The organism is Gemmata palustris, from assembly GCF_017939745.1.
Lineage (GTDB): Bacteria > Planctomycetota > Planctomycetia > Gemmatales > Gemmataceae > Gemmata > Gemmata palustris.
The window spans coordinates 7,762,794-7,874,271 of record NZ_JAGKQQ010000001.1 but is presented as its reverse complement, the minus strand read 5'-3'; the positions used below and the strand labels follow the sequence as shown (position 1 = coordinate 7,874,271).

The window sequence follows — 111,478 nt, the reverse complement described above, 5'->3', positions numbered from 1 at the left end:
GCGTGTCGCCGTTCGTGTCGGTGATGGTGATGATCGTGTTGTTGAACGTGCTCTGCACGTGGGCGACGCCGCGGCTGACGTTGCGGCGGGCCTTTTTCTTCTTGGACTTTGCCATCTGTAGTGTGAGTGGTCAGTGTGAGTGCGAGTGAAAACCACAAGTGGAGAAGGGCCAGGTGTTCGCGGATCGCGCCCGGCCGTGAGGGCCTTCGCACGTACACGCACACCGACCACTCGTGCTCCGTTACCGCGCGTCCTTGACGCCCTTCTTACCGGCGACCGTCTTGCGGATACCCTTGCGGGTACGAGCGTTCGTCTTGGAGCGCTGACCGCGGACCGGCAGGTTCTTACGGTGCCGTTCGCCGCGGTAGCACTTGATTTCCTTGAGCCGCGCGATGTTCCCGCCCTCGACGCGGCGGAGCGGCCCCTCGACCAGGTACTCCTTGTCGAGCAGCACGGCGATCTCGGCGATCTCTTTGTCGTTCAACTCTTTGGCCCGCCGCTGCGGGTCGATCTTGAGCTTCTCGCACACTTCCAACGAAGTGGTCGGCCCGATCCCGCGGATGTACCGCAGCGAGATGTGGGTCGGCTTGTCCGGCGGAATGTCAACGCCTTGAATACGGGGCATAGGTAGTTTTCAGTGTTCGAGTTTTCAGTTTGTGACTGTTCGGCCGCCGGATTCGCTTCCACCAAAAACCAAATGCGGGCTACAGTTGGCTTGACGAAAGCTCTCGATCAGCCCTGCCGTTGCTTGTGGCGCGGGTCTTCGCAGATCACGCGGACAACGCCCTTGCGCTTAATCAGCTTGCACTTATCGCAGATCCGTCGCACGCTGGCTCGCACCTTCATGGGGCACCCAAAGTCCAAAAAAGCCGCATATCCGGTAAACCTCCAATTTAGCGGAGGTCAGAAAACCGACAAGTGCCGGTTCGCGAATTATGCCGAAGGGGGCACGACCGCCGCGGGCGCATCGTCATCGAAGGCCCCTTCGTCCGCGGTGATGATAATCACACCGTTGGGCGTGAGGGCCAGGGTGTGTTCGACGTGGACGCTCGCGAGGCGGTCCCGCGTCACAACGGTCCACTGGTCACCGAGCGTGTCCACCTCCGCCCGCCGCATGTTCACCATCGGCTCGACCGCGAGGGTCAGCCCCGGTTCGAGCTTGAAGTCGGACTTGCGCGTCTCGTGGTCGACGTAGTTCGGCACCTGCGGGTTCTCGTGCATCGTGCGCCCGATGCCGTGGCCGACGTAGGACGTGACCACGCTGAACCCGGCCTTCTCCACGTGCCGCTGCATTTCGCTGGCGACCTGGCTCCACCACTTCCGCCGGGGGAGCAGGTCGATCGCGATCTGGAGCGTCTCTTCGCCGACCTTCAACAGCCGCAACTTCTCGGGCGAAACGGTTCCAATGGGAACGGTGATCGCGCGGTCCGCGCACCAGCCGTTGAGCCTGCAGGCGGTGTCCACTTTTAGCAGATCGCCTTCCTTCAACACGCGCTGGCCCGGGATGCCGTGGACCACTTGTTCGTTCACGCTCAAGCACGTCACGGCCGGGAACGGCGTCTTCCCCGGGTACCCCTTGAAGAGCGGCACCGCCATGTGTTTCGCGTAGAACGCCTCGACCGCTTGATCGATCTCGATCGTCTTCACGCCCGGCTTGGCGAGGTCGCGGCAAATCTTCAGCGCGCGTGCGACCAGTTTGCCCGCCTCGCGCATGAGCGCGACTTCGCGGGCGGACTTCAGTTCCGGCGGACGATTGGCGTTGGGTCGGAGCATAGGTATCGAGCGCGGAACGCGGGGTGCGGAACTCGGGTCCAACAAAGTAGCGATCTGGTGGCGACTTCGCGCGGCGTTCGGCGTTCCGTAATCCGAACCCGCGGTCCGCCCGTTCTCCTCGTGTCCTCCCGGCGGGAATCGAACCCGCGCCCGCCGGTTTATAAGACCGGCACTCGTACCACTGCGCTACGGGAGGCGCGTGACCGGCGTATGCCGTCGCGTATCATCGCGTCCTCCGTTCTCGTCCCCGACTCAGGACGGTTCGTAACTCTTTGGGGCTCGTCGCGCCAGTGCCGCCAGGATGTTCTGGAATATTACGTCCGGTGGGTCGGTCGCGGCTATGTCATCGACCAGGTTTTGTTTGCGGTAGTGGGCGAGCAGATCGTTCGTGTTCTTGTGAAACTCGCCGAGCCGCCGCCGGATCGTCTCTTCATTATCGTCGTCGCGCTGGAGCAGCGGGTGCCCACAGACGTCGCACTGCCCGGCCACCTTGGGCGGCCGGGCCATCGAGTGGAAGCACACCCCGCACTCCGGGTTCGAGCAGCACCGCCGGCCGCTGATGCGCCGAACCACCTCGTCGTCGTCAATGGCTAGGTTGACGACCGCGTCCAGCGCGAGGTACTCGAGGTGCAGGAGCGCGTCGAACGCGACCGCCTGGGAGTACGTGCGCGGGTACCCGTCCATCACGAAGCGTTCCGGGCGCGCGGAACTGCGGAACAGCTCGGCGACCACGTCGTTGACGATCGGATCGGGGACGAGGAGGCCCTGGTCCATCATCGGCCTCACCTGCCGGCCCATCGCCGTGTCACGGGCGATCGCGTCGCGGAACATCGCGCCGGTGCCAATGGCCGTGAGGCCGAACCGCTGCACGAGCCGCTCGGCCTGCGTACCCTTGCCGCTGCCCGGAGGTCCGACGAGCACCAATCGCATGAACCGTTACCTTGCGAGAGCACCGGCCAGTAGCCGGGCGACACCCGAGCCGCGCGAACGTTCGCTGTCCGGGAGCGGGCAAGTGGGCACACCGATCCTTCACAACCCCCGTATTGTCTCGGGCGAATTGGAGATCAGCAAGGGGACCAGAAAAGATTAAGGCGCGTCTCCGAACGACGCGCCCGCGAAAAACCGTGCGTTTCAAACCCGGTCTCACGTCTCGTCGGTGAGGCCGGGGTAGTTCCGCATGACGAGGTGGCTGTTGATCTTCTGCACCAGGTCGAGGGCCACGCTGATGACGATGAGCAGACCGGTGCCGCCGTAGAAGCTCGCGACCTGCGGCGGGATCTCCAGTTCGCTGGAGATGACGTTCGGGATGATCGCGATGATCGCGAGGAACGCGGCCCCGACGAACGTGACCCGCATCAGCACCCGCTCGAGGTAATCGGCCGTCTTCTTCCCGGGCCGGTAACCCGGGATGAAGCTCCCGTGGTCCTTCAGGTTGTCCGCGATCTCCTTCGGGTTGAAGGTGATCGCCACCCAGAAGTACGTGAAGACGTAAATCATAATCACGTACATGAAGTTATAGAGCCACCCGCGGTGGTTCTGGAACATCGTCGAGAGCGTGCCGGCCCAGCCGAGCGAGCTGTCTGACAAGCTGTAAATCGCGTTGAACAGGAACCACGGCAGGATGAGCAGCGTGCTGGCGAAGATCACGGGCATGACGCCGGCCGCGTTCACCTTCATCGGGAGGAACTGTCGCGTGCCGCCGTACACCCGGCGCCCGCGGACGTGCTTGGCACTCTGGGTCGGGATGCGGCGCTGGGCCTTCGTCATCGCGATCACACCAACGACCACCGTGACGAACAGGAACGCGAGAACAATGAGCTTCTCGAAACTGATGTCCGCCCCTGATCCGCCCAGCGTAAAGACCGACTCTTTGAGCTTACCGGTCGTGCTGTCGATCAGGAGCGAGTTGGTCGCGTCCGGGATGCGTGCGACGATACCGGCCATGATGATGAGCGAGATGCCGTTCCCGATCCCGTACTCGTCGATCTGCTCGCCGAGCCACATAAGCAACACGGTCCCGGCAGTCAGTGTGATGACGGCGGTGAACCCGAACCACCACAACTCGAAGCCCGAGTCGTAGCCGGCGGGCGCCAGCCCCATCCCTCCGTCTTGCCCCATGTCCGGTTTCATGACCGTTTGCACGACCATGACCGCCTGGATAATACAGATCGGTACCGTCAAATAGCGGGTGATTTCGTTGAGTTTCTTCCGCCCGCTCTCGCCCTCTTTACGGAGCTTCTCCAGCGAAGGCACCACGCCGCTCGACAGGAGCTGCACGATGATGGACGCGGAGATGTACGGCATGATGCCGAGCGAGAAGATACAGGCGTTACTGAGGTTACCGCCGGAGAACAGTGAGACGAACCCGAGCACCTGGCCGAGCGCGCCGCGCTGGGCGTCGGCCATCTTCTCGGCCATCTTCACCTGGTCGATCATCGGCAGCGGAACGTAGTAGCCGATGCGATAGACCGCGAGGAAGATCAGGGTGATGAAGATCTTCTTCCGCAGTTCCGGGATTTTAAAGATGGTGAGGAGCTGATCCGGCACCAGACCCAGGATGCTGGCGGTCGCGCCGAAAATGGTGAGCGTCCACCCCAACCACGACTCGCCGCCGTAGGAGAACGTGACCATCCCACCGACGAGACTCGCGATACCGGCTGCGAGGCAGATGGAGCGCCAATTCATGTCCGTTGTCCTTACGGCTCTTCTCGGCCGGAATTTCGGGGTGCCGATTTCAAATTTGTGACCCGAGATTTCAGATGTGCGGCTTCGGACCGGCGATCGAGAAGAAGCATCCGCTGCTCTTCAATCACCGGTCCGAAATCGCAGACCCGAAGTCACAAATCTAAAGTCACGCCTTGGGGGCCTTCGCGGCGCGGGCCGCGTCCAGCGCCTTCTTCTTCGAGCCCATCTTGTTCCGCACGGGCTTCTTCGGCTTGGGGATCACGTCGCAGGTGCCGCCGGCCTTCTCGATCGCGGCCTTCGCCGCCTTCGTGAAGTGGTCCGCCCGCACGGTGAGCTTCTTCGTGAGCACGGTCGCGCCGTCGCCCAGGATGCGCAAGTGATCGAACGTCCCGACGACGAGCCGGCGATCTTTGAGCGAAGCCATGTCGACGGTGCTGTTCGCGTCGAACTGGTCGAGGTCGCCGACGTTCACAACGGCGGCGGTCTTGTCCCAGGTCGCGTGGCTGAACCCGCGCTTGGGCCACCGGCGGAACAGCGGCATCTGACCGCCTTCGAACAGCCCGCTGGGGAGCCGGGCACCTGCGCTCGCGTACTGGCCCTTGTGACCGAGTCCGCAGGTCTTGCCGTGGCCGGAACCGATCCCGCGGCCGACGCGGCGCTTGAGCTTCCGCTTGTCGACGCCCGGGGATGAAACGGTTGTCAGGTCCATTAGAGTTGCACCCCCCGGAGTTGGGCGACGTCTTCCTTCGTGCGAAGTTGCGCCAACCCGTCGAGCGTGGCCTTAACCAGGTTCAGCGGGTTCGTGCTGCCGTGAACCTTGGTGAGAATGTTCGTGATGCCGCACGCCTGCAGCACCTCGCGGACGCCGGGGCCGGCCTTCACACCGGTACCGGGGCCGGCGGGCACGAGGATCACCTTGCTCGCGCCGTACTTGCCGATCACGCGATGCGGGATCGTGCTGCCGCGGACGGCGACCTTCTTGGAGCGCTGGACGTTGCCCTCGCCCTCCTTGATGGCCTTCTCGACGGCCGGCGGCACTTCGTTGGCCTTGCCGTACCCGTAAGACACCTTGCCCCGCCGGTCGCCGACGACCACGAGGGCGTTGAAGCTGAACCGCCGACCGCCCTTGACAACGCAGGCGGACCGTCGGATTTTCACGACGAAATCGACCAGCGCGTTGTCGCGCGAGTCGCCGTCGCCCCTGTCTCGTCGCTCACGCGCCATTTAATCAACCCTCTTGGGAGGACGGGACATCCCCCGCCTGAAATATCGCTGGTGTAATTCGTCTTGCGAGCAGTGATTCGGAAGACCGGGGTTCGAGGAGAGCGGCTTTTACCCGCCGGCCCCGCACCCCGCTCCTCAACGCCTCTCTACTTCTTATCGCCTTCCGACTTCTTCTTCATGGCGAACTCGCCCTTCGGCTTACCTTCGCCCTTGGGCTTGGCGTCCTTGGGCTTATCGGCCTTCTTGTCGGCGGGAGCTTCGCTCGCGGCCTTCGGCGCGAGTTTCGCTTTCATCGACTCGAGGTCGGTGCAGACCAAGCCCGCTTCGGTGGCCGCGACCGCGAGGGCCGCGATGCGCCCGTGGAAGCGGAACGCGCCGCGGTCGAACGAGGCGACCGTGATGCCCTTGGCCTTGGCCGCTTCCGCGAGCTTCTTGCCGACTTCGGCAGCCGCTTTCACGTTACCGCCGTGCTTGAGGCCCGAAGCCTTGCCCTGACTCGTCGCGGCAGCGAGCGTGACGCCGTTGAGGTCGTCGATCAACTGCGCGGAGATGTGCAGGTTACTGCGGTTCACGCTGAGCCGCGGCTTGGCGGGCGTGCCGTAGATGATCTTGCGCACGCGGTAGCGCCGCCGCTCCGCCCGCTTCAACTTGTGTTTTTGTGCGTTCATTGTGTTATGTCCTTAGTCATTGGTCATTTGTCACTCATCGCCGGCCGCCGGTTCCCGCCTCGCGCTCGGTGCCCGTAAGCACGGCAACAGAGTGCGAAAAACCAGCGACCAAAGATTGAAGGACCAATGACTACTTGCCCGCAGCGAACGACTTCCCTTCCTTGCGGCGGACGACTTCGTTCTCGTAGCGAACGCCCTTGCCCTTGTACGGCTCCGGTTTGCGGCTCGCGCGGATCTCGGCGGCGAACTGGCCGACCTTCTGCTTGTCCGCGCCGCTCACCACGATCGTCGTGGGATCGGGCACCGCGACCGTGATCCCCTCGGGCGGGTTGTGAACGATCCGGTTCGCGAACCCGACCGTCAACTCGACGCCCTTTCCCTTGGCCGCGACCTGGAAGCCGACGCCCTCGATCTTGAGCTTCTTTTCGTAGCCCTTCGTGACGCCCACCACCATGTTATTGATGAGCGCACGGGTGAGTCCGTGCAGCGCCCGGTTCTGGCGCACGTCGTCCGGGCGGGTGACCTTGATCGCCTTCCCGTCGGACTCGACCTTCATGTTCGGGTGCGCGGTGATTTCGAGCTTGCCCTTCGGCCCCTCGACCTTCACGTTGCCGCCCGCGACCGCGACCTTCACCCCCGCGGGGATGACAATCGGCTGCTTTCCGATACGTGACATTTGCCTCTCCTCTGGCTTCGCTGGACGCAAGGTCCAGATCGGGGCCCAATTCGCTTGGGTGAGCGATCGGCACCAGCCGACCACATACACACCCACTAAACTTCCAACTCAGTACCAACTCAAACCGGCGGATCACCAAACGGTGCAGAGCACTTCGCCGCCGACTTTGGCCTTCTTCGCCTGGCGGTCGGACATTACACCGCGGCTCGTCGACAGGATGGCGATACCCAAGCCGTCGAGAACGCGCTTCACGTCCTTGTAGCCCTGGTACACGCGGCGCCCGGGCTTGGAATACCGCCCGATGTGGCGGATGACCCGTTCACCATCCGGGCCGTACTTCAAGAACACCTGCAGGACAACGTGCGGCGCGCCGAGCTGATCGACTTCCTGGAAGTCTTTCTGCTTACCGCCACCGTCGATCTGGGTTTCGGTGTACGTCCCGGTGCGGTAGCCGAGGATGAAACCCTCTTCGAGCAGCACCTTCGCCACGGCGACCTTGAGTTTGGTGGCCGGCATTTCGACGAGCGGGCGCTCGATGTTGTTCGCGTTGCGGATGCGCGTCAGCATGTCCGCGATCGGGTCGGTCATCATGGTTCAAATCCTCCCCGTTCGTGGTTACCAGGACGCCTTGCGCACGCCGGGGATGAGCCCGTCGCTGGCAAGTTTACGGAAGCAAATGCGGCAGCAGCCGAACTTGCGGTACACCGCGCGGGAGCGCCCACAGAGCTGGCACCGGCGGACGATCTTCACGAGCGTGCGCCCGGGCAGAATGTTCGTCGCGATCTGCTGATCGACCGGCTTCTTCAGCTCGGCCTTGTGCTTCGCAACCGCCACTAGTTGGCGGCGGTACGTCGCTTCTTTCGCGTTGGTTGACATCGCGTGGGGGTCTCGGTGCGGCGTTCCGACTCGGACTCGAAGCGACACACTTCGAGGGAGCCGGCCGTTCCACTATCTTGGGACTCATTCCCAGTCGAGCGACCGGGAGGAGTCGACTAACGTGCCCCGGTCTTTCGACCAAAGGGCGGCGAACTTATTTGGCATCTTCTCGGAACGGCATCCCGAAGGCGCGAAGGAGTTCGCGGGCCTCGTCGTCGTTCCGGGTCGTCGTGACGAAGGTGATGTCCATGCCCTGCGTGAACGACACCTTGTCCGGGTCGATTTCGGGGAAGACCAGTTGTTCGGTCAGCCCCATGCTGTAGTTGCCGTTGCCGTCGAAGCTCTTCGGGTTGATCCCGCGGAAGTCGCGGATACGCGGCAGAGCGAGGTTGACGAGGCGGTCGAGGAATTCGTACATCCGCTTACCGCGGAGCGTCACGCGGCAGCCGATCTCGTACCCTTCGCGGAGGCGGAAGCCGCTGACCGCGACGCGGGCTTTGGTGATCTGAGCGCGCTGACCGGCGATGAGGCCGAGTTGCTCCGCCGCGATCTTCATCCGCTCTTTGTCTTGCAGCGCCTTGCCGACGCCCATATTCAGAACGATTTTCGAGAGTTTCGGCAGGCTCAAGCGGTTGGTGCGCCCGAACTTCTTACCGAGAGTTTCGACGATCTCTTGGTTGTACTTTTCCAGGAGACGCGGGGGAGCGGTGGTAACAGCGGCCATATCAGGAGCTACCTCGTGCGGCCTATGGCGGACCCACAATAACGGGTCCGGTACGGGCCTAAGTGCCGTCAATTAATAGCGGGTCGACTATCTGCCGTGCAGAACCGACCCGCCCTAATATTTAGTTCTTTGCGACTTTCGCCTTCTTGAGCACGCGGAGCCGCGTGCCGCTCTTCTTGGCGAAAAGCTCTTTGCTGCCGTCCGGCAGGGACCGGACGCCGACGCGGGTCGGGACGCCCTGGACCGGGTCGATCAGCATGACGTTCGAGGCGTCGACCGGCATCTCCTTCGAGAGCCGACCGCCCTGCGGGTTCCGGCGCGACGGCTTCAAGTGCCGGTACACGCGGTTCACGCCCTCGACGACGAGCTTGCCTTCCGCGCGAATGACTCGCAGCACCTTCCCGCGGGCGCCCTTGTCGTCCCCGGCGATCACCTGAACCACGTCGTTCTTGCAGATGAACATTTCGAGCACCCTTCGTCATTAGTCACGGGTCGTTAGTGAGTTCGCGGGCGATTAGCCGAACGCGAGTGGTACTAAGGACCGATGACCGAGACCAGTGACTAATGACCCGTCACACCACCTCAGCGGCGAGGCTGAGAATCTTATTAAACTTCGCCCGCAGTTCACGGGGAACCGCACCGAAGATACGAGTTCCGCGCGGGTTGTTGTCGTTGTCGAGCAGCACCAGCGCGTTGCGGTCGAAGCGGACGTAGCTGCCGTCCTCGCGCCGGGTGGCGACGCGGGTGCGGACCACGACCCCTTTGACCACGTCGCCCTGCTTGACGTCGCCGCCGGGCAGGGCCTTCTTCACGCTCGCGCGGATGATGTCGCCCAGGTACGCGACCCGGCGCTTGCTGCCGCCGAGCACCTGGATACACATCACTTCCTTAGCCCCGGTGTTGTCGGCCACATCGAGGTAGGTATACATCTGGATCATTTGTATCCCTCACGGGATTTCAGATTGCAGATTCATGATTAGTGATTGGCCGACCCGTTTGGCGGCAACCTCAAATCGGAAATCACAAACCTGAAATCACAAAATCTATTTCTTCTCTTCGGTCTTGGCCGGGGCCGCGGCGTCGCTGCCGGCGACGGCGCCTTCGAGGTTCGAGAGCGTGCGGCTCGGCGCCCGCTTCACGACCTTCACCAAGTTCCATCGCTTGGTCTTAGACAGCGGGCGGCTCTCGATGATCTCGACCGTGTCGCCGAGGTGCGACTCGTTCGCCTCATCGTGAACGTAACACACCGTCCGGCGCTTAACGAACTTGCCGTACTTCGGGTGCCGGACCAGGCGCTCGACCTCGACGCGGCGGGTCTTGGCCGTCTTGTCGCGGGTCACAACGCCCTCGAGAACTCGCCGGCTCGTGGTCTTCTCGGCCGCGGCCGGTGTGCTGGTGTCCGCCATTACTTACCACTCCCCTTCGGCGCGCTCTTCTTGGCGTCGGGCTTCTTTGCGTCGCTCTTGGTTTCCGGCTTCTTCGCGTCGGCTTTAGGGGCCGGTGCTGCGGGCGCGGGCGGCGGAGCGATCGGGAGCGTCCCGCCCTTCGCCACATAGAACCGCTTCAGGCGAGCGCCCTGGCGGTGCGCGGTGCGCTTACCGGGCAGGCTCGCGTCTTCCTTCGCCTGAAGGGACGCGATGCGGGTGCCGAGCTGCTCGGTCGAGAGCCCGCCGAGCTTGCCCAGTTCCTTTTCCCGCTGCAGGGTGCGGATGCGAGCGATGTCGCGCCGCGCCTTGCGGATCTCCGACGGCGTCTCGAGCCGGTCGGTCGCCGACTGGAACCGGAGCTGGAACAGGTGCTTTTCGGTGTCCTTGAGGGCGAGCGACAATTGCTCGTCGCTCATTCCCCGGAACTCTTTCATGCGGTTCGGCATCTTCTCACCTGGAGTGATGAGTGATGAGTGATGAGTGATGGCTTAACACCACTCGATCTTCTACTCATCACTCAGAACTCGTTACTCATCACTCAAATCTTAGACGTTGGGGCGCCGGGCAACGAACCGGCACTTGAACGGCATCTTGTACGCAACACGGGCCAAGCAGTCCTTGGCCGTGCTCTCCGGGATCCCACCGATCTCGAAGAGGATCTGGCCGGGCCGCACAACGGCGGCCCAGTATTCCGGCTCGCCCTTGCCCTTACCCATTCGCGTTTCGGCGGGAATGGAGGTCACGGGCTTGTGCGGGAACACGCGGATGTAGTACCGGCCCTCGCCCGAGACGAACCGCGTCATCGTGACGCGGCCGCTCTCGATGCACTCGGCCGACAACCAGCCGCCCTCGAGCGTCTGCAGCCCGTAGTCGCCGTAGGCCACGTAGTTGCCGCGGTGCGCGTTACCCTTGATCGGGCCGTTGTACTTGCGCCGGGTCGTCCGGGCGCGGACAACGCCGCGCTGCGCCTTGCGAAACTTGACCCGTTTGGGCATCTGTGGCATCGGCCCTGTCTCCCGTCAGATGGTCTCTGAAGTCTGATCGCCCGCTCAGCCGTTCCGCGGACCCGAGCCGCCGCGCCGGGGGCGCCGCTTCTGGGCCTGTCCCGCCTGGGCGTCGGTCGTGTCGGCGATGTCGCCCGTCAAGTAGTCGCCCTGGTTCACCCAGGCCTTGATCCCGATGTTGCCCTGCGGCGTGGTCGCTTCGGCGAAGCCGTACTCGACCTTGCAACGGAGCGTCGAAAGCGGGATGGACCCTTCCATCCCCTTTTCGCACCGGGCCATTTCCGCACCACCGAGCCGGCCCGAGAGCTGGAGCTTGACGCCCTTCGCGCCGCCCTCCATCGCCCGCTGCATGGCCTGCTTCATCGTGCGGCGGAAGCTGGCCCGCTTTTCGAGCTGCTCCGCAATGTCCTCAGCGATGAGCTGGGCGTCGATCTCCGGCCGGGTCACTTCGACGGTCTTCACCTCGATGTGCCGGCGGGTCAACTTCTCCAGCGCCTTCGTGAGCTTGTCGATTTTCTCGCCCTTTTTCCCGATGATCGCCCCGACGCGGCTGCTGGTGACGACGACCGTCACGCGCTCGCGGGTGCGTTCAATTCGGATGTCGGCGATCGCGGGCCGCTGCTCCTTGCGGTCCTTCTTGTTCGTAAGGAACTTCTGGATGAACGCCCGGATCGCGACGTCTTCCAACAGGAGCTCGGCGAAGTCTTGCTTGCTGGCGTACCACGTGCTCCGCCACGGCCGCATGATGCCGGTTCGGAACCCCGTCGGTCGAACTTTCTGGCCCATGTCAATCCTCGCTCGCTTCGGTACCGCTCCCGTCCCCGTTCACATTGCACTCGCGTTGCGATGGTGCAACCGTCGCACTGCAATCTCGGAGGTCGCGGAAGGTTGCGCCGCGGCTAAATCGTTCACTACGTTCGTTGAAACAAGTGAGGGGCCGGCCCTCTGCCGGCCCCCGCGCCGCGATCGCGCAACCCGTTACGCGGTGGGCGCCGGCTCTGGTGCAGCGACTGCTGCAACTTCACCCCTCGCCGGCACCGAACCCGCCTCTTCAGGGGGATCGGACAGCGTCACGTGAATGTGCGACATCCGCCGCTTGATCTGGAACGCGGTCCCGCGGGCGCGGGGCTGAATCCGCTTGAACATCGGGGCGCCGTCCACGCGGCACTCGGAGACGATCAGGCCGTCCGGGTCCGGGCACTCGCGGTCGTCGGCGTTACCGTACGCGCTCTGGACGACGGCCAGGAGCAACTTCGCACTACGGTTCGGGTAGAACCGCAGGAGCTGCAGCGCCTCGTCCACGTTCTTTCCGCGAATCAAATCGGCGAACAGCCGGATCTTCCGGGGGCCGACGTCCGCGAACCGGTGCAGTGCTTTGTAATCCATAGCAGTGTTCAGTTTTCAGTGTTCTGTTTCAGCGTCCAGCCCGCGGTGCCCGATTAGTCTCACCACGGTGGCGTGGCCGACTGGAACCGAACACTGAACGTTCTTCACTACTTGCCCGCCGGGGCCGGAGCAGCCTTCTTACCGCCGGAGTGCCCCTTGAACGTCCGCGTCGGGGAGAACTCGCCCAACTTGTGCCCGACCATGTCTTCGGTGCAGTACACCTTCACGAACGTCTTGCCGTTGTGAACGAGGAACGTCGCGCCGATAAAGTCGGGGAGGATCGTACAATCCCGCGCCCAGGTCTTGATCGGTTCCCTGTTCGCACCCTGCTGCTTCGTGACCTTGTCGAGGAGACGTTGGTCGAAGTGCGGGCCTTTCTTAAGCGACCGGCTCATACTCTGCTCTCGCCTCGGGAATCCATCGCCGGCACAAAACGAAAACCCGGCTCACTCGGACCGGGACCATTACATCTATGAACAACTCGTGTGGAAGACCAGTTGTTTTTCGCCAACCGGTCGATCCCGAGCGCGCATTCCGCGAACCAGCGTGAGCAAAATCACGCCGTGTTCTGGAACGGACCAGCCGGCCGACGCCGAATGATCGCCTTGCCACCGGGCTTCCGCTTGTGGCGGGTCTTGCCGCCCTTCGCGGGCACACCCGTCGGGGAGACCGGGTTACGCCCACCCTTGCTCCGCCCCTCACCACCGCCCAACGGGTGGTCGGTCGGGTTCATACTCGTACCGCGGTTGTGGGGCTTGCGCCCCTTCCACCGCATACGGCCGGCCTTGCCGATGCTGATGTTCATGTGCTCGGCGTTCGACACGGTGCCGATCGTCGCGCGGCACTTGCTCGGCACGCGGCGGATTTCACCGCTCGGCATGGTGAGCTGCGCCCAGTCCTTTTCGCGGGCCGTGAGAACCGCCCCGCACCCGGCCGAGCGGCAAATCTGGCCGCCCTTGCCCGGTACCATCTCGATGTTGTGGACAGTCATGCCCAGCGGCACCTTCCACAGCGGCATGCAGTTGCCCGGCTTCGGCTCGACCAACTCGGACGCACCGGAGATCACCTTGTCGCCGGCCTTCAGACCGTTCGGCGCGAGGATGTAGGCCCGAGAGAACTCGTGCTTGTCGTCGCGCGGGTATTCGATCAGCGCGATACGGCTCGTGCGGTTCGGGTCGTACTCGACGCGAACAACCGTCGCCGCGACCTCATCGCGGGTCCGCTTGAAGTCGATCTTGCGGTACCGCTGCTTGTGACCACCCCCACGGAACCGCGTGCAGGTGATACCCTGGTTGTTGCGCCCGCCTTTTTTGGGCTTGGGCGAGAGCAGCGACTTCTCGGGCTTGTTTTCGTTCGGGCTGGTGCAGTCCGCGAAGTCGGACACCATCCCGGCGCGACGGCCCGCGGAAGTCGGTTTGTATTGTTTGATACCCATTGCTGCGCCCGTAATTTCTGATTAAAGACTTCCGACCGAGGCTTTTCAATCAGGCAGCAATCACCCACGATTCTGCCGGTAATCGAAAACCGCAACTCCGAAATCTCGAATCAAAAGAACTCAATCTTGTCTTCTTCGTTCAGCGTGACGATGGCCTTCTTCCACGTAGAAAGCTGCCCCATCGCCTGGCGGAACCGCCGCTTCTTGCCCTCGCGCACCTGGGTGCGGACGGCCTCGACCTTCACGTTGAACAGTTCCTCGACCGCCACCTTGATCTGCGTCTTGGTGGCGAGAGGGTTCACCTGGAACGTGTAAGCGTTGTACCGCGTGCTCTGGTGCGTGCCCTTCTCGGTCACGAGCGGACGCAGGATCACCTGGTACGAGCGCAACTCGATGCCCGACTCGCCGTGAACGCACGGCTTGCGGAGCGCCAGCTTCCGCCGGTATTTTTTCGGCTTCGGTCGTGTCGTTGCCATGACGAAGTTCCCGGTACCAAGTTCCCGTTCGATGCCAACGTTTCGGGTTCCGTCAACTTGGAACGTGGAACCCAAAACGACCGGAACACTTACTTCTTCCCGACGGCCCGCAGTGCCTCAAGCGCGGAGCGAGTCAACACGAGCCGCCGTTGCTTCAGCACGGTGTAGCAGTTGAATTCCGCGGCCGGCGCAACCTTCACGCCCTGAATGTTGCGGGCCGACTTGTACACGTTCTGGTCGAGCTTGTCGGTGCCGATGAGGACAGTCGTGTCCAGCAGCGTCACGTCCTTCTCGCCCTTCTCCGTCGTCTTCTTACCGATCTTGATGGCCTTCAGCACGCCGATCATTTCTTTGGTCTTCGGCGCGGCCATCGTCAGGTCGTCGATGATGACCGCTTGCTTGTCGAGGAACTTCGACAGCACGGCCATCCGGGTCGCGGCCTTGACCGCCTTCTTCGGCAGGTGGTATTCGTAATCGCGCGGCTTCGGGCCTTTCGCGGTACCACCACCGCGGCGCTTGTTCGTGCGCTTCGTACCGGCGCGGGCGTTACCGGTGCCCTTCTGCCGGAACAGCTTCTTCGTGCTACCGGCCACCTGACCGCGACGGAGCGTGTGGTGGGTACCGGCGCGTTGGTTGGCGAGGTACATCAGCACGACGTCGTGCATCAACTGCCGGCTGATCTTCCCGCCGAATTCGGCCGGGTCGATGGTGACCGTACCCACCTCTTCCCCGGCGCGGTTCACAACCGGCACCGTAATCGAAGTCGCAACTTCGATCAAACGGGCAACAGGCGTCTCGGCCCCGGTTTCCGGGGTTTCCGGCGTGGTGTTATCAGCCATTATTCAGCCACTCCAAACCCTGCCGTCGCCGGTTTGCCCGGCGGAACCGCGGTGTTGACTTCGCCCTATTGACTTAACGTCGGGTGATGTCGGCGGTGAAGCGGGGTCGCTTTCGTCGCATGGAACCGCCCGCATTGGGCTCCGATGGGAGCGACCGTGGAGCCCAGTTTGGGGGCGGCAGGTCGCGGGATCGGGGAGCACCGTGGCGGGCGGGAGTTAATCTTTCTACCGCGCGTATCCGCAGAGACAACTCAATTTCTTCAGAACCCTTATCACGCCCCGGTGATGACGCGAATCTTGATGTCCACGCCCGGGGGCAGGTTGAGGCCCTTGTTCAGCGCCTCGATGGTCTTCTGGTTCGGCTTCAGAATGTCGATGAGCCGCTTGTGGGTGCGGATCTCGAACTGCTCGCGGCTCTTGCGGTCGATGTGCGGCGAGCGCAGCACCGTGTACCGCTCGATGCGGGTCGGCAGCGGGATCGGCCCGTGGACTTCCGCCTGGTTGTCGCGAGCGGTCTTCACGATCTCCGCCGCGGTGCGATCGAGCACCTCGTGATCGTAGCCTTCCATGCGGATGCGAATGCGTTCACCAGTAGGTCCGGCCACGATTGCTCCTCAGCTCACTTCGCCGCAGTCCGGCTGTGCAATATTCAGGAAAGTATAAACGTAAGGGTTGTACGCGCGAGCGTCAAGGGAGTGGAGGCAAGAGGAACGGCAGATACACGCAGAACGACGCAGATTCAAAAAGGCGCATGGCTCATGAGGCCGTCGGGGTGGAGGTGTAGCGGAGGACGTTGTCGGGCAACGAGTTGCATTCAGCCTCCACCTCGACAGCCTCATGAGCCAAGGCAGATTAGCCACAAAAACGCACAAAGGGCACAAAAGAGGGCCAAAGACGCGAAACGGAAGTCGATTCAAACTCGCTTCTTTGCTTCTGCTCTTCCTTTGTGCCCTTTGTGCGTTTTTGTGGCTAATCTGCCTTCGGTTTTGATCCGTGTTATCTGCGCTTATCCGCGGCCACTCTTGGTTACTTTTTCAGTGCGCTCACAGCGATCTCCTGCAGTTTTTCGCGCATGGGCGAGGCATCGGCGTTCGGCAGCCCGATGCGCTGAATGAGCAGCACCGCGAACACGTCCTGCGTCGGGTCGATCCAACCCTGTGTGCCGAACGCGCCGCCGTGCCCGTAAGTGCCCGCGGACAGCATCGCGGTCACGCCCTTCGGCTCGCGCACTACGGCCCAGCCGTACCCGAACCCCATGCCCTCGACGAAGCCCGTCTTGATCTCGCCCGTTTGCACCTTCGTCATCTCCGCGACTGCCTTCTCGCTCAGGACGCGCTTACCGTTGAGTTCGCCCTTATTGAGCATCATGCGGTACAGGTTCGCGAGGTCGGCGCCGCTCGAAACCAGTCCGCCGGCCGGGATCGGGTGTTTGGGGTTCGCGGGTAGGCCGATGAGTGCGTTGCCGCTCGGCGCCAGTTTGTTGTCCTTGTCTTTGAAGTAGATCAGCGCGAGTCGCGCGCCCTGCTCCTTCGTCGGGTAGAACGCGGTGTCCTTCATCCCCAACGGGTCGAAGACGCGCTTCTGCAGAAACGTCTCGTAGCTCTCGCCGCTCACGACCTCGATCACGCGCCCGAGCACGTCGATACCCGAGTTCGAGTAACTCCACTGCGTCCCCGGCTCGAACGTGAGCGGTTGGAGCGCGGTCGCGAGAGTCGTTTCCGCGAGGGTGCGGTTCCGCTTCGAGTACACGTCATCGACGCCCTTCGGGTAACTCGCTGCGCCGCTCGTGTGCGTGAGCAGGTCGCGGAGCTTCACGGCCCGTTTCGGCTTCTTGAGCACGACCGCCGCGTCGCCGGGCGCATCTTTGAGGCGCGGGGCGTAGAGCAGTTGCCCCGTAAACTCCGGGAGGTACTTCGCCACGTCGTCGTCCGGCGACAGTTTGCCCTCGTCGGCGAGGATCATGATGCCGATTGCGGTAATCGGCTTCGTCATCGACGCGATGCGGAACAGGGTGTCTTTTGTCATCGGCGCTTTGGCCGCAACATCGCGCTGCCCGACCGCGTCGAACGCGACCACACCGTCCTTGCGCCCGACGACCGTGACGGCCCCGGACAGGTCGCCGTCGTCGACGAACTTCTGCATCGCGGCCGGGATCGCTTTGAGTTTCTCCGCATCGGGCGCGGCCGGTTGCGCGTGAGCAAAGGTTGGCAGAAGTGCGAGGGCAGCGAACAGCAACAGAGCGCGAGGAGAGCGCATGGAATTAAGCTCCGAGGTGCGAGGCGCAACAGCACGAAGCTACGGCACCGGCGCGGACGGGTCAACAGAATGCACTTCCGTAACAGAACCTCTCCCCAACCCCTCCCCTAAAAAGGGAGGGGCTTCAGACAGAAGACAGCGCGGGATCTTCGGTATTTGGCTCTTCTCCCCCTTCCTTTTTAGGGAAGGGGGTTGGGGGGTTAGGTTGCCTTTGCCCCCCTTTCTCCGCGATCCGTCTCCGCGCCTCGTCCGCGTCCGCGCGGGCCTCCTGAAGCTGTTCTTCGAGGTCCGCGATCTGCGCGTCCAGCCTCGCGAGTTGTTTCTCCGGCGTGTTGCCGAGCAGCCGGCTGATCCCCTCCAGGAGCAGGAACGAGTGCCACGCCTTGGTTGCGAGCCCCTGGAGCCGGTAGAGCCGCTGCATGCGCGCGATCTGCTCCGGCGAGAGGGCGCGCCCGGCACGCAGCAACCGCGCGAGTGGCGCGGCGTCCACCCACTTCGTGAGGACGAATTCCAGCATCGGCAGCACGACGATGGCGACATCGAGCCAGCGCTCTTGCGCGAACGCGAACGGCTTCGGGTGCGCGGACACTTTGAACACGAACTCCACCGCGAACGCGACCCACACCGCCGCGATGCCGATGTCCAGTGCGAGCGACAGCGTGGGCAGTTCTTTGACCTGATCGGCCCGCAGGTACTCCATCAGCAGGATGGGCAGAATCAGGAACGCGAACAGGAGCATCGGCCCGCCGAACGACAGTTCGAGCCGCCGGAAGAGTTCCTTACCCGGGTGCTGCCACCCGATGCGCGGAACCCAGATTAGACCGGTGCGGGGATCGATCAGGGCCATGCGCCACGCCGGCATCAGCACCACCAGGAGCGCCCGCAGGACCACGGGTCGGCGGGGCTTCGACCGGTCGCGCCGGACCGCGCCCCACGCCGCTTCCAGTGCGAACACCGGCCACAGCGCGACCAACCCGACGTACATCACGTCCAGTTCCCACTGCGTCACGCTCTTGCTCGTCGCCCGGTGAACCAGCCCGGCCACGAGCAGCAGGTGAACGAACGCGAGCGCGAACATGAACCGGGCGCGAAGCGTCGCGCCCGGTGTCGGTGTCACGAGTGGTCCCGGGGGAATAGCCCCCGGAGTCGGCGTCTCCGGGTTCATGACCGGCTCCCAGAAAAGAATTCCCGTTCGACAGATCGCGTTCTGGCACCTCCGAACGCGCCGCTCTATCATCCTATTCGTCGGTCCGCTCCGCACTTTTATCGAGGTTTTCATGCCCACCAATGACGACGACCCGCCCCGCAATCGCCCGTGGGATAACAAGGGGCACGGTGACGACGGGGACGACCGCCCCCGGCGCCGGCGCGACGAGGAGGAAGACAACGACGACCGCCCGCGCCGCCGGCCCCGCGGTGACGACGCGGACGATTACGACGATGACCGCCCGCGCCGGCGCCCCCGCGACGCGGACGATTACGACGATGACCGCCCGCGCAAACGGCCCGCACAGTCGAGCGGCCTCGCGATCGCGGGGCTAATTTTGAGCGTGCTGGGGTTCTGCACGTGCGGAATCGCGGCGCTCCCCGGCGTCATCTGTTCCGCGATCGCGCTCGGCAAACCGGTCGGGCGCGGAATCGCGGTAACCGGTCTGGTCGTCGGGTTGCTCGGCATGCTCGTGGGTGCCGGTATCGGGGCCGGGTTGATGCTGCCGGCGGTGCAGAAGGTGCGCGAGGCCGCCGCTCGCCAAAAGAGCTCCAACAACATGAAACAGATCGGCCTTGCCCTCCACAACCAAGAGTCCACGAACAGAACGATGTCGGCCCCTTACGCCACGGACAACCGCGGGCAGGTCAACCGCGACCTGAGCTGGCGCGTGGGGATACTACCATACATCGAACAGGACAGCGTTTACCTACAGTTCGATCTGTCACAGGCGTGGAACAGCCCCCAGAACCAACGACCCGCGAACACGGTGATCGGGACGTACTCCTCCCCACTGAGCACCGAGCCGGGATCGACGAAGACGCCGTACCGCGTCTTCTACGGGGGCGGGGCCATGTTCAACGAGGACGGGAAGCCGGTCCGAATCACGGAGATAACGGACGGGACCTCGAACACGATCATGATGGTTCACGCCGTCGAAGAAGTCCCGTGGGCAGAGCCGCGCGAGTTGCTGTACAACCCGAACGCTCCCCTACCACAATTGTGGGCGAACAACCAATCCGTCACGCAGGTACTGATGGCCGACGGGTCCGTGCGGATGGTCAAGAAGACCGTGTCCGAACAGACTCTCCGCAACGCGATCACCCGATCCGATGGCCAACGGCTCGGCGCGGACTGGTGACGCGATCAACCTACCGACCCACACCCTTCGGAGGGCGGGTCGGTGGGCACACCGACCGAGCAAGAGCACCCGCCGCCCTTGCGGGCGGGGTTCGCTGAGAAGGGTACCTCACCCCTTCCAGTTCCCGCACGGCCAGGTCCGGTCGCGGATCGGGTCGAGCACCTTCATTACGTCGGCGAGAAGTGTCTCGTCAAGAGCCGCAGTCATCGCCTTCAGGTTCACGTCCAGTTCACTCTTGCGCGCGGCACCGCTGAGCGTGCAGGGGATCTGCTTCAACCCGAGTGCGAACTGCATTCCGAGGTAGCTGATGTCCGCGCCGCGACTCCGGCACAGTTCGGCCGCTTTTCGGCACGTCTCCACAACCTCGGGAGGCCCGGGGAACCACGATTGCGGTCCCTGGTTCGTGAGTAACCCCATCGCGAGCGCGCTCGCGTTCATCACTCCCACCCCGCGTGCTTCCGCCACCGGCATGAAATCCGAAAGCAACTGCGTGTTGAACAAGTTGCCGTGCGCATAGCTGATGACAACGTCCAGATCGCACCGCTCAACGGCCTGCCTCAAGAGGGGTAGCGGGTAGCACGACATCCCGATGAAGCGCGTCTTGCCCTCTTTCTTCAACTGCTGGAGCACGGCGTAGGTTTCGTTGAACACGTACTCGTAGTCCGTCGCGAACTCGATGTCGTGCGCGAGCAGGATCTCGACGTGATCGGTGCGGAGGCGCTTCAGCGACCCCTCGACGCATTTCCGCGTGCCCTCGGGAGTGAAGTCGAAGACGGCCCGGTCGAGCCGGCACGCCTTCGTGCAGATGGCGACCTTCTCGCGCCGCCCGCCCTCGAGCGCCCGGCCGAGGAACTCTTCGGACGTGCCCTTACCGTAGTACGCGGCGGTGTCGATCAGGTTCACGCCCGCGTCAATGCCCGCGTGAACGCAGTCCAGGACTTCGCGGTCCGAAACGGCCCCGTACTGCTGACCGAACGCGGCCCCGCCCTGACCCAGTACCGAGACGTTCAGGCCGGTCTTACCGAGGGGACGGTATTCCATGAGGGCTCCAAAATGCGGGATTCACCGCAGAGGGCGCGGAGGGCACAGAGAAAGACAGGAGAACGTGCGCTCTTAACTTCTTGTCTTTCTCTGCGCCCTCCGCGCCCTCTGCGGTGAAACCGTTTTAAAGTGTCGCACGGCTTTAAAGTGTCACGATGCTCTTTTCCGCGATGGACTTCTCCGCCGCTTCGATCAGTTTCTGCGCGGTGATCGCGTCGTCCAGCGTGCTGAGTGGCTTCTGGCCCATGCGGAGGCAGTCGATCAGGAAGTGCCGCACCTCGTTCGTGATGGAACCCTGGTACGCGGTGTACGTCTGGCTGTGAACGAGGCCGGGCTTGATCTCGACGTGGTCGCGGTAGCTGTACCGCGTGCTCCCGGCGGTGCCGATCACCTTGACCATCACGGTCCACGGGTCGGCCGCGTGGTCGTCGGCCGCGAAGCTCGCGCAGAAGTGCGCCAGCGCCCCGTTCTGCAGCCGCATCTGCACCATCGCGATGTCTTCTTCCTTGTACTCCTTGTAGTGCAGGGTCGCCTTCATCGCGCACAGCTCGACCGGCTTGCCCACGAGGTAGAGCAGGATGTACGAGTGGTGCGTGAGGATCTGCCGGACCACGCCGGGGTACCGCGACGCCACGTCTTCCGGGTGGTGGATGTTGTACATCACGTAAGCGGACACGATCGTGCCGAGGTCACCGCCGTCAACGAGTTCGCGCGTGCGGACCATCCCGCTCTCGTAGACGTAGTTGTGCCCCGGCATACAGATCAGGTCCTTGGCGTCCGCGAGCACCTTCATGCGCTCGATCTCGGCCACGCTCATCCCCACCGGCTTCTCCACGAGGACGTGCTTGCCCATCCCGAGCGCGAGCGCAGTGTATTCGAGGTGCGTCTCCAGGTTCGTGAGCACGAACACCGCGTCGATCTCGGGGTCGGCGACGAGGGCCTCGGGGGTCGCGTAGTTCTTGCACCCGAACTCGGTCGCGCGCTGGGTCGCGCGCTGCTGGTTGCGGTTCCACAGGCCGACGAGCTTCGCGCCGGGGCACTTCTTCACGGCCGCCGCGTGCAGAACGGAGATGTCGCCGGCGCCGATGAACCCGACGCCGATGGTGTCCTTGGTAACTGGCATGAATCGCTCCGGGGAAGGTTCGGAGTTTGAGTTGTAGCCACGGGGCCGGCGCGGAGCAAGGAGCCACTTCGCACGGCGATCGCTTGTCGCCGGGGACCGGTTGGGGTTACAGTGGGAGGGCTGCTACTCGTCTGCCACCCACCGGAGCCGGCCCCATGCGCACCGCGTCCGTTCTCGCGGCCCTCGTCGCCTTCTCCGCGCCCCTCGCGGCCGCGGACCCCGTTAATCTCAAGTGGTCCCTCAAAGAAGGGGACGCCTTCTACGCCACCACCACGCAGGAGATCGATCAGGCCATCAAGGTGATGGGCCAAAACGTCAACCAGAAGATGTCCACCACCACGGTGGCGCGGTTCGAGGTGAAGTCGGCGAAGAGCGGCGGAATGCAGGTCCAGATGACCTACACGCAGGTAAAGATGGAAGGCCCGCTGGCCGCGGCCGGTGCCGGAGCGTTCGCGGACCGCTTCAAGGGTGCGAGTCTCACCGCGACCTTCGACAAGGGCTTCGAGATCACAAAGCTGGAAGGCTACGACAAGTTCCTCGACAAGCTCAGCGACGGCGACGACATGATGCGCAAGATTTTTGAGGCGCTGATGCCCGAGAACGCGGTGCGCCTCATGTTCACCCAGGTGTTCATCCCCGCGCCGTCGGACAAGGTGGACGCGGGCGACAAGTGGAGCCGCACCGACAAGGTGCCGCTCGCCGGCCTGGGCGACCTCACCAACAAGACCAAATACTCCCTCGACAGCGTCAAGAACGACGTCGCGACGATCAAAACGACCGCCGACGTAACGTTCAAAGCGGGCGAGGGCAACGGGGCGCTGCCGTTCAAGATTAGCAAGGCCGATCTCAAGAGCGACGAGGTGAAGGGCACGATCCTGTTCGACACGAAGGCCGGGCGCCTGAAGTCGTCCAGCACCACGATGAAGCTCAAGGGGTCGATGACGATCGAGGTACAGAACATGCAGATCGAGGCCGAAATCGATCAGCGCGCGACCACCAAGATCGAGGTCGCAGCAAAGAACCCGGTGAAGGATTAACGGGCAGAACGTATTCTCTTGATTGATCTTCTGCAGCCAACCTCTTTCAACGAAATGCAAACGCAGATAGCGCCGGACCGCGAGTTGGTGTTTGGGTTGTGCCCTCTCCCCTTGCGGGAGAGGGTCGTCGCGCTTCGCGGCGGGGTGAGGGGTTGCTTCCACACTCGGGACGTTACCCCTCACCCGGTTCGCAAAGCCTCACCACCCTCTCCCGCTCCCCGGCCCGCGAGAAGCTCCGCTGACCGGGCTGGGGAGGACAATGGGAGAGGGCACAACCTAAAGCGGAATCGTTGCCCCCTTCAGCAGGCCGCGTGCTTGCGCTTCTTCCCGACGCGGCCCATCTGTTCGATCTTCGCAATGTACGCGGTCGCGTCCGGCACCTTGCACGATGTGTCGCCCATATCCACCTCGACCACGCCAATCGTCTTCGCAGTCGCTTTCGCCTTCGCGGTCAACGGCGCAACGTAGCCCCCAACAGCAATGACGAATGCGTTCATCGCGGACCGAACACGGTTCGCCGCGCTGCCGATTTCCGCCGTGATGCGTTTGAGCAACTTCTCGATCTCGGGCAGGTCCAGTTCCGCGTCCGGCTTGATGGAGAGAAGGCACCCGTAAGTCGACCACCCGGCGTTCGCGGTCTGCTCGTCATCACTGTCGATCCAGTCGAGCGCGAGTTCGCGACCGAACGGCGACTCGGATGCGACCCACGGCACCGTGAACCCACTAAGCATGTACCAGTACGCCGCCTTCACCCACTTCTGGAGTTGCGCCTTGGTCACGGCCGCGGGATCGGCGATGAGGCCCGCGAGGTACATCGCGTCGGAGTTGCCGGTGTCGTAGAGTTCGAGCGCGAGGGCGTGGTCCGTTTTGATCTTCTTTTGCAGCACCTTCAGGTCGCCGACCTTCACGCCGAAGAACGGCTCCTTCGCCCCGTGCTTCATCAGGGTCTTCTTGGTTTGTTCGCTCCCGAGTTTCTTGAGTTGAGCCATCACTTCGGTCGCGGTCATGATGTGTACCCGGAAAAGAGGAACTGAGCCACGGATTAACACAGATTGACACGGATCAAAACAAAGCGCGTGCGGCAAACTCTCTTCGGTTTTCTGATCGGCGTCAATCTGCGTTGATCCGCGGCTTCGGAATCGACTTACAATCAAAGAATGAGCGCGATCTACCTCGACCACAACGCGACCACGCCGCTCCTGCCCGAAGTGTGGGACGCGATGCGCCCGCTGATGACGGAGACGTTCGGCAACCCGTCCTCCGCGCACGCGATCGGGCGCAAAGCTCGGCAAGCCCTCGAAGACGCACGCGAGAAGATCGCGGGACTATTGGGCGCGCACCCGGACGAAGTGACGTTCACCAGCGGGGCGACCGAAGCGAACAACCTCGCGATCTTCGGGCTGATGGGGAGAGGGGGGGAGCAAAGGCAACCTGCCCCCCCATCCCCCCTCCCTAAAGGGAAGGGGGAGAAAGAGAACCCCTCCCCAACCCCTCCCCTAAACGGAGAGGGGCTTAACACAGCCGAGGATTCTGCTCCTCCTTCCTTCTTAGAGAAGGGGGGCGAGGGGTTAGGTTGCCTTTACGCTTCCCGCCTCGAGCACCCGTGTGTCGTCGAGCCGCTGCGCCACCTGGAGTCGCTCGGGGTCAGCGTCGAGTGGCTGCCCGCGAACGCCCGGGGAGTCATCGAATCGGGCGCGATTGCGGCGCGAACCGGTTCACTTGTCTGTGTGATGCTCGCGAACCACGAGACCGGCGCCATTCAGCCGGTGCGCGAGATCGCATTGTCGCTACCGAAGGGCGCGCGTTTGCACTGCGACGCGGTGCAGGCGGTCGGCAAAATGCCGGTGAACTTCCACGCGCTGGGCACGACCACACTTACCGCGAGCGCGCACAAGTTCGGTGGACCGAAGGGCGTCGGCGTGCTGCTCACGAAGCGCGGAACGACGTTGACGCCCCTCACCTACGGCGGGCACCAACAGCAGGGCCGGCGCCCGGGCACGGAGCCGGTCGCGCTCGCGGTGGGGATGGCCGTTGCGTTAGAACTTGCAACGCGAAACATGGACCGCAATCGCGCGAAGCTGGAATCGCACCGCGCGCGGTTGTGGAACGCGCTGGAACGCGCTTGTCCGCCGGTGGTGCTCAACGGCCCGGAGATTGGTGCGTTCGATGTGGTGCCAACGACCCTGAACCTTTCGTTCCCCGGGTGCCGGTCGGACTTGCTGTTGATGGCACTCGACCTCGCGGCCATTGCGTGTGCGACCGGGTCTGCGTGTTCGAGTGGCAGTTTACTCCCCAGTCCCGTTCTTCGCGCGATGGGTGTATCGGACGAAGTGCTGAAGTCCGCGCTACGGTTCAGCTTCGCGCCTGCGCAAACGAGCGAAGAAATTGATGAGGCCGCAGCGCGCATCGCAAAGTGTGTGCTGGCAATGCGCGCGTGAGCGGGGTCACTTCGGGGACACATCGAAGTCGGTGGGTTTCATCTCCATCGTCGCCCCCGGCCCGGCAATTTGAATGAGTTCGCCGGCGCGCCCCTTGGCCCCACCGCGGACACCGTTCTCGTGCCAGTACACGATGCGGAACTTACCCGCCGGGGCGTTCTTGATCTCGAACTTCCCGTCCTCGTCGGTGACCGCGTAGTACGGGTGGTCGAAGACGCGCACGTACCCCGACATCCACGGATGGATCGTACACTTGTACTGGATCGGTGCCGGCTCCTTCACCAGCGCGTTCGGCATTTTCCAGTCCGTTTGCTTGGCGACCGTTGGGTTGTGCGTGCCGTTGTTGGCAGTGTCCCAAAAGAAATTGTGCGCGATCGGGGCCGGGTTCTTCACCACGATCGTGTCACCGACGCGGGCAACCGTCACGCGCTTCACGAACATGCAGCACGGTTGGTCGATACCGACTTCTTCGGGCTTGCGCTTCGCGTCGGCCGGGTGAATCTCATTCGCTGCTAAACTGGTCTTGAGATCATCATCGTCGGGGCGCAAATACACCACCACGTTCTTGACCCCGCGGTTCTTGGGGTTCACCAGAATCGACTCGTCGAGAATCGCCCCCTTCGCGAGACAATCCTTCTTGTCCACCTCCACTTTCAGCGGAGCCGGTTGCGGGATCTGCTTATCGGCCGGGAACACGACCTGTCCTTTGACCGTCACCCACTGTTGTTGCGCACTCGCAACGGACACGAGCGCGCAGCAGCACACGCACGACAACAAGAGTCGCATCAGAGCACCTTTGAGGTAATGGAACGGGAAACGTTACGGTTTGGCGGGCCAACCTTTGCTCTCGAACTCGCGCGGATCGAGTTCGAGTGTCCCGGCGCGGCTTTCGGGGATCGTCACCTTCTCACCGAGTCGACCGGGCAGGCCACCGAGGTAGCCGGCCGATTCGTGCCACGCGACCAGGCGCCACTTCCCCGCCGGCGCGTTCTCGATCGTGAACTTGCCGTTCGCGTCGGTCACCGCGAAGTACGGGTGATCGAACGCCCACACATAACCGGTCATCCACGGGTGAATGGTGGACCGAAACAGGTCCGGCGCGTCCGTCGCCGACAGTGGCTCCGATGTTCGGCTCATGTCCTTACCGACCAAGATGTTAAAGTTACGGAGCGCGCTGGCCGCGTCGGAGGCCATCGGGGTGTAATGGACGTTTGTGGGCACCGTCAGTTGGTTGTCGAAAGTTACGCGATCGCCGGTTCGCACGGCCAGCACCCGCGGGAGGAACTGCCCGCCCACCGCGAGCACGCGGTGCTCTTGGGGCTTCGGGCGGGCGAGGACGGGGCGAATTTTCTCGACCGGGAAGCCGGCCTTCCGGTCGTCCGAGTCCGGGCGCAGCCAGACCACCGCGTTCGCGAGCCCGCGGTTCTCGGCGTTGATGATCGTGTTCTCGTACCGCAACGGCGCGAACGGCTTCCACGTCTCGGCGTCTTGGACTCCAGTGGTCGGCACCAGGCGCGGGTCCGGGATGGCCCGTGCCTTCGGGAACACGACGCGCCCCGACACAGTAACCCACGGCTTGGCGACCGCACGCGGAGCGGGGGCCGCATCGAATTGGGGCTTCGGTTCGTTCGCGTGCGCGGCCGTCGAGATGGGAAGCGGAACCAGAGCATCCGCCGGCCCGCTCGCAACGCCGAACGCGATCCCACCGACCGCGAGCGTGACCGTCGCGACAGTTGCCCAAAGCTTCGCTCCGATGCCGCGTTTCAGCGCTTCGGCCGCAAGTGCGACGCTCGCAGGTGAAGGCGAAAGAGCGGGAACCGCAGCGCGAGCCGGGGACGCGAGCGCGCCGGTAAGCAGGCCCACCGCGAGGGTGACCCCGCGCCGGGCCAATCGCGAGCGCAGTAGCTCCTTCCCGCGGTCGAGCCGGCGCCGGAGCGTGCTGAGGCTCCAGCCGAGTTCGCGTGCGGCCTCGTCGTGCGTGCGCTCTTCGAGGAAGCACGCGACCAGCGCGGCACGCGACTCGTCCGGTATCGCGGCGAGCTCTTCGTCCAGTACGCGGAGGATGTCGTTGAAGTCCGATTGCGGCGCGCTCTCAACCTGGCGGTCGGGGCTCGCCTTCAGTTCGCGCTTCTCCCGGCGCTGTTCGTGTCGGCGCGCCGCCGAACCAACGCGCCGCGCGATGCCGAACAGCCATCCGCCCACAGAAGTGGCTTCCGCAGCCCCCTTGGGATTGCGCGCCAGAACGAGGAACACGGCTTGGAACGCATCTTCGGCGAGGTGTGAATCACGAACCGTTCGCTGGCACACGCCGAACACGAGTCGGCTGTGCCGCTTCACCAACTGCTCGAACGCGGGCTGATCGTGTTGCTCGGTGAAGCGACTCAGAAGCGCGCGATCGTCGAGCGCGACGAGCGGGTTCGGCAGTCGAAGGCGGGTCGACATCGGGAGCACTCCCAAAGAGCGTCTACCCTTATCATGTCCGCCCGCGGCGCGAGGTGCTCAGAAAAATGGCTTCGGAGTTTGGAAGAGCCGCGGATCACGCAGATCAAAACCAAAGATTGGTTTTAAGAATTATCTTTAGTTTTGATCTGCGTGATCCGCGTGATCCGCGGCTCTTCTTCACTTTTCAAATGGGCAGGCCGCATTCGAGGAGGGTGACTTCGGTCGCGGGCACGACGATGGCAGCGCCGACTTCCGCCGGGAGCAGGTACACATCGCCCGTGCGGATCGGGTACCGCGCCCCGGCCGATTCGAGTTCGCCGTGCCCCTTCACACACACGACCGCGCGGCACTGGTTCGCGGCCCCCACGCGGAACGGCGCCGCACTCGTGAGGCGCTCCAGGGTGAAATAATCACAGGCCACCAAGCCCTCGCGCCGCACGCCGTTACTCACCGCGACCGCCGGGCCGACGGGGTAACACGGCCCGCGCCCGAAGTCCGCGCACGCCAAGCCTTCGTTGACGTGGAGCTGGCGCGGCTGACCGGTCTTCGCGTCCACGCGGTCCCAGTCGTACAGGCGGTAGGTGATGTCGCTCGTCTGCTGCACTTCAAACAGGAGCAGGTTCGAGCCGATCGCGTGAACGGTGCCCGCTTCGAGGAACAAACAGTCGCCGACATTTGGCGTGAAACTGTGGAGCGTGCTGGGGGCGGTTTTCGTTGCGAGCGCGGCGCGAAAATCGTTTGCGGAAACGCCCTCGGCGAACCCGGCGAAGAGTCGGCTCGTCGCGGCGTCGCGCTCGAGGACGACCCACGCTTCCGTTTTGCCGAACTTGCCCGGGCCGAGGAGCGCCGCCTGTGCGTCGTTCGGGTGGACCTGCACCGAGAGTTCCTGCCTGGCATCAAGGAACTTCAGCAGGAGCGGGAATCGGCCCCGCGGTGCCTGGGCCGCGCCGACGATGCGGCCCGGATCGGCGGCGAACACCTCACGGAGCGTGGTCCCCGCGAGCGGGCCGTCGGCAACGCGACTGGGGCTGCCTTCCACGTCGCTCAGAATCCACGCTTCGCCGATCGGGTCGTTGTGGGTGACCGTGCGGTTCAGGAACGCGGGCAGCCGACGCCCGCCCCACAGGTTCGTGGTGAAAATCGGTTCAAAACGCAAAGGGTAAAGTGGCACTCGCGCCATTCGCGGCTTCCTTCCGACGGCCGGCAGTAGGAACCGGCTCGTATCATCCTGATCCCGGTGAACGACCGTTAATTCCGCGTTTCCTTCGCCGTACATCCCATTCCCTTCAAAGTACGCGGTCGGGCACTTCTCAACAATGCAACCGCAGGGCGCAAGTCGGCAGTTCCGGCCCGTTACTTGAGTGCAACTGGCGGATAACGAAAACCGCCAGAAAACACAAGCTCCCGAAGACTTCGGGATGGAGATAACGATGATTCGCAAATTGATTCTTGGCGCAGTGGCAGTAGCGGCGATCGGGTTCGGCACGCAGACGGCGACGGCCGGCGAACCGTTCCGCGGGCCGGTTAGTGGGCCGAACGGCGGGTTCGTCCCGCCGCACCAGCGGCACGATCACGACTACGTGGTGCTCGTGAAGCGCGGCGGGCACTTCGGCCACTGGGAGCGGTACGGGCGGTACGAAACGCGGCGCGAGGCCGAGCGCGTCGAGCGGTTCCTCGAGAGCCGCGGGCACCGGGCGCGGATCGAAGTGGTTGAAGACCGCCGCCGGTGGTGAGCGAATCGCGAGTAATGGAATCTAAAAATAATCGGCGCACACCGCGAACCATCGGGTGTGTGCCGCGTCTATAGGTGTGACTAGCTAACATCGAAATAGGAACGAGCCATGACCGGGTTTATTAAACAGCCGCGTAACCCCCAACGACCGCAACGATGCGGGTTCGGGTTCGGGCCGTTTAATCGCCCCAACCAATTCCCGAACCAGTTCCGCACCCAGATCAACATCCGAACCGGATGATGCCATACCGAGCAGGGTTCAGCACCCATCGGCCGGGCATCTTCCCCAAGGTGCCCGGCCGATGGTGTTTTTTCACGTACAGCGGTGTGGAGCCGAATGGTAAGGCGGCGCCCTGTTAAGGCGTAATTTGTAGGTTCGATTCCTACCACCGCTGCTGATGGATATCGACCCGTTGATCGATCGTGTGTCGCTTGTATTGCCGGGGATTCAGTGCTGGTACTGATGCCACCCTCTGAAGGTGGACGACGCTGGTTCGATTCCAGCCCCGGCAACTGTGTGATTGATTCGGGGGATTCAGTGCTGGTACTGATGCCACCCTTTGAAGGTGGATGACGCTGGTTCGATTCCAGCCCCCGGAACCTAACTGTAAGCGTGGAGTTCGGAACGCGGAGCGCGGAGTGACAACGAACGAAGACGAACAGACTGCAGGGTGTTGATCTTTCGTTCCACGTTCCGAACTCCGCGCTCCGCGCTCGAAATGCCTCGCACGCTTCAATGGTGAAGCCGCCGGCTTTTAACCGGTAGATGCAGGGTTCGATTCCCTGGCGAGGCACTGGCGACTCTCGGTGAAGCTAACTCGGTAGTAGCGCCGCGCTGAAAACGCGGAGGAGCTGGTTCAACTCCAGCCGCCGGGACTGGAACTTGAGAATCGCGGAGCGCGGAGTGCGGAACGCGGAGTAAAACCGAACGAAGGCGAACAAACCGCAGGGTGTTGATCTTTCGTTCCACGTTCCGAACTCCGCGCTCCGCGATTCTCAAGTTCCGAACTCCGCGCTCGTAAGAATGCGTTCGTGAGGTTAGCGGCAGCCTGTCTGGTTCCCAACCAGGACGCGCGGGTTCAAATCCCGCCGAACGCTCTGCCCGCGCCCGATATCGGGGGCGTACATACGTAGCTCAATAGAAGAGCACTCGCTTTCGGAGCGGGAAGTTGCCGGTGCGAATCCGGTCGTAACTTTCAACCGCCTCCGGGACTCGCGCGGGCAACTTCGGGAAGTGGGCCAGGTGGAGTGGCCGCGTGCGTCGGAAGCACGAAATCGCAGGTTCGACTCCTGTCTTCCCGACTGTCGGTTTCAGGATGTGGGCCATTGGCCGGCCGCGAGTCTTGGGAACTCGTTTAAGCAGGTTCGATTCCTGCCATCCTGACTGCGCACCGTCCGAGGGCTGCGGTACTGGGCCTCCGAAGCTCGGTTGGCTGGTTCGACTCCAGCACGGTGTACTGATCGCGGGTCGGAAGCTGATACGGAATAGCGGCGGGTTGTTAACCCGCGTGTAGTGGGTTCGATTCCCACCCGGCCCTCTATATGTGGAGTTCCAAGTTTCAGAGCTCCAACAGTTCCAGAGTTGAAAACGCAAAGGCGACTGATTTTGTCTTCAACTCTGAAACTCTGGAACTGAAATCACGCCCCGTCCGACGGATTGCGGCGCTGGGTCTACGAAACCCGGTTGTGAAGGTTCGACTCCTTCACGGGGCACTACTTGCTTGAGTTCGCCACGCGCCGCGGAACATCGTGCGCCGGTCGCCCGCGTGGTCCGTAAGCACGAGTTCGTGCGGGTCGGCGACATCCGCGTTCGGGAGCGGCACGACGACAAAGTCCGCACTCTTGTTGGCTTCGAGGCTCCCGGTTTCGTCCGCCCAACCGAGCGATTCAGCGCCCGAAAGCGTGACCATTCGCAACAACTGATCGCCCGGGAAGTCGGGGTACCGCGTGCGCACGAACCGCGCTTCACTCAGGACGTCGAGATCGGGGTTTGACGCGAGGCTGTCTGTGCCCAAACACACGCGGACGCCGCGCGCGAGGAACTCTCGGAACGGGTGCGGCGCGTGCCCGAACGCCGCGTGCGTGCGGGGGCAGTAGCAAACGAAATGATTTGAGCCCCACGGGACCGTAGGTGGCAAATAGTTAGCGTGAACAAATAGGACCGGCGGCGCGGTGTAATTCGGCGGCTTAGCGAAGAGCTCCACGGACGTCATCTGAACAATCAGTGACCAGTCCGCGAAACCGAGATCGGGCTTCCACACACCGAGTTGTTGGAGGAAATCAACAAACACGCCCTCGCGCCGCTCCAAGAGATCGGCTTCCGCAGCGACTTCGGCGAGGTGTATTGCTGCCGGAACGTGGAACAAGTGAGCCGATGTAAGCAACCCGCCGCTCACACTGTACGGCGCGTGCGGGCTGCGCCCGGTTCTGCAAGTTGCGTGTTCTTTCGGAAGTGACCGGTGCCAGGCGTAGCGCCGCTCCAGCGCGGCAACTGAACTTTGTTCGGACAGGCCGATTAGCTCGAAGTACACCACGGCCCGCGTTGGCGCCCCGGCGAGTGCGTCCCAGCTCGCGCCTTCGGAGGCGATGTCGCCGATGAGCGTGGTGCCGTGGCGCAAGCACTCGGCGAGTCCGGTGCGGATGTCGGACTGCGTTTGCTCCGGGGTCCGCGTGCGGCGGTAGCCGATCACGCCGCGGAGCCAGTCCGTGAAGTGGTCCGCGGCGGTCGGGGGAATCAACCCGCGTGCGCCGCTCAGGTCGAGGTGCGTGTGCGGGTTCACCAAGCCGGGGATGATCGCGGCGTTACCGAAGTCTTCATCTGGCGCACGCTCACCGTGGGGCAGCACGGCCTCGATGTGTTCCCCGCGAACGGTGACGGTCCCGTTCGGCAAAGGAGGCCCACTGACGGGAAACACCCACCGCGCGGTGAACGTTCGCGGCTCGGTACGTTCCGACATGCTTGAACCTGCGTGGCACTCAATGAATCGATGCGCGATGTGAATTATAGGTCGGTCGCCAAGTGGTAAGGCCCGCGTCTGATAAGCGCGGAACCGTGGGTTCGATTCCCACCCGACCTACTCGACAAAACGCCACGTTTTCCCGCCTACCACGCCACCGTTTGCGGAGCATCCCTCTCGGCACTGGCGCGAATCACTTATTCGCGACGCTGCTCGCGCCGGGGCTTCACGTCGGCGGGAACGTCTTCCGGGCGCACCGGCGCCCACGTCACGTCGAACGAACCGCGGTACCCGAATAGCGGCCCCCAGACACGATTCGTGACGTTCACTTCGATGCGAAATTTGCCAATAGTTTCGTCGAACCACTCGCACACGTCGGCAACGCCCGAGAAGAACATCGGAAACGAGAACGAGAACGGCCCTTCGTAAACGCGCTGGGCGCCCGAGCGCAGTCGCAACCCGCCCCGCTCGTCAACGGAGAGATCGATGTCCACCGCCAAGTGCTGGTGCGAGCCGAGATAGTCAACAATCGTCCCGCGCTCGCGGCTGTAGATCATGTAAGCGTCGAACCGGCGCGGGCGGCGAGTACGGAAGTCGCGAATCCAGGTCACGGTTTCGCGGCCGAAGCGGTCCCGGTAGGCGTAGTTGCGGATCGTGAAGGGCACGTTCGTGCCGCGCTCGGGGAACATGATGCGCCGGGCCGAGCCGAGGTACAGGAACGGTAGCGTGTAAAGGCGGCCGTGCCACAGTTCGTCCATCGCGCCCGTGCCGATCGCGGCCACGCCGTCCGAACTGTTGAAGCCGAAGCGCTTCTGGATCTGCGGGTGCAGCCGGTCGAACACGGACCCGAGTGCTTCGCGGTAGATGGACATCACGCGCCTCCCGTCGGTTTCTTGCGCGAGCACCGGCGCGCGGAGGGCAGATCCCGCCCGGCCAGTAGCCCGATGCACGCGAGCGCGACCACGGTCAGATTCAAGCTGACCGGGTTGAACGCGGCCCACAGGAACGGCGCGGAATTGACCGCGACCCCGATCGTGGCCACGATCATGAGGACGACGGTGAGTAGCAGCGGCCAGCGGCGGTGGAACGCGAACAACATCACCATGCCGAACGCCACTTCTCCGCACCCAAGAAGCCGGGCACACATCGCGGCGTTCGCGCCCGGAACCCCCGCTTGCTGAATCAGCATTAACTCGTCGGCGTGCGGCCCCAACAACTTCGGCACGACACCCTGGTACACCCACACGAACGCCACGGCGCTGTGGGCGACGCCGTGAGTCAGGCTGCGCTGCAGGGAAACGGCCGGATCGATTCCCTTTTCGATCCACAAGCGCAAACGGTCGAAGCTCCACGCGGTCGCCCAGCCGATCAGCGGACGGAATATGACGCGATCGAACGCGCGCCCCACCATCCCGAAGCGCACGCGGTAGTCATAGGCGGTGAAGAACCGCACCCCGTCGTCGGTGGGAACGTAGCGCCAGTACCCGGCCCCTTCGCGGATGAGCGATTTCGGGTCGTCGGACCAGAACTTCAGCGCCGAGGTGCGTTCGCCGTTCGCCCCGTCCTTCTCGCCGACGGTTTCCCCACACCCTTGCACCGCGACGCCGAACCCGATCCGCGTGGCGTAGCGGAACTGTTGGGGTTGCTCCGGGTCGGGGCGCGGTAAGTATTCGATGTCCGTAAATCGGAGGTCCCAGCGCGCGTGCAGGTCGGGCGTTTGTGTGAGGCGCCACAACTCGTCCAGGCTCCCGCGAATCCGCGCCTCAACGAAAATGCTCATGCGCGATCCCGATCAATGCGTTCGAGCGGATGTGCTACCTGACACATCCAACCGCAGTGACCGATACCGAGCAACAGAAATAAGGCGCGTAAGTACGAGTTGGAAGTGGAGACAATAAGCGACCGCGCCGCACCTTTCGGCGCGGTCACCGCGCGATCGCCTCAGACTGTGAAGCGCCAAGCCGAAGGACTCGGGCCGATCTCTTTACACCAGTTCGCCGCGTTCGCTCTTCTGAGCGCCCGCAGCACGGGCCGGACGTAGGCGTGGTTCGCACGCGACTGGGAGCGTACTGTCGAAGAGCACGCTACCCGGTTGGTTGTGGTACACGCGCTCGTGTAACCCGCCCACCACTTCGCGCAAGCGCTCCGGCGTAAACGCCGATTCCGGTGAATCGAGCGGCTTCACGAACAACTGGAGCGGGACCGGCGGGACGTCATCGTCCTCTTCGTCGGCCGCGAAGTTCGGTGAGAGGAAGTCCACGCCATCGACCCACAACCCGCCCACGCGGTCGAACAACCGCGTGCGCGCGGTCCAGTTCTCCCAATCGGCCGCGGGCGCGAGCGGGTCCGGTCGGTGGCTCTCCCAAATCACGAACGGGAGCGGTTCCCCCAATTCCCCCGCGTCCACGCGGAGTACCTTGAAGAACTGCTCGTACAACCGCCCACCGACGCCCATGCGCCGCGCCCAATCCGCGACACCAACGTAACACAGGTACCCACCGTACCCCGGCAGCAGCGCGCCGTAGACGTAGCCCGCGAGCGCGTCCGGGTCGTCTTGTCGACCCTCGGGCGCCGCAAGAAGAAGGTGCCGGCTCCACCCGCCCGGCCGCGGTTTACTCTTCGTCCGATCCTGAACCGACTGCTCGATCCACATCCAGGGAATCCGTTCGTCCGCCGCCAGCGTCTTCTCATAAAGTTGCGACGCGGCTTTGGTCATCGGGTCGGTCGCGTCGAGCGCTTCCCACACGATGACCTTCTGTGCCGGCATCTTCGCCGACACGGATTGCTGTAACTGCACAAATCACCTCTCCTTACGCTTATCCGCGCGGCCGCACGGGGCTCGGGGCGACCCAGATGGTTCGCCGGTTCGCGGTTCACTTGGGGTTTGGCTCGTATTCTTGCGCGCTTCCAAACTTCCCCCAGGAAGCACACCTAATTGTACCACGAGGTACAAATTTCTCGCTGTTGGCGGGCCACGCGGGAGCGGCTAAGTTACTCAAGGTGATGCGCGAACGTCATCGTAACATCATGGCCGGGAGAGGGCTTGAAATGTCCACGAGCAGCGGTCAGAAGCACACTTACGAATACCCCCGACCGGCCTTGACCGTGGATGTAGCCATCGTGACGCGGGAGGCCCGCCCGCGCGTCCTTTTGATCCAGCGGAAGAAAGACCCGTTCGCCGGAAGTTGGGCGTTCCCCGGAGGTTTCGTCGAGGAGAACGAGCGCCTTTCGGACGCGGCCCGACGCGAATTGGTGGAAGAGACCGGCGTCACGGTCGCCGATTTGGAACAACTGTACACAACCGGAGATCCGGGACGCGACCCCCGTGGCTGGACGGTCAGCGTGGTGTATCTAGCGCGAGTGGACCCGGATTCGCTGAAGCCCGTCGCGGCCGACGACGCGAGCGCAGTCGGGTGGTTCCCGCTCGATGAACTACCTCAACTCGCGTTCGACCACGCCGTGTTGCTCGGTCGCGTGCGGGCGCGCCTCGCGGACCGAAAGCCGGATTAGTCCCGCTTCGGTGTTCTTGTAACGAGCCGCGACCGCAAGGGAGCGGTAGGCACTTCCGTTTGTCGTCACGGTTCAACACACGGGAAGTCCCGCTCCCTTGCGGTCGCGGCTCGTTTAACTCGCTACATGGATCTCGAAACGAGCTTAACGCCTACCCATCGCGCTCGTGATGTCTTCGACCGTGCAATACCGGATGCCGAGCGCCTGCCCCTCCTCCTTCGCCTTCGACTGAAACAACCCCGCTGCGGGAACGTCGATGCCGGCGCTGGCGTCCTCAACGAGCCACACATCGAAGCCCGCGAGCCGAAGATCGCGGGCGGCGAAGAAGCAACAGATGTTCGTTGCAATCCCGCACACAACAACGGCCTTGATGCCGGATGCAGACAGAAACGCACCCAGCCCGGGGTGCTGCGCCGTGACCGCGTAGGCTTCAAAGTCGCGGTCGTAACCCTTGCGCCAGATCGCGCTGAAGCGATCAACACGCAGACCGGGGAGGAACTCCGCGCCGGGCGTGTTTGTGATGCAGTGCGGCGGGTAAATGTTGTCCGCTTGGCCAAGAAACGAGCGGTGGTCCAGCGGGTGCCAGTCCTGGGTCGCGTCAACACGCGCGAACGGCAACGCGAGCAAAGCGTTCACGCGCGGCACGATCGCCGCGCCTCCGGGTACCGGCAGTTCCGCCGGGCACAAATCGGTAAAGCCCTGCTGCGCGTCCACGACGAGCAGCGATGTTGTGGCGGGTGTGAGCATGTCAGGCAGTGTATTCCGCGGGAACGGCGCGAGCATTAAACGCAAGAGCAAACGTCAGTGTTCGACCTCGATCTTGAGCACTTTCGCCCCTGTTGCGCTTTCGTCCGGCACGCGAGTCGCGTACAATCGGGTCAAATGGCACCAGCGGAACCCCATGCCATTCCGAAGGTGGAGGAGGGAAGGAACAATGACCTGGACCACTTGGAAGCCGGCACTCGCGCTGGGCGCGGTGCTGGCAGCGGGCGGGGCGGCCAGCGCCGACGACCGCGACACGCACCAACTGCCCGGTTCGACCGGCACGACGATGACGCTCGGCGGTAAGGGAACTGTGCAACAAGCCGCGACTGAAGATACCGAACTGGCACGCGGCTACCGCGGCGGCTACAGCTACCACGGCTACCACGGCTACCACGGTGGCTACGGCTACCGCGGTGGGTATGGTGGCTACGGCGGGTACGGGTATCGCGGTGGCTACGGCGGGTATTACGGCAGCTACTACCGCGGCAACTACGGTGGGTATTATGGCGGGTACCGCCCGACCTACTACTACACCCCGCGGGTGTATTACTCCAACTACTACTACCCGACGTATTACCCGAGCTACTACGGCGGGGGCATTTACATCGGCATCAGCGGCGGGAACTCGACCGATGTGCCGGTAGTCAATTTGGGCGGCATCGGCGCCCGACCGATGTCCCAACAGGCCGCACCCGGCGACGGCACGTTCCAGTACGACGGCGGACCCGCGAACCCGGTTCCGCTGCCGAAGACGGACCCGCAAATGAACTCGCCGGCTAACCCGTTGGCCGCGCCCGCGGACCTGCCGGTGTCATTCAAGCCGAAGCCCGCGACCTCGCCCTACAAGTACAAGGCTTACGGCGAGAAGTAAGGCGAAGTGCGTGAAGGGAAACACCGAACCCCGCGACACCGCGTCGCGGGGTTCTTTCGTTGGGCGAACCGATTTTTTCGCGGTGATGCCAACCGAGGTTCGCCCCCGGATAGGATCACCCCAATCTCCCCTGCCGCGGAAAGTTGCGGCTGAACGCACGGAGTCGGTCATATGCTCCTGACGATCCTCCCATCCACCACCGCGGAGTTGCAAACGGTCCGCGTGCTGTTCCAAGAGTACGCCGACGCACTGGGAATCGATCTCGGGTTTCAGAACTTCGCCGAGGAGCTTGCCGAACTCCCCGGCAAGTACGCGCCACCGACGGGCTGTATCCTGTTGGCCGAAGTCGGTGACCAACCCGCGGGAGTCGTAGCACTGAGGTCACGGGCGGACGGTGTGTGCGAAATGAAGCGTCTGTACGTCCGCCCGCAGTTCCGCAAGGAAGGGGTGGGCCGCGCCCTCGCGGAACGAGTCATCGAAGAGGCGAAACGGCTCGGCTACGGTCGCATCCGACTGGACACCATTGCCCCGATCATGGGCAAAGCCGTTTCGCTCTACAGGGCGTTAGGCTTCGAGGAAATCCCGCCCTACTGCGACAATCCCGTTCCGGGCGCGGTGTTCATGGAACTGCGCCTATCGCCGGATTCAGGTGATCTGCCGAGCGGCCTTCAATCAACGTCCCCTTCGTCAACCTCATCGTACCAGTCCGAATGATCGCAATCGTCCGCGTGATCGCAGACATCGCATCGGCCGCACTGCTTGCAGGCGCTCTCGGCGCGTTGGCGGCACTTGCGGCATTCGGGACAGGAACAGCACTCGTCGCAGCAACCGCAGTTGTCGCAAGTCGCCGCTTGCTCTCCGCAGCGATGGCACATTGCGTCTTCTTCGAGCATGGTTTAGCCCAAACGCACATCCAGCTAACTACTCCTCCAGAACGTCTGGCGTTCGACCATGCTGTTTCAAATAGTCGCACACCTCCGTCAGAATCGCCTTTTTTTCTTCTTCGGTGATGAGCAAGGCATCGTGCGGGGCATCCCAATGCTTGATGGAAAAGCCATAGATCTGATAGTCCGGCATCCCCGGCACCATCCCGAACATTTCACCGTAAACCGTTACGAATTTGTCCCCGTATTGGATGGTGATATGCCCGCGAGTCGCCTCGGTGACGTGCATCATTGCACCTTTACACTTGCGACAATCACTCCGACAATCGAGAGCATCACAAATGATCAATATGAGACGCCTCTCCTGTTACATCATTTACCTCAATGGTCAATGAAACAGGAAGGCCATTCCATTTTTCAGAAATATCGCGAAAACTAAAATATACCCTCCAAATTGGATGGTCGTCCGCATCTTTGAATTCGCTGCCGTCGAGAAGGCAAGGGGCGACCCCAATGCTCACAATGTATTCGGCGGCAATGCGCTCAACATCTTCCTGCTTCATTTTACTCATCAGCCTTGCTCCTCCAGAAATTGTCGTGCGTCTGGTACACTTTTGCGCCACGACGCCGGAGGAAGTTCAGAATGGCGTAGTGCATTTCTCCTTCTTCTTCTCCCGTCAGGTCATCGACCAGAAGCGACATCAATTCCCCTCGACGGTTGATAACGCAGATTTCGTGACCGATCAAGAAGTAGTCCTCGACGCGGGCTCCAGCCTCAGTCAATTCGGCAATTACGTCGCTATCGGGCACGGCCATACTTTCTCCTTTCTGCGAATCAATCACGGAAGCAGTTCGCTCATCAGAATGGAAGCGCCCGGCGCGGCAAGCGGCGACACGCGATCAGTGGGAGTAAGCGTGAGGTGTGTGCGGTAGGCGGTCGCGCCCAATCCGGCCGGGAGTGGCTGCGGGTCGCGGAAGATGTGAAGGCGATGGTTCTCGACATCGACAACCCAGTAGTCCGGTATGCCTGCTTCGGCGTACAACTCCGCCTTTTCCGTTGTGTCACGCGACAGTGTCGCATCGGCTACTTCCACCACAAGTAGCGCGGTCGTTGGGTGGGCGGTGTAATCCTCGAACCGGCCGGCAACAGCCATCACGTCCGGTTGCGGGTCGCTCTCGGCCAACGCGAGAGGCTGTTCGTTACGCGACACCCAGGCGATCCCGGCGAACACCCGCTCCAGCGCCAGCGCGGTCTTCCGGCAGCCGACCACGTGCGGCCAGTTGATCGGACTCATCTCGACGATCTGCCCGCGAATCCGTTCGACTCGCTTGTCGGTGAAGAACCCGAGTTCGCCGAGCTGGTAATACTGCTCGCGGGTGAACCGAAACGGGCGCGGCGCAACGGGCGGCGGCTTGGCGGTCATGGCGCGTCTCCTTCCTCTCCCAAGCGTAACCTCACCCCTTCCCCAACACCAGATCGACGACCCAACAGCCCCGCACGTGCTCGCCCGGTTGTCGGCAGTGAGTCAGGATGTCTTCGTTGTCACAGCCGGCATCCTGAAGCGCGTCAGCCAGGATCGGCATCCGGTCAAAGGCGCGCTCTTGGTAAATGCCTTCGGCGAGCGCGCGAACGGTGGACGTGAGCCAAACTGGTACGAGGGCGACGGGACGAAAGGGATTGCCAAAGAGTTCACGGATACAGGCGGAGTAACGAGGAACCCTGTAATGCCACAACAATCTGTTTTCGCTCTTGGCTGCGACTCCTGCGTGGCTCGCTCCGTCGCAGGCGGCTCCCCAGTGTTCGGCGGATGCTACGGCCTCAAGTAGATGATGGGCACTGAGAAAATTAGCGACTAGTGGATGAAGGTCTGCCAACATTTCATCACATTCAGTTGTCGTCAGCAGCCCATCAGCGAACTGCTCGAGTGCTTCCAGTTCACCGCTATAATCTGAGGCATTATCCTCTCCTCGCCAGCAAGCAACGGAGAAAAGCCTCAACTTTCTGCCGCTCGCCAACCCATGCACAAACCTCAGCATCATCCCCGGATCGGTCGCCGCCAGCCATTCCGCTTCTGTCATGGCATCAGCGCTCCCACAGTTTGCGGTCCAGTGCCCGGAAGCCGATCGCTTCGGCGACGTGGTCCTGCGTGATGCGCTCGCTCGCGGCGAGGTCCGCGATGGTGCGCGCCACGCGCAAGATGCGGTCGTGCGCACGCGCCGAGAGCCCCAGCGCCTCCATTGCTTCCTTCAAGGTAGTTTGGCCGTCCGCGTCGAGCACGCAGAACGTGCGGATCTGCTTCGAGGTCATGCGCCCGTTGAGTCCGCCGGCCTGGGTGCCGAACCGCTGGGCCTGAATCGCACGCGCGGCGAACACCTGCTCGCGCATCGCGGCGCTGCCGGTACCGTCGCCGGGCTTCGAGAGGTCTTCAAAGGGGACCGGTGGAACTTCGATGTGTAAATCGATGCGGTCCAAGAGGGGACCACTGATCCGGCCCATGTATTTCTCGACGGCGATCGGGGCACATTTACACGGCTTCTTCGGGTCGCCCAGAAATCCGCACGGGCACGGGTTCATCGCGGCGCACAGCACGAAGTCGGCCGGGAACGTGGTCGAGTGCGCCGCCCGGCTGATCGTCACGCGGCCCTCTTCGAGCGGTTGGCGCAGTGCTTCGAGACTCCGCCGGTTGAACTCCGGGAGTTCATCGAGGAACAACACCCCGTGGTGCGCGAGCGAGATCTCGCCCGGTTGCGGAACGCTCCCGCCGCCCACCATCCCCGCGTCGCTGATCGTGTGGTGCGGGCTGCGAAACGGGCGCGTGCAGAGAAGCGATTCGCCCGGCTGGAGCTTCCCCACCGCGGAATACACCCGCGTCGTTTCGAGGCTCTCGTTCGGTGTCAGTGGAGGAAGGATCGTGGGCAGCCGGCGCGCGAGCATCGTCTTTCCACTGCCGGGCGAGCCGAGCATGACGACGTTGTGCGCGCCGCTCGCGGCCACTGTCAGCGCACGTTTCGCGAACTCCTGTCCCTTCACGTCCGCAAAGTCGATTGTGTATTTGTTGAGCTTCGCTTCGATGTCATCCGTCGGCGGGGAAACCGGGTCGATCGGCGCCAGCCCCGTCACGATACCCACGGCTTCCGCGAGCGAACCGACGCCGTACACTTCCACCTCGCGCACGACGGACGCTTCGCGCGCGTTCGCGACCGGCACAATGAGTTTGTCGATTCCCCGCGTGCGGGCCTCCATCGCCATCGACAGCGCGCCAACGACCGGGCGCACGATCCCGTCGAGCGCGAGCTCCCCGACGATGGCGAACGTTTCGATTTTGTCCGCGGCGATTTGCCCCATCGAGGCGATCAGTCCGAGCGCGATGGGGAGGTCGAACGCCCCGGCGTCTTTGCGTAAGTCCGCGGGGGCGAGGTTGACAACGGTACGGCCGGTCGGCAGCCGGTACCCGAGGTTGACCAGTGCCCGTTCGATACGGTGGATACTCTCCCGGACCGCCATCTCCGGCAACCCGACGATCACCGTTCGAGGCTGTTGCGATGGAGAGGTATCGACTTCGACCTGCACCGGAACGGCATCGATACCGAGAAGAGCGAAGGTATTCAGTTGGGCGAGCATCGATTTACCTTTTCAGAAGCCGTGCGGGGCGAACGAGCTACGACTTCCATTCCACCCATGAATCAACGATTTTCCCATCACGGACAATCGCCAGGCCTGACACAGCAGCGAAGGCATTCCAATTGCCGAATTCATACTCCCACAACTCATCCCCAGGTTGCATTTTCGCTGCAATTTTTGCTTCTTGCTCCTTAAATCGCTTCAGGAATCGCTCGGCTATTTCGCCTTGTTCGTCGGCAAGCCACTTCAGTGTGTACTCTCGGTAGGTTGTCCGCTGTTTGAGCGATTGCTGAACGAGTTCCATGCGATCCTTTACTTCCCGAGTTCGGTGGAATTTCTTCCCACGATGACCGTGCGAGGTTGCTGTGCCGGCGACGTATCGACTTCGACCTGAACCGGAACGGCATCGATACCGAGCAAGGCGAACGTGTTCAATTGGGCGAGCATGGATTGCCTTCGGTAAGTCCCCAGCGCCGAATGCAACATGATGTGCAAAAGCCTGCGGAATTGCGAGTGTCAAAATCAGCCACAAGTGATCCGGCTCGTTTCCAAGCACCGGTGCGGGCGAACGGCCGGTGTAAGCCGGCCGGTGAGATGCGAGGGCTGTACCGGCCGGCTCACACCGGCCGTTCGCCTACACTGACCGCGCAACTACTTCTTGAGGCGCTCCATCGGCTTGTTGTCGATCGCGAGGCGCCGGACGGCGAACCGGCCGGTCTTCAGGATCGGCATGATCGTGGCCGCCCAGATGAGCGTGATGAACGCCCCCGGCTTCACGAGCATCGCCTTCCGCGACGGGTCGGTCGGGTCCGCTTGTTCGGACTCCAGGAACGTGCCCGTCATCCAGTCGCGCATGTTGAGCAGACAAATGATGTCGAGCACGATCAGCGTGACACAGATAATGAGCCCGATGATACCCGGCCCCAGGTGGTTCATGTAGTCGCTGAAGTCCGGCGCCCACACCTTCTTCTGTTCGGCCTTCTCGCGCGTCAGGTTGTTGAACCCGCAGTGGATGCACACCTTCGCGTCGGGCGGGTCGAGTTCCTGGGCGCAGTGCGGGCACCGGGGCACGTCGGCCTCGGAAATCACGCCGAGCGGGTTCGGCTTCGCGCCGTCGTCGTCATCATCATCGTCCTGGAACTTGTACGGGGCGTCCGCGGGCTTCGGTTCCTCTTTTTTCGGCACCGGCTTCTTCGCTTGGGCGCCCGCCGCCCCGCCCGGTTTGGGCGCCTTCGCGGGCCGGGTCGGGGCCGCGTCCGGGTCTTCCACCACGAACGGGTGCCCGCAGTGCTTGCACTTGATCTTCTTGCCGAAGACCGAGTCCGGCACCTTGAGTGTCTTGTCACAGTTCGGGCACGGGATCTCAGTTACGGTCGGCATGGACGGCCCTCGTTCTCTCGGTGCAACGCGACGGTGTTCGACCTTTTCCGGCAGACTCGGCGACGAAAACCCGAACGCGCGGGCATAAAATCGGCCGGGACGGGATCAGTATCCTAGAAAATAGCGTATCCGCTCGGCACTCTACCAGAGGCGGCCGTTCAAAGTTCCAAGTTTCAAGCCCCGAATTCCAAGTTCCGAATGCTGAAGAGCGCGCCTCTGGAACGCACCGAACATCGCCCCGGCTTCGCTGTGTGATCGTTCGTTCAACTTGGAACCCGGAACTCGAAACCTGAAACTTCCCCGGTGCCACCGTGCCGCTAGCCACTCTCGAGCCGCCTGTGACCTTCGCGTCCGACAACCCGAGCCCAGAAATGCCCGCCACCGGCGCGCTCGACCCCACCCCGGCGCGGACCGCGCCCGCCGCGCGGCCCCGGACCGGGGAGCCCCGCCTCCTCGTCTCGCTGGCGACCTACAACGAGGCCGGGAACGTCGCGGCGCTGATCGCAGACATTCACAAGGTCGTCCCGCACGCGGACGTGCTGGTGATCGATGACAACTCGCCCGACGGGACCGGGCGCATCGTCGCCGAACTCGCGGACGCGGACCCGCGCGTCCAGGTGCTCCACCGCCCGGGCAAGCTCGGGCTGGGTACCGCGACCCTCGCGGCGATGAAGTTCGCGATGGCCCGCGACTACGACTACCTCCTGAACATGGACGCGGACTTCAGCCACCCGCCGCGGTACCTCCCCGGTATTCTCGCCGGGATGAGCAAGAACGACGTGATGATCGGGTCGCGCTACGTTCACGGCGGCGGGACCGAGAACTGGCCCCTGCCGCGCCGGGTCATCAGCCAGTCGGTGAACGCCCTCGTGCGGCTCACGTTCCGGATGCCGGTGAAGGACGCCAGCGGCGCCTTCCGGTGCTACCGCGTGAGCATGTTGCGCGACGCGGAACTGGACCGCGTGCGCTCGCGCGGGTACTCGTTCCAACAGGAAGTGCTGTTCCGGTGCTACAAGTCCGGGGCGAAACTCGGCGAGTATCCGATCCTGTTCGAGAACCGCCGCGCCGGGGTGAGCAAGGTCAACAAGAAGGAAGCGGCCCGGTCGATGAGCATGATCCTTTACATCGGCCTGCGCAACGTGTTCGGACTCGAACAGCACCGGGGGTAATACCCATCGTTAGGCGAACGCGGTCCTGTGGGCCGGGTTCACTTGGTGCCTCGTCACAGTGGGCCAACGAGCCGCGACCGCAAGGGAGCGGGATGCACAAATCGCACTACAAGGAACTCGGTTCACCCGGGAAGCCCCGCTCCCTCGCGGTCGCGGCTCGTCACAAACGACCCGCGGCCCTTACGGGCCGGGTTCACCTGACGCCTTTGTGCCCACAACGCTTGCGGGTTAATTTCACGCCTCACGAGGGCGCTTCGCCGGGACAATTCCCCACGATCCCGGTCCGGTATGATACACTTCTAAAATCGCTCGTTTCGCGCCAACTCGCTCAGTTCCTTTGATCGCGCGAACGCTCCCGCGCCCCGCAACGTATAGGTGTCAGGGCTGTGCTGGACCCAATACGCCACCCGCCGGATACCGACGAACAGCTCCTCGCCCGGTTGCGCGCCGGGGAACGGGACGTGTTCGGCAGCCTGGTGCGCCGGTACGAGCGCGAACTGTTCGGGTACCTGCGGCGCTACCTCGGCGACGACGATCTCGCGGACGACGTGTTCCAAAACACTTTCGTGCAAGTGTACTTGAAGATCCAGCAGTACGAACCGGGGCGCCCGGTGCGCCCGTGGCTCTACGCGATCGCCACGAACCAGGCCATCGACGCCCTGCGCCGGCGCAACCGGCGGGCCGACCAGCGCGCCGACGCGGTCACGACGTCCGACGAGGACGGGCAGAACCGGCCATTGTTCGAGTTGCTCCCGGCGCCCGGCGACGGCCCGCCCGAATCGGCCGATCGCACGGAACAGCGGGAACTCGTGCGCGCCGCGGTGGACCGGCTCCCGGACCTGTTGCGTCAGGTGGTCATCCTGGCGTACTTTCAGGGGCTGAAGTACCGCGACGTGGCCGACGCCCTGGAAATCCCGGTCGGCACGGTCAAGTCGCGGTTGCACGCGGCCCTCGCCCGGCTCACCGAGGACTGGCACGCGAACCAGGAATCGGGGACCGGGAGCCAGGAGGCGATCCAGATTCCCAACGTTTAAGTCCAGCGCCTGTATCACTTTAGACCATCGCGAACGCCCGGACCACGCCAGGAGCGGGATACGAAGCCATGTCGGACGAAGACCTGATCGACTACCTGTTTGACGTGCTCGACCCGGCCGACCGGAGCTTGGTGGCCGCGCGCCTGAACGCCGACCCGAGCGCGACGGCCCGCCTGGAACGGCTCCGGGCGACCGTGGCACCGGTGCTGACGGCCGCCCGGACCGAGCGCGAAGACGCACCCGAACCGCGCCCGGGCCTGGCCCTTCGCACGCTCGCTCGCGTCGCACAGCACGTTGTGGAACACGAACCGCGTAAATCCGAACCGGCGCCCTCCGATTTGGCAGTCGCGACGTTCCTCCGAGAGTTCGCTTCGAGCCCCCCGACCGAGATCGAATTCGGCTCGGGAACCCGTGCGAAGGTGCCCGCGGACCGCACCCGAACCGCCCCGCCGGTGACCGACGGCCCGGACCCGCAATCCGGGCGCCGGCTCCGCATCGACCTGATCGTCGCCGCCGGGATCGCGTTCCTCGGCTTCGGGCTCATCTCTTCCGGCATCGTGAAGGCGCGGCAGCAGCAGCGCGTGTACGCCTGCCAGAACAACCTCCGCACGCTGCACAACGGGCTCGCCGGCTACGCGGACTCCGACCCGCAGGGGCGCTACCCGCAAATCGGCACCGCCGCGCACCCGACCGCCGACACGTTCGCCACCTCGCTCAGCGACCAGGGCCACCTGCCCGCCGGCTACCGGCCCGGGTGCCCCGCGTCCGCGGACTACATCGCCTACGCCTACACGCTCGGCTTCCGTGCCCCGAACGACGAGATCCTCGGTCTGCGCCGGCCCGACGCGCTGGCCCCCGCCGGGGAAGAACACGACCTGATGCCCATCTCCGGCGACTTCCCCACCGCGAACGCGGCCCCGGGCGCCGGTCCGGTCTCGCCGCACGCGGGCTGCATGAACGTTCTCTTCGTCGGCGGGAACGTTCGGACCACGACTTCTCCGTTCGTCGGGCCGGGCGGCGACGATATCTACCGCAACCTGTTCGGCCAGGTCAGCGCCGGGGCCAACCGCAGCGACGCGGTTCTCGGTCGGCCCGGGGACCGGCCGTAGGCGCGAATTGATTTTGAGCTAGAAACGGAAAACGGAGCGCGACGCACTAATCGAAGTACCAAATTCGCCCTTCTCGCCCCATCAAATTCATTTCCTGCAGGCGCGGCACTCGAATTCAGATATCAACAGAATCTGTATTAAGCAGAAAGCTGTATTTCACAGACATCGGGGCCTTCGTGCGGCCGTTGCGCATGATACACTTGGGCCAACCATATCGGACCGGAGAACCGGCGTGCCCCGGCCGATGAAGGAGTTGCGGCGTGAAACGTCCCCTACGACTGCGCGGCATCAGCGGCGAAATTAAAGGGCAGGTCTGGGAATCAGACTCGCTCCTGCGCGCCGGGCGCCTCGCGTCGCTCGAAATCGTGCTCGACGACAGCTCCGTGAGCCGGCGCCACGCGGAAGTGCGGCGCGGCGACGACGGGTGGTTCGTGCGCGACCTGGAGAGCACCAACGGGACTTACGTCAACGGCGTGCGCATCGGGCAGGGCGACCAGCCGCTGAAGGCGCGCGACATCGTTCAGTTCGGCAAAGTGGCCGTGATCGTCGAACTGGTGGACGCGAGCACGGACGGCCCCCCCTCGAACCAGCACGTCGTCGCGGCGGCCGTGTCGAGCTTCGACGAGGGGCTGCGCCGGATCGCGTTCGACCGCAACCACATGCCCCGCGCCGGCGAGCAGATGTTCGCGCTCCTCCGGGCCGGGCACCACTTCGTCAACATGCAGAGCGAGGACCAGCTCCTCGACGCGGTCCTCAACGACGCGGTGAGCGTGCTCGAGGCCCAGCGCGGGGCGATCGTGCTGGCCGAGAGCGACGCGCCCGAACCCAAGATGCGCCTGCGCGCCCTGGCCGTCGGTCAGGGCGAGCCCCCGGGCCGGTTCCACTACTCGAAGAAGCTCACCCAGCGGTGCTTCGCGAGCGGCGTCTCGCTGCTCTACAGCACCCTCAACAACGACGAGGAATCGAAGCTCACCCAGAGCATCGCGGACGGCGCGATGGCGAGCGTGCTGTGCGTGCTGCTCCGCACCCCGCGCAAGCGCCTGGGCGTGCTGCACCTGGACCGCAGTTTCTGGCAGAACCCGTTCAACGAAGACGACCTGCACCTGGCCGACGCGCTGGCCGCGCACGTGTCCGCCGCGATCGAGAGCGCGCAGCTCTTGCGCCGGCAGAAGGAACAGTTCCTCAAGACGGTCACGGTGCTCGCGCAGGCGGTCGAGCTCCGCGACGACTACACGGGCAACCACACGCAGCGCGTGACGCGCTACGCGACCATGCTCGGCGAGAAGCTCGAACTGCCCGACGACCAGCTCGAACTCATCAAGATCGGCGGCCCGCTCCACGACATCGGCAAGATCGGGATCGACGACTCGATCCTGCGCAAACCGGGCCGGCTCACGGGCGACGAGTACGAGTGCATGAAGACGCACACGACGAAGGGCGCGGAAATCCTTTCGTCGATCCCGGAGATGGGGCCGATCATTCCCATCGTCCGGAGCCACCACGAGCGCTGGGACGGCACGGGCTACCCGGACCGACTCGTGGGGGAAGAGATCCCCCTGTTGGCGCGCGTCGTCGCGGTGGCCGACGCTTTCGACGCGATGACCTCGAACCGGCCGTACCACGAGAACAAAAAGGGGCGCCCGCCGTCGTGGGCGTTCGCCGAAGTGGAGCGGCAAGCGGGCAAGCAGTTCGACCCGGTTTCGGCCGCCGCGTTCCTGAGCATCCGCGAAGAGATCGTGCGCGCGATGGCCGAACTGCTCCCCGGCAGCGAACTCGAAGAGCCGGAACCGCTCACGGTTACGGGATTCGTCCACGACCCGCGCGGCTAATGCGCAGTCGGTGTCCTTACAGCGAGCCGCGACCGCAAGGGAGCGGGGGCTTCCCGGGGTGAGCCGAGTTCCCTTCGCGCGATCTGTGCCTCCCGCTCCCTTGCCAGTAGTTTCAAGGCGTTGCGTTGGTTGTAAGTGTATTGTGTGGCAGGGTAATACATCGTGTGCGTGGGTATCGTGAGCGGATCCGTTGCGTGAGCCAGTCGAGCATCTCGGCCAACGGGAACTGGGCGACCCAGGCGGTCGGCGCGAGCCCGCGTGCCCGAGCGATCCGGAGCGTCAGGTACACCCACACCTGGCGCAACAGCAGGGCCACGCCCTCGAGCAGCAACCGGTACTCGGGGTTGGTGCTGGTGGTCCACCCGCGGGCCTGGTTCTTCTGCCGATAGCTGGTCTCGATCCCGAACCGCTCTCGGTACCGCCGGCGCCCCAACCGAGCCCGGTTCGCCTCCGACACGGCGGTCGCATCGCCCCACCCGCGGAACGCGTACACCCGGGCGTGCGATTCGCCCTTCCGTTGCCACACGAGCACCCGAGTCGATACCGCCTTGCGGCTCTTCTCGGTGACCCACTCCATGGTGGTGATGGTGCCGTGGGGTTGGGTGTAGCTGGCGTTGCGGCGGTTGGTACCGGTGCCCTTCTTGCGCATCGGGACCGTGTAGCTCAGGTTCCGTTCCTGCAACAGCAACAGGGTCTCCCCGCTGTCGAACCCGGCGTCCAGAACCACCCCGCGGACCGTGAGCCCGCGGGCCGCCACCTGGTCCAGAAGGGTCTGCACCTGCTGGTGCGGCTTGGTTCCTTTCGTCACGCTCATCAGCCCCACGGTGTACCGCCGGTGCTTGTGAATCAGTACCCCGGTGGCGTACGCGTGAAAGAACGAGGTCCCGGCCTTCTTGGGTCCGCCGATGATCCCCGGGGTGCTGCGATCCCCATAAAAGGGGACGTAATGCACATCGATGGCACACGTCCACCGGCGCCTCCGGTCCCGGCGCGTGAACCCCGCCACCTGGTGAAGGGCATCCACCAACCGGGCCGTGAGTTGGTCCCGGGAACCCCGGTTGGCGTGCATCGCCTGTCGCGCGGTCTCGTGGGAGAACCCGAAGTACCGGGTCACTACCGCGAACAACGTGCGGGTGGTGCCCGCGATCAACAGCACCAGGTCGAGCAACTGGGTGCGCGTGACCGACCGCTTGTAGTCGGTCCAACCCAGGGCCCGTTCCAACGTTCGGCGCGTCAGTGCGTGGACCACCGCCGGGGTGATCGTAGAGTAACCACGTCGCATGGGAGGCTCCCGTTCAAGTGCCTGAGAACCTTGAACTTAGGAACTCCCATGCGGCACTGCCAAATCACTTGAAACTACTGTTGCGGTCGCGGCTCGTTCAACCCGAAACGGAACGAATACCCGGCGCGGGTCCGATCCAGAACGCTTCGTCGCAGATCACAGCGAAAACACGTCTATCTCGCCGGCCACCGGCGCGCTCGTCTCGTAACTTCCGTCCGACCTCGATCCCGCCCACAACCTGAACCAGCGCGTGGCTCGGGTCGCGCAGTGCGACGTGCGAAGACCTCCGGCGTTTTTCTTTGCGAACGGCATCGGGTAACATGAACGTGGAGGTTCACCCGATGCCGCTCTACGACCATTTCCACCCGCCTCTCTCTCTACGCAAATCGTGGGAGAGCATCCACCACGGATGGGCGTTCGTCATCGCTCAACGATTGAACGGCGCGATCTTGACCAACCGATTCGAGTCCGAATCGAACATCCACCACGGTTCGCAGATCGAAATTGATCTCGCGACCTACGAAGAAGACCGCGATTTGCCAACGTTCGGGACGAACGGGCACGGCGGGGGCGGTGTGGCGACACAACCCCAGACCTACGCCCCGCCCGCGGCGGCACTCGCGGGCGAAGTCGTTATGGCCGACGCGGACACGTTCGAGATCAACGTCTACAAGCAAGAGGGCGGCTGGAAGTTGGTCGCGGCGGTCGAACTGGTCAGCCCGCGAAACAAGGACCGCTCCACAGCGCGGCGCGCGTTCGCGACCAAAGCGGCGTCGTACCTTCAACAGGGGGTATCCGTCGTCACGGTCGATGTGGTGACCGAGCGCAACGCGAACCTTCACGAAGACATCGCCAACGCGCTCCGCCTCCCGGATGCGTTCGACTGGTCCTCACCGACCGGGTTGAGCGCGGTGTGCTACCGGCTCCTGCGCATCGACGGCAAAGAGCGGTTGGAAGTGTGGCCGCACCAACTCACCGTTGGGGGCGCGTTACCAACGGTCCCGCTCTGGCTGGAACCGAACCTCGCGGTACCGCTAGAACTCGAGCTGACGTACACGAGCACCTGTGAATCGCTTCGCATTGGCTAGCCAAATTATTCAGACTCGAACTCACCTACGCCCAGGCGTGCCGGTCATTACGAATCGCCTGACGAGGTCGCTCGCGGCGGTTCGGCCGTGACGTGAAACGTGTTCTAAACTTGCGGGGCTTTTTACACCCGCGAGACCCGTCGATGGCTCTGCTGCTCGAGCTGATCTTCACCGCGACTCTCGCTACGCTCCCGGTCCCGGATTTTGAACTCCGGGACACGACCGGGGCCGCGATCCGCCTCCCGACCGGCCCGGCGGCCCGCCCCACAGTGGTCGTGTTTCTGGGCACGGACTGTCCGATGGCTCGGTTGTACTCGGTTCGCTTGAAAGAAATGGCCGGTCGATTCCCGACCGGTGCAGTCACCTTCCTGGCAATCAACGCGAACGCCGGGGACGATGTCCCTTCGATGGCCGCGTTCCTTCGCGAGTACCCGCTCGCGTTCCCGTATGCAAAAGACACCGACGGCCGCGTCGCGGAACTCTTCGGGGCGTCACGAACCCCGCAGGCGTTCGTTTTGGACGCCCAGCGGCGGATTCGGTACCGGGGCCGGATCGACGACCAGTACGCGCCGGGCGGGAAGAACCGCGGCGCGCCGACCCGCGAAGATTTGGCCGAAGCCGTGCGCGAGGTGCTCGCGGGACGCCCCGTTTCGGTGGCGCGAACGGAATGCACCGGGTGCGTCATCGACAAACCGCGGCGCGCAACGCCTCCCCCCCGCGTGACGTACTCACGCGACATTGCCCCGATTCTGGCGACCCACTGCCGAGCGTGCCACCGGCCCGGCGAGATCGGCCCGTTTTCGCTGCTGTCGTACTCCGACGCAACGGCTCACGCCGGAACCATCGTCGAAGTGATCGAGAACGGGACGATGCCGCCGTGGTCCGCGTCCCCGGCTCATGGCCGGTTCCGCAACGAACGGCGCCTGAGTGACGAGCACAAGCGCCTGATCGCCGAATGGGTGCGGCTCGGGTGCCCGGAAGGTGCCCCGCTGCCGCCGGAACCCGCGCCCGCGCCGACCAAGTGGCACATCGGGGAACCGGACGCGGTGTTCCAAATCCCGACCGCGTTCGCGGTACCCGCGGAAGGGATCATCGAGTACCAGAACTTCATTGTCGATCCGGGATTCAAGACCGATGTGTGGGTGCGCGCGGCCGAGGTACACCCGGGGAACCGCCGCGTCGTCCATCACGTCAACGTGTTCCTGCTGCCCCCGGGCGAGACTCGACTGGACCAGCGGTACGAAGCCGGCCCGCTCGAGTCGTTCGCGCTGACCGGGTACGACGTCGGGAGCGCACCGGACGTAATGCCCGAGGGGATGGCCAAGCGAATCCCGGCCGGGTGGCGCATCCACTTCCTCATCCATTACACGGCCGTCGGCAGCCCGCAGACCGACCGGACCGAAGTCGGACTCCAGTTCATCGACCCGGCTCTCGTTCGGAAGGAGGTGGCGACCAAGTTGCTGTACCGCGACGATTTCGCCATTCCGCCGCACGCGACCGGGTACCGCATTGAGAAGACGTGGACCGCCGACCGCGACTACCTGCTGCTGTCGATGTACCCGCACATGCACCTGCGCGGCAAAACGTTCCGGTTCGCCGCCGAGTACCCGGACGGCACCTCCGAAATCCTGCTCGACGTGCCGCGGTACGACTTCAACTGGCAGCACCGGTACGTACTGGCCGAACCGAAGCGGCTAACAGCCGGGACGGTGATCCGCTGCACGGGGGTTTACGACAACTCGGCCGCTAACCCGTCAAACCCCGATCCGTCCGCGACAGTTCAAGTCGGGCTCCAGACTTGGGACGAGATGTTCAACGGATTCTTCGACATCGCCCTGGCGGATCAGGACCTGGCGGCGGAGCGGGCTGCAATTGAGAGCAAACGGGTCCGATCGCAACAGGTTGGTATCGGAGCGCTCGCGCTGGTCGGGCTTTGGGGCGCCCGGCTCTGGCGCAAGCGCCGCGCTTGACGACCCGCGCGGATCGCGAAACCTCGTGTCATTCCCTGCCGAGCACGAGGTCCACGACCCAGCACCCGCGCACGTGCTCGCCCGGCGCGCGGCAGTGGCTCAGCACATCGTCGTTATCACACCCCGCGTCCTGGAGCGCGTCGGCCAGGATCGGCATCGCGCTGAAGTCGCGCGATTCGTACATCTGACGAGCCAGTGATACCGCTGTGTCAGTGCGCCAATAGGGAGAGAACACGACCGGGCGGAACGGGTTCCCGAAGATGTCGCGGATCGCGCTGCACTGAATGGAGTTAGAAACGAAAGGCAATGGCAGGGTGAATACAGAGTCGGTGACAGCAATCAGCAACTGCACCTTTCCGAGCAGGTACCGAAACATCGCGACTTCTGGTGCGCCGCGGCGGAAGAACCCTTCGACATCGACAAGCCGCGTATACGCCTCGTTCAATTCGGCGGACCGGCGAAGGCCGTCGGCAAAGTCCTCGGCGAGCGTTAGGGTCGCTTCAACGTCGCACGTCAGGTCTGGTATCCGGCTCTCGTTCAGATAGATAACGAGTCCGTTCAACTCCGAACGAATCGTGCGACAACATGCGACTACAAGCAACCGGCGCTTCCGATCGCTCGGTGCGGGTGCAATTGTCGAAAGCAGGTGAGCGGGATCGCGTACCGCGCCCGTCAATCTACTCCAAAATCTTGTCAGTAATCCGGCCATCTGCGGCCTTATCCCTTCACCTTGAACCGCCCCACGAGGGGGCGGTGATCGGAAGTGTCGTCCGGGATCACGCGCGACTCGATCAGTTCCCACCCGGTCGGTACGAAGATGTAGTCGAGGCGCTCCGCACGCTTGCCCTCGAAAAACGAGGGGGCACCGTCGAACTCGCCGGTGAACTTGCCCGAATCGCGCACCAGCGCGATGGAGCGGTCCTTCGGGCGGTTGTTGAAGTCGCCCGCCAGGATCGCGGGGCGGTCGCCAATGAAATCGAGCAACTGCTGCATCTGCACCGTGTTGTTCCGCATGTCGAACGAGTCGTTGTGCAGCGCGCCCATCAGCACGGGCTTGCCGCCAAACTCCGCCGATACGAACAGTGCGCGCCGGTTGTTCTGCGACACCCAAAACGGCTTCCGCCCCGCGAGGTCGAAGTTCGCAACGGGCGTGAGCGGCGTGCGCGAGAGCACCGCGTTCCCGCCGACGACGCGGTAAAACGGCAGCCCGAGGTTGTAGTTCTCGCCGGTCGCGACATACGGCAGCCCGCACTCGCGCGCCAGGTACGCGACCTGATCGATGTCGCACGGCGTGAGTTCGGTGAGTGCTTCCGACAGGAACACCGCGTCGGCTTGCTCCGCGCGAATGACTTCGGCCATCCGCTGGAGCTTGGCCTCCACGAACGCGCGAGACTCGAAGCTCACCCCACCCTTGTGGGCGAACCCCTTCGCAACGTTGTAGCTGATAAACGTGACCTCACCGGGCGCGGACCGCGTCGGCGCGACCGGCACGTCCGCGAGGTGGCGCATGCGCGGGGATTGTCGATCCGCGAGGACCAAGCCGTTCAGCGCGAACAGCCCGGTGAGCAGTAGTACAAGCGAGCCGAGCGCGGCCAGAGCCCACAGCACGCGACGCTTCCTGCGACTCATTGCAACCTCCTGGTGAACCCCGCCCGCAAGGGCGGCGGGTGCCCTCCCGCGACTGCCCACACATCCCTACACCCACCGCCCGGGGTTCACCCACAGCCCTTGCAGGTGGAGTGACTATGCGATCCGGGCCTTCCGCTGGCGGTAATACTTCACCCCGGGCACGAAGAACGACAGCGCCGACACCGCCCCGAACAGAAGGATGCTCACGCCGGGCACCAGCGGCATGACGATGGCCGCGATGAAGTTCAGCGCGGCCCAGCCGTAGAACCGGCCGGAGAGAATGCCCGCCTTGAACACCATCACCATCCCGGCCGCGACCGCCACCGCCGGCGAGAGCGTCAGAGCTTTGAGCGGTATGAGCCACTCGATCCAGAACATGGCGATGCTGGCGCACACCCCGGCCGCCCATGCGTGTGCGATCTGCCGTTCCACGAACAGCACCGGGCCGGCCGCCTTGCGCAGTTGCCACAACGTTGCGCCCCACGCCACCAGCCCCACGGACCACACGCTCATGTACCAGACGTGATCGTGCAGACCGTACCAGCTCATGACCTGCGTGAGCAGGCACAGCAGGAAGATCATCACGCTGTGGAAGATCCACAGTTTGCCCCAATTTTCGAGTATGTCGGCGTGGTGCGTTTCGCGGAACAGGCGCGCGATGAAGAACCGCAGCCCGCTCGGCGCCGCGGCGACCGGCTGACCGGCAGCGTAGGCCTCGAGGTCCGCGGCAAGCGCCCCGGCGGACGGGTACCGCATCGTCGCGGGCTTCTGGAGGCACTTCAGGCAGATGAGTTCGAGTTCGCGGTCCACGGTCGCGTTCAGGTGGCGCGGCGGAACCGGCTCCTGTTCGAGCACGAGCAACAGCGTATCGACCGGGTGCGCGGCCTGGAACGGTGGCCGGCCCGTGAGCAGTTCGTACAGGATCGCCCCGAGCGCGTACACGTCCGCGGTGGGGGTAAGGTCTTTCCGCCCCGCGGCCTGTTCGGGCGACATGTAGCTCGGCGTGCCGACCACGGCCCCGGTCCGCGTGAGGCTCTCCGAGTTGTCGATCTTCTTCGCGAGGCCGAAGTCGGAGACTTTGGGTTCGAGGGCGAAGGGCCGGTGTGAGAGCGAAGAGGGGTCGGGCCGCGCACCGGATTCACCGGCCGGCTCACACCGGCCGTTCGCCAAAAGGAGAATGTTCGACGGTTTCAGATCGCGGTGAATGATCCCAAATGCGTGCGCGTGCTCAACGGCACGCGCGATCACCGCGACGAGTCGAGCGGCCTCGCGGGGCGGGAGCGGGCCGTCCGTGCGGACCTTCTCCGCGAGCGTCTGGCCACCGACGAACTCCATGCAGAGGTACGCTTGTCCGCCGGCCGAGCCGACCTCATGCACCGTCACGATGTTCGGGTGTTTGAGGCGCGCCGCGGACTCGGCCTCGGTGCGGAACCGCGCGCGGTCGGCGTCGGTCGCGAGGTGCGCCTCGCGCACCATCTTCAGCGCAACGACGCGGTCCAGGCTCTTCTGCCGCGCCCGATACACGACCCCCATCCCGCCGCGCCCGACCTCTTCGAGTAACTCGAAATCGCCGAAGTCGCGCGGGAGCGCGGCAGCCGTATGTGCGGTGTGATCGGTGGCGAGCGACGGCGTGAGTGGCCCGGCTCGTGCGATCGTAATAGTCGGCGGGGCAGCCGGTTGCGGCGGGCGGGCCATGTACGCGAACTGCGCAACGGCCCACAACTCGCGCAGTTCCGCCGCGAGGTCTGGGTGGTCACGCGCCGCGGCCTCGACATCGGCGACGCGGCCGGCGCGCTGGTCACCCGCGAGCCGGTCAATGAGGGCGGCCAGTTGCTCGTCACGGTCGTGGGTCATGGAATTCTAGCACCCGCTGCGGGCGAGTGAACCCCGCCCGCAAGGGCGGTGGGTTGCACCGCCAAAGAACCCACCGCCCTTGCGGGCGGGGTTCACTGGTCCTCTTCCGCAGTCAATCGCATGGCGTACTCGGCGAGGGCTTCGCCGGCCGCGTCGGTGAAGTCGGCGGGGTCGTCGATGTCGAACCGGATGAAGCCTCGCGCGGGTCGATGCGCACCGCGAGGTCGATCCAGCCGAACGGGGCCCGCCCGCAAGGGCGGTTGCACCGCCAAAGAACCCACCGCCCTTGCGGGCGGGGTTCACTGGTCCTCTTCCGCAGTCAATCGCATGGCGTACTCGGCGAGGGCTTCGCCGGCCGCGTCGGTGAAGTCGGCGGGGTCGTCGATGTCGAACCGGATGAAGCCGTAGGGCTCGCGCGGGTCGATGCGCACCGCGAGGTCGATCCAGCGCCCGCCGAGCTGGTACGTGAGCCATCCCGCTTCGAGCGGCTCGTAGCGCGCGCCGGGGATGCCCGCGATCACCGTGAGGTCCGGGCGCTCGGGCGATACGAGCTGGGCCGCGTCGCGCACGGTGTCTTTGAGGAGCGGGTACACATCGTCGGAGGGCGGCGCGAGTTCCCAGTCGCGCCCGTCCACGCGGTAGTAGAGCAGCCCGCCCTCTTCGCCGAACCGCACTTCGAGCTGCGTGGCCTTGTCGCGGATCGCGTTCAGGAGGACGACGTGCAGGAACCGGCGGGCGTCCGGTTCGGCGAGCAGTTGGTCGGCGGATTCGTAAACGAGCACGATTGGTCCCTGAGTTATTGAGGTTGCACGGTCGCCGGCGCTGCGCTCGCGAACGCACCCGGGATCGCGGCCCGCAGCACCACTTCGAGTTCGGCGAAGTCGGTCGTTCGCATCATGTGTTGGTGGAGGCGGAGCGGCACCGCGCTCGCGTCGTGGAGCACTTCCAGAACCAGATTGTGCGGCGGGCCGTCGCGCGTCACCCGGCGGATCGCGGTGAACGGGATCGTCTCCGGGTGCGGCCGGTCGTTCGAGGTCCGCTGGCCGTGTTCGTCCTCGGGCGGTTCGCCGCGTGCGCCCGCGGGGAGCAACAGGCCGGTCGCGGTCACGCGCACCAGCGGCGGGTTCAGCGCGTCGCGCACGCCGGCCCACAGCGACCAGAACGACATGAACAGCGTGGGGACGCCGAACACGCCCATCACCATCAGCGCGATGCCGGTGGGCAACTGGCCGTTCTGGACCTTCTCGTACCCGGCGGGGAGCAGCGAAACGCCGATCGAACCGAGCAGGCCGAAGAACAGAATCGAGCACCCGATGGCGTGCCAGCCGGTGCTGTACGGGAAGGCGCGTTCCGAAGGTGCGGCGGTTTCAGACCCCATCGGTCGGCTCCTGACCGTCGGGCACTAGTACCGTTCGCAGCCGGCGCAACGCGCGCAGGTACCGCATCGAGGCCGCGGCTTCGGTGAGCTGCAGTGCGTGGGCCACTTCCTGGTTCGAGAGCCCTTCGTGGTGCCGCATCAGGATGATTTCGCGGTCGTCGTCCGAAAGTTGGTCCATCGCGGTGGCGAGTCGGCGCTGGAGCTCGAGCCGGATCGCTTCGGACGTCGGCGTGCGCTCGGTGTCGATGAGCTGCGCGACGAGCGACACGCTCGACTCGTCGGTCCACGCGGGCCGGGCGATGGACTGCTCGCGGTCCACGCTGCGCCGCTGGGCGAGCCGGTGCCGCCGGTGCGTGTCGATGATGCGGTCCTGGGCCAGGTGCCGCAACCACAGGTGGAACGGCATGTCCGGCTTCTTCAGGTACTCCGTCAGCCGCTGGTTGGCTTCGACGAGCACGTCCTGAACGATGTCGGACGCATCCACGCGGCGCGCGACGGCCGGATCGAGGCGCAGGTCCACGACCCGGCGCAGCGGGTCGCGGAACTCGCCGAGGAGCTTGTCCACGGCGCCCGGATCACCGTTGCGGGCGCCATCGAGTAACCGGTCGGTTTCTTCGCGGTTGGGCCACATGGCGACATTCTACAGACGGTCGCGGGCGGAAAGCCCCTCCAATCCGAGAAGGGCCGAGTCCCCCGCCCCTCCCCGTTCGATTCGGCGGTACAATCGGGTAAACCACCTGGGGGCTTACCGTGCCGCTATTAGACCATTTTCACCCGCCACTGTACCCGCGCCGGCACTGGGAGTCTTTTCACGTTACCTGGGCCGGCGCCATCGCCGACGCACTGAACGAAACGCTGTTGCCCGCTGGCTATTTCGCCGAGGAGCACGCACACGCCGGTGCTCGCATCGAGATCGACGTTGCAACATTCGCGGACGAGAGCCCGGCGGTCCAGAACGGAACGGTTGCGACCCAAACGTATGCCCCCCCCGCACCGCCGGTGGTCGTACCCGCAGCGTTCCCGGACGAATTCGAGGTCCGCGTTTACGAAGCCGAAGGCGGGGCACGTTTGGTTGCAGCACTTGAGCTGGTTAGCCCCGCGAACAAGGACCGCGAGTCCCACCGCCGGGCCTTCGCGACGAAGTGCGCGGGGTACCTGGCGCAAGGGATCGCCGTGATTGTGGTCGATGTGGTGACGAGCCGCTCCGGGAATCTGCACGCGGACGTCCTACGGTTACTGAACCGCCCCACCGACACGGGGTTACCGAGCGGAACCGAACTGTACGCCGTGGCGTACCGGCCGGTGGTTCGCGACGGGGCGGAAGTCATCGAAGTGTGGCCGGAGCCGCTCGCCGTTGGTCGCGAGCTACCCACACTTCCACTCGCACTAAACGCGGAATTGTGCCTGCCTATTGATCTGGAATCGACCTACGCGGCCGCGTGCGCGCGGCGCCGGTTGGAGTGAGACCGTCCCCCGCGATAACCTGCGGCGGGACGGTCCGGGTGGGAGTGTTACTTCTTCGGCCACAGCACGCGGCCCGCACGCTCGAGCTTCAACACGTACCGCCGCGTGGTAGCGAGCGACTTCGGATTCGGGCCTTCGGCAGTTGTGCTCGGTCGGCTCACGGCTTCGGTGCCGGCGGCGCGGGCGGCACGGGGCGCGTCGCCGGCGCCGGGTCCGGGAGCACCGCCCCGCCCCGCGGGTTGGTCGCGTCCAGGCCGAGCGCCGCGAGGTAGTTCGCGACCGCTTGATAGTACCCGCCGAGCAGCGTCACCACCTTGACCCGCGCTTCGGCGGCCGCGATCTCCTGAATGTTCAGGTCGATGAGGCTCGTCTGCCGCGCTTTGAACGACTCGGTGTCCAGTTCCAGCACCCGCTGCGCCTGCCGCAGCTCCTCCCGCGCCCGGCCCACGCGCAGGTACGCCTGCTGGAGCTCGCTCACCGCGTCCTGCACCTGCGCGGTCACGTCGTCGCGGGCGTACCGCTCCCGGGCCAGGAGCTGGGCCAACTGCGCGTTGGCCGTCGCGCTCAGCCCGCGGGCGGTGCGGAACGGGAGCGGCACCTCGAACGTGGCCCCGACCTCCGCCGACGTGCGGTCCGTGTCGAACGGCCCGCTCCCGGTGAACGTCTTCTTCGCGGCGCCCACGTCCTGCGCGGCCTGCGCGTACACGTTCAGCGCCGGCTGGAGCTGGTTCGTCGCGAGCTGCAGCTCGACCGCGCGGCGCTCCTTCTCCAGTTGGAACTGCACCAGCTCCGGGCGCCGGGCGAGGGCCGCCGCGACGTCGGCCGCGAGCCGGCCCGGGTCCGGGGGGGCCGGGGCCAGGTCCGGGTAGTCCCGGAGCAGCCACTCGGCCCGCGGGACGACCGGGTCGCCGGCGGGGTCGCGCAGGTACAGCGACAGCCGCAGCGCCGACTGCTGCAGCGCGCGCTCGGCGGCCAGCAGGGTCTCCTCGCGCCCGGCGGCCAGCCGCCGGTTGAGCGTCGGCACCGCTTCGCCGATCAGCCGCGCCTTGAAGCTCTCGTCGAGCAGCGCCTGCCGCTTCTGGGCGAGCGCGAGCAGGTCCTGCGCGACGCGGTACTGCGCCCCGGCCGCTTGCCACGCCCAGTACGCCTGCGCCGCGGCCCGGTGCGCGTCCAGACGGGCGCGGCGGATCGTCGGATCGGCCGCGCGCGCGGCGATCTGCGCCGCCCGCAAGCGGGCGCGGCGCGGGTCGGTGGCGCGGTTCTGGAGCAGGGGCACGTTCACCCCGGCGCGGAACTCGCCGCCCTCGGCCGTTTTTCGCTCGCCGTAGTAAATGGGGAAGTTGCCCAGCCCCTGCCGCCAGCCGGCGAACGTGGTCACCCCGCCGAACGGCGTCGCCTGCTGGACGCCGGCGTCGAGGCGCGTGCTGGAGAACGTGCCCGCCTGATCGACCGCGCTCGCGCGCACGGTCGGGTCGAACTGTCCCTCGGCCGCCAGCCTCTGCCCGGCCGCGATCCGGCGCTCCTGCTCGACCGCGAACAGGAGCGGGAACGCCGCTTCGACGCTCTGGAGCACCTCGGCCAGTTGCAGCGGCGCGTCGGGGCCGGGGTCGAGCGCCGGCACTACGGGGCCGGGAGCTGCGGGCAGGGGTTGCGGGGCCGGTGGGGCCGGGAGCTGCGGGGCGCCGAGGGGCGCGCGGACGTAGGCCCCTTCGGGCAGCGGCGACTGCGTGGCGCAGCCGCCCGCGCCGAACGCGAGGGCCAGTGATAGAGCCGTCCGTGGCCTCATCGTATCCCCCGCCTGCGGAACCCGCCCGTGGCCTATTTCGTCACCGGGCCGAGCGGCCGGCGCTGCGGCTTGTCCTTCACCTCGCGCACCGGCGGGAAGCCGTTCAGCAGCCGCCACACCTCGTACCCGAGTTTCACTTCCTTGAGCACGATCCACCCCTGCGCGCGGACCCCCTGGCGCAGGAACTGCTCGTCCGGCCAGGCCGCCCCCGGGGCCGGCTCGACGAGCACGCGGAACCCCCCGCCCGCGCCGTCGGCGGTCGGGTCCACGAGGTACACGCGGCCCTCGAACGTGCCGGCGGCCGCCTCCGGGTACGCCGCGAACTGCACCGCCGCCCACCCCTCGAACTGGAGGAGGACGCGGTCGCCGACGCGCACCAGGGGGAGGTCGTTCCCGTCGATCGTGAGTTCGGCGACGATACCGGGGTGGTAGTCGCCCGTCAAGGCGGGCGCCACGGCCTTGATGTCGGGCACCAGGACCGCGAGCCGCTCGCCCGGCCGTACCAACTGCCCCCCGGCTTCCGCGTTCGCCAGGACGCGGAATATGACCCCGTCCACCGCGGCGCGGATCTGCTGGTTCGCCTGCCGCTCGACCTGCGTGCGGATCGCGTTGTACTGCTGCCGGACCGAGGCCTGCTCGCTCTTGGCGCTCTTCACCGCGGCCTCCTCCGTTTGGATCAGGCCGCTCGTGCGCTTGTCGGTCGCGCCGCGCTGCGCCTTCGCCCCGTCGAGCGACCGCTCGGCCAGCTTCAGCCGCGCCTCCACCAGCGGCACCTGGGCCTTGGCGAGGTCGCGCTTCCGCTCGGCCTCTTCCACCGCGTCGCCGGACACCACTTGGCCGACGGCGCTCTTGCTCAACTTGCTCAGCCGCTCGTAGGCCAGCTCCTCGCGCCGGAGGTTGAAGACCGCCTGCTGGACCTCCTGCTTGACGACGAGCACCTGCGCCTCCGACTGCTCGACGCGGTACCCGGCCTCGGCCAGCAGCACCTCGCGCTCGCCCTTGACGAACTCGAGCCGGTTCTGCTGGTCGAGGACGCGGCCGTCGGCCAGCGCGAGCCGCTGGAGCGCGAGCGTCTCCTGCTCGCGCAGCCGCTCCATAATCATCGGGTCGTTGTCCACCAGTTCGACCAGCAGTTGCCCGGCCTTAACGCGGTCGCCCTCGACCACGTGCCACTTCTGCACCCGCCCCTCAATGGGCGAGATCACGAACTGGGCGCGCTGCACCGGGTTGAACGCGATCGCCCGGCCGGTGCCGTGAACGGTCTGCGTCCACGGGCTGACGGCCAGCGCGGGGACCGCCAATAGCAGGCACGCGATCAGCGCGGACGCCAGAACCCGCACGGGCCGGGGCGTGCGGGCGAGCGCCAGCGCCGGGAGCGCGGGCGCGGACGGTTCAGGCGTTCCCATGTGGCACCTCCCCAGACGGCCGGTCCAGTTGAACGACGCGGTCGCACAGCCGCGCGACCTCGTCGGAGTGGGTGACGACGACGAGCGTCCAGTCGGCGCCCGGGCCGAGAACGGCCGGGAGCACGGTCTCGCGGATGTCCGAGTCCATGTGGTCGAGGGCCTCGTCCAGGACCAGGAGCCGCGGGCGCCCGACGATCGCCCGGGCCACCATCAGCCGGTTCGCCTGGCCGAGCGACAGCGGCGAGCCGCCGGTCCACAGCACCGTGTCGAGGCCCCCCGGCAGCGCCAGGACCGTCTCGAGCAGGCCCACGCGCCCGAGCGCGTCGCGCGCGTCCGCGTGGGTGACGTGCGCCCGGCCGACGCGGACGTTCTCGAGCACCGTCCCCTCGATCACCTCCACGCCCTTGACCAGCGCGACCTGCTCGCGGAGCGTTTCGAGGCGGAGCGTGCGCACGTCCGCGCCGTCCAGTTCGATCCACCCGCGGTCGGGCGTGCGGAGCGCGAACAGGAGGTCGGCGAGGGTGCTCTTGCCGGCCCCGTTCGGCCCGACCAGCGCGACCCGCTCGCCGGCGGCGACCGCCAGTGACAGCCGGGTCAGCGCCATCTTTCGCTGGTGGTCGTAGGCGAACGACACGTCGCGCACGACCACCGCCGCCCCGCCCCCGGCCGCCCCGCCCCCGGCCTCCGCGCCGTCCTCCTCTAGCGGCAGGTCGAGCAGGTAGCCGAGCTTGTCCACTGCCGCGAGCAGGTCGTAAAACGCTTCCAGTTGCTTGCCGATCTTGGTGAACGTCGCGACCACCAGCGTCACCACGATCTCGGCCGCGACCAGTTCGCCCAGCGTCAGCTCGCCGCGGATCACCAGCGCGCCGCCGATGGCGAGCAGCGCGACGTTCGCGACGACCTGCAGGAACAGCGCGAACCCGATCTGCCGCATCAGCACGCGGAAGTGGGCGGCGCGGGCCTCGAGGTACTCGCGGGTGAGGGCGTCGGTCCGCGCGGCCGCCAGCGACGGCCCCCCGGCCGTCTTGAACGCGACCGGGTGCCGCGCCACCTCCTCCATCCACCCCGCGACCTTGTACTTCGCCACCGACTCCCGCACCGCCGACCGCACCGCGCCGCGGCCCAGCACCAGGAACAGGAACGCGAGCGAGCCGATCAGGATGAGGTCGAAGCCGAGCAGGTACCGGTGGTAGAAGCTGAGGAGCAGCAAGCCGATGAGCACCTGGAGGGCGAGCGTGATGCCGTCCAGGAGGAGCGTGGCCGACGCCTTCTGCACGGTCAGCACGTCGAAGAAACGGTTGACCAGCTCCGGTCCGTTTTGGCGGTCGAACGCCTTCAGATCGACCCGCGGCAACCGGTACGCGAGTTCGGCCGCGACCCGCACGAACACCCGGCGCTGGACGAACTCCACGACGACGGTCTGGAGGATCATCAGCCCGGCGGCCAGGGAGAGCGCGACGAACAGCGCGACGCACAGCACGACGAGTTGCTGGATCAGGGTGCCGAGGGCGACCGTGTTGACCACGGCCATCGCGACGACCGGGGTGGCCAGCGTCAGCGCGCCGACGCACACCGCGAACAGCAGCACGAGCCACAGCTCGCCGGCCTCCGGGCGGAGCAGCCCGAGCAGCCGGCGGAACGGGGGCAGGTGGTGCGCGTGGGCATGCGGGTCGGCGTGGGGGGGAGCGGCGTGCGCGTCGGTCGGGGGTGGGGCGAGAGCGGCGGTCGGTTCGCTCACAGTTGGGCTCCGGTGCATCGGGTCCGTTGGCTCTTCAGTAATTCTCCTCCCGCGCCCGGTTCTTTTAACCGTTCGGGGGCCACGCACCCATTCATCTATGAGCCGCGTGCGCGAACGGGTACGGGCGCCCGGACAACCGGGCGAGAGCGCCGACTACCGCCGCGCCCTCAATCCGATCGTCCGGGCGCCCGGTCGTGTGGGCTCGGCTCGTTGTGCCTTATTTCGGTTGGTTATTCTTCGGCCACAGCACGCGGCCCGGGGTGTCGGTCACGGGTTCGGCTTGTTCAGCTCACCGGCCACATACAGCCGCCCCTTCGCGTCAGGCTTCACCCCGTTCCGGCCCGTGGCCCTCGACCCCGCGTGGCTCACGTCCACCGTCGTCGCGCTGGCGCAGGGGATTTACGACGGCGGGGCCTTCGACCGGCTCCCGATCCTGGCGGACGCGCTCCAGGACGCCGGGTGCGACAGTAAGGACGTGTTGGGCCACTGCCGCGGACCCGGCCCTCACGCCCGTGGGTGCTGGGTGGTAGATTTGTTGCTCAACAAGGAGTGAGCGGGAGCCAATTAGCCGTGCGGCAAACGAGGCCTAACAGAGCACGCCCGTGTCTTACGAATCGCCTCCTGGTGCAGCAATATTATTCTCGAAAACAACCGACGTTCAGATTAGCGAGGAATTCCCACCGCAGACATTATTTCATTGGCCCGGCGATCACCAACTCGATGACGAAGACCGTCTCTTAGCCGAGTACGATCATTTTCGGTCGGAACTGAACCCAATAAATACACTCCTCCATCTGATTGTCGCAATATGCGGACTTTATTAAATGCCACATCCGTTGTAAGAAACGGCTCAATCATTTCCCGTTCGCGCTCATATTGCCTCTGATATTGCCGAAGCTCGCAGTAAACAAGGCCAACCAAAAAACCGAACCCCACGAGAAAAGCACTACCACACAGGATTGCAATAGTGGAGAGTCCGCGCTGCCCTCGAGAGTGTGCCACACACCGCTCATCCATATCATCCATAAAATGTTTCTCGACATTGAATCAATGGGCGAGGGTGATTCTGTCGCCCCTTGTGCCTGAATCGTAAAAAAATCAAATACATTCACGCAGAGTACACTAGTAGACCGCCCACTTTGATTTGCGGGGCTGGATGACTCGAAAAATCCTTGATTCCCCGAGAAATAGACCCTGCAAATCAAAGTGGGCGGTCTACTAGTTGGCCGGCATACTTACTTAACGGACGCGCGGGGCACCATTACCGTAATGCTTGCAGTCGGACCCCCGCCAGGTTCCTCACGGCTCTATTAGCCCCACTTCCGCGATCCGCTCCGGTTGCCACCGCGTCAGTTCCGGCCGCGCCACCAGCGCACGGTGGACGGCCCCGTCGACGGTGGTCAGGCACCTCTCGAACCGCTCCTCCGTCAACCCGTGACACAGTTCGGCGACCAGCACTGCCCGACGATCACCCGCGCTCACATCTTGCGGCTGGCCGACCAATCCGAACTCACTTCTTCGGCCACAGCACGCGGCCCGCGGTGGTCGTCTTGATGCTGTAAAGCGTTCCGCCGCCGGTGATGTAGAGCGTCTTCAGGTCGTCGCCGCCGAACGCGCAGTTCGTCACCTCGTCGGTCGGCACGCCGACGAACGCGAGCAAGTTCCCGGTTTCGGGATCGATCACGTAAATGCCGCCCTTCACGTCGGTCGCGGGTTCGGCCGGCGGGTTGGGTTTGTTCAGCCCCCCCGCGACGTACAGCCGCCCTTTCGCGTCCTGCTTCAAGCCGTCCGGCCCGCGCCCCTTGCCCCAATCGTGAAGGAGTTTTTGACTTTTGGGATCAACGGTGCCGTCGGCCTTTAATTCAAAGCGCCAGAGCTTCCGCGCGCCGTCCTTGTCGTTGTTGTTGTCTGCGACGAAGAGGTACTTGTCGTCGGCGGAAACCAGCACACCGTTGGCGCGCTCCACTTCGCGCCCGATGACGCGGCTCACCTTGCCGTCGGTGTCGATGCGGTACACGCCCTCGATGGTGTTCCCCTTATCGTCCTTCTGCTGCATGTCGTCGCGCGGGCCGTAGCGCGGGTCGGAGAAGTAGACGCGGTCCTTCGAGTCGATGGTGAGGTCGTTGGGCTGGTTGTACTTCTTGCCGCCGAAGGAATCGGTGAGCACCGTTCGCTTGCCGTCGCGATCAATGCGCGAAACCGAGCGCGCCACCGGTTCGCAACACACGAGTTTGCCCTCGCGGTCGAAGAGCAGCCCGTTGGTTCCGGCCTTCTCGCGCCAGATTTTCTTCTCGCCCTCTGGCGTGAGCTGGTGAATCCCCTTCTCACCACTCGTGAACACGCCGAACTTCGCGTCCCACGCCGGCCCCTCGCCCGCGGCGCCGTCCCCGGCGAGCGTTGTGAGCTTGGCGCCGGGCTCGAAGATCGGCTCGTCGAGCGCCGTGAACCCGAGCTTCTTGACCACGTTCTCGGTTGTCGTGAGAACGAAATCCTTTTCCTTGCCGAGCAACTTGAACACCCGTGCGGCCGGTTCGTAAGCCGAGGCGAGTTCGTCGCCCGCGAGTGGCAACCCGCCACCGGAAACGCCGCCCGCGATCACCACGCGCTTACCCGCGCACAGCGCCGCGATGTGCGCGACGTCCCCCACGTCGCGCAGGATGCCCGGCGCGAGCGTGCCGAGGCGCTGGTTGGTGTACGGCTCGTCCGTTACGAAGCTGGCGAGCGTGTTCACGGCCGCAACCTTGGTGATGCGCGTGTCGGTCGCGGCGGCACACAGCGCGACCAACCCGGCCGGCCCCTCGCCCGCCACCACGACCTCTTTCGGGAGCTTGCCGCTCCACTTTTGTTCGGCCAAATCGAGTAACCGGTGGAGGTCGCCGACCCACTGTCCGAGGAGCGGCCGGCCGATCCAGAGCCCCCACTCGGCCGTGTTGTGGTCCGGCGCCCGGCCGATCTGGTCGTTGATGACGCCGAGCGCGCGGGGGCGGAGGATGACGACCTGGTTGTCGTCCGTTTGCAGCGCTTCGAGCAGCGACCACGGGCGCGGGCCGTCGCCGAGCGCCACGAGCACGACGAGGCGCTCGGCGGGGGCGTTACGCGGGCGGCCGCTTCTCATTCCCAAGTATTGCGCGTCGGCCGTGACTCCGGGCTCTGAAACGTAAGGCAAATTCGGGTTAAACGTGCCGTAGCAGGTTTCGACCGGCCCGCTCGGGAGCCGGCCGGCCAGCGCCTTCTCCACCAGGGCGGTTCGGCGGGCGTCAATTTCCTGAGCACACGCATCCTTCGTGTACGGCACGGCCTTCCCGTCGCGCAGCTTCTTCCCCTCCTGCGCGGCGAACAGCGGAATGGTCATGAAATCATTCGGCCGCGTGTTGCCGGGGAAGCACCGCAAATGCTCCGGCTTCTCCGTCTCGAACTTCGGCTCCGGGATCGGGTCGCCCGCGCCTTCGCCCTTCAGGTGGAGCACCATGAAGCCGTACATCGCCTCGCGCATCGACTTGCTGTAGTCGTGCGGGGACTCGAAAATCTCGTGACGGAGCTGGCCCGGCTTCCGGTACAGGTTGAACACCGAGTACGCGAGCCCGATCGACTTCCGCGCTTCGTCCACCGAGAACTGGACGGCGTCCCGGGTCGCGTTAATCACCATGAGCGCGCGGGGCGCGACCAGCCCGAGCACGGCCCACTCTTCGGTGAACTTCAGCGCGCCGGGGACCACCTCGCACATGCAGCACGCGGCCCGCAGGTACGCCTGATAATTGCCGACCGAGCACACCGGCACGACGCACTTGAACCGCTTGTCCCACGCGCCCGCGTACATGGTCTGGTTGCCGCCGCCGCTGGCGCCCGTGATGCCGATCTTGGTCTTGTCCACTTCGGGGCGCGTTTCGAGGTAGTCGACGGCCCGAGTGTTCTCGTACACCTGCAGCCCGGACAGCGGCGTGCCGAGCGGGAGCAGCGTCGCGGCCGTCATCTCCCCGTGGTACTCGCCGAGCGCCGGGCCGATGCCGCGCTCGCCGGCGCCGAATGCGTCCACGCACAGCACCACGAACCCGAGCTTCGCCGCGCCGATGCAGCGCGACTGCACCACGGGGTCTTGCTTCGCGCCCTTCCAGTGCCCGTGAACTTGAAGGATCGCGGGGGCGGGCTTTTTCTTCGCGCCGTCGGGCACGTACAGGTTCGCGGTCATGCGGACGCCGGGCCGCGTTTGGAACGTGATCTTCTCGACGGTGTAGCCGTCGCGCTTGAGCGGTTCGCCGTGCTGCTGCGGGCTGAGGTCACACGGTTTGGGCGGGAAGCACGCTTCACCGCCCCACGCGGCGAGTAAGTTCTTGCGCAACTCGGCTTCCTGCTTCGCCCACTCGCCGATGGTCGCGGGCGCCTTGTCGTTTTTGCGCAGCTCCGCGGCCCGGCTCTGAACGAACGCCTGGTACTGCTTGCCGGCCGGGGTCTCGTCCACTGCGGGGAGGGCGGGAAGGACGATGAGCAACGCGAGAAACGTGAGCGGAGCGAGGCGCGCCATTGAGATCACCGGGGAATACGGGCCGGGCGGGTTGTTGCCAGTGTGACGCAGCGGAGCGGGGAGTGCAACGTTTTTGGTTGCCCGGAAACCCGGCGCTGAAGTTCCGGGGTACGCCTGGAAACTCAACTCCCGCCTGAATTCTGTTCTACGCTAGTGGCGGACCATTCCACACGCTGGAATCTCTCGCACATGCTGCGTCGATTGTTTCGGCCCGAAACGGTGTTCTTCCTGCTCACCTGGCTGGGCCTGATGGTCGCGTTCCGCGACCGCGGGTTCTACGACCCCGGTGCGCTGTGGCACGTCAAGGTGGGCGAGATCATCCTCGACCGCGGGATGCCGCAAACGGACCCATTCAGCTACACGTTCGAGGGCGAGCGCTGGGTGCCGCAGCAGTGGGGCGCGGAAGTGCTGATGGCGCTCGCGCACCGCGTCGGTGGGTTCGACGCAATGCTCCTCGGTTTCGCGACCGGTGTCGCGCTGCTGTTCACGCTCATCTTTCGGCGCGCGGTGCAAGGCGGGATGGGACCGATTCTCGCGGGCGTGGTCGTGGGCGGTGTGCTGTTCGTCGGCGCGTTCCACTACTTCGTCCGCCCGCACATGTTCACGATCGCGTTCCTCGGCTGGACGATGATGTGCGTCATCGACTTCGAGCGCGAGCGCTGCACGGCCTGGCGCCTCGCGGGGCTGATTCCGCTGTACGTCCTGTGGGTGAACCTCCACGGCGGCGTACTCGGTGGCACGATGACGCTGGGACTGGCTGTTGCGGGATGGGGGCTGCTATTTCTGGCGAACGGCCGGCGTGAGCCGGCTGGTGAAAAATCCACACCAACTGACACCCGTACCCCTCACCAGCCGGCTCACGCCGGCCGTTCGCCTATTCGCTCCTGGCGCGCTGCACTCCTTGGTACCATTGTGACCGCGCGCGAACTGATGCCATGCTCCCCCATTCGGTCCTGGCGGACCGCGTTCCTGCTCGTGGGCATCGTGATCGCGTGCGGGCTGACGCCGCTGGTGAACCCGCACGGCCTGGAAATGATCCGCATCTGGCAGCGCATTGTCGGGTCGAAGGTGCTACCGGAAGTCATCAACGAACACATGCCGATGGACCCGTCCTCGGCGCTCGGGCTCGCGGTGATCGGGTTGGGCGCGTTCTACATCGTGATGCTCGCGGGGACGCTTCCGAAAGTGCCCCGCGTGTCGTGGCTCGTTCCGCTCGTGTGGTTCGCACTGAGCTTCAAGGGCATCCGACAGGGGCCGCTGTTCGCGGTGTGCGCGGGGGTCGCACTCACAGATTTGTGGAAGCACACGATCTGGCACCGGCTCCTCATTAAGCACGGCGACGGCTCGACCGCGTGGGACGCCGAGAACCCCGCCGAAGTCGCGAACCGCAGCAGTCCCATGTGGGCCGGCTTCGCGATTCCGGCGGTGCTGGTCGCGGTCGCGTTCACGCTGCAAGTGAAGCAGATCGAGGTGCCGGTAATCGGGCACGGGTGGGCGCGGCTCGACCCGGACTTTATCCCGTCGGACATGACGACGGACGTCACCGAGTACGCGGCCCGCGTGCCGCTGGGGACGCCGATTTTCAATGATGCGAACCTCGGCGGGTACCTCATCTACCACACGCCGAACCTGAAAATCTTCATGGACGACCGGTGCGAGTTGTACGGCGATTCGTGGATCAAGAACTATTCGGACACGCTCGGGAAGCCGCCCGAAGAACTCGGCTTGGTGTTTGAAGGGTGGGCCGCGAAGTACCAGTTCGAGCGCGCGATCGTGATGACCAACCCGCCGGCCCAGGACAAGCCGCCGATCGAGCTGTACCTGCTCGGCGCGCCCGGGAAGTGGCGCGAGGTGAGTCGCGGAAAGCGCGCGGTGATGTTCGAGCGCGTGAAGTGAGACCGGCTCTGTTTAATAGCTTTCTGTGGCGGGCCTCTGTTCAGGAACTGTGAACGTGGCGACGGCCGGTGTTTGGCCTTTGCCCTCTCCCCTTGCGGGAGAGGGTCGCCGCGCTTCGCGGCGGGGTGAGGGGTTGCTCCCTGGGTATGGCGACCACCCCTCACCCGGCTCGCAAAGCCTCGCCACCCTCTCCCGCAAGGGGAGAGGGCACAAACACGCCGGCGGGGTACAATCCCTGCTCTTGACTCGGGTCAATCGCTGCCGCCGAGGGCGGAGATCGCTTCCGCTGCGGTGTCGTAGAGCGCCCAGTACATTTCCAGATTGGTGATCCGCAGCAGTTCGCGGATGTTCGGGTTCACCCCGGCGAGCACCAACTCGCTCCCGCGCGAGGCCAACAAGTGGTGGCAGCGCAACAAGAACGTGATGAACGCCGAGCCGAAGTACGTGACCGCGGACAGGTCCACGATGATGTTGTTCGGCGGGTCTTCCTTCAGCGGCGCGAGGACCATCTCGGCGGCCGGCTGGAGGAGCGTTTCGGGGAGATCTTCCACTTGGGGCGACGGGACGATCACGGCGACCTCGCCGTGCCGCTTGACCTGGAAGAATTCGTTGGCCAGGCTCGCGTCGGACGCCATGTCAGGAACCTTCGGGGGGACGGGGAACCGGGTTCACCGGTCACCCACACGTTAGCCACAAGCAAGTGTCGAATCAAGCGGCTGGTGCGCGGGTGTTTGATTAGGATACCCCCAAACACCAGTGGGGGCCGCTTTATTATGCGCGTTCGTTGTCCGGCCTGCGCCGCACCGTGCGTCCCGGGCCACGGGTTACCGCATCGGGTCATCGCACCCGGGCGCACAAGCGGGCGGGACGCCCGCACTACCACCCGAATGTGCCCCCCGCTCGCGGTCACCCGCGTTCGGCCATCGGCGCCACGGTGCGCGGGGCCGGTCCCTTGTAGATCGCGCGCGGGCGGATGAGCCGGTTGTTGTCGAGTTGCTCGATGACGTGCGCCGCCCACCCCGTGATGCGCGACATCGCGAAGATCGGCGTGTACAGCGGGATCTCGAGTTTCATCGCGTGGTACAGCCGGCCCGCGGGCCAGTCGAGGTTCGGGAACATGTTCTTCTCGGCCGCCATCACGCGCTCGATAATGTCGGCCGTTTCTTCCCACTTCGTCGCACCGGCCCCTTCTGCCGCAGCGCCCGCGTACTTCTTCAGAATGCCCGCGCGCACGTCGCCGGCTTTATACACGCGGTGCCCGAAGCCCATGATGCGTTCCTTGCGCGCGAGTGCGGCCTTCGTCCACGCTTCCGCCTGGTCCGGGCCGCCGGCCGCGAGCAGGATGTCCATCACCTTCTCGTTCGCGCCCCCGTGGAGCGGGCCTTTTAGCGCGCCGATGGCCCCGGTCACGCCGCTGTGCAGGTCCGAGAGCGTGGACACGATCACGCGCGCCGCGAACGTGCTCGCGTTGAACTCGTGCTCCGCGTAGAGGATCAGCGACACGTCCAGCGCCTTCACCTCGGCCGGTGACGCCTCTTCCCCGCGGAGCATGTAGAGGAAGTTGGCCGCGTGCGACAAGTCCTGGCGCGCGGGGACGACGGGCAACCCCTTCGTGATCCGGTAATTGTCCGCGATCGCGACCGGGATCTGGGCCAACAACCGTTCGGACTTGCGCAGGTTCGCGACGTGCGAGTTGTCGGCCGCGTCCTGGTCGAAGTGCCCCAGCGCGCTGACCGCGGTGCGGAGCGCGTCGAGCGGCGTCGTCCACTTGGGCAGCGCGGCGAACAGGTCCTTTAGCGCCGGCGGAAGCCTTCGCGCGGCGGCCACGCCCGCGTGGAACTCTTTCAGCCGCGCCGCCGAGGGCAGCTCGCCGTGCAATAGGAGGTATGCGACCTCGTCGAACGAGCAGTTTTCCGCGAGATCGCCGACGCTGTAGCCGCGGTAGCTCAGGCCGTCCGCGACCGTGCAGATGGCAGTTTCGCCGGCGGGCACGCCTTCGAGACCGGGAGAGTAGGCCGGTGTGGTCATGTTGTCCTTTCGCGGAACCTATCGCAGAACCTCCCCTTCCCTTCACTGAGAGGGGGGCGGGGAGGTTAGGTTCTGCGCCTTCGTTTCAAACAACTTTTGCGGTGGTGGGCGGCCACAAGACAGCGTAAACGGTGTTGGCCAACATCGCGAGCACGAAGTCGATCATCAGAATGGCGACGAACGCTACGACGAACGCCTCGGTCGCGGCCCGGCCGACGCCCTCCGCCCCGGCCCGGCTGTTGAACCCGCGGTGGCACGCGATCAGCGACAGCACGCCGCCGAACACGAACGCCTTCATCAGCCCCACCATCACGTCCCACACTTTAACGAACTCGCGGGTGTGGCGCCAGTAGTGATAACTATCGATGTTGTACACGTGCAGGCAGATCAGGGAACTACCGAGCAGGCCCATTACGTCCGCGAGGACCGTGAGGAGGGGTAATAAGAGGAGGGCCGCGAGCAGGCGCGGGCCGGCGAGGTACTTCACCGGGTCCACGCCGAGGCACGAGAGCGCGTCGAGCTGCTCGGTCACGCGCATGGTCGCGAGTTCCGCCGCCATCGCGGACCCGATGCGCCCGGCGAGCATCACCGCCGCGAGCACCGGCCCGAGTTCCCGGACCACGGAAATGTGAATGACCGCGCCGAGCGACGTTTCCAGGCCGATCGCGTGGAACTGGCCGTAGGCCTGCACCGCGAGCACCATGCCGATGAACATGCCGGTGATCGCGACCACGCCCACGCTGTTGGTGCCGACCTCGACCGCGAGGCGCAGGAACTCCCGGCGCCCGAACGCGCGCCGCAGGACGCCCGTCGCGGCGCGCAGCGAGAACAGCCACCAGTCCCCGAACGCGATCATGGCGTTCGTGAACGGGGTGGTCAGCCGGGAGGCGAACGTCGATGGGGGACGGACTGTCGGCATGACGCGGTTGTACCGCGCGAATGTGCCGAAGGGCAGGCCAATCGGGGAACCCCTGGGACCGCGGGCGTCCCGCCCGCATCTTCCCGTGCCAGGCGAGCGCGCCAAACACTACGGCCAATGTGTAACGAACCTCAGTCACCACACCCAGGCACCCGAGCGGGCGGGACGCCCGCGGTCCGGGGAAAAGCAAAGTGCCCTCCCCGAATTCGGAGAGGGCACGCGGTTTATCGCGACAGCGCCCGAACCGGGACGCCGTTGACCCACTGAATCCAGACCCCGTGGGCCGTGTCCCACGCGATGCCCGTAAACCGGCGCGTCGCGAGATCGACGTTCGGGTCCCGCGGGTACTCCGGGGCCGGTTCGGGTGCCCCGAAGAACGAGCGCGCCCGGCGCTCTACTTCCCTTTGCGCCGCGATCATCCGCAGGGACGCGAGTTCGGACTGCCCCATCAGCCACACCACGACCGCAACCGCCATCAGGCTGATCTGCGGGATCATGATACTGCCAACGAAGAACAGCACGGCAATCACGGTCCCGACCGTCACCGCGATCTCGGTGGCCCGCAGGCGCGTCATCTGCGTCGAGAGCAGAGCACGCAGCACGCGACCTCCGTCCATCGGGAACGCCGGCAACAGGTTGAACAGAACCAGCGCCACGTTCGCGAGGAGCAGTCGGTTCACAAAGAGTTCGATCGGGTCGGATATCCGCTCCCACGGGAGTGCCAGCCCGCCCGCGGACAACCCGAGTAACAACCCGGTCGCGATCACGACGTTCACCGCGGGACCGGCGAGAGCGACCACGATCTCCTGTCCCGGTTTCTCCGGCATCCCTTCGAGCGACGCGACGCCGCCGACCGGGTACAGCGTGATGTCCCGCGTGCGGATGCCGTAAGAGGCCGCCGCGAGCGCGTGCCCGAACTCGTGTAGCGCGACGCACGCGAACACCGCGAACACGAACAGCACTTCGGACGTGACTTCCCCGGCGCTCGATCCGGCCCCGGACAACAAAACGAACAGGGGCAGCAGCCAGAACGTCGAGTGAACGTATAGGTCAATGCCGAACAGTCGGCCCAATTTCAAAGAGCTAAACATCAGAGCGATTCCCCTTTCTGGGGCGGGTTGCACACCACCCCATGTCATTATTCGATAGGAGGGAAGGGAAATTGGATTCTCGAATCAAGATGAAGGATCGAATCATTCACATTGTAATTTGCAAATTAAGGGCCAGCAAATTTTCAGCTCAGTAAATTTACGGATCGCAGTTTTTGAACATTCGCTCATGTCGAGTATAATCTGGGGAGGGGGCACTCGTGCAACATCCGCCGGCCACCACCGGTGCGTGACCGATCCCAAAACCCGACCGTGCCGATCGCTGTGTCGGGCGCGCCGCGTGCTTCCTGGGACCGCAGCGCCTAACTAGCACAGCCTCCTGTGTCAAAAGAGCACACCGGGCACTGCGACTGGCGCGGCCACTTTGAGTTTCGGATGATCGCGGCTCCACCTCGTTGTCCACCCTTGGCCATAGCGCATATTTGCGCTATGGCCAGCGCAAGTCCTTGTGGCGCAACGACTGGTCACACCGGCCACCCTGGTCACACCCTTTCTATGGCGGCAAACACCGCGATAGAAAATGGGTAACCGGCCACTCGGGTCACTTTTCTTCCAGTCAACTCAAACATTCTTATATGTACCAATTCGACAAGATGTGCTTAATCGCGAATCATGTGTTTTCCTCTTGTAATGAGGGCAACACCGGGAACCACGCGCCCAGTATTTGCTCCCCGCGATCAGCAGACCAGTGGGTTTCCCGGAATGGTGGTCGGTGCGCACCAGAGATTTCCAAAAGGGTGTGACCAGGGTGGCCGGTGTGACCGGTCGTTGCGCCACAAGGACTTGCGCTGGCCATAGCGCATATTTGCGCTATGGCCAAGGGTGGACAACGAGGTGGGACCGCGCGCCAAAAGTCCACGAACCCGCACCCACGAGCCAGTTCTGCCATTAGAAGGAGGCTCAGGGCGCACGGGGTGGGAGATGCACAGGGCTTCCGCCCTGTGCTACAAACGCCGGCCCCTCCGGGGCGGAAAGGCATTGAAGGTTGATGTCTTCGCCGAGGTGTTGGTCTTCGCCCCGGAGGGGCCGTCTTACGTAGCACAGGGCGGGAGCCCTGTGCGCTCGTGTGCCCTGCACGCCCTTTGTACTGTGCCTTCTTGTATTTGTGGCAATTGGCTAACAATGGGCGGGGGGGCAAAAAAGTTAGCCAATGTTAGCCGCGCGGGTGGCAATCAATCGCCTGTTTAACTGAAACTCCCGTTTCAGCCGCTCGTCAGAACCTCGCAGCAGAATGACCCACGCGGCGGAAAAGAAGATCAGGATGCCAGTTACGTCCACCACCGTTGCGACGATCGCGCCGGACGCAATGGTGGGGGCGTCCGCGGTCCCGGGGGAAAGGCGAACGCCCGCGCCGCGCGTAAGTTACCCCCGTCGCCACAACGGGAGTTTGTCGTGGACCTCACTTACGCCGACTACCTGCACGTCGAGGAACTGCTCGCGCTCCAGAAGCCGCGGTCCGACCCGGCCGAACACGACGAACTGCTGTTCATCGTCGTTCACCAGGCGTATGAACTGTGGTTCAAGCTCCTGCTACACGAACTCGACAAGGTGAAGGCGGACTTCGTCGCGGGCCGCACCTACCCCGCGATCGGCACGTTCAAGCGCGCCCGCACGATCATGAAGGTCGCGGTGGAGCAGGTGGACATCGTCGAGACGCTCACGCCGATGTCGTTCAACAGCTTCCGCGACCGACTCGATAAGGCGTCCGGGTTCCAGTCGAGCCAGTTCCGCGAAATGGAGTTCCTGCTCGGCTACAAGCGCGCCGAGATGCTCGAGCACCAGAAGCCCGGCACCGCGAGCTACGACCAACTCGTGAAGCGCCTCAACGAGCCGTCGGTGGTGGATGCGTTCTACACGTACCTCGGGCACCACGGGGTCGCGATTCCCGAGCACCTCGCGGCGCGCGACCGCACCCAACCGACGCTGCCCGACGAGGCGGTGGAAGAAGGGATTCTGCGCCTCTACAAGAGCCAGCCCGATCTCGAAATTCTCTTCGAGCTGATGACCGATTTCGACGAGGGGCTCCAGGAGTGGCGCTACCGGCACATCAAGTTGGTGGAGCGCACAATCGGGAGCAAGCGCGGCACCGGCGGCTCGCTCGGCGTGGAGTTCCTGAAGCGCTCACTGTTCCACCCCGTGTTCCCCGACCTGTGGGCGATCCGGCACCGATTGTAAAGGAGTAAGGAAGAAGAGAACGAAGAGTGGCCGCGGATCAACGCAGATAAACGCGGATCAAAACACAGTTCCGTGATGGAAGAGACAAACGGCACCGTGGGTTTGGTGGGTCAGTGATCCCGCTCCGGTCCGCCAAATCCAATGTTCTTTTCTGATCTGCGTTTATCTGCGTTGATCCGCGGCTGCTCTTCCGCCCCGCCTTTGTAAGATAGCCGCGACGCGAGGCCACGGGGGACGTCGATGCGCAAGGTGATATTCGTTCAGGGCGGCGGGCTGGGCGAGGACCAGGAACTCTCGGTGCGGCGGCTGTTCGAGGCCGCGAAGGTGCCGATCGAGTTCGAGGTCCATCTCGCGGGCCGCATGGCGCTCGAGCACGGCGCGGACGCGCTGCCGAAGCCCACGTTCGACGCGGTGCGCGCGTGCGGGATCGCGCTCAAGACGAAGCTGCTCCAGCCGAAGGGCGCGGGGATGCCGACCGCGCACGGCCCCAGCGTGCCCACGAACTACAACGTCGCGTTCCGGCGCAAGCTCGGGCTGTTCGCGTCGATGCGCCCGGTCCACAACCTGCCGGGGATTCCGAGCCGGTTCACCGGCGTCGACTTCCTCCTGTTCCGCGAAATCACCGAAGACTTGTACACCGCGAGCGAGCACGAGATCGTGCCCGGCGTCGTACAGAGCTTCAAGATCGTGACCGAGGCCGCGTGCATGCGGTTCTTCCGGCTCACGTTCGAGACCGCGCGCAAGCGCGGCCGGAAAACGGTCCACTGCATCCACAAGGCGAACATCCTGAAAATGGCCGACGGGCTGTTCCTCGAATGCTTCCGGCGCGTGGCGAGCGATTACCCCGACATCGCCGCGAAAGACCTGATCGTCGACAACACCTGCAACCAGCTCGTGAGCCGCCCGCAGCAGTTCGAGGTGCTCACCGCGGGCAACCTGTACGGCGACCTGCTCTCGGACCTGGGCGCGGGGCTGGTCGGGGGCGTGAGTACGACGGCCGCGATCAACAGCGGTACGGACGTGACCGTGTACGAAGCCGTGTACGGCGCGTCCCACGAGAGCGTTCCGCCGGACGTGGGCAACCCGTTGCCGCTCATCCTCCCGGCCATCGAGTTGTTGAAAGACATCGGCGAGGGGGAAACCGCCGCGCGCATTCAGAAGGCGGTGGAAGCCGTGCTGACCGAGGGGAAGGTCCGCACCCGCGACATCGGCGGCACCGCGGGGACCACCGCGTTCACGGACGCTATCCTCGCGCGGATGTGAGCGGAACGGGCTTTGGTCTGCCCCGCGAGGTGGCTCGAAGGAACAACGGTGGCCGAGCAGTTTTTCGTAACGAGCCGCGACCGCTAGGGAGCGGTAGCGCCTCCCGCTCCCTAGCGGTCGCGGCTCATTCGGCTCGCTACGATGGCACCGAAATCGGATTAGCGGCCGAGAAAGTGAGCGCCCGCGTTGGACCTGCTGAACTTCACTGGGAACGTAGCGCTGGCCGCGTTCCTCGGTACCGTGATCGGTTTGGAGCGGCAGCTCCGTCAGCACCCCGCCGGGCTGCGGACGAACGCACTCGTGAGCACCGGTGCGGCCCTCTTTGTCACACTCACGCAACTCCAGGGCGATACGAACAGCCCCACGCGGATCGCGTCCTACATCGTGAGCGGCGTCGGGTTCCTCGGCGGCGGCGTGATTCTCAAGGAAGGCACCAACGTCCGCGGGTTGACCACTGCGGCCGGGCTGTGGTGCAGCGCCGCGGTCGGCACGATGGCCGGCATCGGGTTCGGGCTGCACGCGGCCATCGGCACCGGGTTCGTGCTCCTGGTCGTTCTGGGACTGAAGCCGATCGCAAAATGGGTCGACCAGCGCAAGTCGCGGTTGCAGAGCACCCCGGCGTACTACCAGTTGCGCGTGACGTGTCAGGACCGCGACCACTCGCTCGTTCGCTCCGTGCTCGCCCGGCACCTCGGTTCGGTTCCCGGCGTGGTGCTAACGGGCACCGCGGTCGGCAAGCCGAAGAAGAAAAAGACCGTGCTCCGCGCGGACGTGACCGCGACCCCGGAGAACGACCGGGCCATTCAGGACACGGTGGCCCGGCTCCTCATCGAACCGGGCGTGCGTTCCGCGAGTTGGGCGAAGGTTGCGGCCCCGCTGGAATAACCGGTTCTCGGATCCCGCCGCCCCGACCCGTGGCTGCACGCCCCCACCACCTTTCACGTTCCCCGTGCCGGTCGCGTCCCACCCGGGCGCCCGCGCTTCTCCAAATTTCCCGACCGCCGCCGCGAGCCGCCGCGAGCTCGGCTTGCGTCAATCACCCAGAAACGATATCCACGGGGATCGACGGGTTCTACTCGGCTGTGCGGTGGAGGGGCGAGATGGGACTGCGTGCGCGGGCAAAGGACTTGGTCCGGGTGGCGTTCCGGCCGGTCACCCCACGGCTTCGCAAGGTGCTGGTGCGGCTGCTGCGCCCGCTCATCGCGCGGGTCGACGTCCGCCTGCAGTTGCTGTTCGACCGCCAGCAGGCCGACCGCGCGCGCCTCGTGCGCCTGGAACAACAGGTGGCCGCGCTCCAGAGACAGGTATCGGCCCAGCAGTCCCGTGCGGCCTAACGTCCCACCCCGGTCCCGGTGAGAGCACATCATGCCGAACGTTTCTTACGCCCAGAACCGCGAAGACGTCCTCCTCAACCGCGTGTTCCCCGGTACGGTCGGGTTCTACATCGACATCGGCGCGGCCGACCCGGTCGAACTGTCCGTCACCAAATGGTTCTACGATCGCGGGTGGAACGGGATCAACATCGAACCGCAGGCCGGGTACTTCGCCGCGCTCAGCGCCGCCCGCCCGCGGGACATCAACGTGAACGCGCTCCTGTCAGACGCGCGCCACGACGTCACGTTCTACGAGTTCCCGGACCGGCCGCTCCTGTCCACCCCGGACGCGGCCCTGGCCGCCGAATTCAAGAAGGCCGGGGTTCCCGTTATCAGCCGCACGCTCCAGGCCGTTACCCTGGCCGAAGTGTGCGAGCGCTACGTGCGCGGCCCGATCGACTTCCTCAAGATCGACGTCGAGGGGCACGAATTGTCGGTACTCCGCGGGGCCGACTTCAGCCGCTGGCGCCCGGTGGTGCTGGTGATCGAAGCGACCGAGTCGGAGCGCTCGACCCCGAACCACGGCCCCTGGGAGCCCCTGGTCCTCGCGGCCGACTACCTGTTCGCCACGTTCGACGGGCTGAACCGCTATTACGTCCGGGCGGAAGACGCGCACTTGGTTCCCCGGCTCCAGTTGCCGATTAACTTGTTCGACGAACCCTACGTGCCGGCGGAACGGCTCGCGGAGCGGGCCATGTGGGACGCGGAGCGCGCGGCCTGGGCCGCCGAGCGGGTCATGTGGACCACCGAGCGCGCGGGCTGGGTCGCCCGGGTCGAGGAGCAGGCCGCGGACCGGGTCGCGGAACGGACCCTCTGGGCCGCGGAACGGGCCGATCTGTTGGAGCGGGTCCGCTGGCTCGACGGGCAACTCCACTTGTACCGGGCCGCGTGATGGAAGCCTCGGCGCGCCTGATTTCTTACATCAGGCGCTAAAGTCGATCCCGGCCGGCCGGTCCTCTTGGTCGGGCGAAACCCAGTTGAGTCATCGAGTCCCCGCCGGTAGCGGCGGGAATCAACGCCGTTCGGGTAGTGGCCCTACGGTCGGGATTCGTTGTACAGCCGTATGAAGTGCCATAAGGGGCCGGGGTGATTCCTGGGGGCACTTGGAGAACGTGAGGGTCTTACGGACGAAGCGGGCACATCGTTGCCGTAGCGTCAGCCCGAAGCGCTCGATATGGGCGGTAAGGCCCGTGTCCTTGCCCACGGCCCAGTGCCGGGCTCTGGGGGAATACGACCCGGTACGAGGAGAGGGCGTCGGCGTACACCGTGACCGAATTTGTCGCACGACTTGTGAGTCGCACCATCAGAGCTTCGTGGCGTGCGGAAATAGAGGGAAATCCGGGTAGGGTTTGTCCCGCTTGATCGGCGTGCCGTGCGCAATAGAATCACTCTCAGACATGGCTCCCGTTCCTGCGAGACGGTGGTTGTGGCTCTCACCAGAGGCGTTGCAACTGTCTTTGGTGCGTCCGAGGATATCTGGTGTCAAATTCGTAGCAACGAAGCGAATTGCCCAGAAATTGAAGTAAGCGCCTGTAGCTCAGTTGGTAGAGCAACGGACTTTTAATCCGTTGGTCCTGGGTTCGAGTCCCAGCGGGCGCACTCGCAACTCCTGATTATGTCAGGAGTTGCGTCGTTTATAACGCCACCAAAATCGATCGTGGGGAGTCGGTGGGGAGTTAGGGTTTCTTGGCCGCTCGCATCAACGCCTGCATGGTGTCCGCGGCCCGGCCCTGGTCGTTCGGCATCACGTGGGCGTAGGTGCGGAGCGTGGTCATCACGTCCTCGTGCCCGAGTCGCTCGGACACCACTTTTACCGGAACCCCGGCCTGGAGCAGCAGCGTGGCCATCGTGTGGCAGAACGTGTACGGCGTGGCCCAGCCTTGGGCGGCTTTTCTCTTGATCGGATTGAACACTCGCTTGATGAAGTTCGACTGCCAGTAGTGCTTCCCGTGCGACCTACGGCCAATTGGTGCTCCCGCCACGAACCGGGCGACGGGGCCGCCCCCGCAAGGCGCACGTCGTGATGCCCCGGCGCTCACCTACGAGACCGTTCACAAGGAGCGCGAGAACAACCGTGTGGTATCGGTGAGTACGCGGATGGTGCTCGGGACCGCAGCGGCGGTGGCTCAGGCGCTGGCGTCCTCGACGGTCAGCCGGTCGGTGAACCGTGCTTCGTGGAGCGCCACAACGGGACCGATCGGAACCGGTGCGGCCGCAAGGTGGGCAAGAGCTATGCGTTCTCGAAGGACTGGGACGCGCATCGCGCGGCAACGGCGTTCAGTTACTTCAGCTACAACTTCTGTTGGCCCGTGCGCACCCTGCGCGTGAAGAGTGATGACGGCCGCTGGCGAGCGAGAACTCCGGCGATGGCCGCCGGGTTGACCGATCACGTGTGGTCGTTGCGAGATGGGCTGACGCTCCCGGCCGTGCAACGAAAGTAGGGCACCACCTAAAATTGCTCTAAAGGATGAAGCCGATCCACCGCCCTCGGCTCAAAAGCGGCGCGGAATACGTCTTGCCGAGACGGACCAGTTTCCCCAAACACCGCGACGTTCTGATGCAAGCTGTGATCGCACGTTACGCAGTTTCCGCCGCGGTCCGATAACCTCGTTAGCTCATCTTCTCACTCGTTGCGCGCCCGGCAGTGGGGCACGGAGGTTCGTTATGCGCGCCGACTTCCGACAGGTCGTGATTGCGGTCGTGGTGCTGTTGTTCTCCGGCGCGCTCGCGATCGGACAGCCCCCCCCCGGCAGCTCCTCCCGTTCCGGCTCCGGCCGCGAGTGCGGGGCCACCACAGGGGGAAGTGGTGCCCCTCCCCTCCGAACCGGTAGTTACGGAGGCCGCGGCCCCGGCGAACCCGTATGCCGGCGACCTCTCCTCTCGGCTCCGGCTGACCGGGGACTGGTGGGGCACGCGCTCGGCCCTGGCCAACCGCGGGTTGACCTTCGATCTGTTCGCGACCCAGTTCTATCAGGGGGTCGCGGCCGGGGGAAATGAGCGCTCGTGGGAGTACGGCGGGAAGCTCGACTACCTGTTCAACGTGGACGGGCAGAAGCTCGGGCTGTGGAAGGGGCTGTTCCTGAACATGCACACGGAGACCCGGTACGGACAGGACGTCAACGGGATCGACGGGTTGCTCGCGCCCAGCAACATCGCGATGAACTTCCCCGACCCGACGACCAGCATCACGTCGATCACCGGACTCAAGCTCACGCAGGCCCTCAGCGAGAACTTCGCGGTTTACGCGGGGAAGATCAATACGCTCGACGAGTACCCGCTGCGCTACAGCCCCGGTCTGGGGACCAACAAGCCGGGCCTCGAAGGGTTCCAGAACACGTCCCTCGTGTTCAACCCGATCGTTGCCCGGACGATCCCGTATGCGGCCGCCGGGGTCGGGTTCGCGGTGCTCAAGGATCTCGAACCCGTGTTCACGCTCACCGTGTTCGACCCGGAGGAGCGGGCGACCAGCGGGTTGCAGAACTTGTACGACCGCGGCGTGGTCCTGGTGCCCGACCTGGTGCTCCGCACGAAGTTCCTGGACCGGCCCGGTGCGTACAACTTCGGCGGGACGTACAGCACCGCGAAGTACCGGTCGTTCGACCCGGCCGCGTACCTGAACGTTCCGTTCCTGCGGTCCCTGGTGGCGCGCGACCCGGTCACCCCGCTCGAGACGGGTTCGTGGTCCGTGTACGCCAACTTCTATCAATCGCTCTGGGTGGACGAGTGCGACGAGAAGCGGAACTGGGGGCTGTTCGGGCAGTTCGGCATCTCGGACGGGAACCCGAACCCGGTTCGGTTCGTGGCCAACGGCGGGGTCGGCGGGCGCAGCATGATCCCCGGGCGCAAGTTGGACACGTTCGGAGTCGGGTACTACTACCTGGGCCTGAGCGACAACTTCAAGGCGCTCGCCCGGCCGTTCGCACCGCAGCGGGACGAGCACGGGGTGGAACTGTTCTACAACTACGCGATCACGCCCTGGTGCCGGATGACTTACGATTTCCAGGTTGCCACCCCGAGCACGATCAACGTGAACACCACGATCACGACCGGGCTGCGGCTCCAGATCCTGTTCTGAAATTCCGTACCCGAATCCGGGTCAACTCGCGCCCTTTTAGCCGATTCCCGACGTCCCTCGCGCCCGTTACTTCACCGGCACAGAGGGCTCGTCCGCAACGAACTGGTACAAGAACGCTCCGGCGGCCGCGCCCAAGATCGGTGCGGCCCAAAACAACCACAACTGAGTGATCGGAGTGACGGCGCCGTTTAACGCGGTGACCAGGGCCGGACCGGTGCTGCGCGCCGGGTTCACCGACAGGTTCGTGACCGGGATTCCGATCAGGTGGATGAGCGTGAGTCCGAGTCCGATCGCGATCGGCGCGAGACCGGCCGGGGCGCGACGGTCCGTCGCGCCCAGAATGACGAACAGGAAGACCGCCGTAAGTACGACTTCGGCCGTGAGGCAGGCGACGAGCGAGTATTTTCCGGGTGAGAAGTCCCCGAACCCGTTGGTCGCGAACACCCCGGCCCTGTCTTCGAGCCCCGTGAACCCGCTCTTCCCGCTCACGATCGCGAACAACAGGAACGCGCCGAGCACGGACCCGGCGACCTGCGCCAGAATGTACGGGATCGCACCGGTGGCGGGGAACCGCTTACCAACGACCAACCCCACGGTCACCGCCGGGTTCAGGTGGCACCCCGAGATGTGGCCGATGGCGAAGGCCATCGTCAGTACCGTCAGCCCGAACGCGAGCGACACCCCGACGAGCCCGATCCCGATGTTGATCGGGCTCGTCCCCTCTTGGATGAATACGGCGGCGGCAAGTACCGCACTGCCGCACCCGCCGAACGTCAGCCAAAACGTCCCGATCAGTTCCGCGACTGCCTTTTTCAACATCACGTGGCCTCTGCGATGAGTGGAACGGTGCTTGCCGGGCCGGGCGTTCCGACACGGCGCCTGCCCTCACGGATCGGATTCCGACCGTCAATCGGGCACGAGATAGGACGGTGATCGCGCTGGGGCTCGAACCGGGTCGATCAGTTCGGCGTTCAGATTGACGCCTGAACTGGTCTCAACTTACTCGTTCTGACGGATAAGCCCAGCCGCGTGGATCGCGGCCTCATTCGGTACCCGTTGCGCCCCGGTCCGCTCTCGGAGCGGGCGCACGCAGCACGAACGATGTGTAGTGTTATTTGCGGTTCTCCCAGTCGGATTTAGAAATCACGCACCGGAAACTGAGGTGTGACATGCCGGTGGCGGCTCTGCGGCGCAGCCGGGGTAATAGCTCTCGCAGTACGTGACGTGACATGGGGACGATCCGCCGCGGGTCACGCGATTGGGGAGCGGGCCGGCTACTCGTCTTGTTCGGCGTGTCACCCACGGCCCCCATCTCGAACTCGCCGGCATTCATCAGCACAATTCGACTCATCGATCAGACACACTAGCTCAATAGCCGCATGCGCGCCCCCGAACGCGGTCACCGCCAGCGCGACATAAAGGAAGACGCGCGGCCACCGGCGCAGCGGGCGGTGTGGTTGCAGCGAGAGCCGGAGCCGCCTCGAGTCGGCGCCGGCGGTTGCGGACAGACATGATGTGAACTCATCGAAGTAGTAAGCGGCCGGGTGGTGTTCCCGACCGCTTTTGCGATCGCCCTACGGTTACTTGCCACCGCTCTCTTGCAGCTTCCGCATGACCTCGTCGAGGTTGAAACTGGCGGCCTTCTGCCGCGGCGGGTAGTCCTTGAACGTCGTCAGGAACTTGCCGACGTAATCCTGTGCCGGGACCATCAGGAAAGCGTGGCTGAACATCCAGTCGTAATAGGTGTTCGACGTGATCTGGGCGCGCTCGTAGGGATCGAGACGCAGGTTGAACATCAGCGGCAGGCGGAGCGACACGAACGGCTCGGCCCACACCTTCAGGGTGCCCTGTACGCGCTGTTCCATGAACACGAGTTTCCAGTTGTCGTACCGCAGGGCGACGACTTGCTGTTCGTCGTTGCAGTAAATGAAAGAGTCGCGCGGCGACTTATTCACTTGGCCCGTCAGGTACGGCACAAGGTTGAAGCCGTCGAGGTGAATCTTGTAGCTCATGTCGCCGACCTTGTAACCCTTCAGCAGCTTGTCGGTGACTTCGGTATCGCCGGCGACGGCCAGAAGGGTCGGCAGCCAGTCGAGGTGGCCGACGATCTGGTTCGAAACGGTGCCCGGCTTGATCTTGCCCGGCCATTTCACCATAGCGGGGACGCGATACGCACCTTCCCAGTTCGTGTTCTTCTCGTTGCGGAACGGGGTCATCCCGGCGTCCGGCCACGTGTTCATGTGCGGGCCGTTGTCGGTCGAGTACATGACGAAGGTGTTGTCCGCGATGCCGGCGTCGTCGAGTGCCTTGAGCACGGTGCCGACGTTCTTGTCGTGGTCGATCATCGCGTCGTGGTATTCGCTCTGCCACCGGCCCGCCTGCCCCTTGCTCTCGGGCTTGGCGTAGGTCCGGGCGTGCATGTGCGTGAAGTTCACCCACACGAAGAACGGCTTGTCGGCTTTCGCCTGGCGCTGGATGAAGTCCACCGCCCGATTCGCCACGTCGTCGTCGATCGTTTCCATCCGCTTCTTGGTCAGCGGGCCGGTGTCCTTGATGGTCTGCTTGCCGACCTTGCCGAACCGCGGGTCGACGGTCGGGTCTTCCTTATCTGTGGCCTTGCAATCCAGGACGCCGCGCGGCCCGTACTTGGCCAAGAACGCCGGATCTTTCGGGTAATCCGGGTGCTCGGGTTCTTCCGATGCGTTCAGATGGTAAAGCGCGCCGTAGAACTCGTCGAACCCGTGGGCCGTCGGCAGGAACTCGTTCCGGTCGCCGAGGTGGTTCTTCCCGAACTGCCCGGTCACGTACCCCAGCGGCTTGAGCATCTCCGCGATGGTCGGGTCTTCCTTCTGGAGCCCCAGGGTCGCGGCCGGCAAGCCGACCTTCGTCATCCCCGTGCGCATCCCGTGCTGGCCGGTGATGAACGAGGCCCGGCCCGCGGTGCAACTCTGCTCCGCGTAGTAGTCGGTGAACATCATGCCTTCCTTCGCTACGCGGTCGATGTTGGGCGTCTTGTAGCCCATGACCCCGTGTGAGTAGGCGCTGATGTTCGACTGCCCGATGTCATCACCCCAGATGATGCAGATGTTCGGCTTCTTCCCGTCTTTCTGAGCGTTGGCTGTCACCTTCTGATTGTGCGCGGCGAGCGCGGCGAGGTCCGCGGCGTTGGCGCCCGCGTCGCAGCACGAGGTGCCCGCCGGTGCGCCGGCGGGCGCAGCCCCCCCCGGGTGCGTCCGCCGAGGTAGTCGCGTCATTCGAGAACCGGAGGTGGCCGGACGCTGACGCCCAGCCGAGCGCGACCCCGACGCCGACCAAGAACACGGAAACGAGATTCGAGCGGTTTAACATGGTGTATCCTCAATTTCATGAAGAAGAGAAGTGAGAGATCGAACGTCACGCGCCGCCCGTGAGGTGTACCTTTAACCGCGAGATAAACCGAGAGCGAATGAATTTTCCTAAACTATCCAAAAGCGGCAAAGGGCCACGCGACGGTCGGTCGATCGATCTGCGTATCTGAACAGGTAGAGAACCGCCATGTCTATCCCGCGCGGGTCCTTCCCGGCGCAACCCCCCGTCGCGCTCGCCCGCAGCCTCTCAGACTTCGACCAGCTCGCGGCGTTCTATTCAGGGTGGAGCGGGCGGTTCGAGCAGCTCTCTTCGGGCCGGTTCGACGGCACCCTGAGCCTGGCGCGCGGGCGCGCGGGGCGGATCGTCTCGGTCGATCTGAACCAAACGGTTCTCGCGCGCGGGCGCGGCGCCCCCGGGCTGTTCAGCCTGTACACCGTGACGCCCGCGAACGCGGGCGGGATCTGGCAGGGTCGGCGCCTCGATCCGGGTCAGTTCGTCGTCCACGGCCCCGACACCGAGACGAACCACTACACCGCACGGCGGTGTACGAGTACGGGAATCTCGGCCGGGGCGGACTTCATGGAAGAAGCGGCGCGGAGCTTGTCGGGCGGCGCGGCCGGCGCGTGGCCGACGACGTGGGACGCACTGGTCCCGGCCCCCGATGCGTACTCGAGGGTCCACAACAAGATCCTCCAGTTGCTCGCGCGGGCCGTTGCGGACCCCGCACTGCTCGCGACCGGCGAGGGGCACCAGCTCGAACAAGAGTGCGTCCGGGCGGTCGTCGCGGGGGTCGCGCCCGTGGGGGTCGCCCGGCGCTCCGCGCTTTCGCTCGCCGCGCTCGTGCGGCGGGCCGAAGAGTTGATGCGGGCTCACCTCCGCGAGCCACTGGGGGCGATCGATCTGTGTAAGGAACTACGGGTGAGTGACCGGACGCTGCGCCTGGCGTTCCACGAGCGCCTGGGGCTCGGCCCGATGGCTTACTACAAGGCCGTGCGGCTCAACACGGTCCGCTCGGGCCTGAAGGCGGACCCGGCGGCCGCGATCTCCGACGTGGCCCGCGGGTACGGGTTCCATCACCTCGGTAACTTCGCGGCCGACTACCGCCGGTTGTTCGGCGAGCGCCCCTCCCAGACGGATCGTGCCCGAAGCACCGAACGGGTCTTCACGTTCGACCCTCCGGACGGCCTCGCGTGAAGCCCTCAGTTCGGCGGCCCGTCGAAACTCGCCTTCAGTTCGACCAGCGGGGTGTGATCGACCCGGATGAGCCCCCGCCGCGGCCGATCGAAATCCAGCACCACGAAGAGCACGAGCACCAGCAGCACGTTGAGCGCCGCCCACAGGCCCGTGTGCCGCTTCCCGGCTTGGCCGGACGAGTGCCCCATGAGCAGGCTCGCCACCGCGACGCTCGCGACGAGCAGCACCAGTACCGGGGCCGGCAGGTGGTTCCGGGTCGCCCAGGCGCGCGTGCTGCTGAGGTCGAGCACCTCGTTCGCGGCGGGAACGATCTGGCTCGTGCGAACCGCTTCCGGGTTCTTCCGCGTCGCGGCTTCGACCGCCGCCCACACCTCGGCGAGCAGGCGGTCCATTTCCCGGCTGGTGCGCCGGTATTCCTCCGGGTCGAGACCCTTCTCGAAGTGCTCCAACCGCACCGCGACGTACCCGCGCAGCGCGTCCCGGATGCGCGCGCGTTCGGGATCTGCCAGCAGCCCGCCCCGCAAGTAGCAGGTGCCGACCGCGTTCGCTTCGTCGAGCACCACCTTCCGGCGCGCCTCGTGCCGGCTCGCGGTCATCGAGAACGAGAACCCCAGTAACAGGGCGACCAGCCCGAACACGCTCCCCTTGAGCGCGGTCGAGACCGCGCGGGCCGGCTCCGGTTCTCCCCGGTGGTACCGGCGCCCGAGCCGGAACCCGCACTCGTTGGCCGCCGTCATCAGGGCCAACAGGCCGGTCACCAGCGCCCACATCGGCACGTTCGCGATCGCGTCCATCGGTTCGGTCCCAAACGGTTGATGCGGGCACGGCCGGGGAACTCCGGTCACTTCGCGCGTTTTGGCTCCTTCGGGCGCACCAGAACTATCTCCTGGAGGCGTTCACTCACAGAGTGATCGCCTTGAGCCCTGCTTTAGCGGCGCCGAATTTAACTCGCGAGAACCACTACGAGACGTGCCACGGTGGCGCCTCTCGTGAATAAGAAGCGGCAGATCGAGCCCGGCCCGAAGGGATTACTTTTCGGACGTGAAGACCTGCTTCCAGTCCTTCTTCATGTCCACGACGGTCCACCCGCGTTTCGGTGCCGCCTCCAGTGCCTCGACGAGCTTCCCGCTGCTCTTCGGCTTCGCGTCGTAGGCGTACTCGCGGTCACCATCGGTGTGGTGGACGATCAGCCCGAAACTCGGTTTGCGCCCGACCGTCGTCCACTGGAGCATTTCGTGGTCGCCGTCGGAGTTGCCGAAGCACATCACCGGGCGCCGGCCGATGAACTGCTGGATGCCGACCGGCTTACCGGCCTTGTCGTCGATCAGCGCGATCTCGGGCAGGATCGTGAGCGCGGGCTTCTCGTCGACCAGCGCGTACTTCGTTTTGAAGGTGGTTCCGACGACCTGTTCGGGCGGGATGCCGTACACCTTCTCCGCCCAGACCCGCATGAACTCGACCGTGCCGCCGGAGACGATGAACGTCTTGTAGCCGTTCGCCCGCAGCAGCTTCAGGGCCTCCTGCATGGGTAGGAACGTGCAGTCCGCGTAGAGCCGCTTGTAGCGCGGGTGCTTCGCGGTCGCGATCCAGTCCGCGACCGATTTGTGGAACTCGTCGGTCGTCATGCCCGCGTGCGTGTCGAGTGCGAGTTGCATGAGAAGTTTGTGGTGATCTGCGGCCAGCGCGGAGATGTCGCCCTCGGCGAGCGCCTTGTACGCGGGCGTGTCTTTCAGCTCGGGCTTCTTCGCTACACGGGCTTTGGCGGCGTCGAACGTGAAGGCCAGCTCGAAGGGGAGCGGGTTCTCGGGCCACAGGGTGCCGTCGTTGTCGAACACCGCGATCCGCTCGGGCGCCGGGACAAAGTCCGGCGAGCCCTCCTTGGTTGTTCGCGCGACGAAGTCGAGGATCGCGGTTTTCGCGGCGCCCTCGTTCCAGGAGGGCAGCGGGTCGATCTTCTCTACCTTCTGCGCGCGTGCGGTCAGAGGAGCGGGGACCGAACCGTAGAACCCGAGCGCGAAGGCGACCGCGACCAGCGCGGCTCGGTAGGGGAGGCGCGAACGCATGGTGCAAAACTCCGGTTGAGAAAACGGGCCGGTCCACAAGTCCGACACCAAGGAACTCACTTCTTCCCGACGGACCGAGATCGCGGCGCCCGAGGGGAAGCGGGAGCCCGCGGCGATTTTGGTAACGTACCGGCCGCGCGACTATAGAGGCGAGGAGAAAGTGAGCGATATCCAAAATCGGCAAAGCCGAACTGGGAACAGTGGTTTCGATGGACGAACCAGCCACCGACCAAGTCGTAGCATATCGCAGATGTCGAAAAATCCGGCAACTCGTCAAAACATTAGTATCACTCGGGCAAAAACTTGGGGTCGCTGAGTGGCCCCTTCGGGATACTGGTGTAACGTCGGCCTCCAACATCGCCCCCAACAGTTTCCTGAAGCTCTCGGAGGGTCGGGGATGTTCGGGCGCCATTTGAGGGGTACGGGAGCGAACCTCTCCCCAACCGCACCTCGTAGGAGGACGTTCCAGAAGTGGCGATTGTTGTGTGAACAACTCGAAGACCGCACGGCGCCCGCGGCCGCTCCAACGGCCACGCTCACCGGGCTCCCGGCCGAGTCACTGATCGGTGAAAATCTCACGTTCACCGTTCGCTTCGACAACACTTCGGTGACCGATACGGGCTACGGACCGTTCGTGGACCTGTACCTCCCCGCGACCGGCGCCGACGGGGCCGGGGCCGCGGTCGACGACGGGATCACGTTCGTCAGCGCCGCGTACCTCGGGACCACCGTCCGGGCAACCGTTATCACGCTCACGTCCGCCGGGGTACCGCACCCCTTCGCGAAGAGCGCGAGCGGCCAACCGGTCACGATCACCCCGCCGGCCGGCTTCCAGCCGGGCGATCAACTCGTGGTGCTGGAAGTTCCATACGGTAGTTTCACGCCCGCCCAACCTCCGGCGGACATCGTCATCACTGCCGCGGTGAGCAACCTCGCCGATGTGAACGTCCCGCTCCCGGTCCGCGCGGAGGGCGGGTTCCGGTTCGGCAACGACGCGCTCGACAACCCGGCGACCGACCCGTCACTCATCGGCGCGCCGGTGGCCTCGTCGGTCACCCCGACGCTCTTCCGCCTGACGAAGACGTACCTCGGCCCCGAGGACGAAACGACCACCGGCCCGAACTTCCCGCGCCAGTACCGTGTGAGCGTCGACGTCGCGACCGGGCAGACGCTAACGGCCCTCGACCTGACCGACGTCCTCCCGCCCGAACTGCAGTTCGTTTCCGTGGTGTCCACGAGCGGGGCGACCACCGCGATCAGTACGCCGTCCACCACGGCCCCGGGCGGAACGTTGACCCGTCGGTTCGCGAGTGTCACCGGCACCGCCGCCACGGTCGACGCGCAGATGACGTTCAGTTACTACGTGCCGCGCATCGACGCACCGCTCTCGCCGATCATCGACCCCAGCACCGGTGACGACACGACGGCCGTTGATGACGCCAGCGCGTCGGCGACATGGGCGCCCATCGACCCGCGCGATCCGACTACAACGGTCACGTCCGATATAACCGCAAACGATCACACGCTGACGCTAAAATCCATCGCGACGCAGAAGACGTTGAGCGTCGTCGTCGACACCGGTGCGCCCGGCCTCAGCCCCGGCGACACGGTCGAGTACACCATCAACTTCCAGGTGTCGGACTACTTCGCGTTCCAGAACATCGTCCTTACCGACCTTTTCAGCGACGGGCAGTTGTTCACCGGCACCCCGACGCTATTCGTGATCGACGGGCACGGCGCCGGCGGGAACACGTCCGGCGCGTTCGGCGCGGCCAACTTCACACTGACACCAAACGTTACCGGTGGCAGCGACCGGTTGGTATTGCGTGTGTCCGCAGAGCTGGCCGCGCGCGGGTTCTCGACGAACGGGCGGCTCGTCGGCGGCGCGATCCCCGTGGGTGGAACCGGCATCGGCCCGCCAACGTCGGACCCGCCGCTGCCGTTCGGCCCGACACAGGGGACGATCACGTTTCGGACCGTCGTTCAGGACCGTTACGAGATCGACTTCCCGTCCGGGAACCCGTCACTGGACCAGGGCGATCCCATCAGCAACAACGTCACCATCTCGGGCGACTTGCTCAACGTCACCGACCTGACCCCCAACGGCAACAGCGAGGACGACACCAGCTCCACTAGCAACAAGACCGTCAGTGGCTCGTTCGTCAAGACGGTCTACGCGATCAACGGTGTACTCAACACCTCCGCTACCCCGAGGATCTCCCCGGGGGACACGGTGACGTACCGGCTGCGGTACTCCCTCCCCACCGCCGACGTCGACAACCTGACCGTCACGGATTTTTTGCCGCTGCCGATCTTCGACGTGGACACGACCGGCGCGGTGACCGGTATCGACAACGTGGTGAGTGCCGCGGTGCCGGTGGCGGGGCGCGCGAAATTCGGCCCCGCCGACACCTTCACCGCGCGCTCGGGCATTGTGCCAACGGTCGGCCCGAATTCCTCCGCCAACAGCGTCATTTTCAATTACGGCACCTACGACGACCCGACCAACGCGCCGGCCACGATCGACATCCTGTTCACGGTCACCGTGAGCACCGACCCGTTCGCCGACCAACTGCTGCTGAGCAACGGCGCGCAGGTGCGGTCGAACAACACGGTGCTCGAGACGGTCACGGGCGACGCCATCAGCCAGGTGGTACTGCAAGAGCCGCTCCTGAACATCACGAAGGGCGTCGTCGCCACGAACAACCCGAACGGCACCTTCTCGCCGGGCGCGGTCGGTCCGGTCGCGTTCAACGCCCCCGGCACCGCCGGCGCGCGATTCACCGGCACCATCAGCTTCGCGGGCCTGGCCGCGACGCCGATCAACAGCAACCTCCGCAACGTCGACCAGAGCGATTTGGTCACCTTCGCAGTGGTGGTCGAGAACACCGGGTCCGGACCGAACGGGGCGTTCGACCTGTTGATCCGCGATACTCTCCCCGAAGGCTTCACGCTGCCCCCGGGCGGCATCAACCTGCGCGTCACCGACGGGGCCGGGACCCTCGTCCCGTTCGACGTGGTGTCGAACGGCTCGTTCGACGAGCTCGGCGGCATCCGCCTCCGCGACCCGTCCGCGGGTCGCGGGGCCATCGGTCCCGGCTCGGTCAACGGGGTGACGGTTCAGGACGGCAGCAACATCGTCGTCATCACGTTCGACCTGCTCACGTCGGGCAACCGGACCAACCAGATCATCACGGACGTTGCGACGCTGGCCAACTACGCCGGCAGCGAGGGCGGCCCGAACTTCGTTCCCGGCGGCCTCACCGACGACGCCACCGTGCAGATCGCTGCCCCGACCGTGACGAAAACGCTCGTCGGCACCGAGATCGCGGACACGTTCAACGCGAGCACCGAAGCCGTCATCGGCGAGCTGGTGACCTACCGCGTGCGGATTACCGTGCCGGAGGGGACCACCCCTGGCGCGATCCTCACGGACACCCTCGATCCGGAACTGGCCTTCGTCGGGATGGTTTCGAGCACTCTCCCGGGCGGTGTGACTCTGAGCGGCGGCCTGGTCCCGGTCGTCACCAACAGCGGCCGGACCGTCACCTGGACCCTGGGCAACATCGTCAACGGCAACTCCAGCAACGCGGTTCCGGAGGTCATCGAACTGGTGTACACGGCGGTGGTGGTCAACAACGCGCAGTCGAACGCCGGCGATCTGGTGAACAACGGGGTGAGCCTGACCTATCAGGGCGGTCCCACGATCAGCGCGGCGGCCCCGAACGTCACGGTCATCGAGCCGCAGGTGCGGATCGCGAAGTCCGTGTCAGTGGACGGCGCCGGCGATACCGGCGACGCGGGCGACCCGTTCGCGTACACCATCACGCTCCAAAACGTGCCCGGCGCGAACCAGTTCACGGCCGACGCTTTCGACGTGACCTTCAGCGACCTGTTCCTCGCGGGTCAGGTCGGTTCCCCGCTCGAGAACCTGAGTTTCACCGTCGTTGATACGACGGGGATCGTTACGAGCGCGAACTTTGAACTGGTGCCCGACCCGGGCAACGGCAACCGGCTCGTGCTCCGGACCGTCGCGGGCGGCGACTTCGACCTGCTGGTGGACGCCGCGCGGACGATCACCATCACGGTCGTCGGCAACGTCGCCACGACCGTGACGGTCGGGCAAGTGATCCCGAACGATGCGGCGGTGCGCTGGACGAGCCTCAACGGTGTCCCCGGACAGCGCTCGCCGTTCACCCCCGATTCGACCGAGCGCACCGGCGCCGGGGGCGTGAACGACTACGTCGCCACCGACGGCGCGGACATCAACATTCTGAACCCGCAACTGTTCAAAGCCGTGAAGGTGACCTCGGAGACCGCGACCGGCGATCCCGCGAACGTGGTCGTGGGCGAAATCGTCCGCTACCGCGTAACGGTGGCGATCCCGGAATTCGGCACCCCGACGAGCTTTCAGTTCGTGGACCTGCTCCCGGCCGGGGTGCAGTTACTCTCCGACGGCAGCGGGTTCGTCGCCCTGGTCAGCGACGCCGGCGACAACCTCGTTGCCTCGAACCTGACGGACCCGGCCCCGCTGCTCCCACCCGACCTCTACCTCACCGGGGACGAGAACAACGTCACGACGCTGACCCCGGAGTTCCCCATCCCGGCGGGCCTGATCTCGCTCGCCACGGTCAGCGGGCGCACGCAGGTCACGTTCGACCTCGGGATGGTGGGCAACCCGCCCGACCCGAGCAACGATTTCGAGTTCGTGCTCGTCGAGTTCAACGCGCTCGTTACCAACAGCGCGGGGAACCAGGCCGGTGCGGTTCTGGTGAACGAGGTCTCCACGCTGGTGAACGGGGTCGTGACCGGCAACACCGCCAGTGCCACGCTCCGGGTCGCCGAGCCGGTTATTGTCGTCGAAGGCAAGTCCGTAGTTTCGCCGACCGATCCGGACCAGCCCGATACGAACCCGCACGACGCCGGTGACCGGGTGCGTTACCGCGTCGATTACGCCAGCGGGGTCGACCGGTTCACGTCCGCGGCCTACGATGTGCGACTCACCGACACCCCGCCGGCTGGCAAGATGGTCATCGACCCGGCCAGTATCGTCGTGTTCCGAAACGGCGTCCAACTCGTGGCAGGGTTCACAAACAATTCGACCGGCGCCACCGCGGATGTGACACTCGCCCGTGTCGATCCCGGTGACGTGATTAGCGTCTTGTACGAGGTCGTTTTGACCGCGGGCGTTCAGTCGGGCGAAACCATTACGAACACCGCGAACGTGACGTGGACCAGTTTACCCGGCAACGGGACGCTGGTGAACCCTACGGATTCCGTCACGCCGGGCGCGTCGGGCGCGTCCGACGGTGAGCGGAACGGTTCCGGGGGCATCAACGACTACTCCGGCAGCACGTCGGCCGCGCTCACGATCGTCACCCCGGATCTGGACAAGAACATCCTCAGCACCGGCACCCCGTTGACCGGCAGCGACCAGTTCGACCCGACCCTCGTCGACCTGACCGTCGGCGAGTCCGTCACCTACCGACTCACCATTACGGTGCCCGAGGGCACCTCGACGCTGAATCTGATGGACCTGCTGCCGACGATGTTCGGCGGGACGGTCGTGTTCGGATCGGCCCGGGTGGTCGCGATCGGCGGGAACATCTCCGGTAGCGCCCTGGCGGTCGGTGCGCCGGGTGTCGTTGCCGGTTCCACAGTTACGTTCAACTTCGGAACGGTGGTCAACGCGCCCGACAACGTCACCGACGCGCGCGATCAGATCGTCGTAGACGTGGTCGGGCGGGTCACCGATCTGCCGGAAAACGTCTCCGGCCAGCAGGTGACCAACACCGCCACGCTCAACTACGGATTCGGTACGATCTCCGACACCGCAGTGGCCGACATCGTCGAGCCCGCACTGGACATCCAGAAGTCCGTGTCGCCCGCCAGTGCCGACGCCGGGGACGTGCTCACCTACACCGTGACCGTCACCCACCTGCCCCAATCCACCGCGCCCGCGTTTGAAGTGGCCGTGCGGGACCTGCTGAACGCGGGCAACCTGGAACTGATTCCCGGTACCGTTACGGCTTCCGGCTCGTCGGTTGCCCTCGTCAGTAACGGGAACGGGACCGGGGACACGACCGTGACCGTGGTCGCCCTGCTCGCCCTCGGCGAGACGCTGACGATCACTTATCAGGCCCGGCTGACCGGCGCCCCGCTGCCGGGGGCCGTCGTTCCGAACACTGCCACGCTCGACTACACCAGCTACTTCCAGTTCCTCGGCGGCCGGGCCTACAACGACAGCGACCCGGCCCAGGTCACGGTCAACAGCAGCAGCATCGGCGGGTTCATCTACGCCGACCTCAACGACAACGGGATCTACGAGCCGGGGGCGGGCGAGGCGCTCATCACCGGCTCCGTCACGATGACACTGACCGGCACCGACCACATCGGGAACGCGGTGAGCGTGCAGGTCGTGACGACGACCGGAACCTACAGCTTCACCGGGTTGCGTCCGAGCGGCCCCGGGGGGTACGTCATCACTCAGGTGAACCAGCCGGTGAACCGGGCCGATGGCCGCGACACGCCCGGTACACTCTTCGGGGGCGCCGGCACCCTGGGTGGCACCCCGCGCGACGCGGACGCGATCACCGGAATTGCGATCCCGCTCGGCTCGAACGCGGCCGCCGCGAACTACAACTTCGGTGAACTGCCGCCGGCGACGGTCGGCGATTTTGTGTGGCACGACCTCAATGGTAACGGCCTCCAGGACGTCGGCGAACCGGGTCTCGGCGGGTTGCCGGTCACCCTCGCGGGCACGAACCCGGACGGTTCATCGTTCTCGCTCACCACAACCACGAGTGGCGGCGGGCTGTACTCGTTCGCCAACCTGCGCCCGGGTTCGTACACGGTGCAGTTTACCGCGCCGGTCGGGTACGTCTTCACGCTCCTTAATGTCGGGGCGGACGACACGATCGACAGCGACGCCAGCCGCACCCTCGGCCGGGCGCCGGTCACCCTCGCCATCGGAGAAACGAACAACACGGTGGACGCGGGCGCTTACCTGGGGGCAGCGCTTACGGGGTTCGTGTACCGCGACTTCAGCATCAACGGCCTGCGCGAGCCGACCGGCGCGAAGCCGGAAACCGGCATCGCCGGGGTGACGCTGGTCCTCACCGGCACGGACCCGCTCGGCAACCCGCTGCTCCCGCGAACCGCCACCACCGGCGCGCTGGGCGGGTACCTCTTCGACCTGTTGCCCGAGGGCACTTACACCGTTCGGGAGGTTCAACCGCCGTCGGTCTTTGATGCGGGTCAAAGCGGGTTCTACGACGGGCTCGATACGGTCGGAACGGTCGCGGGCGCGCCGCGGGGCTCGTCGCCCGCGAAGAACCAGCTCCAAGTCGCGCTCGGCATCGGTGACGACGGCACCGAGTACAACTTCGGCGAGAACCCGCCCGCGGACCCGTTCGGCTTCGTCTACGTTGACCTGAACGACAACGCGGTGCTGGAATCGGGCGAGCCGGGCATCGCGGGTGTCGCGGTCACCGTGTCCGGGGTCGCGTTCACCGGCACCCCGTTGGAGCGCCTGCTGACCGCGTCCGACATCCCCGGCGGCGCGCTGACGGTCTTCACTAACGGCGCCGGCCGGTGGGAGTTCCCGATCCTCCCGCCGGGCCTGTACACGTTCGTCGAGACGCAGCCCGCGGGTTACATCGACGGGCGCGAGCAGAACGGCGACCCGAATCCGCCGTTCACCGTAATCGTGGGCAACGACCGGTTCGACAACGTGGAACTCGACCCGTTCCCGATCCGCGGGCCGTTCAACTTCGGCGAGTTGGCCGCGAACTCCAGTCTCGCCGGCTCGGTGTACATCGACACCAACAACAACGGCGTTCGCGACCCCGGCGAGATGGGGGTTCCCGGCGCAACGGTCGCGCTCACGGGAACCGACCTCGCCGGGCGCACGGTGCTCGCCCTCGTCGTGACGGACGGGAACGGGAACTACCTCTTCCGCGGTATGTTCGGCGGGACGTATGTGCTGACCGAGACGCAGCCCCCGAACCTGATGGACGGCCTCGACCGCGCCGGCACCCTGGGCGGGATCGCGGGCAACGACATCATCACCACGATCCCGGTCGGGTTACAACAGCGCGGGACGAACTACGACTTCGGCGAACTCGGGCTCATCGACCCGAGCAAATTCTGGCTCCTGTCCAGCACGGACCTGTCGGCGCTGTTCGGCCCGCCCGGGAGCGGTGTGACCGATGTGAACCCGGTTTTGGCCCCCGTGCCCCCGACGGCCGCGGGCACGCTTTTGCCCGCGCTACTCGTCACGCGCGCGCCGGCGGGTTCGACCGCGCAGGTGTACGACACGGGGCCGCCTCCCCGCGACTCACAATCGACCCGTTCCCCGGTTACAGTGGCACACTGCGGTTCGCGCAGGGCGACGTAACTGGCGACGGGTTTGCGGACGTGCTGGTCGCTCCCGTCAGCCCGTCGAGTCACGTGAAGGTGCTCGACGGGCTGACGGGCGCGCTGGTGCGGAGCTTCCTGGCGTTCGAGGGATTTACCGGTGGGGTGTCGCTCGCGACCGGCGACGTGGACGGGGACGGATTCGCCGACATCGTGGTCGGTACCGCGAGCGGCTCCAGTCACGTAAAAGTGTTCAGTGGCCGAACAGGAGCGGTACTGGCCAGCTTCATGTCCTTCGCGGGTTATTCGGGCGGGGTTCAGGTGGCCGCGGGGGACGATACCAGCGACGGGCGAGCGGACGTGGCGGTAGCCCCGCTCCACGGCTCGTCACACGTGAAAGTGTTCGACGGGCTGACGGGCGCGCTGGTGCGGAGCCTCCTGGCGTTCGACGGGTTCACCGGCGACATCACCTTCACCTTCGAGCCGCCGACGGGTTTACCGGCCCGCCTGTTCATTGGCGCGGCGACACAGAGTTCCCATGTGAAAGTCTTCGCGGGCGAGAGCTTGCAACAGAGCTTTTACGCCTACTCTGGTCACACCGGGGGCGTTCGATTCGCGGCGGGTGACGCGGACGGGAACGGGCGGAACGAACTGATTACGCTCGCCGCTGGTACCAATCACGTGAAGGCGTTCGACGGTGGAATCGAAGTCGACAGCTTTTTAGCCGCCCCTGGTTCCGGGGTCGATCTTGCCGAATCCCTACTTTGGTTCGCTCGGCGGCGCCGGCTGTGACCGGCGCGGCAGATTCGATTAATCGGGCCGACCGCGTAATTCCGATAAGTATGGCGCCCGCGTCAATATGAGGGGCGTTCTATGCGTCGGTTGTACTGGGCGCTTCTGGCGGCGCCCCTGTTCGCGGGAACTGTACGCGCAGAAGAGCCGAGCGCGCCGCCGGCCACACCCGCTCCCGTCTCGGACGCGCGGCCGGCTATGAAAGACCCACCCACGGGATCGCTCGCGGACTGCATTCCGGATTGTAAGCAAGACGTCCGCACGTCGTGCTGCGAGTGCCCGCGCGCGTGGTGGCACACGGACGCCCTACTATGGTGGGGGCAAGGAATGCGGACCCCGCCGCTGGTCACTCAGGGGGGCAATCCGCCGGCGGTACGCTTCGGCGGATCGCGGCTGAACGACGAAATGCGGGCGGGCGCGCGTACCGAGTTCGGTGTGTGGTTCGACGACTGCCATTTCGCACTCCAGGGAAGCTACTTCTTCCTCGCCCCCGCCCGATCTCTTGACCAGTTCGGCTCCGGGCTCCCGGCCCAGCCCACCGGCCGGCCCTTTATCAACGCGAACACCGGGCAACTGGCCTTCGAGCTGGTCCCCGGGTTCGTCACCGGGAGCGCGAGCACAACGGGGGTCACGGGCGCCGACGCGCTGGTGCGGGTTCCCGTGTGCTGCGGCACGGGGTGCGACACCAGTTACCGCGTCGACGTGCTCGCGGGCTACCGCTACTTCGGCCTCAACGATCAGCTCGCGGTTCGGGAGAACCTCTCCCCGGGAGCACCGTTCGTACCCGGAACACAGATCACGGTCTTCGATTCGTTCCGCACCGAGAACCGCTTCCACGGGGCGAGCCTCGGCGCGGCTTTTGTCGGGCGGCGGGGGGGCGTTCAGCGCGGAGTTGACGACGCGCCTCGACCTCGGCGCCACGAACCGTGAAGTGACCGTCTTCGGCGCCACGCGGAACGATGTGCCGGGGCTCGCCTCTGTCACGCGACCCGGGGGCTTGCTCGCCCAAACGAGCAACATCGGTACTTACCGTTCCTCGAGTTTCACTCTGATTCCCGAACTCGATTTGCACCTCGGGTGCCGCCTGACGGACCGCATCAGTGTCTCTGCTGGGTATTCGTTTCTGCTGCTAACCGATGTGGCTCGCGCGGGCGACCAGATCGACCTCGTGGTGAACCCGAACCTGCTTCCGGGTGCCCCTGCTGGCACCGGACCGGCGCGCCCGGCGTTCGTGATGCGGCAGACGAATACCTGGGTGCAGGGGATCAACTTGGGGTTAAGTGTGAAGTGGTAGGCAATTGGTTGAAGGTACCGCGCGGCGGAGCGTGCGTTCCGTGCCCCGGCACCATCCTGAGCGGTCCTCGACCCGGCCCTCGGGCTGGCCATCGACGTGGTCCCATGCCAGGACGGGCACACCCAGGAGCGGTCCCTGCTCGACCCGATCTTGGAGACCGTGGCCGCGGGCGACGTGTGGGTCGCGGGCCGGAACTTCTGCACCACCGGGTTCCTGTTCGGGGTCGCCCGACGGAAGGGCGTCTTCGTCATCCGCCGGCGCGCCGCGACCCTGATTTGGGAGCGGGAATCGGAGTGGGTCTCGGCCGGGAGGACTGACACCGGGGCACTGGATGAGCAGACCATTTGGTTGGTCGAGCCGGGCGGGACTGGGTTGTCGATTCGGCGGGTGCGGCTGACGTTGGACGACCCGGGACGGGGACCGGGTGATCGAAATCCTGACCAACTTGCCGGCCGGGGTTGCGGTCGCGGCGGCCGTGGCCGAGTTGTACCGGGGTCGGTGGTCCGTCGAGGGGCTGTTCCTACGGTTGACGACGGTGCTCAAGTGCGAGGTGAACGCGCTCGGGTACCCGCCGGCGGCGGTGTTCGGGTTCGGCGTGGCGTTGGCGGCCGGGAGCGTGTACGCCGGGGTGAAGGGCGCGTTGCGGCGACCCACGGGGCGTCGGTCACGGTTGGAGTGTCGGATTACCACCTGGCGCTGGAGGTGTCGGGGGCGTGCCCGGGGCTGTGGATCGCGATCCCGGCCGAGACGTGGGTCGAGATCGGCGGGTGGTCGGTCGGATGGCCGAGTGGTTGGTCGGACTGGCCCGAGGTGCGAACCTGAGCCGGTATCGGAAGGCGGTCCGGGGGCCGAAGAAGCCGACGACGCCCCGCACCCGATTCGCCGAGGCCAAGCACATCTCGACCGCTCGGCTGCTCAACGGTGAACGAGCGCGATGCGTGGAGAGGGATGCCCCTCTGTTGGAGACCTCACCCTGATTCGCATCCAGTTGCCTTCGGCCGAGGCGGAACGCCTCGAAGTCCTGTTCCGCGCGACGGCGGACCGTAAGCTCCGGGACCGGCTCCAGATCGTACTCATGGCCCACCGCGGCCGCGCCCGACAGGGCATCGCCGCCGACCTGGGGATTCACCGACGCACCGTCTCCCGGTGGCTCAACGCCTACTGCGCCGACGGACCCGATAGGACATCGCCCCAAGAAGGCCGCGGGCAAGCCCGGCCACATCCCGGTGTCCCTGGCCGACGAGGTCAAGAGTTGGGTGATCGCGGGGCCGGCCGAACAGGGACCGGACCGGGCCAACTGGACCCACGAGGAACGGGCCGGCCACCTGCTCAAGACCCAGGGCATCCGCACCTCCCGCAGTGCCGCCCAGCGGTTCTGTTCCAAGATCGACATTCGTCTCTATCGACCGACGTACCGCCACGAGCGAGGCGACCCGATCGAGCAGGCCGGGGGCCGGCCGGAGATCGCGGAACTGGGAAACGGGCGGCGGCCGGGGAGATCGTCCTGTTGAGCCCGGATGAGGCCCGGTTCCCGATGGTCCCGCCCCTGTGCGCGACGTTGGGAGTGAAGGGCCACCGGCCCACGGTCGGCACCCGGGACTGCAAGGATCTGCTATACGTGTTCGAGGTCGTCAACCTGGTCACGGCGGCGGTCCACGCCAACACGCTGGAAAACCCGAAGAATACCAAGAAGAACACGGGGCCGGGCAAGACCCGCCGGATGCAGGCGGCGTTCGCCGATCACCTGCGTCACATCGGTCACATGTATCCCCGGAGAAGCACCCACGGGTGGTGCTGTTGATCGATAGCGCCCCGTGGCACCGGGGCCGGCCGATCGATGAGGCGATGCACGAGAACCCGCACCTGGAGTTCAAGTGGTTACCGAGCTACAGCCCGCAACTCAACCCGATCGAGCGGTTCTGGAAGAAGCTCCGCAGGCGCGCGACGCACAACCGCCTGTTCGACACCCCGGGCGACCTGAAAACCTCGCTCCGGGCCAGTTTGAGCTACTTCCAGACCGTCCGCCACAAGGTCAAAAGCATCATCGAGGGGCGGCCCAAGCGGAAAACCACCAAATGAGGCAGCGGTTCCGGGTTCATGTATCAGGAGCTGAACTGGAGTTACAAAATCAGCGGATCGGCTCGCCAGTGGAATCAACGTGGTGCCGCTGAAGTTCCGCTCAGTGCGGCGCCGGCCCAGATCATCGCCATTATTACCACGGAGCTTGTCCGGGTTCGGGTGACGATTTAGTCGATGATCTGGGTCGGCGGCCCAGATCATCGACTAAACCGCGTACCGGATTGGCGCCCGAAAGATGTAAACACATTCGCCACAACGTCGCAACGGAGCTCCGCAACAGCTCTTTTGATCGGGGTTGGTACCGCTTCTCGCCCGCCATGCAGTAGGAGGTGCGGCACCGGCGGATGCTCAGGTCCGAGCAGGTGAAGACGGCCAAGGGTACAGATGGTTCGGCGATTCGCGTTCGTGCTTGGCCCACGAATCGAGCCGACCAACTGGAAGGCCGAGAAGGCGATTCGGCCGATGGTGGACCGGAAGGTGGGGCGAGAACCGGACGGCCGCGGGCGCGAAGCTGCAGGGCGGGTTGATGTCCGCGCCCGAGACGTGCCGCCGCCCCGCGCACGCGGTGGTCGATCATGTCCGACAACGTTGCGCGGGTTGGCAACCGATCGCTTCCGCGCCCGGCTAAGGCGCCAAGCGCGATCCCAGTGGACGGCCCAGATCCAACACCCGGCGCGGCAGCACGCCCGCGAAATCTCGCGCGTGACCCGGTCACGAAAGATAGCTTACCACGTCACGCGGATAATCAGCGACGGCCCTTCTTCTCGAATAAATTGTTGAACAGCGCCTTAGTTTTCTCGTCGGTGCGGACTCGTTCCAGGTCGGGGCAGAACTTGGCGGCGTCCGCGTCGTTGAACCCTTCCTTGACCGCGATCGTCAAGCACTTCATTGCAAACGGCGCCTTCCCCGCGACACTGGCGACCCGCGCGGCGTCGTACCAAAAAACGGGATTGGACGAGTAACTCGCGGTCGGTTCGTAAACGGGTGCCCGGTTCGGGTAAGCCCTGTTGCTTTGCGTCCCGGCCCGCGACTCGACCGTCTTCACCGCCTCGTCAAAGTTACCCGCATACGCACTCGCCAGAAACGCCTGGCGGACGACGCTGTCGTTGATGTTCCGGTCGATCTTCTCCACCGCGAGGTAATTCGACCAAATGTCCCGTGCCAGTGCGCCCGACTTCGGGGCCGCCGCGGCGCTCGCGGGGAACCCGACGGCCCCGAGATCCTTTTCGGCCGCCTTATTCGCCAGGCGCCCCGCGACGCTGAGGAAGATCGTGCGGAACGGGTCGAACGCGGCCCCGGACGGGACCGTTTCCGCCGCGCGGGCGCATTCCTCGGATTGCTTCACGAGCACCGGTACCGCTGCGGCCCCGTTGCAGAACGCCTCCGCGCGCCACACCTCGACGAACGGGTTGCGGCTGGTCGCCCCCTTCGGGAGGCGGAACACGAAATCGTTGTCGCGCCACTTGCTCTTTTCGACCCCGGCCTGGAAGTTCTTAGCGGCGGTGCCCATCTCATCGGCGTACAAGGTCTTAAAGCCGGCAACCGTTTTGGTCAGCTTCTCCGTGAGTTGCTTCTTTAGGGCATCCACTTCCGGCTGCTTTCCGGCGCGGGCCTCGTTTGCCGCGAGTGCGCCGGTCAGGAACACCATCGCGTCGCTGTCACCTTCTACGGCCGAACGGAAGCTGTACGCCAGTCCGGTCGTAAGGGCCTGCACGGCGGCCTCGTCCACCTTGCGCTTGAGAGCCGCCTGGGACCGGTCCATCGAGTCGTAGAGTTCTTTGGCCCCCTGCGACACGGCACTCAAACGAGCGTCGTAAACTTGGAAGATCGCCATGAACTCCGGGTCGCGCCACTCCTTCTCGTTCTTCTCCTCGACGTGCCGCCGGAGAATATCGTAGACCAGGCGGTGGTAGACCACGCGCGTCTTGAGTTCCGGGAAGCCGCGCGGCCGGCGCATGTCATTAATCAGATCCTCCACCGCATACAGTGCGAACAGCCGCTCATCGAGTGTCGGGACCGCGGTTTTCGGCGCGGCGGCTTTCGGCTCGACCTTGGGTTCGGTTGCGGGCTCGATCTTCGGGGCCGCTTTCCCGCCCTTTCCCCCTGCCCCGGGGCCTCCCAATTTTTCTTTTTGCTTCGGCCTGGGGCCACCGGGCGGTTGAGCGATGCCCGTTTCGGAGGCGATGAGGACGGTGCCCGCCATCGCCACAATGATTGCGCATAATCGCACGAGCGGATCCTCGGGGGTGGGTCGCCTTGGAAGGGCATTCTCCCGGTCTCGGAGTATCGGCGGGAGCACGCGCCCGCGGCGATAAGTGCGGGACGCTTGGCTTCTCGATTGGCTGATTAGCCTACCCGACACCGGCACACCCGTCAAACTTCCTCCAGCGCATAATCAGGCGCATTTGAGCGATTCCACTCGGATCGCCGCGACGACCGATCGTCCGGGTTCGGTCCCGAAATTGCGACTCGCGCCGCCCGAGATCGCCTCCACTAAATTCCATTTGCGCGGCGTCACCATCAGCAGGGACGTGTACGTTCGCGCCATCGGTGGAGACCGAATTCTGGAGCTGATTGGAGAACAAGCCCGCCCCCCCATCGCGCACTCGGTACGGACAACGGCACTCCGTGCGCCGATCGGGCTTCTCAACCAGGAACGATGACGCATGGACGAGTTTCAACTGATCGCGACCGTCGCTGCCGGGTTCACCGCGGCCGGGGTGCCAGGGCTCCTGACCCATTGGCTCCGCCTCTCACCGATCCCCGCGTCGTCCGCAGGGGACGTCATCAATCCAGGTACTCCCGCTCGAAGTACGGGCGGGACACCTTGGCCACCTTCGCCGCCGGTGGCAGGGGGCCGCCCTTCACCGGCTCGAACTCGACGTCGATTTTCAGGAGCGGGCACAGGATGTTGACGTACCGGGCCTTCCCCACGGGGGCGAGCCCGCCGTCGATGCGGAAATACACGCACACGTCGGCGTAGGTGCTGCCGACCTTGATCGACTGGGCTTCCTTGAGGCGCTCCTCGAGCCACGCGTTGGTCGTCTCGTATGCCTCCCGATCCTTCCCCTTAAGTTCCCGGAACCCCTGGCCCGTCGGCAGTTGGATCGGCCCCTTCTCGACGGGCTCGGGCTCGGCCACCTCAATTTCCAGTTTCCCCGTGGCGAGTCCGGCAATCGCCGGGTCGATCTTGATCCTCCCGATCGAGGAGTTGCCGAACACCCGCTCGTACTGGACAGTGACCTTCCCGGTCCCGACTTTGAGCGGGTGGTCCCGAGTCGCGGGCGTTCCCCCGCCGCCCGCCGGCCGGAGTTCATACGGCACTCCAGCCGCCCCGTGAATCCGCGTTTCGAGCACGATTTCCTTGCCCGGTTCCAGGGCCACGGCGACCGGAACGTGGACCTGCCCCATGACCTCTGACGTTGCCTGCGGGATCGACTTCCCGTCGGCACCCGTCACGCCGGGCGGGTTCTCGTCCAGGTACTGCCGGATGTACGCGAACTTCACCGTCTCCGCCCCGACGTTCCGGACCCGGACAAAAAGCGTGACCGCCTCGCCGAGGCGGTACGCCCGCTCCCCCTGGACCTCCAGCCCCGCCCGCAGGCCGCCGACTTCCTTGCCCCACGCGGTGAAGGCTTCTTTCTTAAGAGTGATCATGGTGCGCCCGTCCCCCGGAGCCGTCACGAAGGCCGTCGGGCGGACCTTCTCCCCGAAACCGACCCGCAGCTTCGACCCTTCGATCGCGTAAATTCCGGGTGACGTCGTCCCCTTCAGATTGCCGTCCAGTGCGGTGATGTCGATTTCTTTCGGCGTCCTACCGGGGGCCAGTTTGAAGGACATGGTGCCGGTCGAACCCGGTTGACTGGCGGTGATCTGGTTCCCCTTGATTGCCCACTTCATCCCCTCCAACACGTCAGCGGAGACCTTCTCGCCGTCCCCCTCCATCGCCACCACCACCCACCGGCCTTGCAGGTCACCGAAGTCCTGATCCGAAGCGGGAGCCGTCTTGCCTTTCTGTGGCGGAGTCGTTCGCTCCTCAGGGGCCTTGTCGCCCCGAGCCGACGCCCCCCGGTCGCCGAGACCCACCGCCCCGGTCGCCAGAAGACCGAGTACCAGAACGACGGCGCCGGCCGCCTTGAGTTTGCTCACCAGCATGGCGTTCAGCACTCCTTGTGTGAGAGCCGCGACCGCGGCGGAGATCGCAGCGGCCGGCGGCGGCGGTCCGAACGAACCGAGGGCCGCGACCCGAATTGTTGAAGACACCACCGAGGCCGGCAGGCCCGCCGTTCCCGCGAGGGCCGCCGCCACCGAAACGGCCGGGGCGCGCCTCGCGAGCCGTTTCGCGAGCACCTCACGCGCCCGCGACAGCCGGCCCGCCACCGTTCCCTCGGGCCAGCCGAGGGTGGCGGCCGCTTCTCGGCGGGTCCGCCCCTCCAGGTCGCACAGCACGATCACGGTGCGGTACGCACCGGGCAGGCGGCTCAACTCCTCGTCCAGCGCGGCCAACGACTCGGCCATCGGGTTCGGTTCGGGAGCGGGACGGTCGGGCACCTCCCCGGTCCTCTCCCTCCTCCGGACGATGGACCGGCGGGACAGCAGCGCCGCCCGGCGGGCCACCCCGTAGAGCCAGTTGGCCACCTCCCGAGGGGCGGCCGTTCGCGCTTTCTGGGCCAGCACCAGGAACGTGGCCTGGAACGCGTCTTCGGCGTCCGGTTCGGGGAGCACCCGCCGGCACACCCCGTAGACCATCGCCCCGTGGCGGCGCACGAGCAGCGCGAACGCGGCCTCGTCGCGGCGGTCGACGAACCGCCCGAGCAGCTCCGCGTCCGTTTGTTCCTCGCCCGCGATGCCCCGCAGGACCCGAGCCGCGCTCGCCAGCATGTCCGCCCTCCGTACAGATGCTGCCGGACCCCACCGTTTTGATACACGATTCCGGCCGAGCCATGTAACGGGGCGGGCACCCCATCGGGAATCTGGGGTATACGCGCGGAACCGGCGCCGTTAAATAGCCCGTCCCCAATGGAGCAAGCATGACCATCGACGGCGTCTCGCAGTCTACGGGTATCGAGCGGTTGGTTGAGATCACCGCGACCGAGGCCGGCGTCCGGGTCGTCATCCGCGACCGGAAACTGGGCACCGAACTGGCGCAGGTCACCGTCCCCGCCGACGAACTGATGAACGTCCTCGCCGAGCAGCCGAAGGGCGCCCAAACCATCGCGGGCGGCGGACGGGCGCTGGAAGTCGAGGTTCGGCGAAACGAGGTGTGGATCACAATTGGTGGGCCGGACGCGGCCGTCGGGCTCGACGATCTGATGGATGCGATCGCGGGCGCGCTCCCGTCCTGAGGTACCAGTGGCGAGTGCGACCCCGACGCCTGTTTTCTCCGCGCAGGGTGACGCCGTTCGCGGGCACCTGCGGCCGGAATAGTCACTCGTCATGCGCTCTATCGGTCGTTCTTCGGCTCAAAGGGGCACCGGACGTCGCACCCGGGGCGGACCCGTTTCAGCGCCGCGATCCCCTTCGGCGTCACGCTCGGGCACCGCAGGAACAGCACCCATTCGAGTTTCTTCGAGCCGGCCAATGCCTTCAGCCCCTCGTCGGTGATGTCCGCATTGTCGATGGTGAGGAATTGTAACGCCGGCATGGTCGCGATCGCATTGAGGGACTTGTCCGTGAGCCGGGATTGGTAAGGCTTGCCGTTAGATCGTAGTCCGCTCCCGGTCTGGAAGTGCGTGACGCCCACCGACTTGCTCACCGCTTCCGCGCCAGCGTCGGTGACGTTCGGGCCGAACAGGTCCACCTGTTCCAGTTTCGGCAGATCCTTCAGCAGCTTGAATCCCGTGCCAGTGGCCGCGGGGTCCCGCAGGTACACGCCGTACAGTTCGGACCAGCGGGCGAGCTGCTCGAACGCGGCGTCGGACACGCGGCACGTGCTCAGGCGGACGGCACGAACGCCCATCTTGCCCTTCGCCGCCGTGACGAACTCACCGTCGGTCACGTCCGTCTTCTTGTCGCCTTCCAGTTCAAACTGGGTGTCATCGGCAGCCAGGGGGCGGGCCAGCAAAAGGACCAGCACGATGATCGGGTGGAATCGGTATGCCATCCGAATGCACCGAGGCTACCCGTCGCCCGCGAGCTTGAAAAGGCGGGTCGCTACGGAGCTGGGGAACCGTGTGATTGTGCTTGAACCGGATGCAGGATGGCCGAATAATTGAACGACATTCCCACCGAGGTGCCGCATGCTCCGCGCCGCGTCCCTGCTCGCCCTGCTCGCGTTGACTTCCCCGGGCCGGGCCGACGACAAAAAGGTTACGGTCCGGTTCCTCGGTGGGGAGAAAAAGACCCCGATCGAAGGGCTGAAGGTCTCGATCCGCACCCACACAGGCGACTGGAGCGAGGACAAAAGGAGGAAGCGGTTGACGGAAGGCACCACGGACAAGAAAGGGGGTGCCGGCTTCACGCTCGCACCCGGGCGGTACTACGTCGATATCGAATCGGAGAAGGAGCTACCGTACCTGTACCTCCCCGTCGGCTACAAGGGGTACCCGAAGCACTACGACCGGGTGATCAAGGTCGGGGACGACGTGGCGTTCGACTTCAACCTGGCCGACGCGTGCAAGCTCACCCTCCGCGCCGTGGATGCCGACACCGGCAAGGGCATTCCCGGCGTGAGGTTCGTGACCGAGAACGATCTGGGCGAACAGTGGGGCATCGCCATCCTCGGGGACAACCTCGGTGCGAAGCAGGACGAGAAGGCCGAAAAGGAAGTGGCGGACAAGGACGGGTACTTCGTCCGGTACGTGGGGCCGCGCGAGGGGTACACGTACTTCGGGTGGCAGCCGAAGGGGTACGAGATCGTTGGCGACTTCGAGGTCGCGGTGAAGAGCCCGATCGGAACCACCAAGGCGGAACACGCCTTCAAGTACAAAAAGAAATAGCGCGGGAGCGGGATGAACACGGACCGGCCCAGCCCGGCCCTGCTCTTTCCCTTGCGGGGCAGAATTTAGGAGCGACCGGTTCTGCGAGGTAAAATACCCGCATGACGATCCGCTCGCTCGCCGCCCTGATCCGAATTGCCTACCCGCTCGGGATGGTCGTCGGGTTCGCGCTCATCTGGCCCGCCCTGTGGCTGTCCTACAGTGCCTTCAAGCTCCCCAAGCCGGGTGACGAATCGGCAGTGAACGTCATCTCCGCCGTTGCCTTTATCGCCTGGTTCTTCTTCTCGGTCTACGCCTGCGGCCGGCTGTTCGTCCGCCTCCTCCAGTACCGCGTGCTCGCGCGGTGCCCCAGTTGCGGGGCGGATGCCGTGGGACTGGTGTTCCTGAACCGCCAGGGCGGGGAGTTCCGCTGCCGGGCGTGCCCGTACATCGAACCCGGTGGGCGCGAGAAGACCCCTCCCCTGGCCCCGAAGCCTCGAAGGAGAAAGTGATGCCGCCGACCGGAGAACTCGCCCGGATCGACGACGAACTCCGCCGGGCCTACGACGGCGGCGCCTGGCACGGACCGCCGCTGCGCGAGGTGTTGAACGGGGTCCCAGCCGAGACGGCCGCTGGGAAGCACCCGCAACTGACCCGCACCGCGTGGGCGCGGGTGAATCACCCGGCCGCGGATACCGACGTGGTCGCGCGACGGATCACCGAGTGGCGGGCCATCGGCGCGCCCGGAGCCGGGGACAGCCTGCCGGCGACGGAGACCGCGGAGGAGGCGTGGACCGCCGCGCTGGAGAACCTGGACCGCCAGCACCGCACGCTACTGGCGGTGCTGGCCGGGCTCGACGTCGCGCAGCTTGATGAGATCGTGCCCGGGAAGACGTACCCGGTTGCTGTCATGCTCCACGGGATCGCGCAGCACTACACCTACCACGCTGGGCAAATTGCGCCGCTGAAGAAGTTGGTGGGATGACCGTCAATTCCGCCGCGCGGGGCGGCTTACCTCCGCCGGCACCAGCTCCATGTCGTCCGGGCCGAGTTCCCGCCCGTCGTGCGAGTGGAACACCAACGGCTTGACGGGCTTTCGGTCCTTCTTGTCCACCAGGGCATAGGGGTTGTCGCCCCGCACCCCTCGCCCCACTGCCGGATCGCCATCAGCACGAGCTGAGCAACCGTAACGCCCGGAGCGGGACCGGGGTCCGCAGCCGATGCGGGCGAGCGGGTTCGATAGGTGGACGCCCTGGGCCGGCAGCGGCCCGACCTGTCCGGGCCGTTGGATCACTTCGTGCAGGTGAGCCGGAGCTACGAGCCGGGCTTGTTCCACAGCTACGATGTGGCCGACCTGCCGCGGACCAACAACGACCTGGAGCATCCGTTCGGGAGCCACCGGCACCACGAGCGCCGGTGCACCGGGCGGGCGGAAGGTGGCGTCGCCGGGGCTCGCTCGTTGCTTGGGTCGCGCCCCGGAATCGCGTTGAACAGAGGGCCGGACCGCCACGCGGCTTCGAGCGAGATACCACGCAAGTTTGGCCGGCGCCCCTGACCGACCGAGTATTTGTGCCCACACCCGTCGAGCCGATCCCGCACGCGCTGGGCCACCAACTTCGCCTGCTTCGGGTCCGGCACCCGGCGCGCCGCTTCCCGCCCTTCGATGCCAGCCCCAGCGCGACCTCGGCCTCGTGCTCGACCCGTGATACCAGATCGCATTTGGGGCGCCACGTTTCGAGAC

General features: G+C 65.2%; 106 protein-coding genes, 14 tRNA genes and 5 pseudogenes (1 of these 125 running past the window's edge). 51 read left to right on the top strand and 74 right to left on the bottom strand.

The genetic code is table 11. The annotated features are described in order from the left end of the window. The 28 genes and pseudogenes from rpsK to J8F10_RS32665 all read right to left on the bottom strand — a co-directional run. Positions 1–115 carry the start of a 30S ribosomal protein S11 gene (gene rpsK, locus J8F10_RS32800; protein WP_210661011.1) on the bottom strand. It extends 266 nt beyond the left edge of the window, so only the first 115 of its 381 coding nucleotides appear in the window; its start codon is at positions 113–115; the stop codon falls past the left edge of the window. 126 nt (positions 116–241) lie between these two features. After that, complete coding sequence (gene rpsM / locus J8F10_RS32795) at positions 242–625, bottom strand: 30S ribosomal protein S13 (protein WP_210661009.1); 384 nt, start codon at positions 623–625, stop codon at positions 242–244. Positions 626–732: 107 nt separating this feature from the next. After that, positions 733–846 (bottom strand): 50S ribosomal protein L36, encoded by a 114-nt coding sequence (rpmJ, locus tag J8F10_RS32790; protein WP_052556838.1) that lies wholly within the window; start codon positions 844–846, stop codon positions 733–735. A gap of 87 nt (positions 847–933) precedes the next feature. Beyond that, positions 934–1,773, bottom strand: coding sequence for a type I methionyl aminopeptidase (gene map, locus J8F10_RS32785; RefSeq protein WP_210661007.1), 840 nt, complete (start codon positions 1,771–1,773; stop codon positions 934–936). A 123-nt stretch (positions 1,774–1,896) separates the two neighbouring features. After that, a tRNA-Ile gene (locus J8F10_RS32780) sits at positions 1,897–1,969 on the bottom strand. A 56-nt stretch (positions 1,970–2,025) separates the two neighbouring features. Then, positions 2,026–2,703, bottom strand: a complete 678-nt coding sequence (locus J8F10_RS32775) for an adenylate kinase (RefSeq protein ID WP_210661005.1) — start codon at positions 2,701–2,703, stop codon at positions 2,026–2,028. 213 nt (positions 2,704–2,916) lie between these two features. Next, the gene (gene secY, locus J8F10_RS32770; RefSeq protein ID WP_246523710.1) at positions 2,917–4,458 is read right to left on the bottom strand and encodes a preprotein translocase subunit SecY; all 1,542 of its coding nucleotides are present in this window, start codon (positions 4,456–4,458) and stop codon (positions 2,917–2,919) included. A 166-nt stretch (positions 4,459–4,624) separates the two neighbouring features. Continuing rightward, positions 4,625–5,167 carry a 50S ribosomal protein L15 gene (gene rplO, locus J8F10_RS32765; RefSeq protein ID WP_210661003.1) on the bottom strand — a complete coding sequence of 181 codons (543 nt, stop codon included), beginning with the start codon at positions 5,165–5,167 and terminating at the stop codon, positions 4,625–4,627. Continuing rightward, entirely contained in the window at positions 5,167–5,682 is a 516-nt protein-coding gene (gene rpsE, locus J8F10_RS32760) for a 30S ribosomal protein S5 (protein WP_210661001.1), read from the bottom strand. Before rpsE ends, rplO begins: the two co-directional genes overlap by 1 nt. A gap of 314 nt (positions 5,683–5,996) precedes the next feature. After that, positions 5,997–6,350 (bottom strand): annotated as a pseudogene (gene rplR / locus J8F10_RS32755) (50S ribosomal protein L18); the annotation flags it as partial. 130 nt (positions 6,351–6,480) lie between these two features. Beyond that, positions 6,481–7,026, bottom strand: a complete 546-nt coding sequence (gene rplF, locus J8F10_RS32750) for a 50S ribosomal protein L6 (protein WP_210660997.1) — start codon at positions 7,024–7,026, stop codon at positions 6,481–6,483. Between the two features lie 132 nt (positions 7,027–7,158). Further along, positions 7,159–7,617 (bottom strand): 30S ribosomal protein S8, encoded by a 459-nt coding sequence (gene rpsH, locus J8F10_RS32745; protein WP_210660995.1) that lies wholly within the window; start codon positions 7,615–7,617, stop codon positions 7,159–7,161. A gap of 24 nt (positions 7,618–7,641) precedes the next feature. After that, positions 7,642–7,767, bottom strand: a pseudogene (locus tag J8F10_RS41015) (30S ribosomal protein S14); the annotation flags it as partial. 289 nt (positions 7,768–8,056) lie between these two features. After that, complete coding sequence (rplE, locus tag J8F10_RS32735; RefSeq protein WP_210660991.1) at positions 8,057–8,626, bottom strand: 50S ribosomal protein L5; 570 nt, start codon at positions 8,624–8,626, stop codon at positions 8,057–8,059. Between the two features lie 121 nt (positions 8,627–8,747). Further along, the gene (rplX, locus tag J8F10_RS32730; RefSeq protein WP_210660989.1) at positions 8,748–9,089 is read right to left on the bottom strand and encodes a 50S ribosomal protein L24; all 342 of its coding nucleotides are present in this window, start codon (positions 9,087–9,089) and stop codon (positions 8,748–8,750) included. Between the two features lie 109 nt (positions 9,090–9,198). Continuing rightward, positions 9,199–9,564, bottom strand: a complete 366-nt coding sequence (gene rplN, locus J8F10_RS32725) for a 50S ribosomal protein L14 (RefSeq protein WP_052556863.1) — start codon at positions 9,562–9,564, stop codon at positions 9,199–9,201. A 105-nt stretch (positions 9,565–9,669) separates the two neighbouring features. Next, complete coding sequence (gene rpsQ / locus J8F10_RS32720; protein ID WP_210660987.1) at positions 9,670–10,032, bottom strand: 30S ribosomal protein S17; 363 nt, start codon at positions 10,030–10,032, stop codon at positions 9,670–9,672. After that, a complete protein-coding gene (rpmC, locus tag J8F10_RS40460; protein WP_315854203.1) occupies positions 10,032–10,499 on the bottom strand; it encodes a 50S ribosomal protein L29 in 468 nt (155 codons plus the stop codon). Before rpmC ends, rpsQ begins: the two co-directional genes overlap by 1 nt. A gap of 99 nt (positions 10,500–10,598) precedes the next feature. Beyond that, a complete protein-coding gene (gene rplP, locus J8F10_RS32710) occupies positions 10,599–11,057 on the bottom strand; it encodes a 50S ribosomal protein L16 (protein ID WP_210660985.1) in 459 nt (152 codons plus the stop codon). 45 nt (positions 11,058–11,102) lie between these two features. After that, positions 11,103–11,843 carry a 30S ribosomal protein S3 gene (gene rpsC, locus J8F10_RS32705; protein ID WP_210660983.1) on the bottom strand — a complete coding sequence of 247 codons (741 nt, stop codon included), beginning with the start codon at positions 11,841–11,843 and terminating at the stop codon, positions 11,103–11,105. A gap of 192 nt (positions 11,844–12,035) precedes the next feature. Continuing rightward, entirely contained in the window at positions 12,036–12,443 is a 408-nt protein-coding gene (gene rplV, locus J8F10_RS32700) for a 50S ribosomal protein L22 (RefSeq protein ID WP_246523707.1), read from the bottom strand. Between the two features lie 107 nt (positions 12,444–12,550). Beyond that, positions 12,551–12,838, bottom strand: coding sequence for a 30S ribosomal protein S19 (rpsS, locus tag J8F10_RS32695; RefSeq protein WP_210660981.1), 288 nt, complete (start codon positions 12,836–12,838; stop codon positions 12,551–12,553). A gap of 161 nt (positions 12,839–12,999) precedes the next feature. Then, positions 13,000–13,878 (bottom strand): 50S ribosomal protein L2, encoded by an 879-nt coding sequence (rplB, locus tag J8F10_RS32690; RefSeq protein WP_210660979.1) that lies wholly within the window; start codon positions 13,876–13,878, stop codon positions 13,000–13,002. Positions 13,879–13,988: 110 nt separating this feature from the next. After that, complete coding sequence (gene rplW, locus J8F10_RS32685; RefSeq protein ID WP_246523706.1) at positions 13,989–14,354, bottom strand: 50S ribosomal protein L23; 366 nt, start codon at positions 14,352–14,354, stop codon at positions 13,989–13,991. Positions 14,355–14,443: 89 nt separating this feature from the next. Then, on the bottom strand, positions 14,444–15,193 hold the full coding sequence (gene rplD / locus J8F10_RS32680; protein ID WP_246523704.1) for a 50S ribosomal protein L4: 750 nt from the start codon (positions 15,191–15,193) through the stop codon (positions 14,444–14,446). 272 nt (positions 15,194–15,465) lie between these two features. Next, a complete protein-coding gene (rpsJ, locus tag J8F10_RS32675) occupies positions 15,466–15,798 on the bottom strand; it encodes a 30S ribosomal protein S10 (RefSeq protein ID WP_210660977.1) in 333 nt (110 codons plus the stop codon). A gap of 421 nt (positions 15,799–16,219) precedes the next feature. Then, positions 16,220–17,449 (bottom strand): serine hydrolase domain-containing protein, encoded by a 1,230-nt coding sequence (locus J8F10_RS32670; RefSeq protein ID WP_210660975.1) that lies wholly within the window; start codon positions 17,447–17,449, stop codon positions 16,220–16,222. Positions 17,450–17,573: 124 nt separating this feature from the next. Further along, positions 17,574–18,614: a hypothetical protein gene (locus tag J8F10_RS32665; RefSeq protein WP_210660973.1), complete on the bottom strand. Its 1,041-nt coding sequence runs from the start codon at positions 18,612–18,614 to the stop codon at positions 17,574–17,576. A gap of 112 nt (positions 18,615–18,726) precedes the next feature. On the opposite strand from J8F10_RS32665, the gene J8F10_RS32660 reads away from it, so the two are divergent. Next, positions 18,727–19,797, top strand: a complete 1,071-nt coding sequence (locus tag J8F10_RS32660) for a DUF1559 family PulG-like putative transporter (RefSeq protein WP_210660971.1) — start codon at positions 18,727–18,729, stop codon at positions 19,795–19,797. A gap of 108 nt (positions 19,798–19,905) precedes the next feature. On the opposite strand, the gene J8F10_RS32655 is transcribed toward J8F10_RS32660, so the two are convergent. Continuing rightward, the gene (locus J8F10_RS32655) at positions 19,906–20,838 is read right to left on the bottom strand and encodes an aldo/keto reductase (protein WP_210660969.1); all 933 of its coding nucleotides are present in this window, start codon (positions 20,836–20,838) and stop codon (positions 19,906–19,908) included. Positions 20,839–20,980: 142 nt separating this feature from the next. Further along, entirely contained in the window at positions 20,981–21,961 is a 981-nt protein-coding gene (locus J8F10_RS32650; protein ID WP_210660966.1) for a Gfo/Idh/MocA family protein, read from the bottom strand. Between the two features lie 155 nt (positions 21,962–22,116). Here J8F10_RS32650 and J8F10_RS32645 point away from each other — a divergent pair, with 155 nt between their 5' ends. Next, complete coding sequence (locus J8F10_RS32645; protein ID WP_210660964.1) at positions 22,117–22,998, top strand: DUF6263 family protein; 882 nt, start codon at positions 22,117–22,119, stop codon at positions 22,996–22,998. A 299-nt stretch (positions 22,999–23,297) separates the two neighbouring features. On the opposite strand, the gene J8F10_RS32640 is transcribed toward J8F10_RS32645, so the two are convergent. After that, positions 23,298–24,005: a DNA alkylation repair protein gene (locus J8F10_RS32640; protein WP_210660962.1), complete on the bottom strand. Its 708-nt coding sequence runs from the start codon at positions 24,003–24,005 to the stop codon at positions 23,298–23,300. 150 nt (positions 24,006–24,155) lie between these two features. On the opposite strand from J8F10_RS32640, the gene J8F10_RS32630 reads away from it, so the two are divergent. Next, positions 24,156–25,436 (top strand): cysteine desulfurase family protein, encoded by a 1,281-nt coding sequence (locus J8F10_RS32630; protein ID WP_315854202.1) that lies wholly within the window; start codon positions 24,156–24,158, stop codon positions 25,434–25,436. Positions 25,437–25,442: 6 nt separating this feature from the next. On the opposite strand, the gene J8F10_RS32625 is transcribed toward J8F10_RS32630, so the two are convergent. The 3 genes from J8F10_RS32625 to J8F10_RS32615 all read right to left on the bottom strand — a co-directional run bounded on the left by J8F10_RS32625 (position 25,443) and on the right by J8F10_RS32615 (position 29,049). Next, positions 25,443–26,222 (bottom strand): hypothetical protein, encoded by a 780-nt coding sequence (locus J8F10_RS32625; RefSeq protein ID WP_210660960.1) that lies wholly within the window; start codon positions 26,220–26,222, stop codon positions 25,443–25,445. A 33-nt stretch (positions 26,223–26,255) separates the two neighbouring features. After that, a complete protein-coding gene (locus tag J8F10_RS32620) occupies positions 26,256–27,878 on the bottom strand; it encodes a sigma-70 family RNA polymerase sigma factor (protein ID WP_210660958.1) in 1,623 nt (540 codons plus the stop codon). Positions 27,879–28,062: 184 nt separating this feature from the next. Further along, complete coding sequence (locus J8F10_RS32615; RefSeq protein ID WP_210660956.1) at positions 28,063–29,049, bottom strand: type I phosphomannose isomerase catalytic subunit; 987 nt, start codon at positions 29,047–29,049, stop codon at positions 28,063–28,065. A 259-nt stretch (positions 29,050–29,308) separates the two neighbouring features. Between J8F10_RS32615 and J8F10_RS32610 the strand changes: the two genes are divergently transcribed. The 12 genes from J8F10_RS32610 (at position 29,309) to J8F10_RS32555 (ending at position 31,323) form a co-directional block, all read left to right on the top strand. Beyond that, positions 29,309–29,611: a hypothetical protein gene (locus J8F10_RS32610; protein ID WP_210660955.1), complete on the top strand. Its 303-nt coding sequence runs from the start codon at positions 29,309–29,311 to the stop codon at positions 29,609–29,611. A 320-nt stretch (positions 29,612–29,931) separates the two neighbouring features. After that, positions 29,932–30,005 (top strand) — tRNA-Asn (locus J8F10_RS32605). A 43-nt stretch (positions 30,006–30,048) separates the two neighbouring features. Continuing rightward, positions 30,049–30,123, top strand: a tRNA-Gln gene (locus J8F10_RS32600). Positions 30,124–30,135: 12 nt separating this feature from the next. Beyond that, a tRNA-Gln gene (locus J8F10_RS32595) sits at positions 30,136–30,210 on the top strand. A 121-nt stretch (positions 30,211–30,331) separates the two neighbouring features. Continuing rightward, positions 30,332–30,404 (top strand) — tRNA-Lys (locus J8F10_RS32590). 9 nt (positions 30,405–30,413) lie between these two features. Next, a tRNA-Phe gene (locus J8F10_RS32585) sits at positions 30,414–30,486 on the top strand. Between the two features lie 150 nt (positions 30,487–30,636). Further along, positions 30,637–30,708: transfer RNA gene (locus tag J8F10_RS32580), tRNA-Gly, on the top strand. Positions 30,709–30,737: 29 nt separating this feature from the next. Next, positions 30,738–30,803: transfer RNA gene (locus tag J8F10_RS32575), tRNA-Arg, on the top strand. Between the two features lie 35 nt (positions 30,804–30,838). Continuing rightward, a tRNA-Pro gene (locus tag J8F10_RS32570) sits at positions 30,839–30,912 on the top strand. Positions 30,913–30,922: 10 nt separating this feature from the next. Further along, a tRNA-Pro gene (locus J8F10_RS32565) sits at positions 30,923–30,994 on the top strand. Between the two features lie 81 nt (positions 30,995–31,075). Continuing rightward, positions 31,076–31,148: transfer RNA gene (locus J8F10_RS32560), tRNA-Asn, on the top strand. A gap of 104 nt (positions 31,149–31,252) precedes the next feature. After that, positions 31,253–31,323: transfer RNA gene (locus tag J8F10_RS32555), tRNA-Arg, on the top strand. Here J8F10_RS32555 and J8F10_RS32550 read toward each other — a convergent pair. Beyond that, positions 31,314–32,567 carry an amidohydrolase family protein gene (locus J8F10_RS32550; RefSeq protein WP_210660953.1) on the bottom strand — a complete coding sequence of 418 codons (1,254 nt, stop codon included), beginning with the start codon at positions 32,565–32,567 and terminating at the stop codon, positions 31,314–31,316. The genes J8F10_RS32555 and J8F10_RS32550 overlap by 10 nt on opposite strands. A 48-nt stretch (positions 32,568–32,615) precedes the next feature. Here J8F10_RS32550 and J8F10_RS32545 point away from each other — a divergent pair. Then, positions 32,616–32,687: transfer RNA gene (locus tag J8F10_RS32545), tRNA-Ile, on the top strand. 77 nt (positions 32,688–32,764) lie between these two features. Here the strand turns inward: J8F10_RS32545 and J8F10_RS32540 are convergent. The 3 genes from J8F10_RS32540 to J8F10_RS32530 all read right to left on the bottom strand — a co-directional run bounded on the left by J8F10_RS32540 (position 32,765) and on the right by J8F10_RS32530 (position 35,364). Continuing rightward, positions 32,765–33,442, bottom strand: coding sequence for a DUF4166 domain-containing protein (locus J8F10_RS32540; protein ID WP_390891124.1), 678 nt, complete (start codon positions 33,440–33,442; stop codon positions 32,765–32,767). After that, positions 33,439–34,347 carry a DoxX-like family protein gene (locus J8F10_RS32535; protein WP_210660949.1) on the bottom strand — a complete coding sequence of 303 codons (909 nt, stop codon included), beginning with the start codon at positions 34,345–34,347 and terminating at the stop codon, positions 33,439–33,441. Before J8F10_RS32535 ends, J8F10_RS32540 begins: the two co-directional genes overlap by 4 nt. A 204-nt stretch (positions 34,348–34,551) precedes the next feature. After that, on the bottom strand, positions 34,552–35,364 hold the full coding sequence (locus J8F10_RS32530) for a hypothetical protein (RefSeq protein ID WP_210660947.1): 813 nt from the start codon (positions 35,362–35,364) through the stop codon (positions 34,552–34,554). Between the two features lie 251 nt (positions 35,365–35,615). Here J8F10_RS32530 and J8F10_RS32525 point away from each other — a divergent pair, with 251 nt between their 5' ends. Continuing rightward, positions 35,616–36,077, top strand: a complete 462-nt coding sequence (locus tag J8F10_RS32525; protein WP_210660945.1) for an NUDIX domain-containing protein — start codon at positions 35,616–35,618, stop codon at positions 36,075–36,077. Between the two features lie 144 nt (positions 36,078–36,221). Here the strand turns inward: J8F10_RS32525 and J8F10_RS32520 are convergent, their stop codons facing one another. Then, positions 36,222–36,824: an isochorismatase family protein gene (locus tag J8F10_RS32520; RefSeq protein ID WP_210660943.1), complete on the bottom strand. Its 603-nt coding sequence runs from the start codon at positions 36,822–36,824 to the stop codon at positions 36,222–36,224. 187 nt (positions 36,825–37,011) lie between these two features. On the opposite strand from J8F10_RS32520, the gene J8F10_RS32515 reads away from it, so the two are divergent. Next, positions 37,012–37,713, top strand: a complete 702-nt coding sequence (locus J8F10_RS32515; protein ID WP_210660942.1) for a hypothetical protein — start codon at positions 37,012–37,014, stop codon at positions 37,711–37,713. A 171-nt stretch (positions 37,714–37,884) separates the two neighbouring features. Continuing rightward, positions 37,885–38,427, top strand: coding sequence for a GNAT family N-acetyltransferase (locus J8F10_RS32510; RefSeq protein WP_210660939.1), 543 nt, complete (start codon positions 37,885–37,887; stop codon positions 38,425–38,427). A gap of 207 nt (positions 38,428–38,634) precedes the next feature. On the opposite strand, the gene J8F10_RS32505 is transcribed toward J8F10_RS32510, so the two are convergent. The 9 genes from J8F10_RS32505 to J8F10_RS32470 all read right to left on the bottom strand — a co-directional run bounded on the left by J8F10_RS32505 (position 38,635) and on the right by J8F10_RS32470 (position 43,599). After that, on the bottom strand, positions 38,635–38,889 hold the full coding sequence (locus J8F10_RS32505) for an Imm74 family immunity protein (RefSeq protein ID WP_210660937.1): 255 nt from the start codon (positions 38,887–38,889) through the stop codon (positions 38,635–38,637). A 43-nt stretch (positions 38,890–38,932) separates the two neighbouring features. Continuing rightward, positions 38,933–39,169, bottom strand: coding sequence for a hypothetical protein (locus tag J8F10_RS32500; protein ID WP_210660935.1), 237 nt, complete (start codon positions 39,167–39,169; stop codon positions 38,933–38,935). Further along, complete coding sequence (locus J8F10_RS32495) at positions 39,162–39,413, bottom strand: hypothetical protein (protein WP_210660933.1); 252 nt, start codon at positions 39,411–39,413, stop codon at positions 39,162–39,164. Before J8F10_RS32495 ends, J8F10_RS32500 begins: the two co-directional genes overlap by 8 nt. A gap of 23 nt (positions 39,414–39,436) precedes the next feature. Then, a complete protein-coding gene (locus J8F10_RS32490; protein ID WP_210660931.1) occupies positions 39,437–40,021 on the bottom strand; it encodes a Uma2 family endonuclease in 585 nt (194 codons plus the stop codon). Positions 40,022–40,052: 31 nt separating this feature from the next. Further along, positions 40,053–40,676, bottom strand: a complete 624-nt coding sequence (locus tag J8F10_RS39490; RefSeq protein WP_246523699.1) for a hypothetical protein — start codon at positions 40,674–40,676, stop codon at positions 40,053–40,055. Positions 40,677–40,680: 4 nt separating this feature from the next. Continuing rightward, entirely contained in the window at positions 40,681–42,219 is a 1,539-nt protein-coding gene (locus J8F10_RS32480) for a YifB family Mg chelatase-like AAA ATPase (protein ID WP_210660929.1), read from the bottom strand. 37 nt (positions 42,220–42,256) lie between these two features. Beyond that, positions 42,257–42,523 carry a hypothetical protein gene (locus J8F10_RS32475; protein ID WP_210660927.1) on the bottom strand — a complete coding sequence of 89 codons (267 nt, stop codon included), beginning with the start codon at positions 42,521–42,523 and terminating at the stop codon, positions 42,257–42,259. Between the two features lie 8 nt (positions 42,524–42,531). After that, on the bottom strand, positions 42,532–42,666 hold the full coding sequence (locus J8F10_RS40080; protein WP_261363103.1) for a hypothetical protein: 135 nt from the start codon (positions 42,664–42,666) through the stop codon (positions 42,532–42,534). Positions 42,667–42,870: 204 nt separating this feature from the next. Beyond that, the gene (locus J8F10_RS32470; protein WP_210660926.1) at positions 42,871–43,599 is read right to left on the bottom strand and encodes a hypothetical protein; all 729 of its coding nucleotides are present in this window, start codon (positions 43,597–43,599) and stop codon (positions 42,871–42,873) included. Between the two features lie 371 nt (positions 43,600–43,970). On the opposite strand from J8F10_RS32470, the gene J8F10_RS32465 reads away from it, so the two are divergent. From J8F10_RS32465 to J8F10_RS32450, 4 genes are all read left to right on the top strand, one after another. Continuing rightward, positions 43,971–44,768: a polyprenol monophosphomannose synthase gene (locus J8F10_RS32465; RefSeq protein WP_210660924.1), complete on the top strand. Its 798-nt coding sequence runs from the start codon at positions 43,971–43,973 to the stop codon at positions 44,766–44,768. A 386-nt stretch (positions 44,769–45,154) separates the two neighbouring features. Beyond that, positions 45,155–45,802, top strand: a complete 648-nt coding sequence (locus J8F10_RS32460; protein ID WP_315854199.1) for an RNA polymerase sigma factor — start codon at positions 45,155–45,157, stop codon at positions 45,800–45,802. A 68-nt stretch (positions 45,803–45,870) separates the two neighbouring features. Continuing rightward, the gene (locus J8F10_RS32455; RefSeq protein ID WP_210660922.1) at positions 45,871–46,911 is read left to right on the top strand and encodes an anti-sigma factor family protein; all 1,041 of its coding nucleotides are present in this window, start codon (positions 45,871–45,873) and stop codon (positions 46,909–46,911) included. 260 nt (positions 46,912–47,171) lie between these two features. After that, positions 47,172–48,740 carry an HD domain-containing phosphohydrolase gene (locus J8F10_RS32450; protein ID WP_210660920.1) on the top strand — a complete coding sequence of 523 codons (1,569 nt, stop codon included), beginning with the start codon at positions 47,172–47,174 and terminating at the stop codon, positions 48,738–48,740. 112 nt (positions 48,741–48,852) lie between these two features. Here the strand turns inward: J8F10_RS32450 and J8F10_RS39485 are convergent, their stop codons facing one another. After that, a complete protein-coding gene (locus tag J8F10_RS39485; protein ID WP_246522717.1) occupies positions 48,853–50,022 on the bottom strand; it encodes a transposase in 1,170 nt (389 codons plus the stop codon). Between the two features lie 341 nt (positions 50,023–50,363). Between J8F10_RS39485 and J8F10_RS32435 the strand changes: the two genes are divergently transcribed. Together J8F10_RS32435 and J8F10_RS32430 are read left to right on the top strand one after the other, a co-directional pair. Then, positions 50,364–51,110, top strand: a complete 747-nt coding sequence (locus J8F10_RS32435) for a DUF4058 family protein (RefSeq protein WP_210660919.1) — start codon at positions 50,364–50,366, stop codon at positions 51,108–51,110. A gap of 143 nt (positions 51,111–51,253) precedes the next feature. Beyond that, positions 51,254–53,080 (top strand): redoxin domain-containing protein, encoded by a 1,827-nt coding sequence (locus J8F10_RS32430; RefSeq protein ID WP_210660916.1) that lies wholly within the window; start codon positions 51,254–51,256, stop codon positions 53,078–53,080. Between the two features lie 28 nt (positions 53,081–53,108). Here the strand turns inward: J8F10_RS32430 and J8F10_RS39480 are convergent, their stop codons facing one another. The 6 genes from J8F10_RS39480 to J8F10_RS32400 form a co-directional block, all read right to left on the bottom strand. Continuing rightward, positions 53,109–53,642, bottom strand: a complete 534-nt coding sequence (locus J8F10_RS39480; RefSeq protein WP_246523698.1) for a hypothetical protein — start codon at positions 53,640–53,642, stop codon at positions 53,109–53,111. Between the two features lie 155 nt (positions 53,643–53,797). Further along, positions 53,798–54,709, bottom strand: coding sequence for an endonuclease/exonuclease/phosphatase family protein (locus tag J8F10_RS32420; RefSeq protein ID WP_210660914.1), 912 nt, complete (start codon positions 54,707–54,709; stop codon positions 53,798–53,800). Between the two features lie 114 nt (positions 54,710–54,823). Further along, positions 54,824–56,563, bottom strand: coding sequence for a serine/threonine-protein kinase (locus J8F10_RS32415; RefSeq protein WP_210660912.1), 1,740 nt, complete (start codon positions 56,561–56,563; stop codon positions 54,824–54,826). A gap of 299 nt (positions 56,564–56,862) precedes the next feature. Beyond that, entirely contained in the window at positions 56,863–57,345 is a 483-nt protein-coding gene (locus J8F10_RS32410) for a hypothetical protein (RefSeq protein WP_210660910.1), read from the bottom strand. 14 nt (positions 57,346–57,359) lie between these two features. Continuing rightward, positions 57,360–57,941, bottom strand: coding sequence for a hypothetical protein (locus J8F10_RS32405; protein ID WP_210660908.1), 582 nt, complete (start codon positions 57,939–57,941; stop codon positions 57,360–57,362). Beyond that, positions 57,931–58,572, bottom strand: coding sequence for a sigma-70 family RNA polymerase sigma factor (locus tag J8F10_RS32400; RefSeq protein WP_210660906.1), 642 nt, complete (start codon positions 58,570–58,572; stop codon positions 57,931–57,933). Before J8F10_RS32400 ends, J8F10_RS32405 begins: the two co-directional genes overlap by 11 nt. A 119-nt stretch (positions 58,573–58,691) precedes the next feature. Here J8F10_RS32400 and J8F10_RS32395 point away from each other — a divergent pair, with 119 nt between their 5' ends. Next, positions 58,692–59,405 (top strand): DUF4058 family protein, encoded by a 714-nt coding sequence (locus J8F10_RS32395; protein ID WP_210660903.1) that lies wholly within the window; start codon positions 58,692–58,694, stop codon positions 59,403–59,405. A gap of 157 nt (positions 59,406–59,562) precedes the next feature. Here J8F10_RS32395 and J8F10_RS32390 read toward each other — a convergent pair whose 3' ends face one another. From J8F10_RS32390 to J8F10_RS32380, 3 genes are read right to left on the bottom strand one after another with little or no spacing between them, the layout of a single operon-like run. Then, positions 59,563–61,191: a TolC family protein gene (locus J8F10_RS32390; RefSeq protein ID WP_210660901.1), complete on the bottom strand. Its 1,629-nt coding sequence runs from the start codon at positions 61,189–61,191 to the stop codon at positions 59,563–59,565. A gap of 32 nt (positions 61,192–61,223) precedes the next feature. Continuing rightward, positions 61,224–62,597, bottom strand: a complete 1,374-nt coding sequence (locus J8F10_RS32385; RefSeq protein ID WP_210660899.1) for an HlyD family secretion protein — start codon at positions 62,595–62,597, stop codon at positions 61,224–61,226. Then, positions 62,584–64,335: a peptidase domain-containing ABC transporter gene (locus J8F10_RS32380; RefSeq protein ID WP_315854198.1), complete on the bottom strand. Its 1,752-nt coding sequence runs from the start codon at positions 64,333–64,335 to the stop codon at positions 62,584–62,586. Before J8F10_RS32380 ends, J8F10_RS32385 begins: the two co-directional genes overlap by 14 nt. Positions 64,336–64,615: 280 nt before the next feature. Here J8F10_RS32380 and J8F10_RS32375 point away from each other — a divergent pair, with 280 nt between their 5' ends. Continuing rightward, on the top strand, positions 64,616–64,888 hold the full coding sequence (locus J8F10_RS32375) for a hypothetical protein (protein WP_210660897.1): 273 nt from the start codon (positions 64,616–64,618) through the stop codon (positions 64,886–64,888). A gap of 746 nt (positions 64,889–65,634) precedes the next feature. Here the strand turns inward: J8F10_RS32375 and J8F10_RS32370 are convergent. Beyond that, positions 65,635–65,793, bottom strand: coding sequence for a hypothetical protein (locus tag J8F10_RS32370; protein WP_210660895.1), 159 nt, complete (start codon positions 65,791–65,793; stop codon positions 65,635–65,637). Positions 65,794–65,845: 52 nt separating this feature from the next. Next, positions 65,846–68,854 (bottom strand): SMP-30/gluconolactonase/LRE family protein, encoded by a 3,009-nt coding sequence (locus J8F10_RS32365; RefSeq protein WP_210660894.1) that lies wholly within the window; start codon positions 68,852–68,854, stop codon positions 65,846–65,848. A 189-nt stretch (positions 68,855–69,043) separates the two neighbouring features. Here J8F10_RS32365 and J8F10_RS32360 point away from each other — a divergent pair, with 189 nt between their 5' ends. Continuing rightward, entirely contained in the window at positions 69,044–70,750 is a 1,707-nt protein-coding gene (locus J8F10_RS32360; RefSeq protein ID WP_210660892.1) for a hypothetical protein, read from the top strand. A gap of 251 nt (positions 70,751–71,001) precedes the next feature. On the opposite strand, the gene J8F10_RS32355 is transcribed toward J8F10_RS32360, so the two are convergent. From J8F10_RS32355 to J8F10_RS32340, 4 genes are all read right to left on the bottom strand, one after another. Further along, positions 71,002–71,385 carry an STAS domain-containing protein gene (locus J8F10_RS32355; protein WP_210660889.1) on the bottom strand — a complete coding sequence of 128 codons (384 nt, stop codon included), beginning with the start codon at positions 71,383–71,385 and terminating at the stop codon, positions 71,002–71,004. A gap of 271 nt (positions 71,386–71,656) precedes the next feature. Next, entirely contained in the window at positions 71,657–72,778 is a 1,122-nt protein-coding gene (locus tag J8F10_RS32350; RefSeq protein WP_210660887.1) for a citrate/2-methylcitrate synthase, read from the bottom strand. A gap of 85 nt (positions 72,779–72,863) precedes the next feature. Next, the gene (locus tag J8F10_RS32345; RefSeq protein ID WP_210660885.1) at positions 72,864–73,697 is read right to left on the bottom strand and encodes an MlaE family ABC transporter permease; all 834 of its coding nucleotides are present in this window, start codon (positions 73,695–73,697) and stop codon (positions 72,864–72,866) included. 224 nt (positions 73,698–73,921) lie between these two features. Then, positions 73,922–74,788, bottom strand: coding sequence for a M50 family metallopeptidase (locus J8F10_RS32340; RefSeq protein ID WP_210660883.1), 867 nt, complete (start codon positions 74,786–74,788; stop codon positions 73,922–73,924). A 1,410-nt stretch (positions 74,789–76,198) separates the two neighbouring features. On the opposite strand from J8F10_RS32340, the gene J8F10_RS32335 reads away from it, so the two are divergent. The 5 genes from J8F10_RS32335 (at position 76,199) to J8F10_RS32315 (ending at position 80,509) form a co-directional block, all read left to right on the top strand. Further along, entirely contained in the window at positions 76,199–76,981 is a 783-nt protein-coding gene (locus tag J8F10_RS32335) for a tryptophan 2,3-dioxygenase (RefSeq protein WP_210660880.1), read from the top strand. A gap of 240 nt (positions 76,982–77,221) precedes the next feature. After that, positions 77,222–78,244, top strand: a complete 1,023-nt coding sequence (locus J8F10_RS32330; protein ID WP_210660878.1) for an isocitrate/isopropylmalate family dehydrogenase — start codon at positions 77,222–77,224, stop codon at positions 78,242–78,244. A gap of 186 nt (positions 78,245–78,430) precedes the next feature. Continuing rightward, positions 78,431–79,129 carry an MgtC/SapB family protein gene (locus tag J8F10_RS32325; protein ID WP_210660876.1) on the top strand — a complete coding sequence of 233 codons (699 nt, stop codon included), beginning with the start codon at positions 78,431–78,433 and terminating at the stop codon, positions 79,127–79,129. Between the two features lie 215 nt (positions 79,130–79,344). Beyond that, positions 79,345–79,578, top strand: a complete 234-nt coding sequence (locus J8F10_RS32320) for a hypothetical protein (RefSeq protein WP_210660874.1) — start codon at positions 79,345–79,347, stop codon at positions 79,576–79,578. A gap of 31 nt (positions 79,579–79,609) precedes the next feature. Beyond that, on the top strand, positions 79,610–80,509 hold the full coding sequence (locus J8F10_RS32315; RefSeq protein ID WP_210660872.1) for an FkbM family methyltransferase: 900 nt from the start codon (positions 79,610–79,612) through the stop codon (positions 80,507–80,509). Between the two features lie 143 nt (positions 80,510–80,652). Here J8F10_RS32315 and J8F10_RS41150 read toward each other — a convergent pair. Next, positions 80,653–80,830: pseudogene (locus tag J8F10_RS41150) on the bottom strand (IS1 family transposase); the annotation flags it as partial. 313 nt (positions 80,831–81,143) lie between these two features. On the opposite strand from J8F10_RS41150, the gene J8F10_RS32310 reads away from it, so the two are divergent. Beyond that, a tRNA-Lys gene (locus tag J8F10_RS32310) sits at positions 81,144–81,216 on the top strand. A 77-nt stretch (positions 81,217–81,293) separates the two neighbouring features. Here the strand turns inward: J8F10_RS32310 and J8F10_RS39475 are convergent. Further along, a complete protein-coding gene (locus J8F10_RS39475; RefSeq protein WP_210660870.1) occupies positions 81,294–81,599 on the bottom strand; it encodes a tyrosine-type recombinase/integrase in 306 nt (101 codons plus the stop codon). 192 nt (positions 81,600–81,791) lie between these two features. Here J8F10_RS39475 and J8F10_RS39470 point away from each other — a divergent pair, with 192 nt between their 5' ends. Both J8F10_RS39470 and J8F10_RS32295 read left to right on the top strand, forming a co-directional pair. After that, positions 81,792–82,058 (top strand): hypothetical protein, encoded by a 267-nt coding sequence (locus J8F10_RS39470; protein ID WP_246523696.1) that lies wholly within the window; start codon positions 81,792–81,794, stop codon positions 82,056–82,058. Positions 82,059–82,423: 365 nt separating this feature from the next. After that, positions 82,424–83,692 carry a carbohydrate porin gene (locus J8F10_RS32295; protein ID WP_210660867.1) on the top strand — a complete coding sequence of 423 codons (1,269 nt, stop codon included), beginning with the start codon at positions 82,424–82,426 and terminating at the stop codon, positions 83,690–83,692. Positions 83,693–83,758: 66 nt separating this feature from the next. Here J8F10_RS32295 and aqpZ read toward each other — a convergent pair whose 3' ends face one another. Together aqpZ and J8F10_RS32285 are read right to left on the bottom strand one after the other, a co-directional pair. Beyond that, a complete protein-coding gene (gene aqpZ, locus J8F10_RS32290; protein WP_390891123.1) occupies positions 83,759–84,514 on the bottom strand; it encodes an aquaporin Z in 756 nt (251 codons plus the stop codon). A 758-nt stretch (positions 84,515–85,272) separates the two neighbouring features. Further along, positions 85,273–86,946, bottom strand: a complete 1,674-nt coding sequence (locus J8F10_RS32285) for an arylsulfatase (protein ID WP_210660863.1) — start codon at positions 86,944–86,946, stop codon at positions 85,273–85,275. Positions 86,947–87,226: 280 nt separating this feature from the next. Between J8F10_RS32285 and J8F10_RS32280 the strand changes: the two genes are divergently transcribed. Then, a complete protein-coding gene (locus J8F10_RS32280) occupies positions 87,227–88,234 on the top strand; it encodes a helix-turn-helix domain-containing protein (protein WP_210660861.1) in 1,008 nt (335 codons plus the stop codon). Positions 88,235–88,239: 5 nt separating this feature from the next. Here the strand turns inward: J8F10_RS32280 and J8F10_RS32275 are convergent, their stop codons facing one another. Continuing rightward, on the bottom strand, positions 88,240–89,028 hold the full coding sequence (locus J8F10_RS32275; RefSeq protein ID WP_210660860.1) for a bestrophin-like domain: 789 nt from the start codon (positions 89,026–89,028) through the stop codon (positions 88,240–88,242). 234 nt (positions 89,029–89,262) lie between these two features. After that, positions 89,263–90,297 (bottom strand): HAD family hydrolase, encoded by a 1,035-nt coding sequence (locus J8F10_RS32270; protein ID WP_210660858.1) that lies wholly within the window; start codon positions 90,295–90,297, stop codon positions 89,263–89,265. A 397-nt stretch (positions 90,298–90,694) separates the two neighbouring features. Here J8F10_RS32270 and J8F10_RS32265 point away from each other — a divergent pair, with 397 nt between their 5' ends. The 9 genes and pseudogenes from J8F10_RS32265 to J8F10_RS32235 all read left to right on the top strand — a co-directional run bounded on the left by J8F10_RS32265 (position 90,695) and on the right by J8F10_RS32235 (position 102,820). After that, positions 90,695–98,695: an SdrD B-like domain-containing protein gene (locus J8F10_RS32265; RefSeq protein WP_210660856.1), complete on the top strand. Its 8,001-nt coding sequence runs from the start codon at positions 90,695–90,697 to the stop codon at positions 98,693–98,695. 20 nt (positions 98,696–98,715) lie between these two features. Further along, a complete protein-coding gene (locus J8F10_RS32260) occupies positions 98,716–99,447 on the top strand; it encodes an FG-GAP repeat domain-containing protein (protein WP_210660854.1) in 732 nt (243 codons plus the stop codon). Positions 99,448–99,528: 81 nt separating this feature from the next. Beyond that, the gene (locus J8F10_RS40075; RefSeq protein WP_315854197.1) at positions 99,529–100,377 is read left to right on the top strand and encodes a BBP7 family outer membrane beta-barrel protein; all 849 of its coding nucleotides are present in this window, start codon (positions 99,529–99,531) and stop codon (positions 100,375–100,377) included. 1 nt (position 100,378) lies between these two features. Continuing rightward, a complete protein-coding gene (locus J8F10_RS40070) occupies positions 100,379–100,741 on the top strand; it encodes a BBP7 family outer membrane beta-barrel protein (protein ID WP_315854196.1) in 363 nt (120 codons plus the stop codon). A 675-nt stretch (positions 100,742–101,416) separates the two neighbouring features. Continuing rightward, positions 101,417–101,563: a hypothetical protein gene (locus J8F10_RS32245; RefSeq protein ID WP_210660848.1), complete on the top strand. Its 147-nt coding sequence runs from the start codon at positions 101,417–101,419 to the stop codon at positions 101,561–101,563. 112 nt (positions 101,564–101,675) lie between these two features. Next, positions 101,676–101,936 (top strand): annotated as a pseudogene (locus tag J8F10_RS41010) (helix-turn-helix domain-containing protein); the annotation flags it as partial. 31 nt (positions 101,937–101,967) lie between these two features. Beyond that, positions 101,968–102,252, top strand: coding sequence for a hypothetical protein (locus J8F10_RS39460; protein ID WP_246523694.1), 285 nt, complete (start codon positions 101,968–101,970; stop codon positions 102,250–102,252). Continuing rightward, positions 102,249–102,542, top strand: coding sequence for a hypothetical protein (locus J8F10_RS39455; RefSeq protein ID WP_246523693.1), 294 nt, complete (start codon positions 102,249–102,251; stop codon positions 102,540–102,542). Before J8F10_RS39460 ends, J8F10_RS39455 begins: the two co-directional genes overlap by 4 nt. Next, positions 102,530–102,820 carry a transposase gene (locus J8F10_RS32235; protein ID WP_210660844.1) on the top strand — a complete coding sequence of 97 codons (291 nt, stop codon included), beginning with the start codon at positions 102,530–102,532 and terminating at the stop codon, positions 102,818–102,820. The genes J8F10_RS39455 and J8F10_RS32235 overlap by 13 nt, the downstream gene beginning before the upstream one ends. Before the next feature lie 745 nt (positions 102,821–103,565). Here J8F10_RS32235 and J8F10_RS32230 read toward each other — a convergent pair. Further along, positions 103,566–105,050 (bottom strand): hypothetical protein, encoded by a 1,485-nt coding sequence (locus J8F10_RS32230; RefSeq protein ID WP_210660842.1) that lies wholly within the window; start codon positions 105,048–105,050, stop codon positions 103,566–103,568. Between the two features lie 557 nt (positions 105,051–105,607). Then, complete coding sequence (locus J8F10_RS32225) at positions 105,608–107,701, bottom strand: sigma-70 family RNA polymerase sigma factor (RefSeq protein WP_210660840.1); 2,094 nt, start codon at positions 107,699–107,701, stop codon at positions 105,608–105,610. Positions 107,702–107,850: 149 nt separating this feature from the next. On the opposite strand from J8F10_RS32225, the gene J8F10_RS32220 reads away from it, so the two are divergent. After that, on the top strand, positions 107,851–108,165 hold the full coding sequence (locus J8F10_RS32220; RefSeq protein ID WP_210660838.1) for a hypothetical protein: 315 nt from the start codon (positions 107,851–107,853) through the stop codon (positions 108,163–108,165). Between the two features lie 98 nt (positions 108,166–108,263). Here J8F10_RS32220 and J8F10_RS32215 read toward each other — a convergent pair whose 3' ends face one another. After that, a complete protein-coding gene (locus tag J8F10_RS32215) occupies positions 108,264–108,923 on the bottom strand; it encodes a hypothetical protein (RefSeq protein ID WP_210660836.1) in 660 nt (219 codons plus the stop codon). A gap of 136 nt (positions 108,924–109,059) precedes the next feature. Between J8F10_RS32215 and J8F10_RS32210 the strand changes: the two genes are divergently transcribed. The 3 genes from J8F10_RS32210 to J8F10_RS32200 all read left to right on the top strand — a co-directional run bounded on the left by J8F10_RS32210 (position 109,060) and on the right by J8F10_RS32200 (position 110,722). Next, positions 109,060–109,758 carry a hypothetical protein gene (locus J8F10_RS32210; RefSeq protein ID WP_210660834.1) on the top strand — a complete coding sequence of 233 codons (699 nt, stop codon included), beginning with the start codon at positions 109,060–109,062 and terminating at the stop codon, positions 109,756–109,758. 101 nt (positions 109,759–109,859) lie between these two features. Continuing rightward, entirely contained in the window at positions 109,860–110,249 is a 390-nt protein-coding gene (locus tag J8F10_RS32205) for a hypothetical protein (RefSeq protein WP_210660831.1), read from the top strand. Then, positions 110,249–110,722: a DinB family protein gene (locus J8F10_RS32200; protein ID WP_210660829.1), complete on the top strand. Its 474-nt coding sequence runs from the start codon at positions 110,249–110,251 to the stop codon at positions 110,720–110,722. The genes J8F10_RS32205 and J8F10_RS32200 overlap by 1 nt, the downstream gene beginning before the upstream one ends. A 3-nt stretch (positions 110,723–110,725) precedes the next feature. On the opposite strand, the gene J8F10_RS41005 is transcribed toward J8F10_RS32200, so the two are convergent. Beyond that, positions 110,726–110,878, bottom strand: a complete 153-nt coding sequence (locus J8F10_RS41005; RefSeq protein WP_390891122.1) for a hypothetical protein — start codon at positions 110,876–110,878, stop codon at positions 110,726–110,728. 132 nt (positions 110,879–111,010) lie between these two features. Between J8F10_RS41005 and J8F10_RS41000 the strand changes: the two are divergent. After that, positions 111,011–111,166: pseudogene (locus tag J8F10_RS41000) on the top strand (ISNCY family transposase); the annotation flags it as partial. Between the last annotated feature and the right edge of the window lie 312 nt (positions 111,167–111,478).

What these genes read in the sequence shown, in the direction of transcription:
- J8F10_RS32515 (WP_210660942.1), top strand. Translation starts at nt 37,012, where the DNA reads ATGACCTGGACCACTTGGAAGCCGGCACTCGCGCTGGGCGCGGTGCTG.
- rplO (WP_210661003.1), bottom strand. Translation starts at nt 5,167, where the DNA reads ATGGACCTGACAACCGTTTCATCCCCGGGCGTCGACAAGCGGAAGCTC.
- J8F10_RS32525 (WP_210660945.1), top strand. Translation starts at nt 35,616, where the DNA reads ATGTCCACGAGCAGCGGTCAGAAGCACACTTACGAATACCCCCGACCG.
- J8F10_RS32435 (WP_210660919.1), top strand. Translation starts at nt 50,364, where the DNA reads ATGCCGCTCTACGACCATTTCCACCCGCCTCTCTCTCTACGCAAATCG.
- J8F10_RS32495 (WP_210660933.1), bottom strand. Translation starts at nt 39,413, where the DNA reads ATGGCCGTGCCCGATAGCGACGTAATTGCCGAATTGACTGAGGCTGGA.
- rplW (WP_246523706.1), bottom strand. Translation starts at nt 14,354, where the DNA reads ATGGCAACGACACGACCGAAGCCGAAAAAATACCGGCGGAAGCTGGCG.
- J8F10_RS32265 (WP_210660856.1), top strand. Translation starts at nt 90,695, where the DNA reads ATGTTCGGGCGCCATTTGAGGGGTACGGGAGCGAACCTCTCCCCAACC.
- J8F10_RS32470 (WP_210660926.1), bottom strand. Translation starts at nt 43,599, where the DNA reads ATGCCGACCGTAACTGAGATCCCGTGCCCGAACTGTGACAAGACACTC.
- J8F10_RS32220 (WP_210660838.1), top strand. Translation starts at nt 107,851, where the DNA reads ATGACCATCGACGGCGTCTCGCAGTCTACGGGTATCGAGCGGTTGGTT.
- J8F10_RS32655 (WP_210660969.1), bottom strand. Translation starts at nt 20,838, where the DNA reads ATGGAATACCGTCCCCTCGGTAAGACCGGCCTGAACGTCTCGGTACTG.
- J8F10_RS32640 (WP_210660962.1), bottom strand. Translation starts at nt 24,005, where the DNA reads ATGACCGCGACCGAAGTGATGGCTCAACTCAAGAAACTCGGGAGCGAA.
- rpsE (WP_210661001.1), bottom strand. Translation starts at nt 5,682, where the DNA reads ATGGCGCGTGAGCGACGAGACAGGGGCGACGGCGACTCGCGCGACAAC.
- J8F10_RS32390 (WP_210660901.1), bottom strand. Translation starts at nt 61,191, where the DNA reads ATGAGGCCACGGACGGCTCTATCACTGGCCCTCGCGTTCGGCGCGGGC.
- J8F10_RS32275 (WP_210660860.1), bottom strand. Translation starts at nt 89,028, where the DNA reads ATGGACGCGATCGCGAACGTGCCGATGTGGGCGCTGGTGACCGGCCTG.
- rplE (WP_210660991.1), bottom strand. Translation starts at nt 8,626, where the DNA reads ATGGCCGCTGTTACCACCGCTCCCCCGCGTCTCCTGGAAAAGTACAAC.
- J8F10_RS39490 (WP_246523699.1), bottom strand. Translation starts at nt 40,676, where the DNA reads ATGACAGAAGCGGAATGGCTGGCGGCGACCGATCCGGGGATGATGCTG.
- map (WP_210661007.1), bottom strand. Translation starts at nt 1,773, where the DNA reads ATGCTCCGACCCAACGCCAATCGTCCGCCGGAACTGAAGTCCGCCCGC.
- J8F10_RS32660 (WP_210660971.1), top strand. Translation starts at nt 18,727, where the DNA reads ATGCCCACCAATGACGACGACCCGCCCCGCAATCGCCCGTGGGATAAC.
- J8F10_RS32205 (WP_210660831.1), top strand. Translation starts at nt 109,860, where the DNA reads ATGACGATCCGCTCGCTCGCCGCCCTGATCCGAATTGCCTACCCGCTC.
- J8F10_RS32385 (WP_210660899.1), bottom strand. Translation starts at nt 62,597, where the DNA reads ATGGGAACGCCTGAACCGTCCGCGCCCGCGCTCCCGGCGCTGGCGCTC.
- J8F10_RS32365 (WP_210660894.1), bottom strand. Translation starts at nt 68,854, where the DNA reads ATGGCGCGCCTCGCTCCGCTCACGTTTCTCGCGTTGCTCATCGTCCTT.
- J8F10_RS32775 (WP_210661005.1), bottom strand. Translation starts at nt 2,703, where the DNA reads ATGCGATTGGTGCTCGTCGGACCTCCGGGCAGCGGCAAGGGTACGCAG.
- J8F10_RS32345 (WP_210660885.1), bottom strand. Translation starts at nt 73,697, where the DNA reads ATGCCGACAGTCCGTCCCCCATCGACGTTCGCCTCCCGGCTGACCACC.
- J8F10_RS32280 (WP_210660861.1), top strand. Translation starts at nt 87,227, where the DNA reads ATGTCTATCCCGCGCGGGTCCTTCCCGGCGCAACCCCCCGTCGCGCTC.
- J8F10_RS32320 (WP_210660874.1), top strand. Translation starts at nt 79,345, where the DNA reads ATGGGACTGCGTGCGCGGGCAAAGGACTTGGTCCGGGTGGCGTTCCGG.
- J8F10_RS32550 (WP_210660953.1), bottom strand. Translation starts at nt 32,567, where the DNA reads ATGTCGGAACGTACCGAGCCGCGAACGTTCACCGCGCGGTGGGTGTTT.
- J8F10_RS32520 (WP_210660943.1), bottom strand. Translation starts at nt 36,824, where the DNA reads ATGCTCACACCCGCCACAACATCGCTGCTCGTCGTGGACGCGCAGCAG.
- J8F10_RS32340 (WP_210660883.1), bottom strand. Translation starts at nt 74,788, where the DNA reads ATGTTTAGCTCTTTGAAATTGGGCCGACTGTTCGGCATTGACCTATAC.
- J8F10_RS32415 (WP_210660912.1), bottom strand. Translation starts at nt 56,563, where the DNA reads ATGACCCACGACCGTGACGAGCAACTGGCCGCCCTCATTGACCGGCTC.
- rplP (WP_210660985.1), bottom strand. Translation starts at nt 11,057, where the DNA reads ATGCCACAGATGCCCAAACGGGTCAAGTTTCGCAAGGCGCAGCGCGGC.
- J8F10_RS32510 (WP_210660939.1), top strand. Translation starts at nt 37,885, where the DNA reads ATGCTCCTGACGATCCTCCCATCCACCACCGCGGAGTTGCAAACGGTC.
- J8F10_RS32645 (WP_210660964.1), top strand. Translation starts at nt 22,117, where the DNA reads ATGCGCACCGCGTCCGTTCTCGCGGCCCTCGTCGCCTTCTCCGCGCCC.
- J8F10_RS32670 (WP_210660975.1), bottom strand. Translation starts at nt 17,449, where the DNA reads ATGCGCTCTCCTCGCGCTCTGTTGCTGTTCGCTGCCCTCGCACTTCTG.
- rplB (WP_210660979.1), bottom strand. Translation starts at nt 13,878, where the DNA reads ATGGGTATCAAACAATACAAACCGACTTCCGCGGGCCGTCGCGCCGGG.
- rpsH (WP_210660995.1), bottom strand. Translation starts at nt 7,617, where the DNA reads ATGATGACCGACCCGATCGCGGACATGCTGACGCGCATCCGCAACGCG.
- rpsQ (WP_210660987.1), bottom strand. Translation starts at nt 10,032, where the DNA reads ATGGCGGACACCAGCACACCGGCCGCGGCCGAGAAGACCACGAGCCGG.
- J8F10_RS32500 (WP_210660935.1), bottom strand. Translation starts at nt 39,169, where the DNA reads ATGAGTAAAATGAAGCAGGAAGATGTTGAGCGCATTGCCGCCGAATAC.
- J8F10_RS40080 (WP_261363103.1), bottom strand. Translation starts at nt 42,666, where the DNA reads ATGCTCGCCCAATTGAACACGTTCGCCTTGCTCGGTATCGATGCCGTT.
- J8F10_RS32330 (WP_210660878.1), top strand. Translation starts at nt 77,222, where the DNA reads ATGCGCAAGGTGATATTCGTTCAGGGCGGCGGGCTGGGCGAGGACCAG.
- J8F10_RS32505 (WP_210660937.1), bottom strand. Translation starts at nt 38,889, where the DNA reads ATGATGCACGTCACCGAGGCGACTCGCGGGCATATCACCATCCAATAC.
- rpmJ (WP_052556838.1), bottom strand. Translation starts at nt 846, where the DNA reads ATGAAGGTGCGAGCCAGCGTGCGACGGATCTGCGATAAGTGCAAGCTG.
- rplX (WP_210660989.1), bottom strand. Translation starts at nt 9,089, where the DNA reads ATGTTCATCTGCAAGAACGACGTGGTTCAGGTGATCGCCGGGGACGAC.
- J8F10_RS32620 (WP_210660958.1), bottom strand. Translation starts at nt 27,878, where the DNA reads ATGTCGACCCGCCTTCGACTGCCGAACCCGCTCGTCGCGCTCGACGAT.
- rplD (WP_246523704.1), bottom strand. Translation starts at nt 15,193, where the DNA reads ATGGCTGATAACACCACGCCGGAAACCCCGGAAACCGGGGCCGAGACG.
- J8F10_RS39485 (WP_246522717.1), bottom strand. Translation starts at nt 50,022, where the DNA reads ATGCGACGTGGTTACTCTACGATCACCCCGGCGGTGGTCCACGCACTG.
- rpmC (WP_315854203.1), bottom strand. Translation starts at nt 10,499, where the DNA reads ATGCCGAACCGCATGAAAGAGTTCCGGGGAATGAGCGACGAGCAATTG.
- J8F10_RS40075 (WP_315854197.1), top strand. Translation starts at nt 99,529, where the DNA reads ATGCGTCGGTTGTACTGGGCGCTTCTGGCGGCGCCCCTGTTCGCGGGA.
- rplV (WP_246523707.1), bottom strand. Translation starts at nt 12,443, where the DNA reads ATGGATTACAAAGCACTGCACCGGTTCGCGGACGTCGGCCCCCGGAAG.
- rplN (WP_052556863.1), bottom strand. Translation starts at nt 9,564, where the DNA reads ATGATCCAGATGTATACCTACCTCGATGTGGCCGACAACACCGGGGCT.
- J8F10_RS32225 (WP_210660840.1), bottom strand. Translation starts at nt 107,701, where the DNA reads ATGCTGGCGAGCGCGGCTCGGGTCCTGCGGGGCATCGCGGGCGAGGAA.
- J8F10_RS32360 (WP_210660892.1), top strand. Translation starts at nt 69,044, where the DNA reads ATGCTGCGTCGATTGTTTCGGCCCGAAACGGTGTTCTTCCTGCTCACC.
- J8F10_RS32490 (WP_210660931.1), bottom strand. Translation starts at nt 40,021, where the DNA reads ATGACCGCCAAGCCGCCGCCCGTTGCGCCGCGCCCGTTTCGGTTCACC.
- J8F10_RS32350 (WP_210660887.1), bottom strand. Translation starts at nt 72,778, where the DNA reads ATGACCACACCGGCCTACTCTCCCGGTCTCGAAGGCGTGCCCGCCGGC.
- J8F10_RS32465 (WP_210660924.1), top strand. Translation starts at nt 43,971, where the DNA reads ATGCCCGCCACCGGCGCGCTCGACCCCACCCCGGCGCGGACCGCGCCC.
- J8F10_RS32430 (WP_210660916.1), top strand. Translation starts at nt 51,254, where the DNA reads ATGGCTCTGCTGCTCGAGCTGATCTTCACCGCGACTCTCGCTACGCTC.
- J8F10_RS32625 (WP_210660960.1), bottom strand. Translation starts at nt 26,222, where the DNA reads ATGCGACTCTTGTTGTCGTGCGTGTGCTGCTGCGCGCTCGTGTCCGTT.
- J8F10_RS32200 (WP_210660829.1), top strand. Translation starts at nt 110,249, where the DNA reads ATGCCGCCGACCGGAGAACTCGCCCGGATCGACGACGAACTCCGCCGG.
- J8F10_RS32610 (WP_210660955.1), top strand. Translation starts at nt 29,309, where the DNA reads ATGATTCGCAAATTGATTCTTGGCGCAGTGGCAGTAGCGGCGATCGGG.
- J8F10_RS32535 (WP_210660949.1), bottom strand. Translation starts at nt 34,347, where the DNA reads ATGAGCATTTTCGTTGAGGCGCGGATTCGCGGGAGCCTGGACGAGTTG.
- J8F10_RS32480 (WP_210660929.1), bottom strand. Translation starts at nt 42,219, where the DNA reads ATGCTCGCCCAACTGAATACCTTCGCTCTTCTCGGTATCGATGCCGTT.
- J8F10_RS32665 (WP_210660973.1), bottom strand. Translation starts at nt 18,614, where the DNA reads ATGAACCCGGAGACGCCGACTCCGGGGGCTATTCCCCCGGGACCACTC.
- J8F10_RS32270 (WP_210660858.1), bottom strand. Translation starts at nt 90,297, where the DNA reads ATGCGTTCGCGCCTCCCCTACCGAGCCGCGCTGGTCGCGGTCGCCTTC.
- J8F10_RS32455 (WP_210660922.1), top strand. Translation starts at nt 45,871, where the DNA reads ATGTCGGACGAAGACCTGATCGACTACCTGTTTGACGTGCTCGACCCG.
- J8F10_RS32210 (WP_210660834.1), top strand. Translation starts at nt 109,060, where the DNA reads ATGCTCCGCGCCGCGTCCCTGCTCGCCCTGCTCGCGTTGACTTCCCCG.
- J8F10_RS32400 (WP_210660906.1), bottom strand. Translation starts at nt 58,572, where the DNA reads ATGTGGCCCAACCGCGAAGAAACCGACCGGTTACTCGATGGCGCCCGC.
- J8F10_RS32285 (WP_210660863.1), bottom strand. Translation starts at nt 86,946, where the DNA reads ATGACGCGACTACCTCGGCGGACGCACCCGGGGGGGGCTGCGCCCGCC.
- J8F10_RS32475 (WP_210660927.1), bottom strand. Translation starts at nt 42,523, where the DNA reads ATGGAACTCGTTCAGCAATCGCTCAAACAGCGGACAACCTACCGAGAG.
- rpsC (WP_210660983.1), bottom strand. Translation starts at nt 11,843, where the DNA reads ATGGGCCAGAAAGTTCGACCGACGGGGTTCCGAACCGGCATCATGCGG.
- secY (WP_246523710.1), bottom strand. Translation starts at nt 4,458, where the DNA reads ATGAATTGGCGCTCCATCTGCCTCGCAGCCGGTATCGCGAGTCTCGTC.
- J8F10_RS32405 (WP_210660908.1), bottom strand. Translation starts at nt 57,941, where the DNA reads ATGGGGTCTGAAACCGCCGCACCTTCGGAACGCGCCTTCCCGTACAGC.
- rpsS (WP_210660981.1), bottom strand. Translation starts at nt 12,838, where the DNA reads ATGAGCCGGTCGCTTAAGAAAGGCCCGCACTTCGACCAACGTCTCCTC.
- J8F10_RS32650 (WP_210660966.1), bottom strand. Translation starts at nt 21,961, where the DNA reads ATGCCAGTTACCAAGGACACCATCGGCGTCGGGTTCATCGGCGCCGGC.
- J8F10_RS32355 (WP_210660889.1), bottom strand. Translation starts at nt 71,385, where the DNA reads ATGGCGTCCGACGCGAGCCTGGCCAACGAATTCTTCCAGGTCAAGCGG.
- J8F10_RS32315 (WP_210660872.1), top strand. Translation starts at nt 79,610, where the DNA reads ATGCCGAACGTTTCTTACGCCCAGAACCGCGAAGACGTCCTCCTCAAC.
- rplF (WP_210660997.1), bottom strand. Translation starts at nt 7,026, where the DNA reads ATGTCACGTATCGGAAAGCAGCCGATTGTCATCCCCGCGGGGGTGAAG.
- J8F10_RS32215 (WP_210660836.1), bottom strand. Translation starts at nt 108,923, where the DNA reads ATGGCATACCGATTCCACCCGATCATCGTGCTGGTCCTTTTGCTGGCC.
- J8F10_RS32630 (WP_315854202.1), top strand. Translation starts at nt 24,156, where the DNA reads ATGAGCGCGATCTACCTCGACCACAACGCGACCACGCCGCTCCTGCCC.
- rpsM (WP_210661009.1), bottom strand. Translation starts at nt 625, where the DNA reads ATGCCCCGTATTCAAGGCGTTGACATTCCGCCGGACAAGCCGACCCAC.
- J8F10_RS32420 (WP_210660914.1), bottom strand. Translation starts at nt 54,709, where the DNA reads ATGAGTCGCAGGAAGCGTCGCGTGCTGTGGGCTCTGGCCGCGCTCGGC.